General features: G+C 39.0%; 101 protein-coding genes and 6 pseudogenes (1 of these 107 only partly in view). 58 read left to right on the top strand and 49 right to left on the bottom strand.

Annotated features, from left to right (window positions below; genetic code table 11):
* Positions 1-3082, top strand: partial view of an Eco57I restriction-modification methylase domain-containing protein gene (locus PLEUR7319_RS0112400; protein ID WP_019505548.1) — the 3' portion only. The gene continues 1058 nt to the left of window position 1, outside the view; the window shows 3082 of its 4140 coding nt (coding positions 1059-4140); its start codon lies off the left edge, out of view; its stop codon occupies positions 3080-3082.
* A gap of 172 nt (positions 3083-3254) precedes the next feature.
* On the opposite strand, the gene PLEUR7319_RS41630 is transcribed toward PLEUR7319_RS0112400, so the two are convergent.
* Complete coding sequence (locus PLEUR7319_RS41630; protein ID WP_019505547.1) at positions 3255-4196, bottom strand: IS110 family transposase; 942 nt, start codon at positions 4194-4196, stop codon at positions 3255-3257.
* A gap of 77 nt (positions 4197-4273) precedes the next feature.
* Between PLEUR7319_RS41630 and PLEUR7319_RS41270 the strand changes: the two genes are divergently transcribed.
* From PLEUR7319_RS41270 to drmC, 11 genes and pseudogenes are all read left to right on the top strand, one after another.
* Positions 4274-4432, top strand: a complete 159-nt coding sequence (locus PLEUR7319_RS41270) for a hypothetical protein (protein ID WP_237743564.1) — start codon at positions 4274-4276, stop codon at positions 4430-4432.
* Between the two features lie 149 nt (positions 4433-4581).
* Positions 4582-4965, top strand: coding sequence for a type II toxin-antitoxin system RelE/ParE family toxin (locus PLEUR7319_RS0112390; RefSeq protein ID WP_019505546.1), 384 nt, complete (start codon positions 4582-4584; stop codon positions 4963-4965).
* A gap of 1 nt (position 4966) precedes the next feature.
* Positions 4967-5293: a helix-turn-helix domain-containing protein gene (locus tag PLEUR7319_RS0112385; protein ID WP_019505545.1), complete on the top strand. Its 327-nt coding sequence runs from the start codon at positions 4967-4969 to the stop codon at positions 5291-5293.
* Between the two features lie 97 nt (positions 5294-5390).
* Positions 5391-5744, top strand: coding sequence for a type II toxin-antitoxin system HigA family antitoxin (locus PLEUR7319_RS0112380; protein ID WP_019505544.1), 354 nt, complete (start codon positions 5391-5393; stop codon positions 5742-5744).
* Positions 5745-5746: 2 nt separating this feature from the next.
* A pseudogene (locus tag PLEUR7319_RS40030) lies at positions 5747-5986 on the top strand (hypothetical protein); the annotation flags it as partial.
* 125 nt (positions 5987-6111) lie between these two features.
* Positions 6112-6402 carry a nucleotidyltransferase family protein gene (locus PLEUR7319_RS0112370; RefSeq protein WP_026102471.1) on the top strand — a complete coding sequence of 97 codons (291 nt, stop codon included), beginning with the start codon at positions 6112-6114 and terminating at the stop codon, positions 6400-6402.
* A pseudogene (locus PLEUR7319_RS40670) lies at positions 6399-6783 on the top strand (DUF86 domain-containing protein). The gene PLEUR7319_RS0112370 and the pseudogene PLEUR7319_RS40670 overlap by 4 nt, the downstream one beginning before the upstream one ends.
* Positions 6784-6865: 82 nt before the next feature.
* Positions 6866-9007 (top strand): UvrD-helicase domain-containing protein, encoded by a 2142-nt coding sequence (locus tag PLEUR7319_RS0112360; RefSeq protein WP_019505539.1) that lies wholly within the window; start codon positions 6866-6868, stop codon positions 9005-9007.
* 138 nt (positions 9008-9145) lie between these two features.
* On the top strand, positions 9146-13183 hold the full coding sequence (drmA, locus tag PLEUR7319_RS0112355; protein ID WP_019505538.1) for a DISARM system helicase DrmA: 4038 nt from the start codon (positions 9146-9148) through the stop codon (positions 13181-13183).
* 20 nt (positions 13184-13203) lie between these two features.
* Complete coding sequence (drmB, locus tag PLEUR7319_RS0112350; RefSeq protein WP_019505537.1) at positions 13204-15078, top strand: DUF1998 domain-containing protein; 1875 nt, start codon at positions 13204-13206, stop codon at positions 15076-15078.
* Positions 15079-15930 (top strand): DISARM system phospholipase D-like protein DrmC, encoded by an 852-nt coding sequence (gene drmC, locus PLEUR7319_RS0112345; RefSeq protein ID WP_019505536.1) that lies wholly within the window; start codon positions 15079-15081, stop codon positions 15928-15930.
* Between the two features lie 123 nt (positions 15931-16053).
* Here the strand turns inward: drmC and PLEUR7319_RS35115 are convergent.
* Positions 16054-16635: pseudogene (locus PLEUR7319_RS35115) on the bottom strand (recombinase family protein); the annotation flags it as partial.
* 361 nt (positions 16636-16996) lie between these two features.
* Between PLEUR7319_RS35115 and PLEUR7319_RS0112335 the strand changes: the two are divergent.
* The 3 genes from PLEUR7319_RS0112335 to PLEUR7319_RS0112325 all read left to right on the top strand — a co-directional run bounded on the left by PLEUR7319_RS0112335 (position 16997) and on the right by PLEUR7319_RS0112325 (position 20674).
* A complete protein-coding gene (locus PLEUR7319_RS0112335) occupies positions 16997-17344 on the top strand; it encodes a hypothetical protein (RefSeq protein WP_019505534.1) in 348 nt (115 codons plus the stop codon).
* A 6-nt stretch (positions 17345-17350) separates the two neighbouring features.
* Positions 17351-17698, top strand: coding sequence for a hypothetical protein (locus tag PLEUR7319_RS0112330; protein WP_019505533.1), 348 nt, complete (start codon positions 17351-17353; stop codon positions 17696-17698).
* 129 nt (positions 17699-17827) lie between these two features.
* On the top strand, positions 17828-20674 hold the full coding sequence (locus tag PLEUR7319_RS0112325; protein ID WP_019505532.1) for a TM0106 family RecB-like putative nuclease: 2847 nt from the start codon (positions 17828-17830) through the stop codon (positions 20672-20674).
* A 197-nt stretch (positions 20675-20871) separates the two neighbouring features.
* Here PLEUR7319_RS0112325 and arfB read toward each other — a convergent pair whose 3' ends face one another.
* Positions 20872-21288, bottom strand: a complete 417-nt coding sequence (arfB, locus tag PLEUR7319_RS0112320; RefSeq protein ID WP_019505531.1) for an alternative ribosome rescue aminoacyl-tRNA hydrolase ArfB — start codon at positions 21286-21288, stop codon at positions 20872-20874.
* Between the two features lie 117 nt (positions 21289-21405).
* On the opposite strand from arfB, the gene PLEUR7319_RS0112315 reads away from it, so the two are divergent.
* The 4 genes from PLEUR7319_RS0112315 to PLEUR7319_RS0112300 all read left to right on the top strand — a co-directional run bounded on the left by PLEUR7319_RS0112315 (position 21406) and on the right by PLEUR7319_RS0112300 (position 23264).
* The gene (locus PLEUR7319_RS0112315; protein WP_019505530.1) at positions 21406-21738 is read left to right on the top strand and encodes a type II toxin-antitoxin system PrlF family antitoxin; all 333 of its coding nucleotides are present in this window, start codon (positions 21406-21408) and stop codon (positions 21736-21738) included.
* Between the two features lie 2 nt (positions 21739-21740).
* Positions 21741-22256, top strand: a complete 516-nt coding sequence (locus PLEUR7319_RS0112310) for a type II toxin-antitoxin system YhaV family toxin (RefSeq protein WP_019505529.1) — start codon at positions 21741-21743, stop codon at positions 22254-22256.
* 118 nt (positions 22257-22374) lie between these two features.
* Positions 22375-23004 carry a ParA family partition ATPase gene (parA, locus tag PLEUR7319_RS0112305; protein ID WP_019505528.1) on the top strand — a complete coding sequence of 210 codons (630 nt, stop codon included), beginning with the start codon at positions 22375-22377 and terminating at the stop codon, positions 23002-23004.
* Positions 23005-23006: 2 nt separating this feature from the next.
* Entirely contained in the window at positions 23007-23264 is a 258-nt protein-coding gene (locus PLEUR7319_RS0112300; RefSeq protein WP_019505527.1) for a hypothetical protein, read from the top strand.
* Positions 23265-23378: 114 nt separating this feature from the next.
* Here PLEUR7319_RS0112300 and PLEUR7319_RS0112295 read toward each other — a convergent pair whose 3' ends face one another.
* Both PLEUR7319_RS0112295 and PLEUR7319_RS43490 read right to left on the bottom strand, forming a co-directional pair.
* The gene (locus PLEUR7319_RS0112295) at positions 23379-23762 is read right to left on the bottom strand and encodes a type IV secretion system DNA-binding domain-containing protein (protein WP_019505526.1); all 384 of its coding nucleotides are present in this window, start codon (positions 23760-23762) and stop codon (positions 23379-23381) included.
* A 273-nt stretch (positions 23763-24035) separates the two neighbouring features.
* A pseudogene (locus PLEUR7319_RS43490) lies at positions 24036-25083 on the bottom strand (ISAs1 family transposase).
* 411 nt (positions 25084-25494) lie between these two features.
* Here PLEUR7319_RS43490 and PLEUR7319_RS0112280 point away from each other — a divergent pair.
* Both PLEUR7319_RS0112280 and PLEUR7319_RS0112275 read left to right on the top strand, forming a co-directional pair.
* Positions 25495-26322: a nitrilase family protein gene (locus PLEUR7319_RS0112280; RefSeq protein WP_019505524.1), complete on the top strand. Its 828-nt coding sequence runs from the start codon at positions 25495-25497 to the stop codon at positions 26320-26322.
* A gap of 382 nt (positions 26323-26704) precedes the next feature.
* Positions 26705-27019 (top strand): hypothetical protein, encoded by a 315-nt coding sequence (locus PLEUR7319_RS0112275; RefSeq protein WP_019505523.1) that lies wholly within the window; start codon positions 26705-26707, stop codon positions 27017-27019.
* A gap of 128 nt (positions 27020-27147) precedes the next feature.
* Here PLEUR7319_RS0112275 and tnpA read toward each other — a convergent pair whose 3' ends face one another.
* Positions 27148-27564: an IS200/IS605 family transposase gene (gene tnpA / locus PLEUR7319_RS0112270; protein ID WP_019505522.1), complete on the bottom strand. Its 417-nt coding sequence runs from the start codon at positions 27562-27564 to the stop codon at positions 27148-27150.
* A 31-nt stretch (positions 27565-27595) separates the two neighbouring features.
* Here tnpA and PLEUR7319_RS35105 point away from each other — a divergent pair, with 31 nt between their 5' ends.
* Positions 27596-28921, top strand: coding sequence for an IS200/IS605 family accessory protein TnpB-related protein (locus tag PLEUR7319_RS35105; protein WP_036799852.1), 1326 nt, complete (start codon positions 27596-27598; stop codon positions 28919-28921).
* Between the two features lie 218 nt (positions 28922-29139).
* Here the strand turns inward: PLEUR7319_RS35105 and PLEUR7319_RS0112260 are convergent, their stop codons facing one another.
* Positions 29140-30114 (bottom strand): SGNH/GDSL hydrolase family protein, encoded by a 975-nt coding sequence (locus PLEUR7319_RS0112260; protein ID WP_019505520.1) that lies wholly within the window; start codon positions 30112-30114, stop codon positions 29140-29142.
* A 582-nt stretch (positions 30115-30696) separates the two neighbouring features.
* Here PLEUR7319_RS0112260 and PLEUR7319_RS0112255 point away from each other — a divergent pair.
* From PLEUR7319_RS0112255 to mutL, 7 genes are all read left to right on the top strand, one after another.
* Positions 30697-31344 carry a hypothetical protein gene (locus tag PLEUR7319_RS0112255; protein WP_026102469.1) on the top strand — a complete coding sequence of 216 codons (648 nt, stop codon included), beginning with the start codon at positions 30697-30699 and terminating at the stop codon, positions 31342-31344.
* Positions 31345-31653: 309 nt separating this feature from the next.
* Positions 31654-31863 carry a hypothetical protein gene (locus PLEUR7319_RS0112250; RefSeq protein ID WP_019505518.1) on the top strand — a complete coding sequence of 70 codons (210 nt, stop codon included), beginning with the start codon at positions 31654-31656 and terminating at the stop codon, positions 31861-31863.
* Positions 31864-31928: 65 nt separating this feature from the next.
* Positions 31929-34034, top strand: coding sequence for a TIGR00300 family protein (locus PLEUR7319_RS0112245; protein WP_019505517.1), 2106 nt, complete (start codon positions 31929-31931; stop codon positions 34032-34034).
* 252 nt (positions 34035-34286) lie between these two features.
* Complete coding sequence (locus PLEUR7319_RS41265; protein ID WP_019505516.1) at positions 34287-34439, top strand: hypothetical protein; 153 nt, start codon at positions 34287-34289, stop codon at positions 34437-34439.
* 82 nt (positions 34440-34521) lie between these two features.
* Positions 34522-35715: a 1-deoxy-D-xylulose-5-phosphate reductoisomerase gene (dxr, locus tag PLEUR7319_RS0112235; protein WP_019505515.1), complete on the top strand. Its 1194-nt coding sequence runs from the start codon at positions 34522-34524 to the stop codon at positions 35713-35715.
* Positions 35716-35911: 196 nt separating this feature from the next.
* Entirely contained in the window at positions 35912-36658 is a 747-nt protein-coding gene (locus PLEUR7319_RS0112230; RefSeq protein WP_237743563.1) for a J domain-containing protein, read from the top strand.
* Positions 36659-36710: 52 nt separating this feature from the next.
* On the top strand, positions 36711-38450 hold the full coding sequence (gene mutL / locus PLEUR7319_RS0112225) for a DNA mismatch repair endonuclease MutL (protein ID WP_019505513.1): 1740 nt from the start codon (positions 36711-36713) through the stop codon (positions 38448-38450).
* Positions 38451-38490: 40 nt separating this feature from the next.
* Here mutL and PLEUR7319_RS35100 read toward each other — a convergent pair whose 3' ends face one another.
* From PLEUR7319_RS35100 to PLEUR7319_RS0112195, 7 genes are all read right to left on the bottom strand, one after another.
* Positions 38491-40926: an ATP-binding cassette domain-containing protein gene (locus tag PLEUR7319_RS35100; protein WP_019505512.1), complete on the bottom strand. Its 2436-nt coding sequence runs from the start codon at positions 40924-40926 to the stop codon at positions 38491-38493.
* A gap of 91 nt (positions 40927-41017) precedes the next feature.
* Complete coding sequence (locus PLEUR7319_RS0112215) at positions 41018-42301, bottom strand: TAXI family TRAP transporter solute-binding subunit (protein WP_019505511.1); 1284 nt, start codon at positions 42299-42301, stop codon at positions 41018-41020.
* Between the two features lie 217 nt (positions 42302-42518).
* Positions 42519-43289, bottom strand: a complete 771-nt coding sequence (gene hisA, locus PLEUR7319_RS0112210) for a 1-(5-phosphoribosyl)-5-[(5-phosphoribosylamino)methylideneamino]imidazole-4-carboxamide isomerase (protein WP_019505510.1) — start codon at positions 43287-43289, stop codon at positions 42519-42521.
* A 313-nt stretch (positions 43290-43602) separates the two neighbouring features.
* The gene (locus PLEUR7319_RS0112205; RefSeq protein WP_019505509.1) at positions 43603-44487 is read right to left on the bottom strand and encodes a carbonic anhydrase; all 885 of its coding nucleotides are present in this window, start codon (positions 44485-44487) and stop codon (positions 43603-43605) included.
* A gap of 35 nt (positions 44488-44522) precedes the next feature.
* Entirely contained in the window at positions 44523-44675 is a 153-nt protein-coding gene (locus PLEUR7319_RS41260; protein WP_158441833.1) for a hypothetical protein, read from the bottom strand.
* A gap of 129 nt (positions 44676-44804) precedes the next feature.
* Positions 44805-45014 (bottom strand): hypothetical protein, encoded by a 210-nt coding sequence (locus tag PLEUR7319_RS0112200; RefSeq protein WP_019505508.1) that lies wholly within the window; start codon positions 45012-45014, stop codon positions 44805-44807.
* Between the two features lie 843 nt (positions 45015-45857).
* Positions 45858-46175 (bottom strand): SH3 domain-containing protein, encoded by a 318-nt coding sequence (locus PLEUR7319_RS0112195; protein WP_019505507.1) that lies wholly within the window; start codon positions 46173-46175, stop codon positions 45858-45860.
* 410 nt (positions 46176-46585) lie between these two features.
* Here PLEUR7319_RS0112195 and PLEUR7319_RS41625 point away from each other — a divergent pair, with 410 nt between their 5' ends.
* Positions 46586-46753, top strand: coding sequence for a hypothetical protein (locus PLEUR7319_RS41625; RefSeq protein WP_019505505.1), 168 nt, complete (start codon positions 46586-46588; stop codon positions 46751-46753).
* A 108-nt stretch (positions 46754-46861) separates the two neighbouring features.
* Here the strand turns inward: PLEUR7319_RS41625 and PLEUR7319_RS35095 are convergent, their stop codons facing one another.
* Positions 46862-47398: a methylated-DNA--[protein]-cysteine S-methyltransferase gene (locus PLEUR7319_RS35095; protein ID WP_019505504.1), complete on the bottom strand. Its 537-nt coding sequence runs from the start codon at positions 47396-47398 to the stop codon at positions 46862-46864.
* Between the two features lie 53 nt (positions 47399-47451).
* Here PLEUR7319_RS35095 and PLEUR7319_RS0112180 point away from each other — a divergent pair, with 53 nt between their 5' ends.
* The 3 genes from PLEUR7319_RS0112180 to PLEUR7319_RS0112170 are packed head-to-tail and all read left to right on the top strand — an operon-like array spanning position 47452 to position 50688.
* The gene (locus PLEUR7319_RS0112180; protein ID WP_019505503.1) at positions 47452-47955 is read left to right on the top strand and encodes an ureidoglycolate lyase; all 504 of its coding nucleotides are present in this window, start codon (positions 47452-47454) and stop codon (positions 47953-47955) included.
* 18 nt (positions 47956-47973) lie between these two features.
* Positions 47974-48924: an ABC transporter ATP-binding protein gene (locus PLEUR7319_RS0112175; protein ID WP_019505502.1), complete on the top strand. Its 951-nt coding sequence runs from the start codon at positions 47974-47976 to the stop codon at positions 48922-48924.
* A 54-nt stretch (positions 48925-48978) separates the two neighbouring features.
* Positions 48979-50688, top strand: coding sequence for a hypothetical protein (locus PLEUR7319_RS0112170; RefSeq protein ID WP_019505501.1), 1710 nt, complete (start codon positions 48979-48981; stop codon positions 50686-50688).
* Positions 50689-50755: 67 nt separating this feature from the next.
* Here PLEUR7319_RS0112170 and PLEUR7319_RS0112165 read toward each other — a convergent pair whose 3' ends face one another.
* Both PLEUR7319_RS0112165 and PLEUR7319_RS38085 read right to left on the bottom strand, forming a co-directional pair.
* The gene (locus tag PLEUR7319_RS0112165; protein ID WP_019505500.1) at positions 50756-52465 is read right to left on the bottom strand and encodes an FAD-binding oxidoreductase; all 1710 of its coding nucleotides are present in this window, start codon (positions 52463-52465) and stop codon (positions 50756-50758) included.
* A 77-nt stretch (positions 52466-52542) separates the two neighbouring features.
* Entirely contained in the window at positions 52543-55083 is a 2541-nt protein-coding gene (locus PLEUR7319_RS38085; RefSeq protein WP_019505499.1) for a 4Fe-4S binding protein, read from the bottom strand.
* 451 nt (positions 55084-55534) lie between these two features.
* Here PLEUR7319_RS38085 and metH point away from each other — a divergent pair, with 451 nt between their 5' ends.
* The 3 genes and pseudogenes from metH to PLEUR7319_RS0112145 all read left to right on the top strand — a co-directional run.
* Entirely contained in the window at positions 55535-59122 is a 3588-nt protein-coding gene (metH, locus tag PLEUR7319_RS0112155) for a methionine synthase (protein WP_019505498.1), read from the top strand.
* Between the two features lie 105 nt (positions 59123-59227).
* Positions 59228-60340, top strand: coding sequence for a hypothetical protein (locus PLEUR7319_RS0112150; RefSeq protein WP_019505497.1), 1113 nt, complete (start codon positions 59228-59230; stop codon positions 60338-60340).
* Between the two features lie 5 nt (positions 60341-60345).
* Positions 60346-60711 (top strand): annotated as a pseudogene (locus tag PLEUR7319_RS0112145) (restriction endonuclease); the annotation flags it as partial.
* A gap of 22 nt (positions 60712-60733) precedes the next feature.
* Here the strand turns inward: PLEUR7319_RS0112145 and PLEUR7319_RS0112140 are convergent.
* Entirely contained in the window at positions 60734-61171 is a 438-nt protein-coding gene (locus PLEUR7319_RS0112140; protein WP_019505495.1) for a hypothetical protein, read from the bottom strand.
* 116 nt (positions 61172-61287) lie between these two features.
* Between PLEUR7319_RS0112140 and PLEUR7319_RS0112135 the strand changes: the two genes are divergently transcribed.
* Entirely contained in the window at positions 61288-61509 is a 222-nt protein-coding gene (locus tag PLEUR7319_RS0112135) for a hypothetical protein (RefSeq protein ID WP_019505494.1), read from the top strand.
* Between the two features lie 90 nt (positions 61510-61599).
* Here PLEUR7319_RS0112135 and PLEUR7319_RS0112130 read toward each other — a convergent pair whose 3' ends face one another.
* On the bottom strand, positions 61600-62379 hold the full coding sequence (locus PLEUR7319_RS0112130; RefSeq protein ID WP_019505493.1) for a hypothetical protein: 780 nt from the start codon (positions 62377-62379) through the stop codon (positions 61600-61602).
* A 65-nt stretch (positions 62380-62444) separates the two neighbouring features.
* The gene (locus PLEUR7319_RS0112125) at positions 62445-63140 is read right to left on the bottom strand and encodes a hypothetical protein (RefSeq protein WP_019505492.1); all 696 of its coding nucleotides are present in this window, start codon (positions 63138-63140) and stop codon (positions 62445-62447) included.
* Between the two features lie 154 nt (positions 63141-63294).
* Between PLEUR7319_RS0112125 and PLEUR7319_RS0112120 the strand changes: the two genes are divergently transcribed.
* The 5 genes from PLEUR7319_RS0112120 (at position 63295) to PLEUR7319_RS38080 (ending at position 71720) form a co-directional block, all read left to right on the top strand.
* Complete coding sequence (locus PLEUR7319_RS0112120; protein ID WP_026102468.1) at positions 63295-63498, top strand: hypothetical protein; 204 nt, start codon at positions 63295-63297, stop codon at positions 63496-63498.
* Positions 63499-63587: 89 nt separating this feature from the next.
* Complete coding sequence (locus tag PLEUR7319_RS0112115) at positions 63588-64844, top strand: RNA-guided endonuclease TnpB family protein (protein WP_051044428.1); 1257 nt, start codon at positions 63588-63590, stop codon at positions 64842-64844.
* Positions 64845-64875: 31 nt separating this feature from the next.
* A complete protein-coding gene (locus tag PLEUR7319_RS0112110; RefSeq protein WP_019505490.1) occupies positions 64876-65895 on the top strand; it encodes an MFS transporter in 1020 nt (339 codons plus the stop codon).
* 651 nt (positions 65896-66546) lie between these two features.
* Positions 66547-67965: an NF038122 family metalloprotease gene (locus tag PLEUR7319_RS41620; protein WP_019505489.1), complete on the top strand. Its 1419-nt coding sequence runs from the start codon at positions 66547-66549 to the stop codon at positions 67963-67965.
* 653 nt (positions 67966-68618) lie between these two features.
* Positions 68619-71720: a filamentous hemagglutinin N-terminal domain-containing protein gene (locus tag PLEUR7319_RS38080; protein WP_019505488.1), complete on the top strand. Its 3102-nt coding sequence runs from the start codon at positions 68619-68621 to the stop codon at positions 71718-71720.
* A 117-nt stretch (positions 71721-71837) separates the two neighbouring features.
* On the opposite strand, the pseudogene PLEUR7319_RS42625 reads toward PLEUR7319_RS38080, so the two are convergent.
* Together PLEUR7319_RS42625 and PLEUR7319_RS40655 are read right to left on the bottom strand one after the other, a co-directional pair.
* Positions 71838-72002: pseudogene (locus PLEUR7319_RS42625) on the bottom strand (histidine kinase dimerization/phospho-acceptor domain-containing protein); the annotation flags it as partial.
* Positions 72003-72007: 5 nt separating this feature from the next.
* Positions 72008-72448 (bottom strand): transposase, encoded by a 441-nt coding sequence (locus PLEUR7319_RS40655; RefSeq protein ID WP_202804228.1) that lies wholly within the window; start codon positions 72446-72448, stop codon positions 72008-72010.
* A 397-nt stretch (positions 72449-72845) separates the two neighbouring features.
* On the opposite strand from PLEUR7319_RS40655, the gene PLEUR7319_RS0112080 reads away from it, so the two are divergent.
* From PLEUR7319_RS0112080 to PLEUR7319_RS0112065, 4 genes are all read left to right on the top strand, one after another.
* Positions 72846-73139 carry a hypothetical protein gene (locus PLEUR7319_RS0112080; protein ID WP_019505485.1) on the top strand — a complete coding sequence of 98 codons (294 nt, stop codon included), beginning with the start codon at positions 72846-72848 and terminating at the stop codon, positions 73137-73139.
* Between the two features lie 116 nt (positions 73140-73255).
* Entirely contained in the window at positions 73256-74572 is a 1317-nt protein-coding gene (locus PLEUR7319_RS0112075) for a DUF6745 domain-containing protein (RefSeq protein WP_019505484.1), read from the top strand.
* 33 nt (positions 74573-74605) lie between these two features.
* Entirely contained in the window at positions 74606-76519 is a 1914-nt protein-coding gene (locus tag PLEUR7319_RS0112070) for a fumarate reductase/succinate dehydrogenase flavoprotein subunit (protein ID WP_019505483.1), read from the top strand.
* Positions 76520-76733: 214 nt separating this feature from the next.
* Complete coding sequence (locus PLEUR7319_RS0112065; RefSeq protein WP_019505482.1) at positions 76734-78005, top strand: pentapeptide repeat-containing protein; 1272 nt, start codon at positions 76734-76736, stop codon at positions 78003-78005.
* Between the two features lie 318 nt (positions 78006-78323).
* On the opposite strand, the gene PLEUR7319_RS0112060 is transcribed toward PLEUR7319_RS0112065, so the two are convergent.
* The 3 genes from PLEUR7319_RS0112060 to rbfA form a co-directional block, all read right to left on the bottom strand.
* A complete protein-coding gene (locus PLEUR7319_RS0112060) occupies positions 78324-78566 on the bottom strand; it encodes a DUF4327 family protein (RefSeq protein ID WP_019505481.1) in 243 nt (80 codons plus the stop codon).
* A 183-nt stretch (positions 78567-78749) separates the two neighbouring features.
* A complete protein-coding gene (locus PLEUR7319_RS0112055) occupies positions 78750-80360 on the bottom strand; it encodes a glycoside hydrolase family 3 N-terminal domain-containing protein (RefSeq protein WP_019505480.1) in 1611 nt (536 codons plus the stop codon).
* Between the two features lie 10 nt (positions 80361-80370).
* Complete coding sequence (rbfA, locus tag PLEUR7319_RS0112050) at positions 80371-80766, bottom strand: 30S ribosome-binding factor RbfA (RefSeq protein ID WP_026102466.1); 396 nt, start codon at positions 80764-80766, stop codon at positions 80371-80373.
* 141 nt (positions 80767-80907) lie between these two features.
* Here rbfA and PLEUR7319_RS0112045 point away from each other — a divergent pair, with 141 nt between their 5' ends.
* Positions 80908-81630, top strand: coding sequence for a glutathione S-transferase family protein (locus PLEUR7319_RS0112045; RefSeq protein ID WP_019505478.1), 723 nt, complete (start codon positions 80908-80910; stop codon positions 81628-81630).
* 44 nt (positions 81631-81674) lie between these two features.
* Positions 81675-82421: a DUF554 domain-containing protein gene (locus PLEUR7319_RS0112040; RefSeq protein ID WP_019505477.1), complete on the top strand. Its 747-nt coding sequence runs from the start codon at positions 81675-81677 to the stop codon at positions 82419-82421.
* Positions 82422-82423: 2 nt separating this feature from the next.
* Here PLEUR7319_RS0112040 and PLEUR7319_RS0112035 read toward each other — a convergent pair whose 3' ends face one another.
* Together PLEUR7319_RS0112035 and PLEUR7319_RS0112030 are read right to left on the bottom strand one after the other, a co-directional pair.
* Positions 82424-84469, bottom strand: coding sequence for a thioredoxin domain-containing protein (locus tag PLEUR7319_RS0112035; protein WP_019505476.1), 2046 nt, complete (start codon positions 84467-84469; stop codon positions 82424-82426).
* A 28-nt stretch (positions 84470-84497) separates the two neighbouring features.
* Complete coding sequence (locus PLEUR7319_RS0112030; protein WP_019505475.1) at positions 84498-84716, bottom strand: hypothetical protein; 219 nt, start codon at positions 84714-84716, stop codon at positions 84498-84500.
* A 164-nt stretch (positions 84717-84880) separates the two neighbouring features.
* Here PLEUR7319_RS0112030 and PLEUR7319_RS0112025 point away from each other — a divergent pair, with 164 nt between their 5' ends.
* Entirely contained in the window at positions 84881-85180 is a 300-nt protein-coding gene (locus PLEUR7319_RS0112025; protein ID WP_019505474.1) for a hypothetical protein, read from the top strand.
* 188 nt (positions 85181-85368) lie between these two features.
* Positions 85369-87663: a 1,4-alpha-glucan branching enzyme gene (gene glgB, locus PLEUR7319_RS0112020; RefSeq protein ID WP_019505473.1), complete on the top strand. Its 2295-nt coding sequence runs from the start codon at positions 85369-85371 to the stop codon at positions 87661-87663.
* A 78-nt stretch (positions 87664-87741) separates the two neighbouring features.
* On the opposite strand, the gene hypB is transcribed toward glgB, so the two are convergent.
* Genes hypB through PLEUR7319_RS0111990 form a run of 6 tightly spaced genes read right to left on the bottom strand, consistent with a single transcriptional unit; the run spans position 87742 to position 91697 of the window.
* A complete protein-coding gene (gene hypB / locus PLEUR7319_RS0112015; RefSeq protein WP_019505472.1) occupies positions 87742-88587 on the bottom strand; it encodes a hydrogenase nickel incorporation protein HypB in 846 nt (281 codons plus the stop codon).
* Entirely contained in the window at positions 88578-88922 is a 345-nt protein-coding gene (hypA, locus tag PLEUR7319_RS0112010) for a hydrogenase maturation nickel metallochaperone HypA (protein WP_019505471.1), read from the bottom strand. Before hypA ends, hypB begins: the two co-directional genes overlap by 10 nt.
* A gap of 31 nt (positions 88923-88953) precedes the next feature.
* On the bottom strand, positions 88954-90057 hold the full coding sequence (hypE, locus tag PLEUR7319_RS0112005; RefSeq protein WP_019505470.1) for a hydrogenase expression/formation protein HypE: 1104 nt from the start codon (positions 90055-90057) through the stop codon (positions 88954-88956).
* Positions 90058-90077: 20 nt separating this feature from the next.
* Positions 90078-90482, bottom strand: coding sequence for a VOC family protein (locus PLEUR7319_RS0112000; protein ID WP_019505469.1), 405 nt, complete (start codon positions 90480-90482; stop codon positions 90078-90080).
* Positions 90482-91138, bottom strand: a complete 657-nt coding sequence (locus PLEUR7319_RS0111995; RefSeq protein ID WP_019505468.1) for a pentapeptide repeat-containing protein — start codon at positions 91136-91138, stop codon at positions 90482-90484. Before PLEUR7319_RS0111995 ends, PLEUR7319_RS0112000 begins: the two co-directional genes overlap by 1 nt.
* A 34-nt stretch (positions 91139-91172) precedes the next feature.
* Positions 91173-91697 carry a pentapeptide repeat-containing protein gene (locus PLEUR7319_RS0111990; RefSeq protein ID WP_019505467.1) on the bottom strand — a complete coding sequence of 175 codons (525 nt, stop codon included), beginning with the start codon at positions 91695-91697 and terminating at the stop codon, positions 91173-91175.
* 282 nt (positions 91698-91979) lie between these two features.
* Here PLEUR7319_RS0111990 and PLEUR7319_RS0111985 point away from each other — a divergent pair, with 282 nt between their 5' ends.
* Positions 91980-92918 carry a hypothetical protein gene (locus PLEUR7319_RS0111985; RefSeq protein ID WP_144054294.1) on the top strand — a complete coding sequence of 313 codons (939 nt, stop codon included), beginning with the start codon at positions 91980-91982 and terminating at the stop codon, positions 92916-92918.
* Positions 92919-92983: 65 nt separating this feature from the next.
* On the opposite strand, the gene PLEUR7319_RS0111980 is transcribed toward PLEUR7319_RS0111985, so the two are convergent.
* The 4 genes from PLEUR7319_RS0111980 to PLEUR7319_RS0111965 all read right to left on the bottom strand — a co-directional run bounded on the left by PLEUR7319_RS0111980 (position 92984) and on the right by PLEUR7319_RS0111965 (position 95028).
* The gene (locus PLEUR7319_RS0111980; protein WP_019505465.1) at positions 92984-93517 is read right to left on the bottom strand and encodes a DUF6817 domain-containing protein; all 534 of its coding nucleotides are present in this window, start codon (positions 93515-93517) and stop codon (positions 92984-92986) included.
* 98 nt (positions 93518-93615) lie between these two features.
* Positions 93616-94041 carry a GNAT family N-acetyltransferase gene (locus PLEUR7319_RS0111975; protein WP_019505464.1) on the bottom strand — a complete coding sequence of 142 codons (426 nt, stop codon included), beginning with the start codon at positions 94039-94041 and terminating at the stop codon, positions 93616-93618.
* A 211-nt stretch (positions 94042-94252) separates the two neighbouring features.
* On the bottom strand, positions 94253-94705 hold the full coding sequence (locus tag PLEUR7319_RS38075) for a GNAT family N-acetyltransferase (RefSeq protein ID WP_019505463.1): 453 nt from the start codon (positions 94703-94705) through the stop codon (positions 94253-94255).
* A complete protein-coding gene (locus PLEUR7319_RS0111965) occupies positions 94699-95028 on the bottom strand; it encodes a DUF433 domain-containing protein (protein WP_019505462.1) in 330 nt (109 codons plus the stop codon). Before PLEUR7319_RS0111965 ends, PLEUR7319_RS38075 begins: the two co-directional genes overlap by 7 nt.
* Positions 95029-95341: 313 nt before the next feature.
* Here PLEUR7319_RS0111965 and PLEUR7319_RS0111960 point away from each other — a divergent pair, with 313 nt between their 5' ends.
* The 4 genes from PLEUR7319_RS0111960 to PLEUR7319_RS0111945 all read left to right on the top strand — a co-directional run bounded on the left by PLEUR7319_RS0111960 (position 95342) and on the right by PLEUR7319_RS0111945 (position 99815).
* Positions 95342-96580 (top strand): ABC exporter membrane fusion protein, encoded by a 1239-nt coding sequence (locus PLEUR7319_RS0111960; RefSeq protein WP_019505461.1) that lies wholly within the window; start codon positions 95342-95344, stop codon positions 96578-96580.
* A 3-nt stretch (positions 96581-96583) separates the two neighbouring features.
* On the top strand, positions 96584-97762 hold the full coding sequence (gene devC, locus PLEUR7319_RS0111955; protein WP_019505460.1) for an ABC transporter permease DevC: 1179 nt from the start codon (positions 96584-96586) through the stop codon (positions 97760-97762).
* 61 nt (positions 97763-97823) lie between these two features.
* On the top strand, positions 97824-99005 hold the full coding sequence (devC, locus tag PLEUR7319_RS0111950) for an ABC transporter permease DevC (RefSeq protein ID WP_019505459.1): 1182 nt from the start codon (positions 97824-97826) through the stop codon (positions 99003-99005).
* A gap of 48 nt (positions 99006-99053) precedes the next feature.
* Positions 99054-99815: a class I SAM-dependent methyltransferase gene (locus tag PLEUR7319_RS0111945; protein WP_019505458.1), complete on the top strand. Its 762-nt coding sequence runs from the start codon at positions 99054-99056 to the stop codon at positions 99813-99815.
* Between the two features lie 419 nt (positions 99816-100234).
* Here PLEUR7319_RS0111945 and PLEUR7319_RS0111940 read toward each other — a convergent pair whose 3' ends face one another.
* The 5 genes from PLEUR7319_RS0111940 to PLEUR7319_RS0111920 all read right to left on the bottom strand — a co-directional run bounded on the left by PLEUR7319_RS0111940 (position 100235) and on the right by PLEUR7319_RS0111920 (position 102532).
* Positions 100235-100666 (bottom strand): GNAT family N-acetyltransferase, encoded by a 432-nt coding sequence (locus tag PLEUR7319_RS0111940; protein WP_019505457.1) that lies wholly within the window; start codon positions 100664-100666, stop codon positions 100235-100237.
* Between the two features lie 12 nt (positions 100667-100678).
* On the bottom strand, positions 100679-100822 hold the full coding sequence (locus tag PLEUR7319_RS41250) for a hypothetical protein (protein ID WP_019505456.1): 144 nt from the start codon (positions 100820-100822) through the stop codon (positions 100679-100681).
* Between the two features lie 131 nt (positions 100823-100953).
* Positions 100954-101490, bottom strand: coding sequence for a nuclear transport factor 2 family protein (locus tag PLEUR7319_RS0111930; protein WP_019505455.1), 537 nt, complete (start codon positions 101488-101490; stop codon positions 100954-100956).
* On the bottom strand, positions 101490-101915 hold the full coding sequence (locus PLEUR7319_RS0111925) for an SDR family oxidoreductase (protein WP_071592917.1): 426 nt from the start codon (positions 101913-101915) through the stop codon (positions 101490-101492). Before PLEUR7319_RS0111925 ends, PLEUR7319_RS0111930 begins: the two co-directional genes overlap by 1 nt.
* A gap of 44 nt (positions 101916-101959) precedes the next feature.
* Positions 101960-102532 (bottom strand): GUN4 domain-containing protein, encoded by a 573-nt coding sequence (locus tag PLEUR7319_RS0111920; protein ID WP_019505453.1) that lies wholly within the window; start codon positions 102530-102532, stop codon positions 101960-101962.
* Positions 102533-102873: 341 nt separating this feature from the next.
* Between PLEUR7319_RS0111920 and PLEUR7319_RS35075 the strand changes: the two genes are divergently transcribed.
* Together PLEUR7319_RS35075 and PLEUR7319_RS0111910 are read left to right on the top strand one after the other, a co-directional pair.
* Positions 102874-103296, top strand: coding sequence for a hypothetical protein (locus PLEUR7319_RS35075; protein WP_144054293.1), 423 nt, complete (start codon positions 102874-102876; stop codon positions 103294-103296).
* Complete coding sequence (locus PLEUR7319_RS0111910; protein ID WP_019505451.1) at positions 103293-103709, top strand: pentapeptide repeat-containing protein; 417 nt, start codon at positions 103293-103295, stop codon at positions 103707-103709. Before PLEUR7319_RS35075 ends, PLEUR7319_RS0111910 begins: the two co-directional genes overlap by 4 nt.
* A gap of 92 nt (positions 103710-103801) precedes the next feature.
* Here the strand turns inward: PLEUR7319_RS0111910 and PLEUR7319_RS0111905 are convergent, their stop codons facing one another.
* From PLEUR7319_RS0111905 to PLEUR7319_RS0111895, 3 genes are all read right to left on the bottom strand, one after another.
* Positions 103802-106498, bottom strand: coding sequence for a CHAT domain-containing protein (locus PLEUR7319_RS0111905; protein WP_019505450.1), 2697 nt, complete (start codon positions 106496-106498; stop codon positions 103802-103804).
* Positions 106499-106853: 355 nt separating this feature from the next.
* On the bottom strand, positions 106854-107213 hold the full coding sequence (locus PLEUR7319_RS0111900; protein WP_019505449.1) for a DUF5615 family PIN-like protein: 360 nt from the start codon (positions 107211-107213) through the stop codon (positions 106854-106856).
* 2 nt (positions 107214-107215) lie between these two features.
* Positions 107216-107440 (bottom strand): DUF433 domain-containing protein, encoded by a 225-nt coding sequence (locus PLEUR7319_RS0111895; RefSeq protein ID WP_019505448.1) that lies wholly within the window; start codon positions 107438-107440, stop codon positions 107216-107218.
* A 227-nt stretch (positions 107441-107667) separates the two neighbouring features.
* Here PLEUR7319_RS0111895 and PLEUR7319_RS0111890 point away from each other — a divergent pair, with 227 nt between their 5' ends.
* Positions 107668-108630 (top strand): protochlorophyllide reductase, encoded by a 963-nt coding sequence (locus tag PLEUR7319_RS0111890; protein WP_019505447.1) that lies wholly within the window; start codon positions 107668-107670, stop codon positions 108628-108630.
* A 95-nt stretch (positions 108631-108725) separates the two neighbouring features.
* Here the strand turns inward: PLEUR7319_RS0111890 and hpsU are convergent, their stop codons facing one another.
* From hpsU to PLEUR7319_RS0111870, 4 genes are all read right to left on the bottom strand, one after another.
* Positions 108726-109337, bottom strand: coding sequence for a hormogonium polysaccharide biosynthesis acetyltransferase HpsU (hpsU, locus tag PLEUR7319_RS0111885; RefSeq protein ID WP_019505446.1), 612 nt, complete (start codon positions 109335-109337; stop codon positions 108726-108728).
* 45 nt (positions 109338-109382) lie between these two features.
* On the bottom strand, positions 109383-110789 hold the full coding sequence (locus PLEUR7319_RS0111880; RefSeq protein WP_019505445.1) for a glycosyltransferase family 4 protein: 1407 nt from the start codon (positions 110787-110789) through the stop codon (positions 109383-109385).
* A gap of 323 nt (positions 110790-111112) precedes the next feature.
* A complete protein-coding gene (locus PLEUR7319_RS0111875; RefSeq protein WP_237743562.1) occupies positions 111113-112078 on the bottom strand; it encodes a hypothetical protein in 966 nt (321 codons plus the stop codon).
* A gap of 153 nt (positions 112079-112231) precedes the next feature.
* On the bottom strand, positions 112232-115343 hold a 3112-nt coding region (locus tag PLEUR7319_RS0111870), incomplete at its 5' end, for an SdrD B-like domain-containing protein (RefSeq protein ID WP_256380632.1).

Genomic DNA, 115343 nt, shown 5'->3' with positions numbered 1-115343 from the left:
TGGGAATTTATTTGACCCGAAACGCTTTCCCTTTTTAGAAGGAGACGATCGACCTTTGCAGGTAGATAATCGTACGGTTTTACATCTACTCGAAGCCTTACAGATTTTACAGGACAAGTTACCAGGGGGAAAAAGCGAACCCCGTCGGCTTTCTTTTAAGGGTTTGGATGTGGAACAGATCGGGCATATTTACGAAGGTTTGTTAGATCATACTGCGGTTCGATCGCATAAAGCAGTATTAGGTATAGCAGGAACTAAAAATAAAGAGCCAGAGCTAGATTTAACGGAATTGGAGGCGAAATATAGCGAGGGAATAGATAGTTTAGTCAAGTATCTCTATAAAGAAACTAAAAGGTCTAAATCTGCTTTAAAAAATAGTGTAGAAAAAGAAGAGACACTAGATCCTCTCACTCGAAATAAACTATTAATTGCTTGCCAAAATAATAAGGAATTAGTAGAGCGAGTATTACCTTTTTATTATTTGTTGCGGGAGGATACTTTTGGTTATCCTTTGGTGATTCCTCAAGGCAGTGTTTATGTTACTCAAGGATCGGATCGACGAGATACAGGAACGCACTACACCAGTAAGAATGTCACTGAAGAAATCGTTCGCTATACCCTCGAACCATTAGTTTATGAAGGAGTAGCAGAGGGCAAACCAGCAGAAGAATGGCAATTAAAACCCGCAGAAGAATTGCTGGCACTGAATATCTGTGATTTTTGTATGGGGTCGGCAGCTTTCTTAGTTCAAGCTTGTAGGTATTTAGGAGAGAAACTGGTTCAAGCGTGGGTAATGGCAGAAGCAAATAACCCTGGAAAGGTAGTAATTGCGCCAGAAGGCAAATTATCCCGATCGCGTCCCGAAGAATGTATGATTCCTGTGGATGGGGAGGAAAGGTTAATCTATGCCAAACGCACGGTAGCTGAGAGATGTTTGTATGGTGTAGATAAAAATCACCTGGCGGTAGAGATGGCAAAGTTATCGCTGTGGTTGGAGACGATGCAAAAAGATAAGCCCTTTACCTTTTTAGATCATTGTTTGAAAACTGGTGATTCTTTAGTTGGGGTAAATATAGAGCAGTTAAAAAGCTGGAATCTAGATACGACAGAAGGAACTAATCTTAATATCGGGGTAGATATTCTCTGGAATGAAGTTCAATCTGCGATCGCAAAACGACTACAAATCCAGTCTCGCCCTGTAAATTCGCCTTTGGAACAGAAAGAAAAAACCAATCTGCTAACTGAGGCTAATGCACGGATTCATGATCTCAAAGTGCGGGCAGATTTATTAATGGAAGTTTATCATTCTGGGCTGAAGAAAACTGAGAGAGAAGCTTTGCGGGAAAGAATGTTAAACGTTGTTAATAGTGGCATGAGTATTCCCGAAGGAGATTTAAAGAAATTACCGCAGAATTTAGCTACTTTTCACTGGGAATTAGAATTTCCTGAAGTTTTCTTTCCTGCGTCCGAGAGGGCGAACGGCGATTCGCAGATACCTGATACGGTTCGGGGTTTTTCGGCTTTGGTGTCAAATCCGCCGTTTATGGGTAGCCAAAAGATTACAGGAACATTGGGCGAAGCTTATAGAGAATATTTAGTTGATTATTTAGCTCATGAAACCAGAGGACAAGCGGATTTATGTTCTTACTTCTTTTTGAGAGCGAATAAATTAGTTCAATCAAATGGATATTTAGGTTTAGTCGCTACTAATACCATTGCTCAAGGAGATACTAGAGAAGTAGGATTAGACCAAATTGTTAGCCCTCCTGTTCTTGCGGGTCAATCAACAGAATCAGCGTCAACTATTTATCGTGCTGTTCCCAGTCGAACATGGGAAGGTTCGGCAAGTTTAGAAGTAGCTTATGTCTGGCTGAAAAAAGGACAATGGCAAAGTGAATATTACCTCGACGATAAAACCGTCACTGGGATTACTCCTTATTTAACTATTCCAGGTAAAGCAGTTGGCAAACCTAACAAGTTAGCAGCTAATCAAAGTAAATCTTTTATTGGTTCTTACGTTTTAGGAATGGGGTTTGTTTTGACTCCCGAAGAAGCCAAAGCACTGATTGAAAAAGACCCTCGGAATAAAGATGTATTGTTTCCCTATCTCAACGGACAAGACCTTAATTCTAATCCCGATCAGTCTCCTAGCCGTTGGGTAATCAATTTCAAAGATTGGGCTTTGGATGAGGAACATGAAGACCCTAAAAAGCCTAAAGGTAGACCCTATGCTGCTGACTATCCCGATCTTTTAAAAATTGTTGAGGAGAAAGTTAAGCCTGAGAGAGATAAAAATAAAAACAAACAACGTCGTGAAATTTGGTGGCGTTTTACTAGACCAACAATGGAACTTTATGAAGCGATCGCAGGACGCGATCGGGTTTTAGTTCGCAGTCGTGTAGCTGATATACATAGCATTGCTTTTGTTCCTGCCAATATTGTTTTGAACGAAAGGCTGACAGTTTTTGCTTTTAGCAAATATAAAGATTTAGTTTTGCTTCAATCTAATATTCATGAGATTTGGGCTAGAAAATACAGTAGCACTTTGAGGAAAGATATGATGTACGCTCCCACGGACTGCTTTGAAACTTTCCCTTTCCCCGAATCAACCAGCAACCTAGAAACCATTGGCGAAACCTACTACAATCACCGCCAAGCCATCATGCAAACTCGCCAGGAAGGACTTACCAAAACCTATAACCGTTTCCACGATCCCGCAGAAACCAGCGAAGATATTATCAAACTCCGTCAACTCCATGTAGAAATGGATTACGCTGTGGCACAAGCCTACGGTTGGGACGATTTGATCCCCCCTGCCCTCGATCCCCCCGCGCTGTCGCGCACCCCCCTTATTAAGGGGGGCATGGGGGGATTAAACCACGACTTCCAAGAAACCAAACAGGGATTGCGGTACACCATTAGCGAACTCATCCGCCGAGAAATCCTCGATCGCCTGCTGCAATTGAACTTTGACCGCTATGCAGAGGAAGTAGCCCAAGGTTTACACGATAAGAAGAAAGGGAAGTCTAAGAAGAAGAAAAAAGCAAGTAACAGCAAAATTAATCAGAAAAGTTTGTTTTGAAGTTGTCCCTAAAGCGATTGTCTTGAATGTCAAGTTAAATTTGTTTTTTTCAGGCGATCGCGCTACGACTAAATAAAGCAAGAAAATTCCCTCGTCACAGTCACAACTTGCTGCAAACAAGACAAAATCAAAGCGATCGCGGTCATTGAACTAAACGATTTGAGGTTGCCAATTACGGACTAACTTCTTGTCGCCAGGTTTGATTATTTCTCATCATGGCATTGAGCAAAATTAAAAGCTTGTGCATACAAGCAGTCAAAGCAACTTTTTTGAGTTTCCCTTTTTTGAGCAAACGCTCATAGAAAGCTTTGATAGCAGGATTAAAACGAACAGCCACTAGAGTCGCCATATACAAGACACAACGAATTGTAGCTCGTCCACCCCAAATTTTTCTCTTGCCTCGAAACTTTCCACTGTCTCTGTTTAGGGGTGCTACACCAACTAAGTAGGAAATTGATTTATGCGAGATTGTACCTAATTCTGGTAAAGATGAGATCAAAGTCACAGCTACTACTTCACCGACTCCAGGCACACTAGTCAACAATTTCATCTTTTGCTGCCAGTCTTCATTAATCGCAATTGCTGATTTGATTTGGGATTCAATTTCTTTGAGTCGCTTTTCGAGCCATTCAATGTGTTCGTCAATATCGGCTTGAATTGAATTAGTTTTACCTCGACGACGATTTTTTTCGGCGGTAATCATGTCACTAATTTGACGGCGACGAGTTACTAGATCTTCTAGTTGGCGCGAAGATTCATCACTTATTGGTCTCACTTGAGGACGTATCGCATCGGCAAAATGCGCCAACAATTGAGCATCAATAGCATCGGTTTTGGCTAGTGTTCCCGTCGCTTTGGCAAAATCTCTGGCTTGACGAGGATTGATTACTGCTACAGAAAGTTTTGCCTCAGTTAACTTGATTACGGCATCAATTTCCATACCTCCCGTTGCTTCCAAAACAATTAATTTTGGTTCGATGTTTTTTAAAGTTTGAACTAGCTTACTAATTCCTACCTCATTATTTGTTACTTGAAATAGGTTTCCTAATGGACGTACGTAGACATCAAGATATTGTTGACAGACATCTATTCCTACCCACTGTTGTTCACTCATGAGTTTTTCTCTGTGGTGATTATGTTGATTGTTTCTCTCGCTCCTTTGACTCTTCCTTGCTAAAATACGGGCTTAGTTTGCCCAGGCGATTGTTTGAGCGAAAAGCCGTTGCGGGGGGAACCCCCGTTGAGGCTATTGAAGCTGTTGAGTTCACTAGAGGAGGAAGAGTTGGTAGCGACCCAGCTTTAGGACGGTTTCGAGCAACCAAGGATACCACGGTCTACTACCTTCTCTAAACTATCAGGATTTAAAATCCTAATTTCAAGATACAAGGATACCGCGGAGCATATTAGTGATTAGTTTTTAGTTTTTAAGGATACTCCTAGACAATTACAATTATTTTGGTTGATGAATATGAAAAATAGATTTTTGCCAGGATAACGATTTGCCAGAAACACAAATATTTTTTTACCAAGAGGAAGATGGAACTGTTCCAGTAGTGGAATGGTTAAATGAGCTTAAGAAAAAGAATCCCAAAGGCTTTATCAACTGTTTAGCCAGAATTCAACAATTACAAGCATCAGGTCACGAACTTCGCCGCCCCGCATCGGACTATCTACGAGGTAGTATTAGAGAATTAAGAGCAAAACACCGAAATGTACAATATAGAATCCTTTACTTTTTTCAAGGACAAAACATAGCAATTCTTGCCCACGCCATAATTAAAAAGGGAAGTGCCGTTCCCAATACCGATATAGAAAAAGCGATAACCAGAAAAAATATATTCGAGCAAAACCCAACCGCTCATACTTATCAAGGAGAAATTTAAAATGGCAAAGACAACTGACGCGATGAAAATTATAGACAATATGATTGGAGATGATGCTCAAATGCGGGAAATGCTGGCAGAAGCATCACTCAATGCCGAAGTAGGACAACTTATATATGATGCTCGTCAAAAAGCAGGTTTAACTCAACAACAACTTGCCGAACTTGTTGGAACGACAGAAACTTTAATTGACGATTTAGAAGAAGCTGATTACGAGGGAAATTCGTTGGTAATGCTGCACAAAATTGCGATCGCTCTAAATCAAAAACTGACACTCAATCTCGTTCCTCTTGAAGATAATCCCACTAAAGAGCCAATATCTTGTTGAAACAGTTGTTAGTTATTAGTTTTTAGTTTTTAGTGCGATCGTGAATTGACTATTAAATTGTAACTTATGAATCTTTGCTCTTTTTAAGACAATAAATATGAGACTAATAAATAATGAAGCCGAACTGCTGGCAACTCAAGAACGAATTGATGCAATTTTAGATAAACAAAATATTACTCAAGATGATAAAGACTACCTTAAAGTATTAGGGACTCTCGTCTATGAATACGAGCAAAAACACGAACCAATGCCAGTAGTAGAAGGAATCGAACTTATTCAGGCTTTAATGACTGAAGAAAATTTGCAACCCTGTGACCTTATTTCTATTTTTGGTGATGAATCTACAATTACTAAAGTTTTAGAAAAGAAGCAGAAAATTACTGCCAAACAAGTTAAAAAACTTAGTGAGTTTTTTCATATTTCTCCAATCATGTTTTTGTCTTCAGAATAATTATGTCTATGACTAGAAATTTTAAAGAAACAATTAATGACAGAGTTCAAAAAGACCCTGCGTTTGCTAAAGCATTGCTAGATGAAGCTATTTCTCTTTTTCTAAACGGCGAACCAGAAACAGCCAGACTAATTTTGAAGTCGAGAGAGGCGGAGGTTGCCTCCGCATCTCTAATCGACTTGTTGAGAGACTTAATGAACATAACCACAGAGCTTAATAAACTAGCTAATGAAACTTCAAAAAAAGAAATAGGTTAGAAATATTGATTAATCAAGTTAAAGAAGAAAATTATCCATTTCGTACATTTGAATTAGGAGTAAAAGAAGAAAATCTATACCGACAGAAAATCTATTCAATTGAAAAAGATATGGAAATAAAAGAATTACTTCAAGAAAAACGAGCAGAAATCCTCAAAATTGCTGCTCAATATGGAGCTTCTAATGTACGGATTTTTGGTTCTGTAGCTAGGGGAGAAGTCACCGCAGATAGTGATATAGATTTCTTGATGGACATTCAAGCTGGACGCAGTTTGTTAAATCGTATCGCTTTAATTCAAGATTTAGAAGATTTACTCGATCGCAAAGTGGATGTTGCCAAACCAGAAATCCTACATGAATGTATTCGCGAACAGGTATTAAAAGAAGCTATCCCTTTATGAAAAACGATCTACTTTATCTCAGTAATATACAAGAATGTATTGAAGCAATTGAGTCTTATACCCTTGATGGGAAAAAAATATTTATGCAGACTCGTATGATTCAAGATGCCGTCATTCGCAATTTGCGGTGCGACCCCGCTGATTTTTAATCAGCAAGGGAACGCGCACCAAGAAGAAGTGATTGGTGAAGCAACAAAAAGATTATCGCCTGAATTTAGAGCAAAATATCCAGAAGTACCTTGGAGAAGAATTGCTGGATTGCGAGATGTTTTAATTCACGACTATCTTCGGGTAGATTTAGATGAGGTATGGGGCATCATCGTTAATGACTTACCCAATTTAAAGACTGGGATTAATAAGATTATTCAAGTTATTCGGTAGTGTCGATCGATCTTAAATAGAGAGAAATCAAACTCATTGGGGAATGATAGTAACAAAGGTACTAAATTCTTGACTCCTTGCCATGACCTTTGAAATTATTCATAAACCCACTTTTACCAATCAATTACTTCTCATTCCCAAAGAGCGAGTAGTTCAGATACTTGAAAAAATTGAAGTTCTCCGCAACGAGCCTAAACCTCATGGCAATCTCAAGAAAAAACTCCATGGCTACAAAGGTAACGTCTATCGCCTGCGTTCTGGTGATTATCGCATCATCTACACCTATGGAGATGGTTGGGTAACACTCCTGGGAGTTGATGCCCGTAAAGATGTCTATAAAGGAAGCAAATTAGTCGCGGAAACTCCCGAAATAGATATTAGTAACCTGCCCGATCTAGAAACAATTTTAAGTCCCGAAATTGCGCCTCAACCTCCAATTATTCAAGAAAAAGACCAGAAAACTTTATTACCAGTCACAATAGACGAAGAGCTACTTCAAAGTTTGCGAATCCCTCAAGAATGTTTTGTTCCCCTCATCACCTGTCGCACTTTAGACGATTTAATTACAGTAGATGTACCCGAAGAAATCAGAAATCGTCTTTTTGATTGCATTACCACACCTAACTTCGATCGCGTTCTGGCTCAACCTTCTTTGGTTACTGGCAGTACTGACGATCTACTTCGTTTCAAACAAGGCAATTTACTCGGTTTTCTGCTCAAACTCAATCCCGAACAAGAAAAATACGTAAATTGGGCGATCGATGCTCAAGGTCCTACTCTGCTTAAAGGTAGTCCAGGAACGGGAAAAAGTACCGTTGCCCTCTATCGCGTTAAGGCAATTATAGAAGCCCTCAAAGCTGCTGGCATTGAGAAACCCAAAATCTTATTTACTACTTACACTAACGCTCTAGTGGCGTTTTCCGAGCAACTGCTAACCAGTTTACTGGGAGATGATATTAAGTACGTTGAGGTAAAAACAGCAGACGCGATCGCTTTTTCTTTGGTTCGCCATGAAAGCCCTAAACTGCTTACTACGAAACAAGCTCGTAAATTACTCAAACAAGCATTATCAAAGGCGATTACCTCTTTACCTGGTAACAAACTACAAAGATATGCTCAACAACAAATTCTCGACCGTCTCAACCCAGATTATCTCCTCGAAGAAATCAACAGCATTATTGAAGCCAGAGAAATTACTACTCTTGAAGCTTATCAAGCTACGCCGAGAAATGGGCGCAAAATTCCTCTGAATAAAACTCAACGTCAAGCTATCTGGCATCTACGGTCACAATTCTATCAACTCCTCAAGCAAAATAATCTGGTAACGTGGCAGCAACTCCGTACCCACGCCTTACAACTACTACGTCAAAGCCCAAATCCACCTTTATACGATGCAGTTATTATCGACGAAGCCCAAGACCTCGATCCTAATGGTCTGCGTATCTTGATTCAACTTTGTCGCGCCCCAAACCGCCTATTTATTACCGCAGATGCTAATCAATCTATTTATGGCAGTAGTTTCCGTTGGCGCGATATTCATAGTGACCTCAAATTTGTCGGACGTACGGGCATTCTTCGCATTAATCACCGTACCACTCAAGAAATCGATTTAGCTGCCCATTCTTACCTTAATGAAAGCGTAATCGACTGCGAGATTGGCGATCGTGAATACATTAACAATGGTGCATTACCTGCGGTACGTGCCGTTAATCATGCTGAAGACGAAGCTATTTTACTAACCCGTTTCTGTCAACACCGTGATTGGATATGCTCTCTAACCGAGAGCATCCCTCACGGTCAAACTGCTACTCGCGAATACCGCCTTGGTATTGGCTCTTGTGCCATTCTCGTACCGACAGCCGAATCGGGAACAAAACTAGCCCAACAACTAAATTATCAAGGATTAGAAGCTCATTACACTGACAGCCGAGAATTAGATTTGCATAAGCAGGGAGTAAAAATTCTGACCTTAAAAGCAGCCAAAGGATTGGAATTTCCCATAGTCGCGATCGCGGGATTTCTTACTTCTTCTTTCCCCACTATTGCCAGAGGTACACCCCAGGATGTTAAAACTGAAATCTACAATCGAGAACGTCGCACCTTATTTGTTGCCATGACAAGAGCCATGCGTGCCTTACTAATAGTAGTGCCAGCCCAAAAACCTGGAATCTTACTGCAAAATTTTGACCCTCAATGGTGGAATTTGGGAGTAGTTAGTAGTTAGTAGTTAGTAGTTAGTAGTTAGTTTAATTTACAGTAGATTTCGATGAGTATCTATACTTCTTGTAGAAATAGAGGACGAAGGACTAAGAACCAAAAACTAAAAACTAAAAACTAAAAACTAAAAACTAAAACCCAACACATGAACATCATTAAACTTCCTCCTATATTACCTGGCGGATTAGATTTAACCGAGATCAATCAACAATTACAAGCTGGAAAGGCACAGTTGGACTGGAGTGAAGTAGTTTCTGCCCAGCAAAAGTATTTAGAAGTTTTATTAGCCCGACTCGATCTTTCCGATCGTGCTGAGGTCTTAGGAATCGATGGCGCGATCGATGATGATATAGCCGATCGAATTATTCGTTGCTTTGAAAAAGTAAAGCCTAAAAAAAGTAAATCTTCGACCAAAAAGCAATCCAAATCTAAATCTACTCCTCAAGTCTGGTCACAATCTAGTTTTCTAGAAACAAACTATGTAGCTACTGAAAATTTAAATGAAGGTACACAAAGTAGTTTAGTTACAGAACAATTTACGATCGACCCAAAACTGAAAATTGCCACAGAAGAAGATCGATCGAGTTCTTCATCCGTTCCAACTATTATCTCCGTCGAAACAGCTAATTCCAACCAAAATAAGAACGACAATACACAAATACTAAATAAAGCCACTACCTATCAAATTCGTGCCGAACTTGAAGCAGCCATTCTCAAAGACCTTCATGGTCCTGTAGGTGGTGCAGAAGAGGAAATCGAAGAAAGAAGCGTTACAGATCGCTATCTAGTAGGTCTTCTCGCCCCTCAATTTCGACGCAAAAAGAACGAACCACAAGCAGATGAAGTTCCTTTAGAAGAAGAATCAGAACTGCAAGAAAGTTTGGGAATTGCTGGTCAAAATAGTCCAGAAGAAGACAGTACCCAAGGAAGTGTTCCTCCTCCCAACACCATGTTCCCCTCTTCAATGGGGATGACCTTTTGCGTTAGCGGGGAAGTAGAGACAATAGCAATTACTGCCCAATGGGGTAAATATCAACGAGAAAAGAGTCAGATTAGTTTTAAGGAAGATGGCAGTCCTCGACAGGTGTGGAAACGCTATCCTCATTCAGGAACAACGACTGAAGCTTTAGCTAATGGGCGAGAAATTCACTGGGTAGTTTCACCCCAAGAAGAGCCAGATGTGTACGTAAGTGGGAAAATACGCCGTCTAGATAATAAAGATTGGATTATTTCACTTTTTCTAGTTAATGCCCAACAAGAACCAAATAAACTGCGCGATCGCGCTTGGCTATTTCAACCAGAATTAATTGTTAATTCTCTAGACTCGTCGAATCCAGATATTTTCCTGCGTAAACCCATACCTATTTCGATTAAAAATCTCGACCCATTAATTCATCAGGAAAACCAAGCCATGGCAATGCTGTATCGTCACCAGGTAGAGTTTGCCGTGGGACATGGGGTCAGCGTTCGCGCCGAAACTACAGCAGAAAATCCCAGACGCGCCTTTTGTTTAGCTACTAGCTTTGTTCCTGCCTATGAAGTTGCCAAAACTACCCCTCCTACTGAAGAGGAAATTCCCCAATTGACAGGCTTGGTTTTAGATATGCAGCAATTAGCCCAAGGGAAAGCTCAAGAATTAACGACCTATCTCAATCCTCTGGTAACTGCTTATTCTAGCTGGCTCGAACAGCAGCAACAACGCATCAACGATCCTACCGAGGAACTGACAGAATATCAGGATGTAGCTGAAAGTGCGATCGCCAATTGCCAACAGACTTTAGAACGCATTCAAGCTGGTATAGCTGTGCTGCAAGATAATCCTCAAGCTGTTGAAGCCTTCCAGTTTATGAATCATGCTATGTGGCAGCAGCGCATCCATTCACTCTATGCAGAGAAAATCAGAAGAGGCGAAAAACTTAAATTAGCAGATATAGACATACCTAAAAACCGCAGTTGGTATCCTTTCCAGTTAGCTTTTATTCTGCTCAATCTCCCTAGCGTTACCGATCTACATCATCAAGACCGTTCTGACCCCACCAAAGCGATCGCCGATTTGCTTTGGTTTCCCACAGGAGGCGGTAAGACAGAAGCTTATTTAGGACTAACTGCACATACTATTGGCTTAAGAAGATTACAGGGGAAAGTAGGAGGTAGAGATGGAAATTACGGCGTAGCAGTTCTGATGCGCTACACTTTGCGTCTGCTTACTCTCCAACAATTCCAAAGAGCTACTACTTTAATCTGTGCTTGTGAAGAGATTCGTCGTCAAGATGAATCTAAATGGGGCAATGAACCTTTTCGCATTGGTTTGTGGGTAGGTCAAAATAGCACCCCTAACTATACCTCTCAAAGTGAAGAGTGTATCAAACAACTGCGAGGACAATCTCGACAGATCAAAGGCGGTACACCCCATCAGCTTACTAACTGTCCTTGGTGCGGTAGCAAAATCGATCCAGGTAAAAATATTACTGTCGAACCAGTAGATAAAGGTAGAGGACGCACCTTTATTAGATGTGGTGATAGTTTAGGTCGCTGTATCTTTTCTAAGGGTGAAGGTTTGCCTATTTTAGTCGTTGATGAAGAAATTTATCGTCGTCTTCCTACTTTACTGATTGCCACAGTCGATAAGTTTGCTCAAATGCCCTGGAAAGGTCAAGTACAAATGCTGTTTGGGCAAGTTAGTGGTTACTGCGAAAGACATGGTTTTCGTTCCTCCGATGTAGATGATAAGGAGCGACACAATAAAACTGGTTCTCTTCCTGCTGCCAAAACCATAGCCTGTGCTAAATTGCGTCCGCCAGATTTAATCATTCAAGACGAATTACACTTAATTAGTGGTCCTTTGGGAACTTTGGTGGGACTCTATGAAACTGCCATAGATAAATTAGCCTCTTGGGAAGTTAACGGTAAACTAGTTCGCCCCAAAGTTATCGCTTCAACTGCTACCATTCGTCAAGCTCAAACCCAAGTTTACAACCTCTTTTTACGCCAGCTTCAGATTTTCCCACCCCAAGGTTTAGATATTCAAGATAATTTCTTCTCACGACAAAGATTACCCAGCGAGGCTAACCCTGGTCGTCGTTATTTAGGTATCTGCGCCCCTGGACGGCGTTTAAAAGCAACTATGATTCGTGTTTACCTTGCTGTTTTATCTGCATCTCAGGCTTTATACGAACAGTATGGTGAAAAAGCAGACCCCTGGATGACTTTAGTTGGTTACTTCAATTCTCTGCGGGAATTGGGGGGAACAAGGCGTTTAGTAGAAGATGATATTCGCAACCGTTTGGCAAAAATGGAACGGCGAGGACTTGCTAAAAGAACTCGCATACTAATGGACGAATTGACCTCTCGCAAGGATTCTACTGAAATTCCCGTCATTTTAGATAAATTGGAAATTCCTTTCGATCCCAAAACCGAAGCCGAAAATAAATCCCGTCGCAAAGCAAATGACCGAGTTGAAAAGCCAGATCCATTAGATGTGATTTTGGCGACAAATATGATTTCTGTGGGTGTTGATGTCAAACGTTTGGGAGTGATGGTTGCTTGTGGTCAACCGAAAAATACTGCCGAATACATTCAGGCTACTTCACGGGTAGGCAGAACTCATCCAGGGTTAGTAATTACAGTTTATAATTGGGCGCGACCCAGAGACTTATCCCATTACGAACGTTTTGCCCATTATCACGCTACTTTTTATCAGCACGTAGAAGCACTTTCCGTCACACCTTTTGCATCGGGGGCATTAGATCGGGGTTTAACGGCTCTATTAATCTCATTAATCAGACAAACTGGAGAAGAGTTTAATGGCAATGATCGCGCTGGAACAATTGAACGCAATCATCCTTACGTCCAAGCAGCCCTCGATGCTATTATCGGTCGCGTCGAACAAATTGAAGGAACTCAAGCAGGCGATCGCCTACGTCGGGAGTTGTCAGCTAAACTCGATCGATGGTTAAGACGAATACAGCAATTAGAACCAGGCACTACTTTGCAATATCAAACATCCTCTAGAGACGGTACGGCAATTAAGTTAATCGAAGCTGCGGGTAAGGGACAATGGGATGATTTTACCTGTCTTAATTCTCTGCGTAATGTCGAACCTACCGTGGGCTTAGTCTTAACAGACTCTCCTCCCGATGAAGATAATTCTCGTTTGCCCCAGCCATTTAGCCAAACCCCATAAACGATTTTTTGATAACTTTTATGACTCAACGTGATTTTAAAAAGTACAAAGTAGGTGAATTACGCCCCAGTCAGATTTTATTTACCTACGGTATTGGTGCGATCGCCGATCTACCAAATTTAGCAGTTATGGTCATGGGGTTGGAAGAATGGGAGAAAAATCGCACTGCCGAATTGTCAGAGCCAAGACTTTTGGTTGCCGTACGTCGCCGACTCGGTTCTCAAGTAAAAGAGCTTCGCCTCCCCCCAATGCCTTCTGAAACAGCCGAAAGTCCCTTAGATGAAGCAGCGCGAATTGGCATACCCGTAGCCCCTTTCCCAAGCTGGATGGTTTGTCCCAAATGTCGTTTGCTTGCTCCTTTACAATCAGGATTATTTGAACTCAAACATAATCCTTACCGCCCTAACGAAGCCCGTTATGTTCATACTCACTGCCCAAGAACCAAAAAACCACCCGCCGTAATTCCTGCTCGTTTTCTCGTTGCCTGTGAAAATGGACATCTCGATGATTTTCCCTGGCGATATTTCGTTCACCAAGGTAATAGTGATTGTAAGGGGTCTCTGCGTTTAGAAGAATATGGGGTATCGGGTGCTGCCACTGACATTGTAGTTAACTGTGATGGTTGTAAATCCAGTCGTCGTTTATCCGATGCTTTTGGTGAGGTAGGGAAAAATAATCTCCCAGCTTGTAGAGGTCGTCATCCTCATCTCCGCAATTTTGAGGATTGCGATCGTCAGATGAAAAGTATTCTTTTAGGTGCGTCCAATAGTTGGTTTTCTTCTACTCTTTCGGCTCTTTCCATTCCCTCTGCTTCAAACCAGCTAGAAGAATTAGTGGAACAAAACTGGGTCACTATAGGTAAAGCTAATAGCCAAGAAACATTACAGGTTTTACTATCAGCCTTACAAGCAACAGGACAGCTTCAAGATTTTACCTCTTACTCTCTAGAAGAAATTTGGGCGATCGTCGAAGCTAAACAGCAAGGAATTGAAGAAACTGAAACTAATTACCAAGATTTAAAAACACCAGAATGGCAGATCTTCTCTGAAGCTGACTCTAGTAAAAATACTAGAGATTTTCAATTGCACCCTGTTTCTGCTCCTGTTGGCTATGAAAAATATTTTAGGCAAATTGTTCTTATTGAAAGACTAAGAGAAGTTAGGGCTTTAATTGGGTTTACTCGAATTCAATCTCCAGGAGATTTTGCCGATATAGAACAACAAAATGACGAATGTATTGCTCCTCTCAGCCGTTACAAGCCCAAGTGGCTGCCAGCAACAGAAATTAAAGGAGAAGGAATTTTTCTTCAATTTAACGAAGATAGATTACAAGCATGGGAAAAACTGTCAGCAGTCAAAAAACATGAAACACAGATCAAAGTAGCTCAAAAAGACTGGCTCAATAGTCGCAATTCAGAACTTGTAGATAAAGTTCCTTTTCCTGGTATTCGTTATGTTCTATTACATTCTTTTGCTCATGCTTTAATGCGCCAGTTAGCTCTTGAATGTGGTTACAATGTAGCCAGCTTAAGAGAACGCATTTACTCTCAGCCACCAGAGGCTGAAAATGGAGCGCAAGCAGGCTTGTTAATTTACACGGCTGCTCCCGATAGTGAAGGGACTTTGGGTGGATTAGTAAAGTTGGGAGAATCGCAAACTCTTGGTTATCATATTGCCCAAGCTCTTCAACAAATGCGTTTGTGTGCTTCAGACCCTCTGTGTGCCGAACACAAACCCCATGGTGGTACATATTCTTTACATTGGGCAGCTTGTCACGCTTGTTTGTTCTCACCAGAAACTTCTTGCGAACGGGGAAATAAATTTCTCGACCGTTCGGTTCTCGTTTCTACAGTTGCCACAGTTGCGAGCGATAATTTAGCCTTTTTTGAAACTTAAATGAAAGACGAGAAATCACTGGATAGTACTCGTGAAAACGTAACACCAGAAGCAAGCTTACGCCACATTAAACTGTTGAAACAGATCGATCAAGTCGTAAATTTTTTATCACCGTCGGTTCTCGATTCTGTTATTGCTGGTCTCCATGACTCTCCTTCTGGATACAATGAAGCTCTTGTAGCAAAGTTGTTAGGAAAACTACCCAATCCAAAATTTCGGCGTGTAGTTGCTGAACTACTCTCAATTTGGCAACAGGATCAGAATAATTGGAACAGTTGCTCTCTCGCAGCAGCTTTAAGCAGTGCTGCATATTCTGTTACTCAAATTCGCCAAGCTTTAGATGTAGAGTTAGTTTGGACTGGCCCAGAAACTAATGGTCCATCTTTTCGCCGGACTGACCAAGTCTTACTACAGTTAATTCGTGATGCACAAGATGAATTGACCTTGATTAGTTTTGCTATCTATAAAATTCCAGACATCGCTCAGGTACTAATAAAAGCTCTGAACCGTGGAGTTAAAGTAAGACTGATTGCAGAAAACCCTGAAGTTGCTGATAAAATTCCTTTTGGGATAAAAGAGGCTTTAGGAAAAGAAATTATTGAACGAGCACAGGTATTTATTTGGCCGAAACACAAAAGACCTGTAGATAGTGAAGGTCGATATGGTTCTTTGCATATTAAGTCTGCTATTGCTGATTCTCATAAACTCTTTATTACAAGTGCCAATCTTACTCAGTATGCTTTTACTCTCAATATGGAAATGGGTGTTTTGGTTCGGAGTCGTTATCTAGCTAATCAAGTTGAAAGTCAAATAGAAGATTTAATCCAACATGATGTATTGGTCTTAATCTAAAATTGTTACATAGTCATATGCACCTATTTGTAACGCCAGAAAAAGTAACTTGAATGTTTTGGTATGTATAGATTCTGTCATTTTCAACCAGGTAATATAGACCAATTATCATCATGACTTCTGTTTTTCATATTTACCAATCTCTACTCCTCTAAATCTCAGATATTTATAGAGAGTAGCTTTAGATATATCCAAATTCTTGGCAATTTGATGAACTGGCATTCCTTCCTCATAATAGGATTGAGCAATACGGGCTTTTCTTTGAGCATCTTCTGATAACCCAGGTTTACGTCCTCCCACTCTCCCTCTGGCTCTAGCAGCAGCTAATCCCGCATTCGTACGTTCGCGAATTATCTCTCGTTCAAATTCTGCTAAAGAGGCAAAAATGTTAAATACCAACCTCCCCTGGGCAGTAGTGGTATCAATCGGATCGTTCAAACTCCTCAAACCAATATCTCTTTCGTTGAGTTCAGCTACCAATTCAACTAAATGCTTAAGCGATCGCCCTAGTCGATCTAATTTCCAAATTACAATTACATCTTTGGGACGTGCTTCTTTCAAAATTTCATCTAAACCAGGACGTTTCGCTTTTGCTCCACTAACAGTATCGGTAAAAAATCTTTTGCATCCATGCAAACGGAGAGCATCAAGCTGTAAATCTAAATTCTGATCTTTTGTACTAACGCGAGCATAACCAAGGAGCATTTGATTCGGGATTGTTTACTAAACTCATTTACTTAAGACAACAGTATACTTTGATTAGCTAAACAACAATAATGAACTTTGTCTAAAAATCAGAACAACCAATTTTAGGGCGATCGCCGAATTTTGGAAAAAGCGATTGTAAATTTTAGGAATAAACGCGCCAAAATTTACAATTGAACGAGTCAACAATACTCAGCTCGACTCTGGCAAATGATATTTCTGACAGTAGTTTTCACCATAGAACTTCTGTGTTTAAAGAAAACCAGAAATCTGCATTTGTAATTAATCGTAAAATCGTAAATACGGCGCTCATTGAGCAGGAAAAACATTAAGATAGTTATGCCCTCGCAATTCTTAGCCTATGGCAAAAACACCAGTTGACTTATATCGAAGAGGTAATGCTAATTCTCCTCGAATGGACAATGTTCGTCTCAATAAAGATATTGCCACATACGAAAGGGAAGGGAAAACTTGGGTCCAAGAAACAGTACCAGAAGGATTTGAACCAGGAGGCATCTCAACTTTTTCAGTTCAAGGAAAAGGGAAAAATTGGTGGAAAATAGATGCTGGCATAGACATTCCACAAGATTTAGAATTAATTAACGACAGGGGAAATCATTGGCTGTGGAAACCTAGTCGAACAATGCCATTGGAGAAATACAAAAAAGCTTTGCTAATAAGTGGTCAGTCTTTTTATAAAGTGAGTTAGGTGTTTATGAATTTATCGTTTAAAGATCTTAAATTTATGTTAGAGGCAATTAATCATCTACTAAGTCAATATAATGGTCGGCTGGCTCAAATTGAAGACCAAGAAGAATATGAAGATGAAGCTTCTGATTTAGGTAATGACTGTATGTTTTTAGAATCTCTGAAGTCAGAAATAGAGCAGAATCTAAATAGAGGAGAACAAATAAGTCTAAGTGTTTCATCTAAGACAGAATCCCCAAAAACTTTAGAATCTTTAACTGAATCAATTCTTCAATTATCTATTAATGAACGATTGTTATTAGTAGAAGCAATTACACAATCTATTAGAAAAGAAACTAATCTGATTGCCAGTTAATTATTTTTCTGATGGAATTCAATTCTGCGTGACGAGATAGATTGGCTGTCTGAAAACACTTTAGATAGAGTTTAAGCGGCAATTTTTCACTTTCTAAAGATATTTTTGTGGCCAACTATCATAAAGCTAATGAAAGCAATAGTTACCAACGATGTGCTTGAAAGTTATATTCATTGTAGATACAAGGGCTATCTCAAACTGATAGGCCAGTCAGGCATTAAATCGGATTATGAGGACTTACAGCTCAAATTAAGAAGTAACGTAAAACGCAATGCACTTAGTAAAATCCAGGCAAAAGTTACTGATGAGCAAGTAATAAGTGATGTTTCTCTTATTACTTCGATATTAGAAAAAGGTAGTCTTTTTATTCTTAACTTATCTGTTGAAGACAATCATTTTTCTTTGGTATTAGATGGAATTAAAAAAGTAGCAACAAAGCGACAGGATCACTCTTTCTATGCACCGATGTTATTTTATGAAGGAAGCCGAATTCGTAAAGAGCAAAGGCTTTTTTTAGAATTATTGGCTACATTTCTCGTCAAATATCAAACGGTAATTCCAGTAGTCGGGAGTGTTTGGCATGGCAAAGAATGTAAGCAGACTACTGTGCGTCTTAATACAGATTCACGCAAAGTTAAACAAATCCAGTTAGACCTAAAAAAGATGTGTGTCGGGGAGGAAGTTCCCAGGTTAGTCCTCAACAATCACTGCCAAATATGTGAGTTTCAAAACTACTGTTACGAACAAGCTCATCAAGAAGACAACCTCAGTTTGATTCGAGGAATATCTGAGAAGGAAATCAAATCATTGAATCGCAAAGGGATTTTGACAGTTACCCAACTTGCTCACACATTTAGACCTCGAAGAAAAAGAAAGAATGCGACCAAAGAATCGCAACGCCGTTATCATGCCCTCCAAGCATTAGCGATACGCGATGAAAAGATATACATCCTCGGAACTGTGCAAGTACCTGATAGTCCAGTATGTATCTATCTTGATGTAGAGAGCGATCCTGACATCGATTTTGTTTATCTTATTGGGTTGCTTATTGTAGAAAAAGGTTCGGAAAAACGTTATTCTTTCTGGGCTGAGAGTAAAGAGCAAGAGACACAGATATTTGAACAGTTTGTCAACGAGGTTACGCGACGAGAAGAATTTATTATATTTTGCTATGGTGGTTATGAACGAGCATTCATCAAGAAAATGACCAAAGCCTCGCTTGATAAGGCTTTAATCGAGCGAATATTGAATGCTATGGTCAATACTCTTTCCCTAATTTATGCACATATCTACTTCCCCACCTACTCGAATGGTCTCAAGGATATAGGCAAATACTTAGGGTTTTCGTGGAGTGAATCAAATGCTTCAGGGCTTCAAAGTATTGTCTGGAGAGCAAAATGGGAAACCAGTTACGATGATAGCTGGAAATATAAGCTATTGACCTACAATTTAGAGGACTGTATAGCACTAAAAATAGTTACTGAAACTATACGGCAAATTTTAACTATAACCACCCCGAAAAAAGAGTCGGTTGTAGATAATGTCAACCATAAATCAGTTGGTTTTATAGAAGATATTGAAAAGCTATCTGATTTTCACAAATGGAATAAAATAAATTTTGCCCAACCCGAATTTGAATTTATCAATAAGAGGGCATATTTTGATTATCAACAAGAGCGAGTTTATATACATAGTAGCAAAGCCATCAAAAAAGCTAAATCAACTAAAGCTCCTTCTCCCAATCGCAGCCTGCCAGCATCTGAAAAAATCACGATACTTGCTTCACAATGTCCCATTTGCAAGAGCGAAGATGTAGTCAATGGTATTAAGAAGCCAGTTAGAACTCCAGAACCGAGAGTCAAGAGAGCTTTCGACATCATATTTACACCAACTGGCATCAGGCGTAGAGTAATAGAGTGTAGAACCTCGGTACACAAGTGTCTTAAATGTAATAAAGAATTTATTCCCATTGAGCATCAAAGACTAGATAGACATTTTCATGGTCTCAAAAGCTGGGTTATGTTTCAGCATGTGGAATATAAAATAAATCTTCAAGTACTATCGAAGATGTTTGAAGAATTTTTTGGAATACGTATTGCTTCTAATGAAATTTCCATGCTGAAGCCATTAATGGCAAGATACTATGAAACTACTTATCAAAGACTATTAGCAGATATCGTTGCTGGAAAACTTCTACATGTAGATGAAACAGAAATAGAGCTGCAAAATCAGAAAGGATATGTTTGGGTCTTTACGAATCTTGAACAAGTTGTTTATTTGTATCGACCCTCAAGGGAAGGAAGTTTTTTACATGAGTTATTGGCTGATTTCAAAGGTGTTCTAGTTTCTGATTTCTATGCTGCATATGACGGTATAGAATGTCCACAACAAAAATGTCTTATTCATCTAATACGAGATATAAATCAAGAGTTGCTGAACAACCCGTTTGACGACGAACTCAAGTCGATTACCCAACCCTTTGGTGTGTTGCTTAGAGAAATTGTTACATCAATTGATGAACATGGTCTTCGGAAAAAGTATCTGATGCGACATACTTTAGCAGTTGAAGAATTTTTCAATTCCATAGACAATCAACTTATTTCATCCGATGCAGCGGAAGCCTTGCGGTTACGATTGATAAAAAATCGTGATAAATTGTTCGCGTTTATCCAGTATGACGGAATCCCTTGGAATAATAACAATGCAGAACATGCTATCAAGCAATTCGCCTATTATAGAGAGATTTATCATGGAATTATTACAGAAAGTGGACTTGAAAATTATCTTGTGTTGTTGAGTATTTGTCAGACATGTCATTACAAAGGCATAGATTTCCTGAAATTTCTTCTTTCTAAGGAACAAGATATAGACACTTTTAACCGAAGAAAACATCGGAAACATAAGCTGTCAACTATCGAACTTTATCCAGAGGGATTCGTACCACAACATCTCGCATCTAAGCGTAAAAAGACATAAATTCAAGCAGATGATGAGGTTGAAAAACGTGGTTCAGTCTTGAAGGTTGGGTTGAGATGTGCAACTTGAACAATCATAGGTTTTTGCGTTGTGTAACATTTCATTGCAGCGGACATATAGGTAAAAGCGACGGGCTGTCTCGCAGGTTGAACTACCGATAACTCCTAAATTGGTATTCGATTAGGAGATGAGCGAGATTAATCATAGTCAATCTTTTTTCTCGATGCCTTTAATTGACTTCGTTTAGCTTTGCTATCTAATCGCCTTCTTTTTGCTCCTTTAGTAGGTTTAGTCGCGAGTCGCTTTTTCTTCGGAATGGATACACTTTTGATGACGTTTTTCAGTCGTTTTAAGGCATCTTCTTTATTCTGATTCTGAGTGCGAAACTGCTGTGCTTTGATGACAATAACTCCGTCTTTTGAAATTCTCGACTCACTTAATTTCAACAACTTTTCTTTGTAATAATCAGGAAGTGACGACGCTAAAATATCAAAACGTAGATGTATAGCCGTAGCTACTTTATTTACGTTTTGACCACCTGCTCCAGTTGAACGAACAGCTCTTATATCAATTTCACGGCTAGGAATAATGACTTGCTCTGAAATTTTTAACATTAGATATTAAATAAAGATTTATCAGCAGAATATTTAGCTAGTTTTATCTTCAACAGTTGTTATAGTAATGCAAATGCATTACTATAAAAAGAGTCTAATTGTTGATGTTTAATGGTCATGACTAAACCCACAGTTATAGAAACAGAATCTACTCTTACTGACCGCTATCAGACCACAATCCCTGCTTCTGTTCGTAATGCTTTGGGCTTAAGCAAGAAAGACAAAATTTGTTATGTCATACATCAAGATGGTACTGTAACCATAGCCAAAAATAATGCTGAGGAAGAAGACCCTGTTTTAGCCAACTTTTTAGATTTCATAGCAACCGATATTCAAACCTCTCCAGAAAACATCAAAGCAATAGATTCTAGTTTAAAAGGGCAAGTAGATAGATTAGTAGCTGGGATAGAAGTGGATCTAGATCAACCTCTGAACAAAGAGGATGAGTAAACTTGGCGAAAAATCAACCATTAATAGTTAATGGGTGGAAAATATATGCCCATCCACTCTTTTTAAGTCAGTTTGAAGAACTTCTAGCTACGGTAGAAAAGCTGCGACCAAAAAATCCTGAGACTTATCATAGTAAAAATGCGACTAAAAGACTTGCCGCGATCGCCAAATTAGCATTTGAAATTATTCCTCTTGACCCAACGCGCACAGAAGATCGTCAAGGTAAGACATTAGGGAAAAATTACAAACACTGGTTTAGAGCCAAGTTTTTTCAGCAGTATCGACTCTTTTTTCGTTACCATCAAAGCTCTAAAATCATCGTTTATGCCTGGGTTAACGATCAAAAATCGAAACGAGCCTATGAAAGTAAAACTGATGCTTATAAGGTATTTGAGAAAATGCTGGATCATGGCAATCCTCCTGATGATTGGAACAGTTTATTGTTAGCAGCCAAAAAAGAGGAAAAACGTCTATTCAACGTTGTTAGAACTCAAAAGTCTGACACTGAAAGCAGTTGATCAGGTAAAGCTTACTGAGATCTTGTGTGATTTCTTGCTTCTTTCCCATTTACCAAAATCCTCTGCTATCTTAGAATCGTATTTACAGAAATACGATTAATCGTAAATAAAGAAAAGAATGATTATCTCAATTGAGAATCAAAAGGGAGGAGTTGGCAAAACAACGCTCGCCATTCACGTAGCTCAAGCTTTAGCTATGGGAGACTCTTCTGTATTGTTGGTAGATGCCGACCCCCAAGGTTCTGCTCGTGATTGGGCAGCAGCGAGAGAAAGTCCTCCTGATTTTTCAGTTGTCGGTTTAGATCGTCCTACTTTGCATCGTGATTTACCAGCGATCGCAGCTAATTACGATCATGTAGTAATTGATGGCCCGCCGCGAGTTACAGATTTAGCCAGATCGGTAATTATTGCCGCCGATTTAGTTGTTATACCTGTACAGCCCTCTCCCTATGATGTTTGGGCAGCTAATGATGTAGTCAATCTAATCAAAGAAGCTTCTGTATATAAAGAAAACCTGAAATCTGCATTTGTAATTAATCGTAAAATCGTAAATACGGCAATCGGCAGAGATGTAGTTGATGCCCTCAGTGGTTATGAGATTCCAGTATTGAAGTCATCAGTTTGTCAGAGGATTGTCTTTGCTGAATCAGCAGCTACAGGAATGACGGTTTTAGAAACTAATAGTAAAAGTTCTGCTGCATCTGAAATCAAGGCTTTAGTTGATGAGTTGATGGAGATAGGAGGATAATTATGCCACAGAAGAAAGTAAGCTTTAATGCCAAACCCAAACAAGAAAAACCGAAAAACGTTGATGAATGGGTAGTCAATCGAGATTTAAAGGCTGTTGATTCTAAATCACAGTCAGCAGAAGCATCTATTAAAATGAAGCGATTAACTTTAGATATTCCTGAATCTCTGCATCGAGCGATCAAGAAAAAAGCCGTAGAGGATGGAGAGACTATGGCTGACCAACTGCGATCGCTTTTAGAAAAACATTATGGAGATTGAGGTCCTTCTTAACTATTTGAGCCAGTCGGCGAAGCGAATCGGGCGTGCGAAGAGGTATTGGACATCCAAAACATTATCTTGCCGAGCCATCGCAGCCCGACGACTGGCAACTATTTACTCCTTCAAATCATCCCATTGCTCTTGAATACTCTGTTTCTTGTTATTCATAGATGAACCTAACAGTGGGACAAATTTTCTAGCACGAGCAGCCAACTTTTTGGGCTTTAACTTAATGGGAGCACAATATTGAGCGATCTTCAAATACCCTTGAAGATCTGGTAAATTAGCTAATTGATCGGGCATCACGGCATAACCTTCTCGTAGCTGTTCATTGAGGGTCACAGTCCTACCATTGCCACTTCTTCCAGTATGGCGCGAACGACTATGATTCTCTGCAAGATGACGATACTCCTGTCTGCCAATAATCTTGACCATTGTTTCTGCTGTCTGAGGGTCAGCACAGCCCAAAATAAGCTTAGTTTTAGTTCCCTGTCTCACGGGGTGACAGAGGAGTTAAAAGGAAGATAGGATAAGCATTTTAGCCCTTATACCCTGTTGATAAAAAGGTAGCTTATTAGGAGTAAGTATCATTAGTTGCTCAACCCACTTATGGCATATTTGAAAAGATTCAACCCACAAACCACCATACAACCCCACCCAGAAATTGCTATGTCTTCGATCTTTTCTCAAGTTTTCTTTCAATCGGCAGACATATTCTTTGATACCTTTGAAGCTAATTGTTTGACCTTTTTTAATAGCACAAGTACAGGGCTATTTCATTCTAAAAATTTCCAAAATGCGCTCAAGACCATACTTACATTTTCGTTCTGCTTGAGCCATATTAGAAAATCCAGCATCTCGATATAAATTTAGGGCTAAATTTCTCGCGATCGCCATGATTTGAGGTAATGGAGTGGTACGAATTCTCGATTTATCTTCACCTTGAGTTACATCTCTTACATAGTGAACTTTGTTCTCAACTCCCCAATAACCACGAATTCTTTGGTAAAACTGAAATGCTGTTTCTTTTAAGTCAGAAATATAATATCTGTTATTAAATTCTATTTTAGATTTCGTTTTACGTTCAGATTCAACCTTAATAATTGTTTTGACTGCTAACCAATCCGTCAGATGAAGACTGATTCGAGCGATACTTACTCTTCGTTTTTCAATCCGTCCATGTCCTGAATTGATCTGTTCAAAACTGTCTTCTGGGATAAAATGCCATTGAATAGTTGGAAAAAGCTGAGGCTGATTACCTTTGACTGCTGCTAAGTAATGATTCCCACTCTTGACAATTGTTTTTACTGTTTTTTTGGGTGTTCATGGCATCAAATGCCACTACGACACCTTTTAGTGCTAAAGCTTCGATTAACTGCGGTACCGCCTTAATTTCGTTACTCTTATTCTCGACTTCCTGCGGTCTTAAAATTAATCCTCTTTCGACCAAGTAAGCACTAACCAACGTTATCGCTTGATGTGGCTCACAGTTAGGATTGTCTTCCGATAACAAGTATGAGCCTCTCAAGACTTTGCCATCGACAGCTAAAGTTTCCCCTTCTCTGGGAGTAATCTCCAAAAAACGAGCTAATCTAGATGAATACTCTTCATAATCTAGACCCAGCAAGGCTCTTCTAATGGTACTGTAGGATGGCAACCGCTCTACGCCAAACAGTTCCTTTAACTGTCTGCTATAAGACGAGAGCCAATCTCCTATCGCCAGAAACCCTTGATTTCCCGCAGCCACCGCCAAGGTAAACAAAGCTAAACACAATTTTAGTGAATGTCTTCTTCCTTGTTTTCTTCTACAGTCTGGCATTCCCTCAAAGACATCTAGAAGTGCGATTTGATTCATTTATTCAATTCGATTCTAACTTAACATGGTTATCCTACCATTTAGAATGAAATAGCCCTGGTTTAAACCCTTAATATATCTCATCTTAATCTGGTTTCTTTTATTTAGGTGATCGCCGAGCACTTTGGGTTCTCCCGAACTTTCAGCGATTGCCTCAACTTCTCCTATAATGACCCCTTAATTTAACCTGAAAATAGTCACTTAAAACTTTATCTTAAAATATACAATTAATTCTGTCTTACTACTTATTGATTACTCCCCTCGATTAATACTTACTTTTAAGATAGTTACGTTCGAGAAGACACCATGACAACTTGGTGTACGTAAAAAGTTATGAGCAAGCAACAGAATATAATTAAGATTGCCTGCGTTCAAATGGAGCCTATTGTAGGTGAAAAAGAAAAAAATCTCTGGCGAAGCATTGAGGCGATTAAAGAGGCTGTGACTCAGGGAGCAAAGCTAATTGTTTTATCAGAATTGTGTAATTCTGGGTATGTATTTAAAGACCGCGATGAAGCTTGGGAATTATCTGAAGCCATTCCAGAAGGAGCAACTTGTCAAGCTTGGAGCGATGTGGCAGCGGAACATCAAATCTACTTAGTAGCGGGGATTAATGAACGCGAGGATGACCGCCTTTACAATAGTGCAGTTGTCATTGGTCCCAAGGGATATATTGGCACCTATCGCAAAGTTCATTTGTGGAATGAAGAAAATTCATTTTTTGAACCAGGAAACTTGGATTTTCCAGTTTTTACCACTGAAATTGGTCAAATTGGCACTTTAATTTGTTACGATGGCTGGTTTTCCGAAAGTTATCGTTTATCTGCCTTGCAAGGAGCAGACATTATCTGCATTCCCACTAATTGGGTTCCTATTCCTGGACAAGTCGAAAATCGAGAAGCGATGGCCAATATTTTAGTGATGGCTGCCGCCCACACTAACTCGCTATTCATTGCTGCTGCTGATCGAGTGGGAGTAGAGCGTCAACAGCCATTTATCGGACAAAGCTTGATTGTCAGTCATACTGGCTGGTCTATTGGAGGACCAGCGAGCCCAGACAAAGAGGAAATTATCTATGCCGAAGCCAACCTAGCAGATGCTAAACAAAACCGTAAATGGAATAAATATAACCACATAATCGGCGATCGCCGTACTGACATCTATGATGAAATGCTAGGGGCAAAAGTTACACTTAACTCTTAACTTATGGGTCTACAGGGAACAGCCAAACAAGAGTTAATCCTACTAAATTGAAAGCATTTTCTCAATAACTACTTTAGTCAGGATATCAATAAATTTAATCAACAGTTAGAGCAGACTAGGAGCTATAGCTGTAATTTACTGCTGGCACTTGTAAACTTCGCTGCGTAAGTTGAGTAAATCAGTCTTACTCGAAAAACAATAGTTTTCAAAAAGATTGAAGGCGATCGCAATTAATCAAGTCATTGCGTTATTAGGCAACGCCTCAATTCTTAGCAAATTTCCACCACTAATTTAACAAATCCCCTATGAATCGAATAATTCTCATGGCATCTCAGAAGACGGAGATACTTCCGATCCAGACGATAATTCCCATGGCGGAATCTTGACCTTTGAATGGGATAGCTTGGTTGATATTACAGGTGTCGGTCTATTAGATATTGATGAGCCAGGAAGTTCAATTACCTTTTTCGACCAAAATTCTCAGGTGATTGAAACATTAGAAATACCAGAACTCGAAAATAATAGTTTCCAAGAACTAGGATTTGATGTCGAAGACATAGTTCGGATGGATATCTCGTTTGCAGCTAGCGGAGGAGTAACTGCGGTGGATTTTATGCCCTCGGATAATTATCAGGCGATCGCCTCTGGCGCGCTAGCTTCTCCAATCGCCGCAGCGACTGATACTCTGGTAGTTTAATCACAAAGTCAACTTTTTTGTGTTGATTTGAACGGACAATCAGCCCGCACTCCACCATCTTCGCGATAGCAAGCCCTAAAGGATACCGCGGAGCATATGGTGGTTAGGGCGACGGTACAAAGCGAAGCCTAATCGTTATATCCTTGGTTTTCAATATATTTTTTGAGAACTTCTATTGGTGCGCCTCCTGAAGACGTATAGCCATACCCTCGTTTCCAAAAAACAGGTTTCCAATAATAAGGTCTGAGTTCTGTAGTAAATTCTTTTCTGATTTCTCTGCTGCTAATAGTCTTCAAAATATTACACAACTTGCCCAAAGAGATTCTTGGAGCAAGGTCTACTAGCAAGTGTATATGGTCGCGTGTTCCTAAATCTGCTTTACACTCCAGTAGTTCCGAGTCTTGAGTTTGACAAAGCCTACTAAACATCTCGTTTAGTCTAGATTCTATAGCTTTTGTAATAACTGGATGACGATATTTGGTCACAAACACTATATGAACTGCATTGTATCCAAAACTATGATTGTGGGGTTTTAGCTCAACCATGAAGTATAAACACTATGCTAAAATAACTTTTATGGTAAAACTAAATGTGCGAACAGACAAGTGGCAAATTGTAGCAACTCGACAGCAAAAAGAGTTGTTACAAAATACTGTGTTTGAATTTCGTCGTTTAGTGCGTTGTTTGGTAGGAGTGGTCAACACTCACTGGTCAACCATTGGTTTGCTAGATGGCTTATCTCAGATACCAGCAGTGGAAAAACTAATACACCAAACAGCCAAAAATCCATCTCCTAGATATAAATACTTTAATCGCCGTTTCTTCAAATTTCCAAGCTATTATCGTCGTGGAGCAATTCAATTTGCTATAGGACAAGTATCGAGTTTCAATACAAGATACAGAGAATGGCAATCGGGGATTAGAAAACGCCAAGATTCTAACCCTCCAAGGTTAAATGCTGATTGTGGTACATATCCACCTCTATATAAAGGGCAGTGTGTCAAGTTTGCCAAAGATAATAATAGTGCAGCGATTAAGGTTTTTGACGGGTTAGATTGGATGTGGATTACTGTTGGTATTGAGGGACATAGAAAACGTCATCTAAATCCCAACAATGTTCGCAAATCACCATACTTAATTGTGAATGGCAGGAGTTGTCATCTATCCGTACCATTTCAAATTAAAACCCCTAAATTCAAAGACACTGAATCAGTTTTGTCTGCGGACTTGGGGATTAATACCACTGCTACTGTTTCAGTTATTAACTTCGACGGCACTGTAAGCCATCGTGAATTCATTCACCCAGGTAGAGACATAGACCGTCGCGACAAACGACTAAAACGTATAAGCAAAAAAGCCTCTCTCACAGGTCAGCTTCAACGAGGGTTTGCTCGTGGACTGTACCGTAAAGCAGGAAATATCAACCGAGAAATCGGACAAAAAGTATCGGCAAGGTTGGTTAAGATAGCCAAACAATACGGTATCAAATATATAGTATTTGAGCATCTGAAAGGTTGGCGACCACGAGGAGGCAAGAAGCGTTCTACTTTAAAACAACGTTTCCACAACTGGCTGCATCGTCGAATAGTTAATCTAACTGAAATGAAGTGGTCAGAATTAGGTGGAAGAGTAGTGTTGGTTAATCCTCGTGGTACTAGTAGCTATGCTTATGATGGCAGTGGAAAGTTAAAAAGAAATAATCAAAATGATGCTCTAGCACGATTCGCCAATTCAAAACTTTATAATGCCGATCTTTCGGCCTCTTATAATATTGGTGCTAAAGGCATTCTTAAGCTCTGTGGTGGAAACAGCCCAGAGGTAGGGCAAGGTAAAAATTCCTGCCCGTCACCTAGAAGTCGGGGAACGCTTTCAATGTTATGGGTAGTTCCATCAATATTGTAGAGCAGGATACTCACACTTCGCCTCAAGGCAAGTGTGAGAGGCTTCATCAAGTATTTTCAGTAAATCAAAAATTTATCGAACAATATTTCCTCATTATCTCATGTCGTTCATCATCTTTTCTTCGCGAAGGAGACTCTCGCTTTCAGCAAGGAAACAGAAACCTAAGTCGTGAGTCTTAGGAATCCCCCGCATCCCGCGATGGGAGGATGTCAATAACCTCACAGTACCGGATCTGCACTTTCTCCACTTAAGACATAGTCATCAGTACCGAGAAAGAAAAGATCATTACCATAGTCGTCATCTGTAAGCTCAGTAATACCATCAGGTAAGATGTCTATAGCTTCTTGGGCAATAATATTCACAGCGGTAGTTGTGGGGTGCAGGGGATCCCAGAACAAGAATTCATTGGGATCGCCAACTAAAGTACCGCTATTAAGATCGAGAACTGCATCAGTAGTATTCGTCAAACCGAATTCATCAGGATTAGCAATAATTTCCTGGGTGATAGTATTAAAGTCAGGTTCAATAATCGTAACTTCCAACTCTGTGGCGATCACATCGAGTTCAATGTCGAGTAATTGATTAAAACCATCAGTAACATCGTTAAGAATAGCTACGCCTTCTGGTTGTCCTGATAATAGAGGAATATCTCCTAAATTGGGTAAATTAGGTACGACAAAAGTTTTCGCTCCTGCCTCTGCTAGTTCGCTAATGTGATCGGTAATATTATCGACAACGTCTTCTGGGCTGGGTACTTCTTGACCTCGACCTAGAGCATCGAGAAAATCATTGGCACCACCATAAACATAAAATAAGTCCGTTTCTGTAGGTGTTTGATTGGATAAATAAAGATCGACTTGTTGTCCTAGGTTAGGAATATCGATACCTTCTTCTACAGTGCCAAATAAATCAAAATTAGAAGTACCTTCTCCTGTTTGTGCTCCGCCAAAAGCGTAGTTACTACCACCTTCTAGGAAAGATTGATTCTCTCCCAGTTCTAAAGAATCAGCGATCGCATCTACTACTAAATTACCATTAGAAAAACGCCCTTCAAAATAGGGAGGAGAAGGAGGAAATAAGCCTTCGCTAACATTAAATAAGTTGCCCGTATCGGATAAACTATCCCCGAATACTACCAGGTTACTAAACGGTACTGGTTTTAAATCTAGACTAGTTTGATAGTTATTTGACATTTGATACTCCTTGTTGATGATTAATAATATACGTCTGATGCCAATTAAATATACGATAGTGCCTAATTTTCTTCTCCAAAATAAACTCGTGAATTATTCAAAATCAAATTGCGATCTCTTCCAAGATCAACAAACAGTTAATTTAATTACTTGAGAATCCCCAGGTAAGTCTGTTGTACTCTTGGTAAACCTGTCAATTGTGAGAGTCTATAGCAGTCCTAAATCATTCATGAAAACAACTAATAACGGATGACGGATGACGGATGACGAACGACATCAAGACTAATAATTTTCACAACTCAGATAGGATTGCTATATATATTTATATGCAGATAATGCTCATAAATTCATGAAAAAACATTTTTTGTTTTCCTTTGAGGGTGAAATAAGCTTTTTTATATTTCACTTTGCATATTAATAGGGAAAAATCGGGAATATGTAGGGATTTTTCGGTTACAAAGCGGAATAAAAAAGTTTTCAGCTTCTTCGCTTCTATAATTGACCCAACTTTACTTTAAACTTGTCTCATATTGGAGATAACAATATAAGTAATTGTTACTAATATTGTTAGTAATTCATAATATGAAAATATATTCTCTATTTAGAATTCCTATTCTGATAACTGCATCATACATGACAACTACTCCTGTAATAGCAGGTTTGTTTGATCGTCCTGATTTTTTTGAGCAGGGTCGCGATCAATTTGATGAAGAAATTCGTAGATTTGAGCAAGAACAGACTGTTCCCAATTCCAACCTCACAATTGATGATACTTCTTTACCTTGGTCACGAGTTGTCATTCGAGAAGCAGGATTCACTGCTATGATGCCGAGTGGATCTATTACCCATGAAGTGGAGACAGTTGAAGCTTCTAAAGGAGTTATTAACTTTGATATTATTGCTACTCATCCTTCCTCTTCTCGGTATGTGATTGCTTACTCGGAAGAAGTGACTCCCGAAAGAGTAAAAAACGCTCAAGAAGTATTAGAGCGATCGCGGGATTATATCATTGATAATAAGGTGGGTTTGAACAAAATTGCTGATGATGATATTACTTTCAAAGATTATCCAGGTAAGCAATTTCAATTGCAAAACAAAGATGAAACTATCGTTTTTCGTCTAATTTTAGTGAAACAACGTCTTTATGTTTTGGCAGTAAATCAGCAAAACGATGCGATCTCTCCCCAATCAATCGATACTTTTTTTAGTTCCTTTGAACTAATCAAATAAACTTATCTTATACTAAATTGAATAGCTTTGACTACACATTGATCGTAAGGGCGCATTGCCATGCGCCCCTACACAAACGATCTGTTGTCTTTTAAATTTAAAACGGTATTAATACAACTTTGTACGGCTATAGTTTCCTGTGGGGGAGTCCGAGCAATATCAAGAATTGATGACATTACGTCCTCTGGCGATATGGTTCAGTCAAGCATTTTATAGTAATATCATCTAGTACTAAATTAATGTTTTATATCTAGTGTAGAATCTCGATTTTCAGTTAGTAATTAATTACTAACTTTCATCAGTGCTAGCATGACAGCAGAAGCAAAACTTGAATTTGATTGTGATCGTGTAGGTCAAGATAATTTTGATATCCGTAAGGTAATACCTGGTTATGAAACTTTGCGTGATATGGCGACCAGTTTATCATCGGTAAATATCAAATCATTAGCCAGGTTGTTAGTTATAGGTTCAGGAACTGAAATAAAACTAGGAAATTTCTGTCAGCAAGAACCAGGATGATTACTAACCAATATTGATACTCTTTTCAACTACCTAGATATTAATTAACTTACACAGAACCTATTATGGCTGAACCAATTCGCATCTTAATGTGTGCTCCCGATTATTATGATGTAGATTACGTAATCAATCCTTGGATGGAGGGCAATATTCACAAATCCTCCCGCGATCGTGCTGTCGAACAGTGGTCAAAACTGAATTTTGTCCTGAATAATTTGGCTCAAGTAGATTTAGTACAAGGACAACCAGGAGTCCCAGATATGGTATTTACTGCCAATGCAGGTCTAGTATTGGCGGATAATGTAGTTCTTAGTCGCTTTTTTCATCCAGAACGTCAAGGAGAAGAACCCTACTTTAAAAAATGGTTTGAAGATAATGGCTTTAATGTCTTTGAATTACCTAAGGATTTACCGTTTGAAGGGGCTGGGGATGCTCTATTAGATCGGGAAGGACGCTGGTTATGGGCTGGTTATGGCTTCCGTTCTGAATTAGACTCTCATCCCTATATTGCCAAGTGGTTAGATATTGAGGTGCTATCGTTGCGTTTAATTGACGATCGCTTTTACCATCTAGATACTTGTTTTTGTCCCTTGAAGGGAGGCTATTTGCTTTACTATCCTGGAGCATTTGATTCTTACTCCAACCATATCATTGAAAAACGAGTCCCAGAATCAAAACGTATAGCGATCGCGGAAGCAGATGCGATTAATTTTGCCTGTAATGCCGTAAATGTAGAAGATACAGTCGTAATGAATAAGGCTAGCGATAGTCTTAAGCAGCATCTAGAGGATGTCGGGTTTACGGTGATCGAAACACCTCTAACAGAATTTCTCAAAGCTGGTGGTGCAGCTAAATGTTTAACCCTGAGAATTAATGAACCAGTATTGCCAGAGGTTCATGGTAGTACTCCTGTTGAAAGTCGTGTGATTCACATGGAGGGACACCTATTAGATGCAGGTATTATGAACCGTTCCTTAGATTTAGTGGTAGATAATGGCGGTAGTTTTAAAGTACTGAATTTCCATCTCGGTATAGAGAGGCAAAGTACCTCTAATGCTGATGTTCGCATTTCTGCTCCTGACCATGAAGTGATGGAAAAAATCATGAGTCAGCTCATTGAGATCGGCGCAGTAGTTCCTACTGATGATGTTGAAAATGCAGTCACAGAAATTTGTGATTTGGCAGGAGTTGCACCTGATGATTTCTATGTCACTAATATCTATCCCACCGAAGTTAGGGTTAACAACCAGTGGATTAGAGTGCAAAAACAGCGCATGGATGGGGCAATTATCGTTAGTGAGAACGCTGGTAAGATAACCGCCCAATGTAAAATTCTACGAGATTTAGATCAAGGCGATCGCGTGGTAGTCGGGGTAGAAGGTATCCGTACAGTGCGAAAACAAGCCAATCGAGAAACCAAAGCTAAAGAAGAATTTAGCTTTATGGGTGCTGGAGTATCTAGCGAACGCAGAGTAGAGTTGGTAGTAGAACAAATTGCCTGGGAGCTACGCCAAATTCGCGATCGCGGTGGCAAAGTAGTTGTTACGGCTGGACCAGTGGTAATTCATACAGGAGGAGCCCAGCACCTTTCTAACCTTGTGCGTGGTGGCTATATCCAGGGATTGCTAGGGGGAAATGCGATCGCGGTTCATGATATTGAACAATCCTTAATGGGTACTTCCTTAGGGGTAGATATGCAAAAAGGTACTCCTGTCAGGGGAGGACATCGTCATCACCTAAAAGTAATTAATACAGTTCGTCGTTACGGCAGTATTGCCAAGGCAGTAGAACAGGGAGTAATTACCCAGGGAATTATGTATGAATGCGTTAAACACAATGTGCCTTTTGCTCTTGCTGGTTCAATTCGGGATGATGGTCCTCTACCCGATACTCAAATGGATTTGATTAAAGCCCAGTCAGAATATGCTCAACTACTAGAAGGTACAGATATGATTCTGATGTTATCCACCATGCTACATTCGATTGGAGTGGGTAATATGACTCCAGCAGGAGTAAAAATGGTCTGTGTCGATATCAACCCTGCTGTGGTGACTAAGTTGAGCGATCGCGGTTCAGTAGAATCAGTTGGTGTTGTGACTGATGTGGGTTTGTTTCTCAGTTTGTTAGTTAATCAATTAGAAAAATTAACTAGTCCCTACCAAACTATCTAGAATAGGGGAGAATATTCTCCCTTACAAACCAAATATAGTAGTGTCAAAGAAGTGTTAAAGAATCATAAAAAAGTGTTACAAAAGTCTTAGTTTTTGGAGTTGTATTCTCTGTTGGCTTTTGCAATAGTTAAATGTAGAAATTCAAAATTGCTAGCAAAACATATTTTTGAATTTCATGCCTCATGAGGTAGAGCAACAGTTGTATTTTTCAACAATAAATTTGCTCGATCACTACTTAGAGAAGTTTGGGTCATGATTGATTGTATAGCCATCTTTATTTTCACCCTAGTATTTGCAACCATAGAAGCGGAAGATGATGCAGTCCGCAGTCAAATTTTAAACAACATAGAAGCTGGATTGGACTCAGAATCAAGAACTCATCATTCTTTGTTGGCTGAAGACTAGTGATGTTAAATGAGAGAAACACTTAACTAGATACCACCTTAGAACTTATAGTTAAGGAATATCAATCACTATAAAAAATATCATGAAAGCAATTACTATTTTGGGGTCTACAGGCTCTATTGGAACCCAGACTCTTGATATTGTGAGTCATAACCCCGATAAATTTCGGGTAGTAGGATTAGCTGCCGGGAGCAATGTTTCCCTCTTAGCAGAACAAATCCGTGAATTCCAACCAGAAATTGTCGCTTTAGGTAATCAAGATAAATTAACCCAATTACAAGATGCGATCGCATCTTGTCCCCATCAACCTCAAATACTAGTTGGGTCAGAAGGGATTTGTGAAGTAGCGCGTTACGGAGACGCAGCAAGTGTCGTTACAGGTATTGTTGGTTGCGCCGGGCTATTACCTACGATCGCTGCGATTGAAGCAGGAAAAGATATTGCTCTAGCTAATAAAGAAACTCTGATTGCTGGAGCGCCGGTGGTGTTACCTTTAGTAGCCAAACATCAGGTAAAGCTATTACCCGCGGATTCAGAGCATTCGGCAATTTTTCAATGTCTTCAAGGTGTTCCTCAAGGTGGTCTCAGGCGGATTATTCTCACGGCTTCTGGAGGTTCATTTCGTGACCTACCTGTAGAACAATTAAGCTCGGTAACAGTTCAAGATGCTCTCAAACATCCCAATTGGTCCATGGGTCAAAAGATTACGATTGATTCTGCTACCCTTATGAATAAAGGCTTAGAGGTAATTGAAGCTCACTATTTATTTGGTGTAGATTATGACCAGATCGACATTGTGATTCATCCTCAAAGTATCATTCACTCTTTAATCGAAGTCCAAGACACGTCTATGCTAGCCCAGTTAGGTTGGCCTGATATGCGTTTACCATTGCTTTATGCTCTATCTTGGCCTGAGAGAATTTATACTGATTGGGAACAGTTAGACTTAGTCAAAGCTGGGGATTTAACTTTCCGTGAACCAGATCATCAAAAATATCCTTGTATGCAACTAGCCTATGCAGCGGGAAGAGCAGGAGGATTAATGCCTGCGGTATTAAATGCAGCCAACGAACAGGCAGTAGCGTTATTTTTAAGGGAAAAAATTGGCTTTTTAGATATTCCTCGTTTAATCGAGCAAGTTTGCGATCGCTTCAAAGCTCAAAATAATATTCATCCCAGCTTAGAAGATATTATATCTGCCGATCAATGGGCAAGACAGGCAATTCTTGACGCCGAAACAACATCAAGCGGAAATCGCTTTATTGCTTTAAAATAACAGAAAGTTCAAGATGATTTAGCGAGGAGAAAACTGTCTCTTCTGCTCAAGCAAAGTCAGTTGAACATTGGGGTAAAACTATAGTAATCCTAAAATATATGGGAATACTAATTAATATCTAATGGCATATCTAGTCATAAGTTTCTAATCATTATTCATGATTAATTAATCTTATCTTCAGACTGACTATATCAACATGAACATAATGGAGAATGTTGCTCAAATAAAGTCTCAGTTAGAGCAGATTGATGCACAGGAAAAAGCTAATCAGCAAGAACAAGAAATTGTTAATCGACGCATCATCGAGCTTGAATCTGAACTTCAGCAACAACATAAACGCCGTAGTGAATTAGATGATGAAGCTTTGCAGCTTTACACCCAAGCTGAGGAACTAAGACCCAAATTAGATAAATTAACCAGAATTGCTAACTTATCTCAAGAGTTCCTGGAATTGCACGCCGAATGTCAAGATAATCAAGATTTGTTGAATACTCTATACTCCTCTGTTTCCAATATATCAATTGAAAACAAGGGTCAAAATTTCTCTCATCCTTTGATACTTGACTTGAATCAACCTGAACCTGAACCTGAACTCGAATCCCCAGAAGATAACCATAACAGTTATGCCAATTATTCCATCACTATAGATGAGATCAAAGAAGCTTTACCAAATGCTGAAAAAGTCTATCAACAGCTAGTTGCTGGCTATTTAGAAGAATATAAAACCTATCAAAATTATATTGTTGATGGCTTAGACTTAATTTGGTACGCGGTAGCTTTTATTGCTTTTGGTCGCTCCTCTTATCGCAAAATGAGCTTTAAATATCATCCTGATTTAGATGGATCAGAACGGGCTATGCAACTAGTAAATACCGCTTGGTCTATTTCCCAGAACTTTTTAGGAGATTTGACGACACCCAGCGACACCATGAACACTTTGTAAAAGCCAATAGTATTGCCAAAGGAGTGAATTACCTGGAAAAATTAAGAAGTGTATGCCTTCAGAGATAAAGACTCTACCAGACGAGGTAATCGACCTCATTGCTGCGGGAGAAGTTATTGATTCTCTAGCGGCGGTGGTACGAGAGTTGGTCGAAAATTCCCTTGATGCAGGAGCAACTAGAATTACTATTTTTTTAAACCCTGAATTATGGCAAGTTCAGGTGATAGATAATGGTAGTGGGATGTCTTTGTCAGACTTAAAAGTGTGTATTCATCCCCATAGCACTAGTAAAATTCGTACTTGCAAAGACCTCTGGCATATCACCAGTCTCGGTTTTCGTGGGGAAGCATTACACAGCATCGCTCAAGTGGCAGATTTAACTATTTGTAGCCGTCCTCAAGCTGAATCGAACGCTGTTGGTTGGAAAGTTATCTATCAAGAGGGCAAATTATACCAGGCATCAGTCATGGCGATCGCCCAAGGCACTATGGTCACGGTTTCCAACTTATTTAGCAAAATTCCCGTTCGTCGTCGTGGTTTACCCTCCTTCCCTCAGCAGCTAAAAGCGATCCAAAAAATCATTTATCAAATTGCTCTGTGTCATCCACAAGTTACTTGGCAAATTAAGCAAAACAATCGTCTGTGGTTTAATCTTAGTCCTGGTGTAACACCGAAAGATATTTTGCCCCAATTACTGAAAAAAATCAGCAGCAGTGATTTACATTACCTCAAACTTGAAACCTCAACTCCCTTAGATGAAGAGAGTAAACAGAGCCACTTATCTTCAACAACCATCAATGATCAACCCTCAACTATAGAATTAGTGATGGGTTTACCCGATCGCTGTCATCGTCATCGAGCAGATTGGGTAAAAGTATCGGTCAATAATCGCTATGTGCGATCACCAGAATTAGAGCAGACGATCTTAAATAGCATGACGAAAACCCTACCCCGCGATCGCTTTCCTGTGTGTTTGTTACATCTCCATACCTGTCCTAGCCAAATCGATTGGAATCGTCATCCAGCCAAAACTGAAATTCATCTTCATTCTCTTCCCTATTGGCAAGCTGAAGTAACCAAAGCAATTTCTCAAGCTTTGAAGCTCAATACGGCTAATCTACCTACTGCTGTCGGAGATCGCCGAATTAGTAAAATTTTACGGGTTGCCGAAGCGTCTAGCAAATATCGAATTGACCGTGATTTAGCTGATACTTTAGAAAATAAAACTCCCTCAAAGCTTGCAATCAACTCACTGAAACTGAAGGCAGTAGCCCAAGTCAACAAAACCTATATTGTTGCCGAACATTCTTCTGGCTTGTGGTTGATTGAACAGCATATTGCCCACGAAAGAGTACTCTATGAACAGCTACAAGATTGCTGGGAGTTAGTCCCCCTAAATACTCCAATTGTTTTTGAGCATTTAAGACCAAGACAACTAGAGCAATTACAAAAATTAGCCATAGACATTCAACCATTTGGTGAAAACATTTGGGCAGTGCGTAATGCTCCCAAAATACTTGCTGAAAGAGATGATTGTGCCGATGCTCTTATCGAATTAAGTTGGGGAGGCGATTTGCGCTCGGCTCAGGTTGCTACCGCCTGTCGTAGTGCGATTCGCAATGGAACGAGTTTAAGTTCAGAAGAAATGCAAAATTTATTAGACCTCTGGCAAGTTACCCGTAATCCCCGCACCTGTCCCCACGGTAGACCAATTTATCTTTCCCTGGAAGAATCTACCCTATCTCGATTTTTCCGTCGCCATTGGGTAATTGGCAAGAGCCACGGGATTTAAGCTTTGATCACGGCTTTAGCGTAGCACAGCCCTGGGAGTGTCAATTAGTATACTTATTTGCTTGGATAATTTTCCCTGTTTCTAGCACATAATGACGATGGGCAACGGAGAAAGCTAATTGAGCCATTTGATCTACCAACAAAATTGAAATGCCTTCATCGCATAATGATGCCAGAGTTTCGTAAAGAGAAACTATTAATTGTGGTGCTAATCCCAGAGAAGGTTCATCTAACAGCAAAATTTGCGGTCGAGCCATCAATCCTCTGGCGATCGCCAACATTTGTTGTTCTCCTCCTGAGAGTAATCCAGCCCTTTGATTTTGCAGGGGTTTTAAAGCAGGAAAACGGTCTAGCATCGATTCCATATCTTGCTCTATGTGAGAATCACGACGAGAAAATGCCCCTAAACGCAGATTGTCAATCACAGTTAACTGCCTAAATACCTGCCTACCTTCGGGAATTAAGACAACTCCTTTGGTAGCAAGTTGCTGGGGCGATAGTTTCGACAAATTTTGACCACGAAATAAGACTTGTCCCGATCGCAGAGTAAGTAACCGAGCAATAGTTTTCAGTAGGGTAGTTTTGCCCGCACCATTGGCACCAACAACTGCTACCAATTCTCCTTGCCCGACTTCCAGAGACACTTGCTGTAAAACTTGTAGCTCTCCATAACCTGATGTCAAGTTTTCCACCGCTAAAATTGGTGGTTTTGCCTCAGAAGCAGTACGACTGAAATTACTCTTAGTAATCCCCAAATAAGCCTCTAAAACTTGGGGATCGTTCTGAACCTTAGCTGGTATATCGTTGCAAATTACTTTGCCTCGATCGAGAACTACAACGCGATCGCTAATCTGCATCACCAAATTCATATCATGTTCAATGATAATCACTTTAATTCCGCCATCTGCTAAGCGGCGGAATAACTTTACCAGCCAATCTCGCTGTTGTTGTTCCAGTCCTGCTGCTGGCTCATCTAAAAGTAGTACTTGAGGGCTGGTAGCCAAGGCACGAGCAATTTCCACTAAACGGCGATCGCCAAAGGATAAACTAGCAGCTTGAGCATGAATATCCCCTCGATAACCGACAAAAGCTAACAGACCCAATAGTTTGATTTCTATAGCTGATTTTTGCTGATCTTTCCATCCCAGTAAAGCAGTTAAGATGTTCCCTAAGTTATCCCCAGCATATGCCACAAGTAAATTATCTAAGACCGAAAGCGAATTAAAGAGACGAGTAGTCTGAAAAGTACGACTCAAGCCACTGTGAACTATATCTAGAGTCTTTTTGGCTGTTAAATTGAGCTTACCAAGACTGATGCTTCCCGAGTCGGGACGATAAAAACCAGTTAAAAGATTGAGTAAGGTGGTTTTACCAGCACCATTAGGACCAATTACTGAGGTTACAGTTCCTGATCGTGCCACCAAATCGACCTGATCAACAGCTTTGATAGCACCAAAACTAATCCCTATCTGCTTCACTTCCAATGGTAAATCAGTTTGATTTTTGACAACTAATGCTGGTAAATCTTGGAGAGACATTTTTGGAGGATAAAGAGGATTCGAGCGACGAAAACGCTTCACAAAAAAGCTGACCACCCCTTCTGGCGTAAGCCAAAGAGTAAGTAAGAGTAAAATGCCAAACACTAACAGTTGATATTCCGCAAAATCATTAAGCAGCTCAGGGAAAATCACCAAAGCGATCGCACCAATAACTGACCCCGCTACTGTGCCCAAACCTCCCAGAATAACTACTAAGAGAAATAAAATTGAACGATGAAAATTAAAACTATCGGGACTGATAAACCCGACGATGGCAGCAAAAAAAACGCCCCCCAACCCTGTAAAAGCTGCCGATACAGCAAAAGCCATTAAGCGAATTCTCAATATATCTAAACCAATGGCAGTTGCAGCAATTTCATCATCTCGGACTGCTTGCCAAGCTCTTCCCCAAGGATGATTTTTAAGAACAGCAAATGACATTAAAGCCAAAATGGCAACTATCCAGGCTAGCAAAACCACGTCTCGTAATGCAGGTTGCAAATTAAGCAGTGTTGGCTTAGGAATATTAAAGATTCCACCAAAACCGCCTGTCAAATCTACCCACTCAATTAATACCCGCTCAACGATAATACCAAAAGCAACCGTCACCATTGCTAAATATGGCCCTTGAACCCGCAAGGCAGGAGCAGCCAAAACGATGCCTGTAATTACCGTTACAATCACAGCGATAACTGTGGCTAACCAGAAGTTCCATTGTAGTTTGGTCATCAGTAAAGATCCTGTATAAGCACCAATGGCAAAAAACCCTGCATGACCGATGGAAACCTGTCCCGATAATCCAGTAAGAATATTTAAACCGACACCTACTAAAGTAGTTATAGCGATCGTGCCGATAATATATAAATAATAAGTATTTGGGGCTAAGAGAATTGCTACTAAGGCAACAATAAATAAAACTAACCAATAGAGATAGCGCATAAGCAATAGATATAGCCGTACGAAAGTTGTATTAGGACAAGTTTATTTGATTGCTCGTAAGTAATGAGTGTCCTAATGTAAGTTCATATGGTCAATTTCTCAGAATAGTTTCTTGATGACTAGCTGCTTTCATAGCTATTTTCCAAGTAAAAGTAAAAGATTGAAACGATTCTGGGGAAACTCGATCTTCATCTAAATCGACAATCACTTTGGCTAAAATTTCAAATAAGTGACGACGCACCAAAATCAGTTGCTCTAAATCTTCCATTGAATTAATTTGAGCGATGAGTTGCAAAATTTCGAGATTGTAGAGATCGGCACGGTTTTTTTGTCTTCCTTGCCACCACATTTTTAACTGCCAAATGCCTGAAATGCACAGTACGATGAGGGAAAGTAACAATCCTAGGAATTCGGCATATTCGACCAGAAAGCTAGGTCGATCTTGATTGTAGTAAGTCTTGGCTCCTTCATGAAACGATAGACTTAAATGGCTTGATTCAGATGGCTGACTAATCATTGCTGCTTGAATATTCTGCTTGACCAATTCATTGCGTGCCTCAAACAAAATACGAGTAATCTCATAAACAATACTATGGGGGATATCTTCACGAGTAACTAAGACTGCTTCTACTGCAACCACTGGTAAATCTTTGGCAGGAATGGGAACTGCACCATTGTAAGTTCCTTGAGGAATTTGGCTGGGAAACAGTGCTGGTCGAAAAAGTTGTAGTGCTGCACCTTGCTTAATAGCCACCAGATCGGTTTGACCATGGTGCAGAAGTTGGCTAACCCCAGGATTGCCCAAGGCAATAACGCGAAATAAAGCATCTACTTTTCTTTCTAAAAGAGCTGCATGAGCTTTGGCAGGAGGATATGCCACCGCTTCCAAATCTAGTTCGGTTAAACCATAATGAGAGCTTAAAGACCAAAAAAGTTGATAAGAACCACTCCTTGGCGGCATTAAAGCAATCTTTTTCCCTTTCAGCTCACTGAAGCTATCGATATTAGATTCTTTGGCAACAATTAAATGTGATATTTCTGGAAATAAAGAGGCGATCGCCTTGGTCGAGGGGGACAATATATTATCACTCTGGATCAGTGCTAATTGCACCCGCTCATCTGAGAGTAACTCTAAGTTTTCTAGAGAGCCTTCTGTTTCTAAGACTTCAATCTGGATTTTCGGTTGATGTCTGGCGACTACTTGAGCTAAAGCCTTGGCAAAAGCATAATATTCTCCTTGAGGGCTTCCAGCGGCGATCGCGAGGGAATAAACGCGGTTCTGAGAGCGAAACCATTGCCAGCCAAAGGTACTAGCTGTGATAAAACTGAGAAGAATAAGGGGAAAAATAAGTTTATTTTGGATTGACAATTGCATTATTGTCAGAGAGCGTGGGTTAGCTGAGAATAATTTAGCAATTAATCCAAATTTTGAGTATAAGCTGCGGTTTGTATTCTCTTTCGACAATTTATCGTGACTGACAATATCAATAATTGTTATCCTTAAAATCCACGAATGACCATAATTCGTCACATTGAATCGTTAACTTACCCTACTTATTTTAGATCATTATTTCTATAGGACTATCATGAATTTACGCAAAAGAGCTACCAGTATCTAGGGGAACATCTTGCCAACGACCATCCCCAACAGCTCGCACCGCTTCTTTAAGACTCACATCACCAGTGTAAATAGCTCGACCGACGATCGCCCCAGTAACTCCTACCGATTCTAAACTCAAAAGACTTAAGAGATCGGCTAGAGAACTAACTCCACCAGAGGCAATAACAGGAATTGTTACGGATTCAGCTAATTCTCTTAAAGCCTCCATGTTAGGACCAGAAAGTGTACCGTCACGGTGAATATCAGTGTAAATAATTGCTGCTACTCCTTGCTGTGCCATGCGTTTAGCTAACTCGCTAGCAGTTACTTCTGAAGTTTCTAACCATCCTCTAGTGGCTACTTTGCCATTACGGGCATCGATACCTACGACAATTTGCTCAGGGAATTCACTACACAATTCGGTGACTAACTCTGGTTGTTCTACAGCTACCGTACCTAAAATAGCTCGCTGTACTCCTGTATCTAATAACCTGGATACCCCAGCACGATCGCGTAATCCACCTCCAACTTGCACCGGAATAGAGATCGCTTGAGCGATCGCTTCAATTACAGGCAAGTTAACCGATTTTCCCGCTTTGGCTCCATCTAAATCCACGACATGAAGTCTAGTAGCTCCTTCCTCAGCCCATTGACGGGCTACTTCTACAGGATTCTCATTAAAGATTGATGCTTGATTATAATCTCCTTGATATAGACGCACGCATTTACCATCGAGTAAGTCGATCGCCGGAATAACTTCCATAATTATTTATGTTATTGATTTAGTTTTGATTGGAGCTAATAGCTAATAAGTATATAAGCAGGTGGGTGAAATTAAATATAAAACGGTTTTGGCCGGGGTTAGGGGTTAGGGGATGGGTGATAGGGAAAAAATTAACTACCTGGGTTTTATAAATTATTATGCCTACCTACTTAGACAGAATTAATTACACAAATTATTTTTCTGTTCCCTGTTCCCTATCTCTGACTATGAATTTAATTTTGTCCTTCTACTTAGCTAGGGCAAAGCCATTTATCAGCTCTAAGTTTTGACGTATGAAATTTATCTAGCTATTTTAGGCGCGGGAATGCATTTTTTCTGCCCAAAGCTGCACTGATTCTGAAAATAAAGAATGATAATTCTGTAACTCAATGTTATTCATTCCCATACGTCGCGCTTTATCAAATAAGGTCAACAGCGATCGGGTTGCTGCTTCAGCTGCATTGGAGGTTTCAGGAGAAACTTTTAATAAAGCCTCCAACTCTTTTTTAATGGGAATCAAAGATTCATTATCACCGCCGCTGACGAAAGGACGAACTGAATCCTCTTCTTCAAGTAACTGACCTTCTGGGGGTACATAAGTATGAGTACGTGCATCGTAAGCGAGGACATTACCTGTTTCGATATTATAGATCCAGGCATAAATTTTCAGTCTTCCCTGATGTAATCTAGCTCTAACTACAGGATAGGTTTTAAGATTTTCAATTTGAATTAATACGTTTTCCGCCACTAAAACTTCAATCAGATCGTCTTCTTCGTAGTCGGGATAGTTTTCTAGCACTAGACGGCGAGTCGATTCTGCATGTTTCAGCCAATCATAAACTAAAGGCATATCTTTCTGTAGCTTATTGAGCTTCAGCAGTCCTTTCATGGCTCCACAATTGGAATGTCCACAAATAACTACTTGCTCAATACCTAAAGCATTGATGGCATATTCAATTGTTCCTCCTTCTCCACCATTAGCTGCGCCATAGGGAGGAATGATATTACCAGCATTACGAATTACAAATAGTTCTCCAACATCAGTATCGGTGATTAAGTTGGGGGCAACTCTAGAATCAGAACAGGTAACAAACAAAACTCTCGGTTTTTGACCGTGGGAAAGCTGTTCTAAAAGCTCTTGATGGGTACTGACATATGTTTGCCTAAACTTATCTAGACCACGAATTAACTTTTTCACTTTGACCTATATTGAATTCAAAACCATAGTTTCTATTATCGGACAAAATTAGAAAGATTAAGTTTATCTAAAAAAAATGTTGAATTGGCGATCGCTGTAATTACCAGTTTTTTCCATTGTTGGTAATAGCGATCGCTCTTATAGCTAAAATTAAGGACTATTAGCTCTGGACTTCTTGGAGCGATCACGAAAATATTTACAGACCTAAAACAATTTGTATGCAGTGTCTGTTTTAGGTTTGTTTTAGGAGCAATTAATTTATGAATTTATGAAAATTCTCAACCATCTCCAAAATACGGCAAACAAATCCATTTAACCTAATACTGATGTTGATTATGGTCGAAATCACATGCAATCTCTACGGCAGCACGTCCTTTATAATTAGCTTCTTCAGCAGTTAAAAAGATACTGTCGAAGTTAAATGCAATTCCCGAAAAATCAATAATACTAAAACGGTATAACTGATCTAAAGAACGATAAATTAGCAAAGTATAGCCATTAATTCCTACTACATTTTGAATTTCCATTGCCAACTCCTGTATGAGAATAATTACTTAAGGCTATTAATTTCAATCCCAGTTACTAGTAGATACCGACAATATGCTTTAGTTATGCAGCATTTGGCTCTACTAGCTGATAAGAAAAACCAAGAATGGTCAATGCGATTAGAGTTATTTTATACAGTGTTCTACAACAAAGTAATATTTTTTTAACACTTTTCGCTGTAATTTATTCTGAATAGTGCTGCATAAACTGTTTTTATTTTTTTATCTTTAACCTACATTAGCCTTTTTATTTAGGTTAAAATCAACCGTGATCTTACTTAATTCAGCCAATTTCTTTAAGCGTTTTACGTGATTTTTCTGATAATCTCAATCAGAAAAAAAAATTTTAGGACAAAAGAACTAACTTTTAATCATTTAGTAGCGATTTTACTCCACACAAGAGTAAGGTAGATCGTTTAAGAAATGATATCAGCCCAAAAATCACTCTTTAGTTGATATTTTGATAATTTAATTGCTATTTATTAATCAATTAAAGTTTGCAGTTAACTATTCAAATTCACTTCAAATTGAGTAAGTGTTTCTTTCTTTTCTCAAGTGAATGTAATTTGAATAAATCAATCTGATGAATGAATCATATCAGATAAAAACTTGATTATTTATAAGTATAATAAAGACAAATAATAAGTTTTATATTTCAATATTTTGAAATATAAACTATTGTTAAATTTTAGTTAATTCGTGCTTTGTCTGAGACTTGCTAAAAATTGATCTGGTTGTTGAATGCTCAATAGTAGTAAAATGAATGCAAAAAACCCTACCTGTTAGTGAGGTAGAGCTAATGAAATCGTTTAATATCTTTTAAATTTATTGTTGATAGCATTCTAAAAACTCTTGGGCTACCCAACCGTAACCCATTTGTCCATCAACTCTCAAATATTGAATTTTTGCCCAAGATCCATCAGCACTTATTCCATTAACATTAACAATATTGTTATAAGGAAGAGTTGTGATAATTTGACTTCCTCCATTGATATACACATACAAACCATTAGGTCGAACCACCCTATAGGAGCTACAAAGTCTTTGAGCTTGAGCTGGTTTTATTTGTGTAGTTTCCACCGCCATCAAACTTACAGTCAAACCAAGACTCAACATTGCCAGCTTACTAATAAGTTTTTTCATTATTCTCAAATATATTGTCTATTTATTAAAATTATCTTTGAGTTAATTATGAAAAAGTTTCCCAAGAATAACTGTGATTTTCTTGAGAAAAGTCAAGTGATTTTAATCAGCCAAAATATTATCAAGTTAGGGTATGACAAATAATAAATTGACTTTTAAAAGAAGTAATAAGAATACAATTATTGGCGAGAATTACAACGGTTACATGATATTGCTTCTACTTAGGAATTGCTATATGCCCGTGATCATAATAGTTCGGAGACTTATGGGTAAAGCATGGAATCAACAGAGTAGGAGCGATTGATTAAAATATTTTATTTTTTCAAGAGAATTTGTGCATAAATTTCTTGAAGATGACATAGTTATTTCATAATTGAACAAAACGCTAATACTTAAATTAAAAGCAAGTCATGAAAAATTTACCCTTGGAAAAACAGTTAGCACATCGTTGTTTTTGCGATGCCATTGAAAATATTGATGATCTGAACGAATTAAAACAGCAAGTAGGCAAGCTGCATCTACTTTACTTACAACAGCAAGTAATGTTTGCTCAGATTGCTAAAGGCTGCCTTTCTTAAGTTCATCAAGTGATACTTTCTTAATGTTAACTACACTTATTTTAAATAACGCTCCTGCGGGTGGGTAATCAGTAATTGATTGCCCATTTTTGATTAATATATTTTTGATTAATATTTAATTCTTTCGAGCTCAATCAATTTTTGTTTGCGTTCAATTCCCCAACGGTAGCTACCGAGACTTCCATCACTACGAATAACCCGATGACACGGAATGATTAGAGCGATTGGATTAGCACCACAAGCATTACCAACTGCTCTCGAGGCTGTTGGTTTACCAAGATCCCTAGCAATTTCTCCATAAGTTCGAGTTTCACCATAGGGAATTCTTTGTAAGGATTGCCAAACTTGTTGTTGAAATAGCGTACCCTGTAGAGCTAAAGGAAATTCTAGATTAAATTTTTTTCCGGCAATATAACTGAGAATTTGCTCTTGACAATCTTGATAGCTTGTTTCGTCCTGAGTAATAGTTGCTTGGTTAAATTCTTCAGTCAAGCTAAGGGTTAAGTTCTCTGGAGAATCCCCTAAATTAATGGAGCAAATACCTCGATCGCTATTGGCAATCAGCATATATCCTAAACTAGAAGAAACAATTCTATAGCTAATCTTGATTCTCTGACTGTTTAGTTGATAAACCCTAGAAGTCATACCCAACTTTTGTTACTGAAATATTAATTGATCGAGTTGTTGGTTACTATAATATGCTCAAAAATCCTAAAAATCTTACGCTAAAACAAATATCTGCTGTCAGAATTACACTAGAAAACTTTCAAGCTTATGGTCAATTGATTTTACCTTCTCCTGATGGGAAAGCTTTTGATGAAACCGACGCAGTACTAAAACTAGATCATGGAATTCCTCGTTTTTATATTATGCGGTTAGAACAGAGAGGCAAAATATTTAGCAAAATTACTCGTCACAATTATTGTACTCAATGTTTAGGCTCACTCAATGGTAAAGATTGGTTGATGGCGGTATGTCCACCTTCAGCAAGTAACGAACCAGATATTAGCCAGATGGGTGCATTTCGTATTCCAGGAGATTGTTTTATTAAACTAGAGGTAGGAACTTGGCACGCAGGACCTTATTTTGAGCATCAAGTAGTAGATTTTTATAATCTGGAACTTAGTGATACTAATATTGTCGATCACTTTACCTATAATTTTGCTACTAATCAAAATCTTAAGTTTGAAATTATTAATTAACGCTATGAATAATTGCTTATGAGTCAGGAATTAGCGATCGCCACCTACGGATTAACCAAAAGATTTGAGCGTCATCTTGCTGTAAATGAAATTGACTTGAGAATCAAAAGTGGTGAAGTTTACGGTTTAATTGGTCCCAATGGTGCGGGAAAGACGACGTTGATTAGGATGCTCGCAGCAGCAGAAGAACCAACCACAGGGGAGATTTATCTTAATGGCGATCGCTTGCTAAGAGATGACTCTAATCCCATCTTAAAAAAACGTCTAGGTTATCTTCCCGATGATTTTCCGCTTTATGATGATTTAATCGTCTGGGATTATTTAGATTACTTTGCTCGTTTGTATCGCTTAAAACAACCCTTTCGGCGTCGCCGTCTTCAGGAAGTTTTAGAACTAGTTCAACTCGAAAATAAACGTAAAAGTATTATTTCTACTCTATCGAGAGGAATGAAACAACGCCTGAGCTTGGCGAGAACCATTATTCACGAACCCATATTATTATTGCTAGATGAACCTGTATCAGGTTTAGATCCGATTGCACGTCAACAGTTTCGCCAAATAATTAAAGTTTTACAAGAAGCGGGAATGACAATTTTAATTTCTTCCCATGTTCTCAGTGACTTGGCTGAACTCTGCACTTCAGTGGGGATAATGGAATTAGGGTTTTTGGTTGAAAGTGCTTCTTTAGAAGAACTATATCGGCGTTTATCTCGTCAACAAATTATCCTCAGCTCTTTGGGTAAGATGGAGATATTGCAACAAAAACTCAACCAGAACTCGTTCGTAGAGGAATGGGAGGTCATCCCTCAAACTAATCGTCTAAAAGTCAATTTTACCGGGGGAGAATCAGACTGTGCCGAACTATTGCGATCGCTCGTTCTTGCAGAGATTCCTCTTACAGAATTCCACTGTAGCCAAGAAGATCTCGAAACTATATTCCTTAAATTAGGACATCAACAAACTTCTTAAATTATTGATTCGGCGACTATAACAAAATACTACAGAGTTATTTCGATTAGAACTATGAAACAAAATATGCAACTGTTTCGCAACTCAAGTTCGTTATGGGAGAAATTTTTAGACTGGAATCCTCAACTATTTCGAGAGATTAAAGGCAAACTGAAAACCAGAAATGTAGTGATTGCGGCTGCTATTTCTGTTTTTACCCAATTCATTATTAGTATGTCTCTTTTGGGTGAATTACCAGATCCCGACCCCAAAGGGATATTACAACAATCGGGTCGTTATGGTATGGGTAATGGCTATAGCAATAGTCTGGCATATACCAAAGATATGTTAGGTAACTGGGTAATTAATTGGCAATTACTCTGGCTCGATTTATTTCTTGCTTTAAGTATTACCAGTATTCTGACTCTACTAATAGTCGGTACATATATGCTAATAGCCGACGTAGTTAAAGAAGAAAGCCGAGGCACACTTAACTTTATTCGCCTAACTCCTCAATCTGCGGGGAGTATTCTACTGGGCAAAATTTTAGGGGTACCCATATTGCTTTATGGGGCTATATTACTATTCTTTCCTTTACATCTTCTAGCTGGTTTGAGCGCAAATATTCCCTTGACTATGATTATGGGATTGGATGCGGTAATCATTGCTAGCTGTGCTTTTTTCTATAGCTTAGCTTTACTCTGGAGCTTAATGAATTTTGGCTTATCAGGCTTTAAACCCTGGTTGGCTAGTGGAGCATTAGGTTTTGTGTTATTTGGCTTAACTACTGCTTTATTCCATAACAGAAGTTTAATCGGTAATGCGCCTTGGGATTGGATATTTTTATTTCATCCCGGCATAGTTTTATCTTATTTAATTGATGCTACGTATCTGCCTCAAAATAAGATTGATTTTTTACCCGCAGAAGATTTAGGCGAACTATTATTTTACGGACAGGCTTTATGGAGTAAAGCAAGTATCGGTACTAGTTTTATCATATTTAATTTTAGCCTCTGGACATATTGGTGTTGGTCTGTTTTAAAACGCCGTTTTCACAATCCTGAACATACTTTACTGAGCAAAACCCAAAGTTATTGGATTACTGGCTGGTTAACCGCTTTTGCACTGGGCTTTACTCTCCAAAGCACTAATGATTATCGCCTCACAGACAATTTTACTTTTCTGCAATTTTGTTTATGTGTATTGGGGCTACTACTAATTGCTGCTTTAAGTCCTCATCGTCAAGCTTTACATGATTGGGCGCGGTATCGCCATCAAATGAGTCAAGAGGGCAAAGTACTTTGGAAAGAATTAGTCTTTGGGGAAAATAGCCCTTCAACAATTGCAGTTGCCATTAATCTCGCGATCGCGATCGCTTATATTGTCCCTTCCATATTTTTGATGCTGAATCACGATCGACGCTCCATCTTCTGGGGATTTATTCTGAGTGCTGGCAGCATTGTGATTTATGCAGTAGTAGCTCAATTAATTTTAACCATCAAGACCCGCAAACGGGCAATTTGGTCAGCCATTTCTGTTGGCTCCTTAATCATTATTCCCCCTGTTTGTCTGGGCTTTGCTGAAATTTCGCCTCATACATGGGTTCAACCCTGGCTATTTAGCTTTTTACCCTCAGTTGCCACGGAATACGCCCCTCTGTCGGCAATTATGCTGGCGATCTTCGGACAATGGTTAGCTATCTCTATTATTGGCTGGCAAATGACCAGAAAACTGAGACAAGCAGGGGCATCAGAAACCAAAATGTTACTGGCTAGATCGAACTAATTATGATTAACCGGTAGTTGTCAGTTCTTAAAAAGCGATCGCCTGAATGATTAAGCGATCGCTTTTTTTAGGCTTCAATAGTTACTTTCCCTAATGGCTTGGCAACACAAGTCAAAACATAACCATCATCACAATCGACATCATCATCATAGGTAACTTCACCTGCAATTTTCCTTACTTTACAAGCTCCGCAAGCTCCCACACGGCAACCACAAGGTAAATCTATGCCTTCAGCTTCAACAACGTCTAGAATAGGTTCATCCCCATCACAAGAAATTTCCTGACCAGATTCAGCTAGAACAACTACAGGATTTGAATCAGTAGTTTTAGGTGTCGAAGGGGTTGTTAAAGGGGTTGTCGAGGTCGATGGAAAACTAGTCGTGCTTGAAGAAATAGTTGTCGAGGTCGATGGAAAGCTAGTCGTGTTTGCTGGAGAAGGGGTCGAAATAGTTACAGGTGCCGAGACACTACCACCGCTAACTCTGGACAACATAGTTACGGAACTAGGCGCAACTGGAGCAGGCATAGGTATCAGGCGACCTGAAGATGTTTGCAAGCGAGTAACAGCTGTTTGACCTAGTATAGGTACTTTAGGTGTAGATTTTTTCTTTTTCTTCGGTCCACCAAAACTTTCTTCATAGTAGTTCTCCATGGGGAAATGAATTTTTTGCAGCAATTCTTTGGTAGCTTTCATAAAAGGATTTGAACCACATACATACACAGTACGCTCTTTATAGTCGGGGGCGATCGCCGGTAAGATAGTGTCATTAATTCTACCCGTGTAACCACACCAGGATTGACCAGATTGGGGGCGAGTTATGGTAATAGCCAACTCAAAGTTAGGATAGCGAGCTGACATCATTTCCAGCTCCTGTCGGAAAATAATATCTTCTGGGCTACGGGCACTATGGACAAAAACAATGTTTATATTTGATACAGTGTCGCAGATCCAGCGGGACATTGACATCATCGGTGTAATCCCGCTACCTGCGGAAATCAAGAGTAATTTATTAGAAGGATTAGCAAAATTGGTAAATTTGCCCATTGGTCCATTGACCTCAATCTGACTACCGACTCTCATGTGATCGTGCAACCAATTACTTACCAATCCTGGAGGCGCGCTAGGCTCATCTCTGGGTGCAGGAACTCTTTTGACAGTAATTTCAAGACTATGAGGACGAGAAGGGGTAGAAGAGATTGAGTAAGAACGTTTAACTTTTTTACCATTAATATCCAAACTTAGGGTAACAAATTGTCCTGGTTGATAGTTAAACTTAACTGGAGGGTCAGAGATGAAGCTAAAAGTCTTCACATCAGCAGTTTCATTGATAATCTGTACACATTTAAGCTGCTTTTTCCCCTGAGTCCAAGTTTCTAGGCTGGTAGTATCAATAGTAGCCAGGGGCATATACTGGTCAGGAGTCAATGACTGAAGAACAGTCGGAGTCTCTTGTCCATTATTAATTGCTTTGACCCACAAGAGATGACGCCCCACAGTAATAGTATCTAAAGATTTTAATAAATATTCTTGGTTACGTTTGATATCTAGGTTATTAATTTTAGAACCATTTCTACTACCCAAGTCTGAGTAGTAATAACTACCATTGCGGAAAGCAATTTTACCGTGGGTACGACTAGCCATGGAATCATCTAGAACAATGCAGCTACGCCCATCTCGACCTAAAAGACTTTCTTGATTTAGTTGGTTTTCAGGAGTCAGTAAAATTGATTTTGTTTCCTGGGGCTTTCTAGTATCAATAAGTATGATTTCTGGCATGGTTTTCCTCTATACAAATAATGTTAATGTGAAAATAAATTTTTTAACCATTAAGGTTATTTCAGATCTGAGCTCTCTTAATCATTGATCTGTATCTGTTTCAAAAGAGACAGTAACTGTTCTGGTGGCATCGTCTTAAAATGAGGGTGTTGAGAGATGCTCAATAATTGCTCTGGTGTCATTGCCTTAAAATGAGGCTGCCTGGAGATACTCAGTAATTGCTCAATTACCCCACCTTTGGATGATGGAGCCAAAAGACTAGCAGCGGTGTCTTTAACTAAATCATCTGAAAACGGTTTTTGGAGTATTTGTTGAGCTTTAGCTAACCCCTGAGTTTGATTGAGTTGAGTTAAAGCATATAGGCTTACTGATTCGGTAATAGGATTGGGCTCTTGTAACAACTCTAATAGAACATCCTCTACTGCTTGTGCCAAGAAAGGTTCTCGATCTTTTAAAGTTTCAGCTTCTTCGTCTTGAATCACATTTATTTGGCTATTATTTAAGTTACTGGGAATTAATTCTCGGAGAATTTGTGGATTTAAACGCTGTTGCCATTGGGGTTCAGTAGCAAAAACCTGGGCGATCGCGTGTGGAGCTAAAATACCTGTCCTACGAGCCAGTGGAACTACATCTGGTTCATCCTTTAGTAATTCTAATACTGCCAAGAGGGGGGTAACAATCAATTGTTTTTTTGCCAGCAATAATTTGCCTAACAGATGAAAGATTGGTGCATTGCTATGAGGTTGAAAGTCACTAATTATCTGATAACGAGAGTTTTCTACTTGTACTAGTGCTAGGAGCTTCTCAGCTTTGGGGCGTAGAGAATTAAATAGTCCGTCCAATACCCGTAGGTGTTCTTGTTTGGTGATATTATATTGGTTCTTCAGATTACTAATTTGCTTTGTTTTGGCTTCCACCGCTTCATGGACAGGCATTCCACTATCTACTAATTCCTGAAGTAATCCCGTAAGTGCCTCCTGATAGCTTTCGATTTTTAGTCTTTCTTCTTGGGCATATTCTTGAGGAGACTTGAGTAAATTAGGATCATCAATACCCAACTCAGTCAAAATAGCAAAGTGCTCTTCTTCTGTGACTGCCAGAGGCTTACGTATCGATTCCAAAGCATGAAGGCTATTAGAGGCTTCTATGTTACCTGCTTGGAGAGATTCTTCGAGAACACCATGATAAACTTGCAAACGATCTTGTCGGGTCACTTTAGGTAGGACTTGGGCTAATAACTCCAGTTCATTTGCTTTCAAGTTATCTATTGAACGACCACCGAGAACACTGGTAAAATCGATTTTGAGTTTTTGCAATTGACGACGAAGTTTATCACTAATACTTTCTTGGTTGTATTGATTAGCGGTACGCCCCCAAGTACGGTATAGCCAAAAAGTACTGACTAAAACTACCGAAACGTTAAAGGATATCTGCACATATACGGGAAGGCGCAGAATCTCAGGACGGCCACCATAGACATAAAAGGCATTAAACGAGAGGAAAGTAACTACTGTAAAAACCCGATGCAAAATTATTTTGCGGTCGATATCAGGGTTTTGTTTTTTGAGATAGGCACCATAGATTTTTTCAACTTTGCTACTTGCAACATAAAAAATGCCGACCATAATAGCTAGGGTCAGGGGTGAAGCAATTAACTTGGGAATAGGAATTGCTTGTCCACCAAAATAGAAACCTGAATGGAGAACCTTTGCTACTTGACCAGCTTCATGAGTCCAAGCACCTGAAAAATAATAATTAAAATTACCTGAGTATAAAAAATAATAAAGGAAATAGCCACAAACTAATCCCAAATAACCATATTGAACAAGTCTACGACCTGGTTTAGTTAGTTGTTCCCAGTAAGCTTTTTCGGCATCAATATCCATGCAGGGAGATTTACAGCCAATACAAGCTATTTTCTCACTGTTAGTCTCTGGATCGAAGGTGCGACACATTGATTGAGTAATGGTTTTTGCTGGTTCTTTTTGTGCTTCACTACCTAAAAGTGCCCTTGGTCCAGTAAATACCATCTGTACCATACCAAAGGGACAGACATAATGACACCAGCTACGACCACCATAGATAAAATTAATTGCGATCGCCGAAGCTATAGTAAAGAGTAAAAAGAAACCAAATACAGGACGAGCAGAATTAATAAAGAGAATCCTCATATTTAGCCCTAAAAAGAATAGGGCAAACTGCAAATAAAGATGATTTTCTACTAACCACTTATTTTGCGCTATTTTCTTGCGGGGTTTCATTCCCAAACCCCGAGGAATTTGAGACAGGAAATATAGAGGACAAATTCTCCGCCAAGTTTCATGTCCCAAAACAAAAACAATGGCGATCGCACTGGGAACAATAAATCCCCAGAACAGTCTCGCTCCGACTGCGTAGGGAGTTGAAATCAAACATTTCCCTTGAACCCGAATACAGGTTTCTGGGTCTTGAGCTAGATTAATCAGATTATCTTTTAAAGGACTAAAAAAACTACTGTTAGGATCGGTTAATAATGGAGAGATTGGATCGATAAATAATGACAGAATTAATAGTAGCCAACTAACTACTAAAATATAGCGAAAAACATGCATTTTCCGCTCTGCAACTTGATTAAACATGAAAACTATTCCTCTAAAAAATAATCTTAATATGAGCGATAAATATTAAGATATTTGATGAACAATATATTAAGGAATAAAAGGTGACAAACTTGAAACAGAACATTTATTTATTAAATCTGATAGCTACCTAATAAAGAATGTAGGTGGCAAAAAAAACAATTTAATTGCGTGCCAGGTCATATCGCAATACTTTTCTGTTAAGAAAAGCAGAGGAAGCAAAAACAATACTTACCCGAACAATATTAGTTCATACCGTAAATTGCCAGATTTGAGGATTAATGGCAATCAGAGATCGTATTCAGAGTCTTGAGCTTATCACTCATATTTGACACCTCTATTTGTGTCTGTCAGCTAGCCTAACAGCTTATTATTCCCCTTTTTCCCAAAGACAAACATATAATGAGATTTAAGTAAATTTTTATAACCTGTTGATCAGCAGTCGCTAGCAATGAACAGTATTTTTTTAAACCGTATTAAAAGCCCCGATAGCCCTGTATTAGTCTTAGATGGCGGGATGGGAACCAACCTGCAAACCCAAAATCTCACCGCAGCAGATTTTGGCGGAGAGGAATATGAAGGGTGTAATGAATATTTAGTCCATACCAAACCAGAAGCGGTAGAAAAAGTACACCGAGGTTTTCTAGAAGCAGGTGCGGATGTAATTGAAACCGATACTTTTGGTGGTACTGCTATGGTATTGGCTGAATATGATTTAGCCGATCAAGCTTATTATTTAAATAAAACCGCCGCGGAATTAGCTAAAAAACTGACGGCAGAATACTCTACACTTGAAAAGCCTCGTTTTGTAGCTGGTTCTATGGGTCCTGGTACTAAGTTGCCCACTCTGGGACATATTGATTATGATACTCTGCTCGTTAACTACAAAGAACAAGCAACAGGACTATATGACGGTGGCGTAGATTTATTTTTAGTTGAAACTTGTATGGATGTGTTGCAGATTAAAGCAGCACTAAATGGCATTGAAGAAGTATTTAAAGAAAAAGGCGATCGCCGTCCCTTAATGGTATCCGTCACTATGGAACAAATGGGTACTATGCTCTCTGGCTCGACTATGGAAGCAGCTTTGGCAGTACTAGAACCCTTCCCCATCGATATCTTAGGTCTCAACTGCGCTACAGGACCAGACCTAATGAAAGAACACGTCAAACATTTATCAGAACACTCACCGTTTATCGTTTCCTGTGTTCCCAATGCTGGATTACCAGAGAATATTGGTGGACAGGCACACTATAAACTTACGCCCATGGAATTACGCATGGCGTTAATGCACTTCGTAGAAGATTTAGGAGTGCAAATTATTGGTGGTTGTTGTGGTACACGTTACGAACATATCCAGCAACTAGCAGAAATGGCAGGAGACTTAACCCCAAAAGAACGTCATCCCCATTACGAACCTTCGGCTGCCTCAATTTATAGTACGCAACCATATATTCAAGATAATTCTTTCTTAATTGTCGGTGAAAGATTGAACGCCAGTGGTTCTAAAAAATGTCGTACCTTACTTAATGAAGAAAACTGGGATAGTCTAGTCGCTTTAGCCAAGTCTCAGGTGAAAGAAGGTGCTCACGTCCTCGATGTAAACGTCGATTACGTTGGCAGAGACGGAGAAAGAGATATGCACGAACTGGCTTCCCGTCTGGTTAATAATGTCACTCTTCCCTTAATGCTTGACTCCACCGAATGGACGAAAATGGAAGCAGGGTTAAAAGTAGCTGGTGGAAAATGTATTCTCAATTCCACTAACTACGAAGACGGAGAAGAAAGGTTTTATCAAGTATTAGACTTAGCTAAAAAATACGGCGCGGGAGTTGTTGTTGGTACTATCGACGAAGATGGGATGGGACGTACTGCGGATAAAAAATTTGATATTGCCAAACGTGCTTACGATGCAGCTGTTGAATACGGTATTCCTCCCTACGAAATATTCTTTGATCCTCTAGCCTTACCCGTATCGACAGGTATTGAAGAAGATCGAGAAAACGGAAAAGCTACTGTCGAAGCTATTAAAAGAATTAGAGAAGAATTACCAGGGTGTCACATTCTGCTGGGGGTTTCTAATGTTTCTTTTGGTTTAAACCTTGCTTCTAGACAAGTACTTAATTCGGTTTTCCTGCATGAATGTATGCAAGTGGGATTAGACTCGGCTATTGTTAACGCCAGTAAAATTTTACCCCTATCTAAAATAGATGAATCTCATCAAAAGATTTGTCGCGATTTAATCTACGATAAACGAGAGTTCGATGGCGAGATTTGCACCTATGATCCTCTAGGAGAATTAACAACTCTATTTGCAGGAAAAAAAGCCAAGAAATCAGAAGCAGTCGATAAAAATCTACCCATCGATGAACGTCTCAAACAACATATTATTGATGGGGAACGTATTGGCTTAGATGAAGCTTTAGACGAAGCTCTACAAGAATATCCACCTCTAGATATTATTAACACTTTCCTCTTAGATGGAATGAAAGTTGTCGGTGAATTATTCGGTTCTGGACAGATGCAGTTACCGTTTGTTCTTCAGTCGGCGCAAACCATGAAAGCTGCGGTAGCACATTTAGAACCCCATATGGATAAAGAAGAGGCTGACGATAGTGGGAAAGGGAAATTTGTGATTGCCACGGTAAAAGGTGACGTTCATGATATTGGTAAAAATCTAGTAGATATTATCCTTTCTAATAACGGTTACAAGGTAATTAACTTAGGAATTAAGCAACCCATAGACAATATTATCCAAGCATACGAAGAACATCAGCCAGACTGTATCGCCATGAGTGGTTTGCTAGTCAAATCCACTGCTTTCATGAAAGATAATCTAGAGGTGTTCAACGAAAAGGGCATTACTGTTCCTGTTATCTTAGGTGGTGCGGCATTAACTCCTAAATTTGTTAATCAGGATTGTCAAAATACCTATAACGGTAAAGTCATCTATGGTAAAGATGCTTTTGCAGATTTACATTTCATGGATAAATTAATGCCCGCCAAAGCAGAAGATAATTGGGATGATCTTCAAGGGTTTTTAGACGAGGTTGACAATAATGGTAGAGGCGAACAGCCGTTTGCCCCTACTGAGAATGGGGGAGAAATTCCATTTGAGGGAGAAAACCAGGATAAAATATTTGTTGATGAGGTTAGCAAGCCAGCTGAACCTTTAGTAATCGATACCAAACGTTCTGAAGCAGTGGCTTTAGATATAGAACGTCCCACTCCTCCTTTTTGGGGCACTAAAATATTAAATGCCGAAGATATCCCGATTGAAGAAGTTTTTCCTTATTTAGATTTACAGGCTTTGTTCGTTGGACAATGGCAGTTCCGTAAACCCAAAGATCAATCACGAGAAGAGTATGATGAGTTTTTAGCCAGAAAAGTTCATCCTATTTTAGAAGAGTGGAAACAAAGAGTTGTTGCGGATAATTTATTACAGCCCACAGTAATTTACGGTTATTTCCCCTGTAATGCTGAAGGAAATACATTATACATATACCCCGTAGGGGCGTTTCACGAAACGCCCCTACCAGAACCCGTAACATCATTTGAATTTCCCCGTCAGCGATCGGGTAAACGCTTGTGTATTGCCGACTTCTTTGCCACAAAAGAATCAGGAAAAATTGATGTCTTTCCTATGCAGGCAGTAACAGTAGGAGAAATTGCCACTGAGTATGCACAGAAGCTATTCAAAGCTGATAATTATACTGACTACCTCTACTATCATGGCATAGCAGTACAGATGGCAGAAGCTTTAGCCGAATGGACACACGCTAAAATCCGTCTGGAGCTGGGATTTGAAGGAGAAGAATCTGATAATATCCGCGATATTCTCCAGCAACGCTATCGAGGTTCTCGTTATAGTTTTGGTTATCCTGCTTGTCCCAATATTCAGGATCAATATAAGCAACTGGATTTACTCGATACTGAAAGAATCGATATGTATATGGATGAAAGTGAGCAACTGTATCCAGAACAATCTACTACGGCGATCGTCTGTTATCATCCTGTGGCTAGGTATTTTAGTACTTAAGATAATTGAAAAGATTTTAAATTTTAAGGGTGGGTGTTTAACTCACCTTTCTTTGTTGTGTTTTGTGATTATAATTTAACACTATTGACCTAATAGTTTAATGTAGTGCAACTTAATACTATCTATTTGAAATTAAAGTCAGAACTTTTTAAATTTATTGATCAAAATCCATTTAAGAGCATATGGTTTATATTTACAATTATAGGTATTTCGGTTTTTATAATTTACTATATTAATATTGAGTATTTACCAGATTTAAACATCAAAGATTCAATACAGCTAATATTTTTGGCATCCATAACATCTATTTTTATAGTTGTGGTTTGTTTGTTATTATTTATAGCTCCTGGTATTTTATGGAGTTTAACATTATTCAAAAAACGGAGTTTTAAAAGACTTTTGTACGATACAGATAAAAAGAAAGGGAAGCTGATTGGTTTAATTATATGGTTATTCACCCCAACTACATTTTTTTACACACTGATGCTTATAGCCAATTCAGAATATTGGTATATCCCCTTAATTTTACTGATTATTAATTATTTTTGTTTGATATATATATATATGTTTTCTTATGTGCAACATAATAAATATAAACGAAAATTAAAAATTAGAAAATTAAGATTTCTCTATTTTGGATATTTTTTTCTGATTTCAATACTAAATAATTTGATTTTGCTTGGTTCATTTTCTTTTATATATAAATTATCAGAAAGATATTACTTGAATGATCCTGTTTCCAATAAAATACAAGCAATTGTTTATTTGATCATGATATTTATTCTTGTTGTACTTATTAATATTGTCTCTATTTTAAAACCCAAGAATATTAATAGGTTTTATTGGTACTTGTCCCTTTCCACAATTATATTTCTCATAAGTATTTTATATTATGGAGAATTATCGTTTATACCAAGTAGAGTGATGGAGATATATAAATTTGGTAATATCAAAGCACATTCTATTATTCTAGATAAAATAGGATGCAGTATTGCTAAGAATAATATTGATATGAGAGGTGGATACATAGAGTATAAAGATAAAACTTATAAGATAAATACAGATAAAGAGACTTGTGTTATTCCTGATGTTAATATTCTTTCAAGGCTTGGAGAAGAGTCTTATCTTGAGTTGAAAATCAATTTAAATAAATCAGAAAAAAAGAGAATAAAATTTACTATTCCATCTGATAGTATTATTTCGTTTAGTTCTGATTAAGAAGAAAAGAAACAAGTCAAGCTTTAAGATGTTCTAGAGATGAAGGAATTGATGGCATTATTAAAGAAGATAGATTGGGTTTAGATATTATCTATCTGCAAGCTAAAAGATGTCAGAATGTTGTAGACAGACTAGAAATACAAAAATTCGCTGGCGCGCTTCAAGGACAAAGAGCTAAAAAAGGAATATTTATAACTACTTCCGATTTTACTAAAGACGCTATTGAATATGTCTCTCGTATTGAAAGTAAAATTATTTTAGTTGATGGTAATAGATTAACAGAATTGATGATAGAGCATAATGTTGGTGTTGCGCCAATTGCTAGATACGAAGTCAAGAAAATAGATTCTGATTATTTCATAGAAGATTAATATTATTGCGATCGCACTAAAATCAAAAAACAAATAAATTTAGCGGATCTTCGATAGTAATTTCGTTACCCCAATCTATTTCCATCGTCGGCTTTTTTCTCCAGTCCATATGTTTGCTTATCACTACGCCCATTTCAACTCTGTTACGATGGCAAACTAAACTATTAACTGGGACAGTTCTGTAAACACTTCTGGAGATTGCCAGCTTTTCCCAAAAGTATAATAAAGCTACTTCAATCGTTTCAAGCCAATTATAGAAAGATTTGATTAAATCGTTAAATGAAACAAAGGTGGCAAACCGAAAACCCATCCACTCGTAATAAATCCAGCTAACTTTACTCCTTCCAGTTGCGGGTATTACCTTGAGAATGTTGATATTACCGTTATGAAATACATTATCTAATACTGCTTCTAATTGTTCTGGTTCGAGCAGTTGATTAATTTGAGGTAGAGGTGCCATAATATAAATAAGTTTAAGTAGGGTCTGAATTGTTTAATTCAGACTTTATTTCCTTTTCCTCATTATACTCCATGTCGGGAACTAAAAATCATATATTTTTTAGTTATTTTTAAAAGATGCCAGTTCATCCGAATTCTTTAGCTAATTTAAGTCGTAAAGGAAGCAAAAGCGATCGCGATGAGTTAAAAAAGAAAAGAAATATAGCCGTAACTAACACCGCATGGGACTCGCTTAAAGAGTTAGTTATGGAATTGGGCATAAAATCTGTTTCTGAATTGAATGAAAAGCTAGGTAGAAAAGAGCTTTTAATTGTGAAGCCCGACGAAAAAGACACCTAATTCTCAGTTTTTCCTTAACCTTAAACAAGCAAAATGTCTGCACAGGCAAGAGTTAATTATTGGTATTTTGTGAAGGCGATTAGGCTCCGCCTAGCCTACGGATCGCCTTATAGTTTCGATTTTTCTCATTTCTTGATGCACACTCAAACCGATCGCAACTGCATCATGTAACAATTGCTGGTATTCTTGATTGGAATCTGTTTCAGAAATAGATAGGTTAAGCAAATTATGTTCCAAATTAGCTAGCAGTTGATAGCGATCGCCAGGAACGGATAATTTATTTTTGCCCTTAATTTTTTGATGACGATAAATAAAACTTTCTAATTCAAGACTTTTAAGTAAGCTCTTTTTAGTCAGATTTAAAATAGTTTTTAGCTCGGAGATATCTTGGAAGTTTTCTACCAAAGCTGGACTGTGAGTAGGACTATTAGATAGTGAATTATCATTAGTGATTGAGTTTAAACTAGCTAAGATCTCAAGATTACTAATTAGATCATTATATTGAGCTACTTTTGCCAATATTTTTGCCAATACTTTTAATTTCTTTGCCTTCTGCCACAGATAGTAATTAAGTACAATCAAGGCTAAAGTTGAGCAAATACAAGTACTAATTAAAATCAAAAATAGGCTACTAGCATTGGTATTTAATAAACCTAATTTCCGAAAAATGAGTAGATTGATAGGGAAGACTAAAACTACTCCGATAAACAAAAAAGAACTTTCGGTGAAAAACAGAGATTGTAAATATTCTCTCTGACGTAGTAAAAATAAATGATTTAAAGTGATCGCCCAGTTGGCAAAAATATTTAATTCAAAAATTTCATCTAATTCAACTTGACTAATTTTAAGTTTTTCCCAACCTAATGACATTACTATAATTGATATTTGAATAAGACAATTATTTTACTAGTTCAAAATTAATGATTAATAATTAATTAATGAAGCCCTAAAACTTTACCAACTATTTTTACTACTTGAACATAAAAATTACTTTCAATTTCTCTAAATAGGGCAAAAGGCTCACTTGGAGAACCAACGAATGGTCTTAGGGTCCATCCTAATTGACTACCGACAAAACCATAGAGAAATAACCAAGCTTTAATAAGTTTATGGCGATTAGGTGATATGTTGTTGTCTTCTTTCTCTTTGGCAATTAATGCCAGCATTGATTTATAAAAAAATCTAACTCCTACAACACCCGTAAAACCTAAAACAACAATATTTAATAAGAGGAAAAACCAATAATCATTAATTGATAAGCGAAAAAATAGGGTAACAGGGGCAAAGCCGAATAGCATGACGCTAATCATTGCCATTGAGGCTAATAGTAAAGAGACATACTGACCAAAAGTTCGTTTTGAACCTAAGACAATATCCATAAAATAAAGAGTTGGCAAACAAATTAGTAAGGTGAGCAGGTATAAAGCGGGTAACTTAAATGCTGAGGAGATTATTTGCAGCCCACCATGGGTTGAGCCAATAATTGCTCCGTACAAAGCCAGAAATAGAGAACTAGAAATTAATAGAGATACGATTTTGTGGTCAAGATATTTTTGCTGTTCGATTTCGCCTAAAAAAGTAGTGCGATCGCGCAATAATTGCATTAATACCTTAAAAGAATTGAGTTGCATTACTAGATAACTCCAGCCATAGAAATGGGGTGAAGATCTAGCCTAGATTATATGTATTGGTAATTGCTGGGTGCGAGTTCACTTTTTACTAAGTCTTATTGTTAAGTAAATAATTAAGCTACAAAAATACTAAGAAATAATACAAACAAAATTCTTGAATCAATCCATCGCCGCCAACTTAAACAAGCTGTATATCTTGCGAGGACTAGCTTTTGCTTGGTTTCCTATTCCTACTATTGTCTTGTTTTATGAGAGTCATGGTCTAAATTTAGAGCAAACAGTTCTGCTGAAAACGATTTTATCCCTATCGATTTTAATTTTAGCATTGTCGGTGGGAAGCCCCAGGTCTGTACCGTGATAGCGTGTCAGCGTGGGATGGGAGCCGAGGCTAGGTTTTTGATTATTACAAGTTTTATCGCCGGTCATGTTCTATGCTAAAATGTCCTGATGTTGACTCTGAATTACACCTATCGAATTGAACCAACTGTTGAGCAACAGGCGATGATGCTTGATTGGCTGGAGACGTGTCGACATTTGTATAACCGATGTTTGCGCGACCTCAAAGATTGGATTGCTTCGAGAAAATGTAGTTTGTACTCTTGCTCAATTAATCGAGAATATATTATGTCTGCTGACATTTCTTTTCCGAGCTATTTGGAGCAGAAACGACAACTGACTCAATGGAAAAAGACTAATCCTCGGTACAAACAAGTTCATTCTCAAGTAACTCAGGATGTTGTTAAGCGAATGCATAACACCTGGGAAGCTTTTAAGAATAGAGGTTTTGGTTTCCCTCGCTATAAGAAGTACGGAAGATATCAATCTTTTCTGTTTCCTCAATTTAAGTTAAATCCCATCGAAAATGGGATAGTAAAACTGCCGAAGATTGGTGAAATCAAAATCAATCAGCATCGACCCATACCCGATGGATTTAAGGTCAAAGGAGTCAGGATTGTAGCCAGAGCAAGAGGAACTATTTGGTATGCAGTAGTAACTATTCAATGCGATGTCAAAGTACCCGACCCGTTGCCTTTTGGGCGTGGGATTGGGATTGACATTGGACTGGAATCTTTTTTGGTAACTAGCGATAACTTCCGAGTTGAACCGGCACTTTTTTTTCGAGAACTCCAAAGTAGGCTTAAAGTGCTGCAACGGAAGGTATCTCGTAAGAAAAAACGGTCTAAAAACTGGGAAAAAGCACAGCTTAAAGTAGCTAGAGTTCACCATCAAATATCTAATACTCGTAAAAACTTTCACTTTCAAACTAGCCATCTTCTGTGTGACATGGCAGACATGATTTTTGTGGAGGACATCAACTTTAAAATGACTGCTAGAGGATTTTTAGGCAAGCAAATGCTTGATGGTGGCTTCGGTCAATTTCGAGATTTGTTGTCCTGGGTATGCTGGAAACGTGGCAAATACTTTCAGCAAGTAGACCATAAATACACCAGTCAAATTTGTCCTGAGTGTAATGCTCACACAGGGAAAAAACAACTGACTCAACGAGTTCACAATTGTCCTGAATGTGGCTACTCTACTACAAGAGATCATGCTAGCGGGAGAGTGATTTTACAACGAGGATTGAAATCAGTACCGACGGACTGTCGGGAATGGAAACTGTCTGGTAGTGGCGTACTGTCGGGGATCTCGTATCTAGATAAGTGCCGATCCAGAAATGCCAACTTGCGAGAGTTGGAAGCCTAGGTCTGTACTGCCAAGCAGTCAGCGTAGGAGGATGTCACAAGTACCATCGGGATACTTAGCAGATCTTCGGGGACGAAAAGCTTGTTTAGTTCTCAGAAGCGGAGTTTGGATCTTTAGTTGGCTAATCTATTGTGTCGGCAATTCTTTTGGTGAATTTGCGATCGCCGAAGTTTTGGCAGGAGTAGCAGGAAGTTTGATTTCTGGAGCAAATACTGCCCTAGGTTTTGATACTTTATTACAGTTAGGGCGAGAAAAATTTTATCCAATTTGGGAAGGAAGATTAGTCGCGATCGCTGGCATCAGTGAAGCAGTTTGTGGGATTATCGGTGCGGCGATCGCTGCCATAAATTTGGTATATCCTTTTTATTTACAAATAATTTGTTTGATTATTTATTTTTGCTTAGCATTAACTCTAGTTGAGCCATCGTGTCATCTGCCCATTAGTAAAAATAAGCAATTGGGGCAGTTAAAAAATATTATTATTGATGTTTTGAAAAATCCTCGTCTCAGGTGGCTATTTTTATTAAGCGGTACTTTTTCCAGTGCTAGTTTTTTGATTGTTTGGTTATCCCAAGATTACCTAAAACAATTAAATATCCCGATTCAAGCCTTCGGTTGGGCTTGGGCAATATTTCATCTGGGTATGAGTCTGGCTTCAATCAATGCTCATCGAATAGAAAGTTTTTTGGGTATTAAAAAAGCCACTTTTTTCTTGGTTGTGCTGTTAGCAGTTTCTTATATCTGCTTGGGGAGTATTGCTCGAGTTTGGGGAATAATTTTTATCATGAGTATTTATTTGGTTCGGGGGTTATCTTCTCCTTTAATTCTCAACATCATCAATCAACAAATAGCCTCATCAGTCAGAGCTACCATTCTTTCTCTTAATAGTCTTGTATTTCGGATTAGTTTTGCTTTAGTTGCTCCTCTAATAGGCGCGATCGCTTCTCGCTACGATCTATTTACGGGATTAATTATGGCGGGTTTTCTATTTTTGATTTCTGGCTGGTTTTGTTGGTGGCAATTGGTAAAAGCAAGAGCATTTTTAAGTTAAACAAAAAGCGATTATGCTCCGGTTGTTTGCTAAGCCAATCACCAGAGATGATTGTTTATTGCCCACTAGCAGAGCAGATCGCATATTCACCAAGCAAAAAAATAAAGAAAATAACAGTAGGTAATTAAATGTTTTATATCAAGCTAAAAGGTACAAAGTCGGAACGAACAGTTTCCAACTTTGGTAAGCAACTCATTTTCTTTCACTGTATCAGCACTTTTGGGTAAGGCATAGACTAATAGGCGGGATCACTGAATCAAATTGTTAAACTATTTTCAAGCTTAATTTATACTATATAATTCCTCACCAAATAATTATTTTAGCTATTTTATTTCTCCAAAATAATCAATTATTCCCAGGTATTGACTGATCTAGTCAGCGAAATTTTAGAGAAATTAAAGTAAAGATAAAGATATGGACTTAGATCAACCAGTAAGATAACTGATCGTCTCATCAATTAAATGCGTACTTGTACTAAAAATACACAATAAACATATGAAAAGTACATAAAAATCAGCCTCACTATTTATGAAAAAAAACATCTAGCCTTTGCCTATATAAGCTTATTTGTGATTAGGATTTAACAACCTAGCCAAAAAAGAACTAATTAATAAACTTTATTTCTAAATAGAATATAGGATTCAAATATAAATGAGTGGAATAGAAACAGGAGTAGACTTTAATTTTAGTTTTGCTCCAGGAATAACAGACGAACAAATACTAGGATTTGAAATAGCTGGTGAAATTTGGTCGCAGCATTTAGCAGATTCTTATCAAGGTAAAGATCTAGAAATCAATATTTATGTTGAAGCGACAGATGAACTTTTACCCGATAACGTTGTCGGTGGAGCATTTCCCACCATCGAAACAGGTATCAAATATGGTGATATTTACGATGCGATTCAAAATGATGTAACTACCGGTATCGATAGCATTGTGGCGGATAATCTGCTAGACCAAAATAAGATTGATGCTTTGGTTGGTAGTGAAGTAATCGATAAGAATTTCAAGACTCACGTCACCAGAGCTAATTTGAAAGCTTTAGGTATGGTAGCTGGAGATAGCGCAGAATTAGATGGCTATATCGTCTTAAATAATTTCGAGGGCTCGCTGTGGAATTATAACTATCTTGGTGGTCCTCAAGAAGGTACATTAGATTTTCTCAGCATGGCTCAACATGAAATCGGTCATGTCTTAGGCTTTATTAGTGGTGCTGAACATACTGAAGAGACGGTTGATAACAGAATTACCAATATGAGTACCATGGATTTATTCCGTTACTCTACTGATAGTGTCGAACTAGGAATCAACGATCTTACCTATGGTCAAGTAGCTTTCTTTTCGATTGATGGTCAAGTTAGTACTGTGGAATTAGCCACAGGAGCAGATTTTCAAGTTGGTCACTTGGCAGAAGCAGAATCAGAAGAAGATCACGATCATAACCATGCTTTGATGAGTCCAAGTATTAGTTTAAATGAACGTTGGTCGATAACTGGTGATGATTTATTGGTCTTAGATGCGATCGGCTGGGATGTGGTTAACCCAGGAGTAATTGACATGGCTGCTATCTACAATGCTGCCCAAGCAGAAGCAGAATCAGCATGGGTTGGCGATCGCAGAATCGAAGTAGAAGATTATATATTTAGCAGTGATGCCTATAACTGGGGAAGAGCTTCCTCTACTACGGGTTTTTGGTGGGGCAGAGCTTCTTCGACTACAGGCTTCTGGTGGGGAAGAGCTTCCTCGACTACAGGTTTCTGGCAAGAAGGTTATTTTATGGAGCTGGAATCGCACACTGATTCTACTACAGGAGAAACTCACTATCACACTCACGAGTCTGGTGTAGATAAGTTATGGGATGCTGTGGAAACAATAACTGATTGGCTCAAAGACTCTTGGAGTAGTAACTCTTGGGGTACTAACTCTTGGAGCAGTAACTCTTGGGGTACTAACTCTTGGAGTAGTAACTCTTGGGGTACTAACTCTTGGGGTACTAACTCTTGGAGTGGTAACTCTTGGAGTGGTAACTCTTGGAGTGGTAACTCTTGGAGTAGTAACTCTTGGAAATGAAGACGATAATGATGGCGACGACAGCGAAGATTATGACTAAGTTGATTATCCAAATTTAAAAGATTTAGACAATCAGTCGAAGTTTTAACTTCCACTATTCTACGTTTATGATCATTAACTATTAATTACCGAGCATTCTAAATTATACTAATTATTTTAAAGGATGGGTAGAGCATTTCTTAGGCTAGATGTAAGTCTAATTGCTCTATCCATTTGCTATTTATAGCAATACGAACTTTTATTAGGACACTCATTACTCGTTACTCGTTACTCATTACTTACGAGCAATCAAATAAACTTGTCCTAACGTAACTTTGTACGGCTATAACTGCTATTGGTAGATATTATTTTCGGAAAATAAATAATTTTTGATGCTTGTATATGTTAGTTAAAAATATTTTTGGGGAAGTCTATATATAGCTCTTGTTTTAATTTGGAGGAACTTAATAATGATAGCTGAAATAACTATGCCTTTCGTCAATTCATCGCAAGTGTTAATAGCTATTATTTTCTGAGCTAAACATTAATTAAAAATACCAAAATTATAATAAATGTAATTTAAAATACATTTGATTTGCTAAATATCACAAATTAAATAATTAGTTTCTTGCAATAAAAATAAACTGGGTCTAATTAACTACCATTCCATCACTATGACACAGCAAAAATTAATACCCAGAAACTATTTTGGGCTGGCATTTATCTCTAGAAAAAGTTTATCTTTTACTATCATGCCTTTTGTCAGTTTACTGCTGTTCGATTTAGGTACAACAGCAGCATCAGCACAGATAGTTCCCGATAACACCTTGCCTAATAATTCTGTGACACAGCCCAATGGAAATCTAATCGAAATTACTGGCGGAACAACCGCAGGAAGTAATCTGTTTCATAGTTTTGAGCAGTTTTCTCTGTCTACGGGAAATACAGCCTGGTTTAATAATGCTTTAACCATAGAAAATATTATTGGTCGTGTCACTGGTGGTTCTATTTCTAATATTGATGGTTTAATTCAGGCTAATGGAACTGCCAATTTATTTTTGATTAATCCTAACGGTATTGTGTTTGGGGAAAATGCAGCCTTAGATATTGGAGGCTCTTTTCTCGGTAGCACTGCGGATAGTTTGAAGTTTGCTGATGGGAGTGAATTTAGTGCCGTAGATCCCCAAGCTCCACCTCTGTTAACAGTCAATATTCCCGTGGGATTGCAGTATGGAGCAGGCAACGGAGATATAGAAGTTCAAGGCAGCGGCAATCGACTTCAATTCACCCCTAATTTTACGGTAAATCGAACTGAGCGTCCTAATGGGCTTCAGGTAGATCCTGAACAAACGTTAGCTTTGGTAGGAGGAAATATATTAATCGACGGGGGAAATCTAACAGCAGAAGGGGGAAGAATTGAATTAGGTAGTATTGCTAGAGATGGCTTTGTCAAACTGAACTCAACAGACTCAGGTTGGAATTTAGATTATGGAGAGATAAGTAATTTTCAAGATATTTTTCTTGCTAATGCCTCCTCCCTAGAAGTAAGTGGTAATGGAGGGGGCGATCTACAGTTACAAGGAAGAGAAGTAATTATTACTGATGGTTCGGCTATTTTGGCAGATACCTTCGGTAATTCTGATGGCGGTAAACTGGAAGTCAACGCTTCAGAACTGTTGGTAGTTGCGGGTACATCATTTGATTTGCCATTTATCAGTCGTTTATCTACTGATGTTGCCCCAGTAGCTACAGGTAACGGAGGTGATATTGAGCTAGATTCCGCTAATCTAATTGTTGCCGATGGAGCGCAGGTAATTAGTAGTACCTATGGGATGGGCAATACTGGAAATATCAAGGTAAATGCTGATTACATAGAATTGTTTAGTGGCTCCCCGGTTCTAGGACCAAGTGGTTTATTTACCTTAGTTTTTGGCGCTGGTAAAGGTGGCGATATCAATCTTGGGGCGGATAACATTTCTATTATTAATGGAGCTCAAGCTGCTACTATCACTTTTGATCGGGGTGAGGGGGGTAATATAGTTGCCGAGGCAGATCGGCTCGAATTAGTTGGTACTTCTAGAGGACAGTCTCCCAGTAGTTTATTTACTATTGTGGAATTTGGAGCAACAGGTAATGGTGGGACATTAGATATTGAAACAGAGTCTTTATCAATTTCTCAGGGGGCACAGCTTGCTGCCTCGACTTTTGGTGATGGTGACGCTGGAACTCTTGATGTTGATGCTAATCAAATAAACTTAATTGGTACTTCAAGAGACGGAATTGGTAGCGGATTATTTTCTAATGTGGAATTTGGAGCAACAGGTGATGGTGGTCAGATCAATGTCGAAGCAGCAAGATTATACATTGCTGATGGAGCGCAAATTGGGGGAACTACTTTTTATTTGGGAACAGGTGGCTCTATAAACATCAAGGCAAATGAAATAGAATTAACTGGCATTTCTACCAATGCTCCCAGTGGTGTATTTACAGCGATCGCCGAAGTAGCAGAAGGAAATGGTGGTAATTTGAATCTTGAAACCGGCAGTTTACTAATCAGTGATGGGGCGCAAATTGCAGTTAGTACTGCTGGCATTGGTGATGGAGGCAATTTAGAACTTATAGCCCAGGAGATTGAGTTAGTTGGCAGTTCGGAGTTGAGTGCCAGTGGTATTTTTGGCAATGCTATTTCCGGTATGGGAGATGGCGGAGATCTGCAGATTAATACCAGTAATTTAACTATTTTAGATGGGGCAACTATCAGTGCTAGTAACTTCTCCAGTCGTACAGGCAGTCCACCGGGGCAAGGGCAAGCAGGTAGTATTGAAATTCATGCTAATTCTGTGATGCTCGATAACAGTTCTGCTGTTGTTACTCCCAGCAGCATTACAGCTTCAACTAATGATGGTGGTGGCGGAAATATCGATTTAAACATTTTGGGAGATTTGACTGTAAACAATAATAGTCAAATTAGTGCTGACACTCAGGGTGCTGGACAAGGTGGCAACATCAATATTCAAGCGAATAATTTAAACCTTAATGACCAGGGGCAAGTTTCCGTTAACAGCGATCGCACTGGACAGGCGGGCAATATTGACATTACGGTTAATAATCTCAACTCCAACCAAGGCAAAATTACTGCTACATCTCTTCAATCTGGTGGAGGTGATATTGAGTTAACTACAGACTTTATCAATTTGAATCAAAATAGCGAAATATCCAGCAGCGTTTTTGGAGGTGCTGGCGGTGGAGGCAACATCAATATTGATACTAATTACATTATCGCCAGAAATAACAGCGACATCCGAGCCAATGCCGTCGAAGGAGATGGAGGCAACATTAACATCGATACCGAAGTAATCTTACTTTCTTTGGATAGTGAAATTACAGCTAGTTCCCAGTTTGGATTGGATGGAGTAGTAGATATAAATACTCCCGATAATGATCAACAAATTGGCTTAGCAAAATTACCAGAAAATTTTACCGACCCAAGTTCACTCATTGCTTCGATATGCCCAAAAGAAGAAATCAATACTCTTAGTATTACGGGTAAGGGAGGATTAGCTGAAAATCCCAGTCAAAATCTGCGGGGAGAATCAGTTTGGGAAGATTTAAGAAATTTTGCTGATAGTTCAATCGTTGCCCAGGTGCCCAAGGATTCTGAAATTGTCGAAGCTAAAGCTTGGAGTGTTAACGCTCAAGGAAATATAGAACTGTTAAGCTATATTCCGCAGCCCAATAAACCAGACTATTGGCAGTTATTCAATCAGTGTCGATAATCTTGACATCCAATACTTCTCGGTTAACAATTGCTACTCGATCGGTGAATTTTAGGTAGTAGTAGGTATGGCACTACCAGAAAACATTAGGACATTTTCTATTCCCTGTTACCTGTTTTTAAGTGCCACCTCAGCATTGGTTTTGATTGCCATTAAGGGACTTCGTAACTCATGAGAAGCATCAGCAGTAAACTGTTTTAATCTGGTAAAGCTAGATTCAATCGGTTGCATCGCCCGACGAGTCAGCCAGATACTGCCCAAACTGCTAGATAAAAGTGCGATCGCTTCTACGAATCGCAAAATTTGTCGTTATGCCAATTCTGGGGATTGTTTTGAATATATTTAACAATGCGATCGTATTCAAGATCATTACGAATAATGTAATCGTGGAATCTTGATTGCCAGGTGAATTGATATCCTAAACGCCGAACGTGTTTGGTAACGGCAGATTTGTATCCCCCCACAATCGATGAAATGGTATTTTTGCCCTGATTTTGAAATCGTTTTTGTCCAATTGTTTTATTGTTGGTAGTAGAGACAAGGCATGCCTTGTCTCTACGTTTATCATTATCATTTTCGTTGCGATCGCAATTTTGATCATTCAATATCAAAATCCCATGTATGTGATTGGGCATCACTACAAATTCACCCAATTCTATACGATCAGCATGATGTTTTATTTCATACCATAAAATATCCGCCACAATTCCAATGTGAGAGAATTGCATTTTTCTATTTACGACCTTGCCAAAATAATGAATTCTGTTTTTGGTACAAATAGTAATAAAATACGCCCCATTCCAGCCATAATTCCAATTTTGCAACCTTGTCGATGGTATTCTATATTTTCCTTTGAATTTTTCCATTCAGTAAGCAAAAATTATTCTGTTAGTTTTAGAATGCCCACTTTAAATAATTCAACAAGACGATCGCTTCTTTTACATTTGTTTGAGCAAGTACAATACCATACCGATCTAAAGTTGAGATACCAATAAGAGTAAATAACGCAATCTCCAAAATCATCAACATCATGGTCATCTTTGAACTTTTAAGTATTTTTGTTCTATTTTCTTGGGCTACTGAATTACAATCAAAGTGTAGATGTAAATAAGGAAACAGACAATTATGTTACCCATTAGACAAGGCGACGTAATTTTAAAAGCGATTAATCATGTTGAAGGCAGGAAACTTGCACATCTTACTTTAGCCGAGGGAGAGGTTACAGGACATTCTCATCGCATTGCCGATGGTCAGGCAGAATTATATGAAAAAGACGGAACTCTTTATCTCAGAGTCTTGTCGGATACAGCCAAATTAATTCATGAAGAGCATAACGCAGTTGAGATACCCCAGGGAAATTGGATGGTACGCATACAAAGAGAATATGAACCCGAAGGTTGGCGATACGTTGCCGATTAACTAATGAGATTGAGGATAAGAAATACAATATCTTGCTTGATTTTTGGCAGCATATTTTTCTTATCCAATAGCTTATTTAAGATGTACTTGTTTGTATATGAATTATTGGTTTAGTTATGTCTCAAATTACTCATCTAACCGCAGAACAAAATGCTTTAATTCCCATTTATCAAAAAAAATGGCAGGAAATAATTGCATCGACTGAACCAATAGACAGAAACAAGGCGATCGCTGCCATCAATAGAGTTTACTCAGTGATGGGTAAAAATAAGCCTGTAGTTCAATTTTTTGCTAGCCCCAATCACATCAAAAATGAACTTTTGACCCAACCTCCGGAAATTTTAGCTAAACAATTAGGATCGCCAATCTTAAAGCAGCCTTTATCTTTTGAGCTATTAAGGAATTTACAACAACAAGTTGGGCAGGATTTATGGACTCAGCTAAACGCAGAGTTGCAGCCTAGATGGGAACCTTTAACCTTTTTTTGGCAACAGCTAGGAAGATCGGAACAAATTTTGGAAACAGATGTTCAAAGAGGGACAGAACTTTGGCAGCAACTATCGGAACAACAATGGGAAAATCGCTGGTCAGAATCAGAGAAGTGGCTTAGAAGCCAGGTGCAACAATTTCCGGGAGGAGACATCTTATTGGGTATTGGGGATAGTGTCTGGGAAAATTTTGGTCAATCAGCTTGGCAGCAAGTAGGTGAACCGATAGTTAATGAAATTAACCAACAACCTTGGATGCAAGATTTGGAAGCAACTTTCAAACAATTTTCTTTGCCTTGGTTACAGATGACTAATGGTTTAGGACTAGCCTCTAGTTTATTTAATGGGATTGAATTGAACTTTATTGCTTTAATTGACTATTGTATTGAAGTTTTGAATTGTCAATATGACTCAGATAAATGGTCGGCAAAGAGGTCTTTGATTCAAGATTGTGGTTGGGTATTGTTCTTTGAACGAACCTGTTTAGTTTGCGATCGCCCAAATAAAATATCCTTTGACGACCAATATCGTCTTCACGCAGAAGGAGAACCGGCGATCGCCTATAATGATGGTGATTGTGTGTATGCTTATAATGGTGTTGTTTTGCCAGAAAAATATGGCAGACTTCATCCTCACCAATGGCAAGCAAGTTGGTTATTAACTGAACCTAATGCCGAATTGAGAAGAGTTTTAATTCAAGGAATTGGATATGGACGAATTTGTCAGGAATTACAAGCAACAGAAATTGATTTTTGGCGTGAATATACTCTATTGAGAATTGATAATAATATTGATGTTGAGCCGATTCATCTATTAAAAATGATCTGTCCTAGTACCAAACATATTCATGCGACTCGCGTACCTCCCCACATTCGTTCCGCTAAAGAAGCTATTACCTGGATGAATTGGGATATCGATCCTGAAGAGTTTGCCGTAGAAACTTAGTATATTAAAATCGATTACTAACTCATAATTGATATGAAACTTGACCCCAAAATTCCTCCTGGTAGACTTCAAAATAAATGGGACTACTACAAAGATCACTGCAAGTTAGTTAGTCCAGCAAATAAGAAAAAGCACACTATTTTAGTTGTGGGAACTGGTTTAGCGGGAGCATCGGCAGCAGCAACCCTGGCGGAATTGGGTTATAACATCAAAAGTTTTTGTATTCAGGATTCTCCACGTCGTGCCCATAGCATTGCCGCCCAAGGAGGCATTAATGGCGCGAAGAACTATCCGAATGATGGAGATACTGTCTGGAGATTGTTTTACGACACCATTAAGGGGGGCGACTACCGCTCTAGAGAAGCTAATGTGCATCGTTTAGCTCAGATTAGCAATAGTATTATCGATCAATGTGTTGCTCAGGGGGTACCTTTTGCCAGGGAATACGGTGGTTTATTAGCAAATCGTTCTTTTGGTGGAGCGCAAGTATCTCGTACCTTTTACGCCAAAGGACAAACAGGACAACAGCTTTTGTTGGGGGCATATAGTGCCATGTCCCGCCAGATTTCCGCCGGAAAAATTCAGATGTTTTCCCGTCGTGAGATGTTGGACTTGGTATTAGTTGAAGGGAAAGCCAGAGGTATTATTGTTCGTAATTTAATTACGGGAGAAATCGAACGCTATGCTGGAGATGCAGTATTGCTTTGCACTGGGGGATACAGTAATGTTTTTTATCTCTCTACTAATGCTCGCAACTCTAATGTCACTGCTGCTTGGCGATGTTATAAACGAGGAGCTTTATTTGCCAATCCTTGTTACACGCAGATTCATCCGACCTGTATTCCTGTATCAGGGGAGTATCAATCCAAGTTGACCTTGATGAGTGAGGGATTGCGTAACGATGGGCGGGTCTGGGTACCGAAAAAGCCAGGGGACAAACGTCATCCCAATCAAGTTCCTGAAGCAGAAAGGGATTATTATTTAGAAACTAGATATCCTAGCTTTGGTAATCTTGTTCCCCGTGATGTGGCTTCTCGCAATGCCAAACAAGTCACCGATGAAGGTAAAGGAGTTGGAGCAACTGGATTAGCAGTTTACTTGGACTTTAGAGATGCGATCGCCAAATTAGGTAAACAGACGATCAGCGATCGCTATGGAAATTTATTTCAGATGTACGAACGAATCACAGGCGAAAATCCCTATAAAGTTCCCATGCGCATTTATCCTGCCGTACACTACATCATGGGAGGCTTATGGGTCGATTACAATCTCATGAGTACTATTCCTGGTCTACACGTATTAGGAGAAGCTAATTTTTCCGATCATGGAGCCAACCGTCTTGGTGCTAGTGCTTTGATGCAGGGTTTAGCTGATGGTTATTTTGTAATTCCTTACACTTTGGGCAATTATATCGCTACCCACGATTTACCGACCGTTGGAATTAAGCACCCAGCCTTTGAGGAAGCGGAAGCAACAGTAAACACCAAAGTAAATAAGCTATTAAGTATTAAAGGCAAGAAAACAGTTACTGAGTTTCATCGCCAATTGGGCAAAATCCTCTGGGATAACGTCGGCATGTCCCGGAATAAAGCAGGTTTAGAAAAAGCGATCGCCGAAATTACCGAACTTAAACAAGAATACTGGCAAAATGTAACTATTCCTGGGGACAAACATACCTTTAATAAAAACCTGGAATTTGCGGGTAGAGTAGCTGACTATTTAGAATTAGGCGAGCTAATGGCTCGGGATGCCCTAGCCAGGAAAGAATCTTGTGGCGCACATTTCCGAGAAGAATATCAAACTTCCGAGGGGGAAGCTCAACGCAATGACGAAGATTTTACCTATGTCGCAGCTTGGCAATATCAGGGAGATGAACAAACTCCAACTTTACATCAAGAACAGTTAGAGTTTGAGAATGTTGAGCTAACTAATCGTAGTTATAAGTAATCAACCACCAGTTTCTCATGATAAATTGTATTGTAAATTTAAAATAATTTTTTAGACTGAGAACTCGACATTTAATATGATTGTTATGGCAAATATCAAGCTGTCATACTACAGAACATTTGGCATATTTTTGGGTTTTATTATTAGAAGATTAACTCATTGGCTCGGTGGTATTACAACTTTATAATAGTAGTAGAGTTGGAGAATCTCTAAGATGGCAAACCCAGAACACATAGCATTAATCAAGCAAGGTGCAGCAGTATGGAATAGCTGGTACAAAAAACATAAAAAAGTAATTCCAGATTTAGCTAAAGCGAATCTTCATAATCTTAGTTTAAGTGGTATTAATTTAAAAAGAGCCGATCTTAACCACGCAAATTTTAGCAATTCCGACTTAACTAAAGCACAGTTAACTAATGCTAATTTGAGAGGAGCTAACTTTCTGGGAGCAGATTTACAAAATGCTAATTTGAAGGGAGCGGACTTAGATCATGTCATCTTTTTTCAAGCGAAAATAAATCTTAAAACTATAATTTCGATTAAAAGTCGTCGAGTTTGGGAAATTGTTAATAACCAAACTCCAGATAAAAATTTTGCTGGGTATGATTTGAGTAATTCCAATCTCTTTCATGCTGATTTGAGTAATGCCGACTTAAGAAATGCCAAATTAGAAAATGTCAATTTCACTAATGCTAATCTTAGTAATGCTTATTTATATAGAGCAGATTTAACGTCGGCAAATTTTCAGAATGCCAACTTAAAAAATGCTTATTTTAGTCATGCAAATCTAACTAACGCCTACTTGGGTGGAGCATTGTGTTGTGGAACGTATTTCAAAGATGCCGAACTACAATTTGCCAATCTGAAAACAACTAAACTAAGCAACAAAACGATGATCGATCCCAAATGGTATTCTGTTTGGGAAATAGTTAATCGGGGCGCAGTCAAGAAAAACTTAAGCGGTGCAGATCTGAGCAATGCTAATCTTCAGGGAGTCAACTTTGAAGAAGCAAATCTAACTAATGCCAATTTGAGCCATGCTATTTTACGTCGTAGTAATCTTGAACGAGCTAATTTAACTAATACCGCCCTAGTTGGTGCCAATATTTGCGGTGTTGATTTGGAGCAAGCCAATCTCAAAGGTACGAAATTAAAATCAGTAATTGGCGATCGCGATACTCAGTTGCCACTAGCATTTAAATCGGCTAAAACTAATCTGATTGTTCAAGAAAGACCAGAAAGCAAAATTCCATCTGTTAATACTTCTAGAGTTGATGCAGTAGTTAATGTATCGCCAGACCAAAATAAATCGAAAAATAAGTCTAAGTCCAATAATAGTATTAAAGGCATATTATTATTTTTAGGAGTTATCGGCTTAATTATTGCTGGCTCTTACCTGTTTCTGAGTGAAAAAACCGATTTAACATTCCCACAAACCTTACAACCCTGGAAACAAAAACCAGAGCAATTAATCCCTGCAAATTAGAATTAAAATTAAAATATTATCTACTAATTCTTAACCAAAACGAAGGGGTGGACAACCGCTGAATCAAAATACAAAAACTCAGCCTATACCACCCCTAGATTATTTCTAATTACTAATTAATTGGGAAAAATTCTGAAACTTGAAACTTTTGCTGATTAGAGATTCTCAACGATTATAGCAATACGGACTTACGTTAGGACACTTATTACTCGTTACTCGTTACTTTTACTCGTTACTCGTTACTTATTACTTACGAGCAATCAAATAAACTTGTCCTAATACAACTTTGTACGGCTATACAATCATCTAGTTCTTTACTTAGTCACTTTCCCAGTTATCACAACAGACTAAATCCCCAATTGGATCGCGGAGTAAATAGTCGCATCTTTCTAACTCACATTCAACCTTGACCCATTCACGAGCGGGGATGTATTTACAGAGTGTATAAATAGTTTGCTGACGACTGACAATACCTGTTTCAATTAATTGCCGAGCTTCATCTTTTAAGGTGTCAATTGAATATCTAGTAGAAAGGGAGGGGAATGCAGTAGCAGTGGCCATAGTTTATCACCGAAATAAATAACTTCTAATTAAAACGTTTTCTACTATCACTATAAACCAGATAACTGCTGATTGATAGGGGTATTCATCTTTTTGCTGTATCTAAAATAACAAAACCTTTGTAGTATAAAAAAAACAAATCGATCTCTTAAGATTTAATATATAATTGAGAAAATTTAGCTATTAAAACCCGAAATTTGACCAGGATTCCGATGTTAGCACATCAAGATTGAGATTAAATAAAGTTCTTAGAGCGATCGCCTGTGATTGTGGCATTTGTCCGTAGCTATGCACCCAAGGTAAATCTTCTGGTATCCAATCACAGAAGTAATGCAATACATAAGGACTACCATAAATAATTAAAGCCTCTACTTGACCTTTTTGAAGCAGTTGTTGATAAATTTGTCTGGCATTAACAGTTAAACCGGCATTACCGCGAAAAGGATTGCCGCGAATAAATATTTGCAACAGGGTAGGGCTGAGGTTGGAGAGAATACAGTCTAGGGTACTACTATCTACTATTTGTCTTCGATAATTCAACTTTTGAGGAATGGCAATAGCAGGAGTATGAAGATCGAGATAAGTAGCATTTAAGACATCATCTACCACAATTAAATTGCGTGCATTTGTTTTAGCCTCAGGAATTAGAGGTATCTTACCTCCGATCTGCAATGAATCTTTGAGGATTGAATCGACAGTCTGTTGTGCTTGCTGACTAGATAACTCGGAAGTCAATGGCAGTGGCTTTCTTGACTGGATTACTTTCTGTTTAGCTTGCCAAATACGCGTCAATGATTGCTGGATTCTAGTTGGAGTAATGCGTCCTGATTCTACTGCTTGATAAATAGAGGCGATCGCCACTTCCGGATTATCAGGCATCAATAATATATCTGTGCCTGCTTCAATTGCATTAACAGCAACTTCTTCAGGGGGCGCATATTTAGTAATTCCTCCCATGATTAAGGCATCAGTGACTACTAGACCGTTGAATCGGAACTGTTTTCTTAGTTTTTCCGTCACGATTGTCTGAGACAAAGTAGCAGGATATTGTCGATCCCAGGCAGGAATCATTAGATGGGCAGTCATCACACTGTCAACCCCACTCGCGATCGCCTGTTGGAAAGGTGGCAATTCAACAGTTGCTAGTCTGGCTTCTGAGTGAGTCAGGGTAGGTAAATCTAAATGAGAGTCAGTGGTAGTATCTCCGTGTCCTGGGAAGTGTTTGGCGGTGGTTAAAATAGATTGAGACTTCGTACCAGTAATAAATGCAGAACTTAAGGCACTAACTACTTCAGGGCGATCGCCAAAAGCACGAATATTGATTACGGGGTTGTCAGGATTATTATTGACATCTACCACTGGGGAAAGTAACCAATTTAAGCCTACTGCTAAAGCTTCTTGTGCCGTTATGCGACCCATTTCCGTAGCGTATTGCTCTGCTAAACTAGGATTTTGCTCATAAATTGCACCCAAAGCCATCGGAGGAGGAAACCAGGTTGCCCCAGGAAAACGTTGTCCTACTCCCTCTTCGATATCTGCAGCGATTAGTAAAGGAATATTTGCCCAAGACTGCAACTGTTGCGATCGCGCTTGTAATTCAACGCTGCTACCCCCCAAAAGAATTACCCCACCTAAGTTCAACTCTGCTAGCCATTGTTTTAATTGAGTATGGTTAGCTTCCCAGGCAGGGTAACGAATTTGATGATCGAAATGATAACCAGAGGCACGAACAACAATCATTTGAGCAATTTGCTCTTTTAACGATAAACTTTGCCAATCTGGTAATTTAAGCACGGTATAGCAATTATGATTCTTCGCCTAATTCTACTTTCTCTGACTTAGCTTGTCTTTCTTGACTAATCTTGTTGAGTAGATCCAACATATTGTCTCCCCTTTCTAAAGAAAGATCTTGCAGAAACTTGACAGTTGGAGTGCGTCTTAATTGCATCCGACTCCCCAATTCTTTGCGAACATAATTTACCGAAGACTCTAAACCTGCCATTGTTTCAATTTTGGCTTCTTCTGTGCCATAAATACTGACAAAGATTTTGGCATGTTGCAGATCTCCTGAAACATCAACATCAGTGACACTGACCATTCCCGCCCCAACGCGATCGTCTTTGATTTCACTGAGTAACATCTGGCTTACCTCCCGCTTGATTAAAGCAGCTACACGAGCCACACGACGACTATTAGCCATAATCTTTTTCCTATACTGAAAATAGCGAGCTAGTTTTTGCACCAACTAACCCATTGTAAATTGTAGCTACTTATTCACACAAACACGAATATCGACTTATCAAATTAACGAGTAGAAAACATTTAAGAAAACTTTAGTTTTATGCCAGAAACAATAACTCTTTATCAATTTCCTCGTCCTGGAATGGTGGCAAACTTGGGTTTTTTCTGCATGAAGGTTGAAGTGTTTATGAGGATGACTTCTATTCCTTATCACATTGAAGAAATATTCAATCCAGCTCAAGCTCCCAAGGGTAAACTACCATATGTTATTCATCAAGGACAAAAGATTCCCGACTCAAGCCACATTATTGAATATCTCACTTCACATTTTTCCATAACTCTCAATGATCATTTAAATCAAGAACAATTAGCCATTGGTCATGCAGTTAAGATCATGCTTGAAGAACGCTTGAGATGGTGTATTGTCTACAGTCGTTGGTTAGATAAACGCTATTCACCTTCTTTTCAACATATTTTTCTTGATTTACTCCCTTTTCCTCTTAGAATCATATTTCCTCTATTAGCAACAAAAAGCAAAAAACGCATTACTACTACACTTAATTCCAATGGAATTGGTAAATTTACCCCTGAGGAAATTTATGCATTTGGGAACAAAGATATCGATGCGGTAGCAACTATTGTGGGGAATCAACCTTATCTGTTGGGCGAACAACCATCCTCTTATGACGCGATCGCCTATTCTTTTTTAGCCAACCTAATTGATGTACCTATTGAATGTCCCCTCAATACCTTTGCTCGCGATCGCGAAACCTTACGTAACTATTGCCAAAGAATGAAAAGTAATTACTTTAGCGATTTATAGTCAGCAATGGACAATTACTTTTTACTATCAGGCAATTGATCGATATGAGCTTAGACTTTTGGGCAAAAACCAGTGGGACTTGGATTAATTTTTTTACTGTGGCGATCGGTACAAGTTTAGGTTTAATCCTAAAAGATCGCCTCTCATCCAAGATTCAAACTATTATCACTCAAGGTATCGGTTTACTCACGATATGGATTGGCTTAAGTATGGCAAACAGTATGAGTAAAGTACAAGCTGGAGGAATAGACGGAGCAATACTAGGACTTTTAGCAATAGTTTTAGGAGGCATACTGGGTGAATGGTTACAAATTGAAGAAAAGTTAACTGCAATTGGAGATTGGCTCAAAAAGAAATTTCGCGGTCAAGGGTTGTTTACTGAGGGTTTTGTTGCTAGTAGTTTATTGTTTTGTGTCGGTCCCATGACTTTGATTGGTAGTTTGAATAATGGTTTAAATGGGGACAATACCTTGTTAACCCTCAAAGCCACAATGGATGGATTGGTTTCCATTGCCCTGGCTAATATTTATGGGATTGGGGTTGGTTTTTCGACTTTAGTCATCTTAATTTATCAAGGTGGTCTATCTTTAATTGCCGGCTTGATTGCCAATACTATCCCCGATCCCGAGCATAGTCCTTATATTTTGATTATTACGGGAGTTGGGGGATTAATGATCTTGGCGATTGGCTGTAATTTATTGTCAATTGTTAAAATTCGGGTCGCTTCTTTTCTACCGGCGATCGCTTTTGCTCCCCTGATGTATTATTTAGGAAATTTTGTGGGACGCTAACGTCAAACAGATTTTATCTGTTTAAATACCTGCTCAATAGTAGTTGCAGGTTCAAGACAAGATGTACCTTGGCAAACTATAGCTGTCGCTCCTTGAGGTAAATCCGTTTCAACCCGAAAGACAGTAGTAGGTAAATAGTTAGAACTTAATTGCTCTACATATTCAATGCTAGTTTTAACACTTGTGCCATGCAGAAACCAATCTAAAGCAGTAAACAAACTAGGACAGGCGGTGGGAGATTTTCCCATGACCGAACTAAATGCTTGTAATCCTTGTTGAGCGCGATCGCGATATTCTAAATTGTCAGTTAACAAGGAAAGACGAACTAAATTGGCGATCGCAACTCCATTAGCAGACGGGGTGGCATTATCCATATAGCTTCGTTCCCTTACCAGTAATTCTTTGCCTGCATCGGTGGAATTATTGAAGTAACCACCTGTTTCGATGCTCCAAAGCAATTCATCAAATTCTTCTTGAATCTTGAGCGCTTGTTCTAACCATTGAGCATCATTTGGACAAGCAGTCTGAATATCTAACAAAGCTTTGATAAATAAAGCATAGTCTTCTGATTGCGCTGGTACTGTAGCCATCCCATCATAGTTAAGACGTTGAAATCGACCCTCTAGCCATTGGTTTTGTAGGATAAACTGCACTGCATTAGTCGCTAAATCTAGGTATGATTGCTCTTTAAAAACTCCATAGGCTCTGGCTAATCCTGAAATCATTAAACTATTCCAAGCGGCGATCGCTTTGGTATCGGTAACGGGGGGAATACGCCCTAACCATTCTTTAGTTTTAGCTTCCTGGTTATTTTTGGCAGGGGAAAAAATATCTATTTCCGTCGCTGGTTGTCCGTAGCGGATGGTAAATAATTTGGCTAATGCTTGAATAACGTTATCTGATAGTACTCCATCTCCAGAGCGTTGTAGGACATTTTTTCCCTCGAAGTTACCTTGAGTCGTAACTGTAAATTCTCGTTGTAATTCAGTCAATTCTGTTGCGCTCAACAAGGATTCCAAATCACCATAACTCCAGACATAAAAATCCCCTTCTTCCGGTTCAGCCTCTTCTGGAGCAGTAAAATTGTCTGCATCTTGGGCAGCATAAAAGTACCCCTTGGGACGGGTCATTTCCCGTTGTAACCACTCTACTGTCCCAGCGATCGCTCTGCTGACGGCAGGTTGTTGTAAGCCACTACTCCACAAATCAGCTAAATACTCTAATATTTGACCATTATCGTAAAGCATCTTCTCAAAATGAGGCACTGTCCAGGTATTATCTACGGTGTAACGGTGAAATCCACCTCCTACATGGTCATAGATACCACCCAAGACCAAATCTAGTCCTCGCTGTTGAGATAATGCCTGGGGATTATAAGTATATTCTTCCTGAAACCTGCTACCCCGTAAGGCAATAGTTGCATAGGGAATCATGGGGAAACTGGGACGACCCAAATCATTGGGCTGTAGTACTGCGGTATTAACTGAAATCCCCTGATGCAGCAATTGCTGGTTTAAACTATTTTCTTGGTTAAGCGGCAACAAAGTGGACTTTTGAAGGTTGCTTAAAATTTCTGTTTTAAAAGCAGTCAGTTTTTCTGGCTCGTGGTCATAAAAACGACGGATTGCTGTAAGAATCTCCAAAAAACCGGGACGACCATATTTCGGTTCAACTGGGAAATAAGTACCGCCATAAAAGGGAACTAAATCTTCAGGATTGAGAAAAATATTCAATGGCCAACCCCCTTGACCAGTCATCATCTGCAAAGCTTGCATATAAATGCTATCGATGTCTGGTCGTTCTTCTCGGTCTACTTTGATCGGTAGGAAATGAGTGTTTAAATAATCGGCGATCGCTCGATCCGAAAAAGCTTCTCCTTCCATCACCGTACACCAGTGACAGCTAGAGTAGCCAATAGAGAGAAAAATCGGCTTATTTTCTTGTTTAGCTTCCTCTAAAGCGGCTTCACACCAATACCACCAATTAATCGGATTGTGGACGTGCTTTTGTAAATAAAGACTGGGACTCGACTCAAGATGATTTGTCATTTAACAATCAGTAATCAGTAATCAGTAATCAGTAGTCAGTAATCAAAAACTCTTTAGCTTTGTTATAAGCTAATTTTTCTTCTGGGGTTGCATTAGCCAGACATTCGGCATGAATTTGCTCTAAACTGGCGATATAATCTTGATTTTGATTGAGGATGCTATTAGCTTTAGAAGAGGTAATCGTTGCTAATTGAGCTCTTAAGGGAATTTTGCGGAAAACTGCTAAACGTTTTTCAAAAGAAGACATGGGCAATGCTCAGACTACGTCAAGCACGTAATCACTAACTGTGTTTTGTTGAAGTTATTGTCCACTGAATCGGTTTGTCTGCATATCTCTTGATTGATTAAAATTGATTATCATTCAGAGTACGCTTAAATTGTTACCGAAACCAAATCTTAGTCTTTTCGATTATGAGCATCAGATGGCAAACTATTGCTTTAGCTCTAAGCTTAGTCAGTTGGCTTCAACCTAATATAAGTTTAGCTTTGCCTCCGGCAGAAGATATTCCCGAAGAAGTTTTGCGCACCGAGATCATTCTCGAAGGGCGATCGCCTATAGATGGAAAAGCATTGTCAACTGTTGAATATGAGGAATTACAGGTGCAGTTATCCCAAAGCTCCAATAGTCCTCAAATTGATTCCGATATCCAACAACTCATATTCTTGTTACAGATTAGAAAATTATTTAAAACTATAATTCCTTTCTATTAATACTTATAATCGAAAAATCAAGAAACTTTTTTAAATATTGCGTAAAAATAGTTAAAGTATTTATACAAATACTTTAATAAGTTCTTAGAACAGATAATTTCTGCTGTTTTGATGGGCGTAATCTGAAGCACATCAAAACCTCTTTTAACAATCTCACTGCTATTAAATTTTTGGATATCGGTACTTTAATGTCATCAACCATTGCTCCCGAACAAGTCAATCAAATCGTTCATAATCTTCATCAAGATCCATTTGAAGTATTAGGTCGTCATCCTTATGAACAAAACGGTACGATTCAAAGTTGGATAATTCGTGCTTATCTGCCCGATGCCAATGCAGCTTGGGTAGTTTGTCCCGAAGAAAGAACTGAGTATCCAATGCAGCCAATGCACAACCCTCATTTCTTTGTTTGTGTAGTCCAGAATCCCCAACTAAGTAACTATCAACTGCGAATTAAAGAAGGAGATAAAGAAAGGGTAATTTATGATCCCTATGCTTTTCGTTCGCCAAAACTTACCGATTTAGATATTCACCTATTTGCTGAAGGCAATCATCATCGCATCTACGAAAAATTGGGCGCACATTCCACTAAAATCGATGGCGTTGAGGGAGTCTATTTTGCTCTCTGGGCTCCTAATGCTCGTAATGCTTCTGTATTAGGTGATTTTAATAGCTGGGATGGTAGAAAGCACCAGATGCGCAAAGGTGGCAGTGGTATTTGGGAATTATTCATCCCCGAAATTGCTGTCGGTGCAGCGTATAAATACGAAGTAAAAAATTGGGAAGGGCATATCTATGAAAAGTCCGATCCCTACGGCTTTCAACAAGAAGTGAGACCCAAAACAGCCTCCATTGTGGCTGAATTAGATAGTTATAAATGGAATGATGACGCCTGGATGGAAGAGCGACGCAATAGCGATCCTCTAGCTAAACCGATATCTGTATATGAACTCCATCTTGGTTCATGGTTACACGCTTCGGCAGATGAACCGACTCAGTTATTATCGGGAGAATCAGAGCCAATTCCTGTCTCAGAATGGAAACAGGAAGCTCGTTTTTTGAGCTATTACGAACTAGTAGATAAATTAATACCCTATGTTAAAGAGTTAGGCTATACTCACATTGAATTACTGCCAATTGCCGAACATCCTTTTGATGGTTCCTGGGGATATCAAGTAACGGGTTATTATGCTCCAACTTCTCGCTTTGGCAATCCCGAAGACTTAATGTACTTTATTGACCAATGCCATCAAAACAATATTGGGGTAATTGTAGATTGGGTTCCTGGTCATTTTCCTAAAGATGGTCACGGATTGGCTTTCTTTGATGGCACTCATCTTTATGAACACGCCGATCCTCGCCAGGGAGAACATAAGGAATGGGGAACGTTAGTCTTTAACTACAATCGCAACGAAGTACGCAACTTCTTAGTCGCCAATGCCTTATTTTGGTTTGACAAATATCATATTGATGGAATTCGGGTCGATGCGGTGGCTTCCATGCTGTACCTCAATTACTGTCGTAAGGATGGAGAATGGATTGCTAACGAATATGGCGGGGCAGAAAATATTGAAGCTGCTAACTTTTTACGTCAGGTAAATAGTCTTTTATTTAGCTACTTTCCAGGAGTACTTTCCATTGCCGAAGAATCTACTTCTTGGCCGATGGTATCTTGGCCTACCTATACTGGTGGCTTAGGCTTCAACATGAAGTGGAATATGGGGTGGATGCACGATATGTTGGATTATTTCAACATGGACCCTTGGTTCCGCCAATTCCATCAAAATAATCTTACCTTTAGTATGTGGTACCACCACAGCGAAAACTATATGCTGGCACTGTCTCACGATGAGATTGTCCACGGTAAGAGTAATATTATTGGGAAAATGCCTGGGGATGAGTGGCAGAAATTTGCTAACGTTCGCTGTCTATTTACCTATATGTTTACTCACCCAGGCAAAAAGACCATGTTTATGAGTATGGAATTTGCTCAGTGGAGTGAGTGGAATGTTTGGGCAGATTTAGAATGGCATTTGTTGCAGTACGATCGCCATCAAACTCTCAAACAATTCTTCTGCGATCTCAACGGAATTTATAAGAGTGAACCGGCTCTTTATAGTCGAGACTTTGAAGAAGAAGGTTTTGAGTGGATTGACTGTAGTGATAATCGTCATAGTGTTATTGCTTTCATTAGACGTAGCAAAGATCCTAACGAATTTGTTATCGCCGTCTGTAACTTTACTCCCCAACCCCACAGCCATTACCGTATTGGGGTCCCCGAACAGGGTTTCTACACTGAAATGTTTAATAGTGATGCGCGTAAGTACGGTGGTAGCAATATGGGTAACTTGGGTGGTAAATGGACGGATGAATGGTCTTTCCATAATATGCCCTATTCTTTGGATCTATGTTTACCGCCCTTGGGTGTATTAATCCTTAAAATAGACCGCCAGAAAACTCAAGCAGCTTTGCAAGGTAAATAATTAGGAATTAACTCAAATAACTTGAAAGGTGGGCATTGCCCACCCTTCTAAAGATGTCATTTCATTACATCTTTAGCATTACCGAGCTTTTAACCACTCGTACCAACTATTAAGTCCCTTTCCTGTCACAGTAGAAACTTGGAAAATTTTCAGCTTGGGGTTAACCTGTCGAGCATATTGCAAGCAGCGATCAACATTAAACTGCACATAGGGTAGTAAGTCGATCTTGGTTAGAATCATAACCTTACTAGCTCGGAACATATGAGGATATTTAATCGGCTTATCATCACCTTCTGTGACCGAGAGGATAGCTACCTTGGCATATTCTCCTAAATCAAATAAAGCAGGACAAACGAGATTGCCGACATTCTCGATCGCCACTATAGAATTCGGTTGTGGGTCTAGATCCTGGCAGCCTTTTTGTACCATGTTTGCTTCTAGGTGACAGCCTGTTCCTGTATTAATTTGTACTACTTGGCAACCAGTTTCGCGAATTTTTTGAGCATCATTGACTGTTTCTTGATCGCCTTCTATGACACTGAAAGAAATTTCCGCTTTTAAGTCTTCAATTGTGCGGGTTAAGAGGGTAGTTTTCCCTGAACCAGGGGAACTAACTAAGTTAAGTGCCAAAATATTGCGGGCTTGAAACCAGTGACGATTTTGAGCAGCAATAAGGTTATTTTTCTTGAGGATATCTTGCTCTAAACTAATTTTTCTGCCGTGCATCTGAGCGTGGATCTGAGAAACGTTGATGGGAGATAAAGTGTGAGACAGTCCCCGATGAGAGTGAGTAATTGTCGTTCCGTCAGATAACTTGTGGGTATGGGGTGTATCGTTCTCCGTCTCCACTAAGTTAATCTTCCCAGTTTGAGAATTAGTAAGAGTAACATGAGCATCACCAGAACAACCGCAAGTTACACACATAGATCATCCACCTCCATTTCTTTAATTTTTAATTCTTCGCCTTGGATAATTTCCAACTCTACACTGCCACAGCGATCGCAAATACCGTAGGGTTGAGTTAGAGATGTTTTTGTTTCACAGTGCCGACAGCAACCTAAACCTGGAAGTTCAATAATTTCCAGGGTTGCTCCTTCTAATACTGTATCTCGACAACAAACATCAAAACAAAAGCGAATTGCATCGGGCATGACTGCTGAGAGTTGTCCTATTTCCAAGGTAACTTGTTTGACGGGTAATCCTTGAGCATATTCTACAGCGATCGCCACTATATTTTCCGTAATTCCTAATTCATGCATGACAATATTCAACTGGTGATGGTTGTCTCAGTTAACAAATTCTGGGTAATTGATCGCCGACGAGCATATCTACAATTCTTTCCGTCCCAAATATAGTTTCCATAAAAACTACTCCAGGGGTCGAATCAATTACTTCACCAATAATGCAGGCATTCTCTCCAGCAGGATGGGCTTGCATGGCAGTTAGAACTGCTTCTGCTTTTGACTGGGGTACTATGACCACCAACTTTCCTTCATTTGCCAAGTACAAAGGATCTAGTCCTAGCAATTCGCAAACTCCTTTAACCTCCTCCCGCACAGGCAAAGAAGATTCTTGAAGTTTTATTCCTACCTCAGAACTAAGAGCAAATTCATTGAGTACTGTTGCTACTCCTCCTCTGGTAGCATCTCGCATCGCTCTAATTTCGGGACAAATAGCAAGTATAGTTTCGATTAAGCTATTGAGTGGCTGGCAATCACTAGCTATCGTGGTATCTAATGCTAGTTCACCACGGGCGATGGTAATTGCTGCACCATGATCCCCAAGATAACCATTAAACAAGACAGTATCTCCGGGCTGGAGATTATGGGCTGAAATCTTAATACCCTCTCTAATAATTCCTACTCCAGTGGTATTGATAAACAGTTTATCGGCAGAACCTCGGTTAACCACCTTCGTGTCCCCCGTGACAATTTGTACCCCAGCAGCATCTGCCGCAGCTTTCATACTTTGAGCTATTTGACGCAGGGTTTTGACAGACAGTCCTTCTTCAATAATCATGGCGCAAGATAGATAAAGAGGTTTAGCTCCACTAACTGCTAAGTCGTTAACTGTACCATTGACTGCTAAGTTGCCGATATTACCACCAGGAAAGAAAATGGGATCGATAACGTAAGAGTCGGTAGTGAAAGCTAGGCGATCGCCCAGAGCCATTAAGCTATCTAAACTGATTCTGGCTTGGTCTTCTAATTGTGCCAGCATGGGGTTATCAAAACTCCCCACAAAAATATCGTCAATCAAATCACGCATTGCTTTACCACCGCTACCATGAGCTAAGGTAATGTGGCTATCTCTCACTTTGCTATGACGGCGACGGACTTGTTCGACTTTCGCAAATAGAGGATGTTGAGGAGAATTAGCAGAAGAGAGATTCATCTTAAATTTGCTGTTAGTAATTAATTTTTAACTTCGATCAGATCTTGATCAGCTGGTTCGCAAAAAGTTAGGCAAACTCCAGCAGGATCGAGAACTACAAATTCTTTCATTCCCCAAGGTTTAGTCTCTAACTTGCCCTGGGGATGAATCATCTTTCCTCCTTTAGCTTGAAATTCAGCGTAAAGTTGCTCGATCTGATTGACGTTGATACGCAAGCTAGTTCCTTCGGCTAAATGTTTATCTTCATTTTTGAGTAGAAATATTTGGGCGGAGTCCCGTTTGACAATTGCCATGTAGATAGGATTGCCTTCTTGATGAATGCGTTTAAAACCCAGTTGTTGCTCGTAGAAAATGACTGTTTTTTCTAGATCGTCTCCACCTGGAATAAGTGGATTAATACTGTTTAAGAAAGTTGGTTGGTTCATTACACTAGCTTAAACTCCTGCAAGCTTTGGCGACTGAGATTTGCCTGATGTAAATTGGCTCGTTTTAAATTTGCCCCTGTTAAACTAGCACTACTTAAATTAGCTTCAACCAAAATCGCTTCATCGAGGTTAGCTTGAGAGAGGTTAGCCCCAACTAGATTCGCTCCTGTTAAGTTGGCTCCACTCAAATCTGCTCCCACTAAACTAACACTACTTAAGTTAGCATTCCGCAGATTGGCTTCCGTGAGGATAGCATTCAAGAAGGCACCGCTAAAATTAGCTCCTTTTAAAGATGCTTGACTTAGGTTGGCTCCACTTAGATTGGCACCGCTCAGATTACCGCCATTGAGTGTGATTTCCTGTAGGTCGGCATTAGCTAGTTTCGCACCGCCTAAATTGGCACCAATTAAGTCTGCATTACTGAAATTGGCAGCAATTAAATTGGCAGCACTTAGGTTAGCTCCGATTAGGTTTGCTTTGCTTAAGTCTGCACCAGATAAATCTGCACCACTCAAATTGGCGCCAATAAGATTAGCATTGTGTAAGTTGATTTTTTGAAGATTGGCGCGATATAGACAGACTCCATTAAGATTTACGCCAGCAAAATTCCTGACTCCTGCGGTGTATTGTTCTAGTAGCTTGGTTACATCTATCATTACTCTTCTCCTGTAATAGTTTTAACCTCATTGCCTAAACTGTAATCACCTTATCTGGCATAATTGCTCCCTCTAAATCTGCGCCTCTTAGATTGGCGTGAGTCATGCTGGCACCAGTCAAATCCGCCTTTCTTAAATCTGTACCATAAAGATTTGCTCCTCGTAAGTCGGCACCCTGCAAGTTAGCTTCAATCAGATTTGCTCCAGCGAGGATTGCTCCTTGAAGATTGGCATTGGTTAAATTAGCCCTTTGTAACCAAGTACCAGTTAGTATGGCTTCAGTGAGTTGGCTATGGGATAAATTTATGCCTTGAAGATTCGCACCACTGAAATTGACGACAATCGAGATTGCGCCACTCAAATCTGCTTCTCTAAGATCGGCCAAGACTAGAAACGCACCGCTCAGATTGGCGTTTCTAAGTATGGCATGGGATAAATTAGCGCGAATTAAATTGATGCCACTCAGTTTTGCTCCTGCTAAGTTGGCTCCGCTCAGCTCGGCATTACTGAAATCGCGATCGCCAGCGGCATACCTTGCTAATAAAATATCTACATTCATTTTTTTCTGTTAGTGGTTAGTTGTTAGGGGCTATTAAGCTCTCACAACTTCCTCAAGTTATTGATTTAAAACTGTGAATGTAGATCGATGGTCGGTTATTTGGTAAGTCTGAGGAGTAACTATCTACCTTCAATATATTATCTGTTAACTAATTATGGAACTTTTGCGATACAAAAAGTCAACATGAGTTTACAGCTTATAGCTTATAGCTTGTAGCTAATGGCTTTGCCCTTTTAATAGAAGTAAAAACTAATAAAGACTTAGTACTTTAAAAGTATATAAATGATGAACCAACAACGCCTCAAAGCTTATCTCGATTTAATTCAAGGTCTATTAAGTTGTCCTAGAGGAGAAGAATGGATACTGCTACGACAGAATGACAAATTGGTTAATTCTGAACTAGTAGAGGTAATGGAACAAGTTGCCAGTCATTTAGCAGCAGAAGGAGAAATCAAAGCGGCTAAATATCTTCATAACTGGGCAGGGAAATTACATCATATTTTGACAGAGAGTATGCCTATTCCCAAAAACAATAACGATAAAACCAAAGCCTATGTAGAACTTATCCAAGCCTTGCTAAGTTGTCCCGAAGGTTCGGAAGCGGAAATTTTGGCAGCCCATCAGGAGTTAATTGGTCCAGAACTAGTCAAGGTTATGAAACAAGTCGCTAGTCAGATGGCGGTAGAGGGAGACGAAAAAACAGCTAGTTTTTTAAATAATTTAGCAACAGACTTGAACAGCACTTGGTTGAAAAACCATGAATTTAAACCAACTCTTAAAAAAGAGATTACTCCCGATCCCTGGTTAGATGAAAATTCTTCTCCACAAAATCTACCACTAACAGAAACTACATCAGCAGATTTTGAAGTATCAGCAGCTCAAGAACCCACATTATCATCTCCCCAACTTCAGGTTGAGAGCGATCAACAGCTTACACAACTGCTAAAAGCGATCGCTGATTCTTTAGTTCGCTTAGAAACAATTTTGACTTCTCAGCATCAACCACCCAATCCCTTATGGTATATGGATGTTCTCGAAAAAGCTGAAGCTGCAAACTGGATCTTGACTACTGAGGAAGTAGAACAATTAATCGGTATTAAACCCCAATGTCATCATGATGAGACTTCGTATCATCGAGGTAGTTGGATATTTATTAAAGCGGGAAAAATTGGTTCACAGATAGGTTGGCAAGTTAAAAAACAAACTGGCTCTGTTAGTTAACGTGAGTGCGATCCAATCAACGCCTGCAACACGCGCGAGCTTGCGAGTCGAAGTGCTTGCGTTTGTTATGCATATTCTGGCATTGCACTTTGATATTCAGATTTTGCATTTTTACTCAAATATGGCTGAATGCCCTCAAAAAGTTGATAAAGCCCCTTCCCATATTTGGCTTTAAAAGCTTCGCTTGTAATAACGAGTTCAAGCTCGTTTGCAACGGTTAATTCAGCTAAGGCTCTGACCTGAGTTTCTTCTAGCGGAAAGATTTCACTTGTAAACCGGTTTCTATATTTTCCAGAGCCTTTTATAAGCTCCCCATATGTATACTCTCGGTCGCATGCACAATATAAGTAAACTAATTCTTCTACCTCTTCACCTAATAATTCCGAAATTTCCGACCTACGATCAAGGGACACCATAGTTTCATCAAATCCAGCAGTCCCATATGCAGCATGAAATAAACCTGCATCGCATAGAATTTCAGAGCATCCCCACTTTTTTAGCAATGAATATGTACCCTCTAAATGGCTAGTAAGACTGCCATTTAAGTGTTCAAAATCTCCAGCACCGAGATCGCTTAAATATTTGAATTTTGAAAACATCTAAAAATCTCCTTGCATAACGGTTTGGGCTTCAGCGGACGACGATAATGTTTGTCTTATATCAATAGTGTATATTTCCGTTCCGTTGCAAGCGCTTGTTAGCCATTTTCGGAGAATGAGCGTATTTGTTCTTCTGAGCGAGGCCATATATAGGCTGAGCACTGTTTATGCCAACCTAGTTTTTCATAAAAGCTGCCTTTCCCTGGTGCGGCTGTCAACATCGTAGTGAGAAAAGGCTTGAGGTCGTTTTCAAGTTCACCAAGGATTTTAGAGCCAATCCCATTCCCTTGATATTTGGGCAACACGGCCAAATCAACTATCCATCCATAGTAATATCCATCGTCAACTGTTCTACCTACACCAACCAATTCATCACTGATATAAGCAAAGCGTTTAAAGGAGCTTCTTTCGAATGAGAGTTTAACTTGTTCCGAAAGCCTTTCTCCCCATCCGACAGCTTTGAATATATCGGACACTTCCTTCCATTTTATATTTTCAATTGAAGTTGTATACCTGACATTCATTTCACTACTTTTTGATAGCTAACGTAATCCATCATGGACGCGAGAGATATGTTTGAAGCATCTCTCGTGAGCGTGCTTCGAGCGTTCCTTGCATGGGATAGTTAGAAAACTGACCCGAACTGGCAGAAATTGAATGCTAGAGGCGATCGCCCCAAGCCAGACAAAAAATAGCAGTAACGCCAATAGAGTGTCATAAGTGCTCACCGGGAATTTATTTTTCAAATTGTTTTTCCATGGGTATTGAGCTATCTGCTAAAGGCTCTGAGCCCATATAACCACGGTGACGATAAAATACTTCTGCATTAGGGCTAGCATTTAGAAGTACAGAAGAGAATCCACTATCTTGGATAAATTTCTCAGCATGTGACAGAAGAGAAGAACCAATTCCCGCTTTCCATGCTGTTGGGCGAACATATAAAGCTTCAATTGTCTCAGCGTTGACCTCCACCCAACCTACAAGATTTGATTGAGATTCCGCGACCCAAACAATGTGATTAGCGATTGCAGTTTCTGTTCGATCAGGCCCAGCAGAATTAGCCCATCGCTCAACTTTGCTCACTTCTGAGAACACTCCTATCAGAGCCAAAATTGCCTCTCTTCGAATTTCAAGTAGCGTATCAGCATCATGAAAATACGCAGGGCGAATGATATGTGTGCCTACCATATAAGTTGAGATAGCAAGCGTGAACGAATGAGACTCAAATCGGTTTGAGTCGCAGATAAACGTTGCTGTAAGGTCTCACCCAGCTGTGCTCTTCGACTCAGATAAGCATCGACAGCATTCATATGCCGAAGGTAATAGCCAATCGTGTTGTAAACATCGGATAAAGATAGCGTATCGTAGCGATTCACAATGGATTCAGGGGAGGCTCCATCTTGGAATGCCCTGATTACAATTTCCAGCAAGACTCTTGAATTGCCAACTCGAACTGCTCCAGTTTCATCCTCGTGAAGAGGAGGTGCCTCACGCTCTAAAACAAGACTCATCAGTTAAATCCTATTTATCTTTTACATAGTGATCGTAACTTAAATCCAGAGTCTTATCATCATTTCAAGAAGCTTAAAGTGGACCTAAGCGGCGGCCAGTTATTTTTGCATCAACACCTAGTTTACGGCGAATGGTTATTCCCTCATACAAGTGGTTAGTGGTTATTAGTTAGTTGTTAGTGGCTATTAAGCTTTCACAACTTCCTCAAATTATTTTTCTAGAACTAAGAATATAGATCGATAGTCGTGGGCAGAGATTAGATCCGTCTGAAAGGTAACTATCTACTTTCAAAATATTCTCTGTGAGCAAACTATGGAACTTTTACAATATAAAAAGTCAACAAATCCACCTTCTACAGAGAAACAGCAACAGCCAACGAAGAAAAAGCTTACTTCCTGGTTAATTGCTATTTTGGCGATCGCTTCTTTAGGAGGAGGAATAGTTTATTGGTATATTTCTCAAACGCCAACACAAACTATTGAGCCAGAACCAATTACCAAGATTGCTCCTATAGCGGTGACTGCTTTGGGTAGATTAGAACCAGAGGGAGAAGTGATTAAACTTTCGGTAGCTAATGCTCAAGATAGTCGTGTCAATGAATTGTTGGTTGATGAAGGCGATCACGTTATGGCTAAACAGTTAATTGCGACCCTGCAAGGTTTGGATCAAAAACAAGCAGAACTTGCTGAAGCAAAACTGAATGTAGAAGTTTATCGCGCAAAACTAGAGCAAATTAAGGCGGGTGAAGCAAAAAGCGCGGAAATTGCCGCCCAAAAAGCTAATATTGCCCGTTTAAAAGCTCAATTACGTAATGAAAGTCTAGAAAGAGCAGCGGAAATAGCTGACGCTCAAGCAGAGTTGAAAAACGCCGAGATTAACCATAGTCGTTACCAAACACTTTATCAAGATGGAGCAGTTAGTAGATCGGCTTTAGATGATCACCAAGAATTATTTGACAGGTCGCAAGCCAGATTGAATCAGGCAAGAGCAAGGCTAGATAACACTAGCTCAACTTTACAGGAACAGATCGCCCAAGAAAAGGCAATGCTGAATAAACTAAGAGAAGTTCGCCCTGTAGATTTAGCGGAAGCTCAAGCCGAAGTCGATTACGCGATCGCTCAAGTACAACGGATCGAATCCGAACTAGAAGACTACTATGTGCGCGTACCGATAGACGGTCAAATTCTCAAGATCAACACCCTAGTTGGGGAACAGGTTGATACCAGTCAAGGTATTGTCGAACTGGGCAGAACAAACCAAATGTATGCGATCGCGGAAGTTTATGAAACCGATGTTGGCAAAGTAAGAGTAGGACAGAGGGCAACTGTAATCAGCGAACACGGTGGCTTTGAAGGAAAATTACAAGGAATAATAGACCATATCGGCTTACAAATCAAAAAACAAGACGTACTGGAATCCGATCCTGCTGCGGATAAAGATGCTCGTGTGGTTGAAGTTAAAGTGCGTCTAGACCCTGAAGATAGCGATAAAGTTGCAGGATTAACTAATTTACAAATCAGAGTAAAGATTGATTTGGATAGTGGTCAATAACCAATGACTATTAAAACTCTACTAAAAAAATTCAATAAAGAACCTCCTTTAGGTTGGGTACAACTACGCCATCAAAAAGTTCGCCTGTTGGTAGCTCTCATAGCTATTGCTTCTGCCGATATTATGATTTTCACCATGCAGGGGTTTAGGATGAGTATGTTTGGTGGCGCGACCAATCTTCACAAGCAACTTCGTGGAGACTTATTTCTAGTCAGTAACCGCACCGAATATCTTGGTGATGGTCAAACCTTTGATCGCCGTCATTTATATCAAGCCGAAGCGATAGATGGAGTGACATCTGCTGACCCATTATACTTTTCTTTTGGCAACTGGATTAATCCTTGGAACCAGAAAATAAGCAGTATCGGCGTAATTGCTTTCGACCCCGTTCGTCCAGTAATCGATTTGCCAGAAATAGACGAACAGCTAGAACAAATCAAACTGCCCAATACAATCTTATTTGATAGTCTATCTCTTCCCAAATTGGGTTCTGTACCCGAATCAGTTAATCAGGGAAAAACCGTTACTACTGAAATATCGGAACATAGAGTTAGTGTTGGCGGCATTTTTACTATGGGCAGCACGATTTTTATCGACGGACACATTGTCACCAGCGATTGGAATTACCTGCGTTTATTTGGTGCGGATAGCATCGATAATCTGAGCGTTGGCATCCTTACTCTTCAACCTAGTGTAGATTTAGCAACGGTAAAGAGTAAAGTCCAGGCATATTTACCCCAGGATGTGGAAGTAATGACCCATCAAGAATTTATCAAATCTGAGGAAGACTATTGGGCTGAAGTACCTGGTGGCATACTTTTCAACTTTGGCGTTGCGATGGGATTTTTTACTGGGGTGGTGATTGTATATGAAGTATTACATGCCGATGTTAACGATCATCTGGCAGAATATGCCACTCTCAAAGCGATGGGCTACTCAGATAAAAACCTGCTAATGGTTGTTTTTCAGGAAGGAATTATCCTCGGCGTATTAGGCTTTATTCCTGGATTTATCGGTTCGGCTGGTATATATGCTCTACTGGGATATTTAACTAGAATCCCTTTGCCCATGCGATTTGGTGTTGTTTCACAAGTATTTGTTATTACTGTTTTAATGTGCTTGATTTCAGCAGCGATCGCTATGCAGAAACTCCAATCTGCCGATCCAGCCGATGTATTTTAATTGGTTTTTAATCACTAAGTTTTTTAGTCCGTACTAACCATTAACTACTATCCGCTAACCAATGACTATTAAAACTCTACTAAAAAGATTCACCAAAGAACCCCCTTTGGGTTGGGCGCAACTCAGCCATCAAAAAGTTCGCATGATTGTTGCCTTGTCAGGAATTGCCTTTGCCGATATTTTAATTTTTATGCAGCTTGGGTTTCATACCAGTCTATTTGGCGGTATTACTCGCATTCACGAACATTTAAATGGAGATTTATTATTAGTGAGTGCTAGGGCTAAAACCCTCATTGATGGTCAAAATTTTTCCCATCGTCATCTGTATCAAGCTGCTGCTGTAGATGGAATTGCTGCGGCTAATCCTTTTTATTATTCTAATGCTGGCTGGATTAATCCTTGGGAAAAAAAAGTAACCAGCGTAGCGATTTTGGCTTTCGATCCCGCACATCCTGTCTTAGACTTACCCGAAGTCAACCAACAGCTAGAAAAAATTAAACTGCCGGATAAAGTTCTGGTTGATCGCCTAGCCCGACCAGATTTGGGACCAATTGCAGCAACTTTTGAGCAAGGAAAACCAATTAAGACGGAGATATCAGAACGCAGAATTAGCGTTGGGGGAATGTTTACTTTGGGTAGTACCCTCTGGGTTGAAGGATATTTGATCACCAGTGATTGGAATTATCTGCGTTTGTATGGTAAAGATAGTATCGACAATGTAACAGTTGGCGTACTCAAAGTTGATACTGGTGCAGAGGTAGAGACAGTCAAGCAAAAAGTCAGAGCCACCTTGCCTAGTGACGTTGCTGTAATGACTCATCAAGAGTTTATTACAGCAGAAAAAGACTTTTGGGCTGAAAATCACCCCGCAGGCACAATCTTTAACTTTGGCGTAGCAATGGGTTTTGTGGTTGGGGTAGTAATTGTCTATCAGGTTTTATTTGCCGACGTAAACGATCATTTAGCCGAATACGCCACTCTCAAAGCGATGGGTTATCCTGATAAAAGTCTACTGGCGGTAGTTTTTCAAGAAGCAATTATTTTAGCCGTACTGGGTTTTATTCCTGGTTTTGGAGTTTCGATTGGGATGTATGGCTTACTGGAAACCTTAACCAAGATGCCCTTGGCAATGCAATCTGATGTCGCTTTGAGAGTATTTTTCTTAACAGTTACTATGTGTCTTGCTTCTGGTGCGATCGCGATTCGCAAACTCCAATCTGCCGATCCTGCTGAAGTGTTTTAGAGTTTGGCTAATATTTAAGCATTCGACTGTAAATAGGGATAAAACAAGATGAAACAGTGGTATGAAGAATTATTTGAAAACTATGGCATGAAATATGATCGCGAGAGTTTTGTCCAAGGAACAATCGGAGAATGTGATTTTATCGAACAAGAAATCAACTATGACAAAACTACGCGAATTTTAGATATTGGATGTGGAACTGGAAGACATTCTATTGAGTTAGCAAAAAGAGGATATACCGTTATAGGAATCGATCTATCAGAATCTCAATTAAACAGAGCCAAAGAAAAGGCATCCGCACAGAATTTATCAATTAATTTTGAACTACAAGACGCGAGAAAACTAACTTTGTCGAATGAATTCGATTTAGTAATTATGCTTTGTGAGGGAGGTTTTTCCTTAATGGAAACCGATGAGATGAATTTTCAAATTCTTCGCAATGCAAGCAACGCTTTAAAATCAAAAGGAAAATTAATATTTACCACCTTAAATGGCTTATTTCCCTTATTCCATTCGGTGAAAGAATTTTTCGCTTCAGCAACGAAAGAAGGAAATGCCACTTATAGTAATAATTCATTTGATTTAATGACATTTCGCGATCGTCATACTATCCGGATTGAGGACGATCTTGGTAACACAAAAGAACTGGAATGCAACGAAAGATATTATGTTCCATCGGAAATAACTTGGCTTTTAACAACACTCAATTTCAAAGTTATTGATATATTTGCAGCAAAACTTGGTGCGTTTAGTCGTCAGGATCGATTAACAACTGAAGATTATGAGATGTTGGTAATAGCGGAAAAATAATAATTACAAGTTAGATGGCTATTCTCGATTATTACTGATTGTTCTACAACGCCTAATTATACTACTATGCTTTACCCATAAGTATTGAAAGATTGGTGAAAACAGGTATTGTAGCTAGAGAAATACGAGGGGAAATTAGCTAATGCGATCGCTCTCTGGAGAAAGATATCCCGATCTTATAGACCATCTAATATCGGCAGAGTTGGAAGCTAATTTAAACAGGAAGGTTACGAAATTTTAGACGTTTGCGATCGCACCTTGAGAGTAAGTGCTACTAATTTCGCCGAGATCGATCTCGAACAGATTTGCCATTGGTTAAAAAATAATCTCCCCTAGGAACAAGGACGAACCATACACCAGTTAGTAAACCGATGCTCTCCACTACCCACTGTTGACTCATCCGCTACTTTAAAACCAAGTCACTGATAAAATCTGACGTTAGCTGCTCTTTGAGTCATTAAAATGGCAGGGAAGCCAGAATGATCGACTACCGATTCAAGCTGATTCTTTAGAATCTTAGTACCAATTCCAGTTCCTCTAAGTTCTTTGGCTACCACCATATTATTGAGATACCAAGCTTGGCGATCGCCCAATACTTCTTCTTTAGTTTTGTCGAACGCGTTCGTCACTTTTGATAAGCGTCGATAAGTCTCCCTGCCAAGTTTGAAGGGGGCTACTAACCATCCAGATCTAATTTTATCGATCAGATTAATATGGTTGCATTTTGGAGGATGCCAAAAAGCCATTGCTTTAATCTGTCTAACTCCTCGCGGGCGATCGGCTTCAACCAGGGCAAAACTCTTACCAATGTTTCGCGGTGGTGTCAGATTGAGTTTGAGGTTAGCTTTCAACCCCCATTTGAGCTATTTTAACCTAGTGCTTTGATCGGCAAGAATATAGACATGAGCGGGATTATCATAAAAAGCCTCGACTAAAAGATCGGCTGCGCGATCAAAGTCTTTTGGCGTTAGCTGTACCGTATTTAGTTCTATGTCGGTATTTTTCATCTTCAATCTGTAATAAACTTCACGGTTTGGAGAAATATCGTACTTTTTTTGACAAGAAAGAGTATTTTGAAAGAGAAAAGCTTGAATTTACTCCTTTCATTGTGAACATAGATAGGCATTTTGAAGAAAAATCACTGTACCAAGCGATCTGGCAAAGGCTTGAGGTTATAAACCCTCCAAAAAAAAGCATCGGCTGCGTGTTGATCGCCTGGAAAGTTCACTGCACTCTTTATGCGGTCGCTTTCAATCTCGTACAACAAAGCCCAGGTTTGATCTATATTTTCTCCATCGGTTAAATTACTCCAACCGCGATGAACATCCACCACATAGTTATCGTTACCACCCAGAAATAATACTTCGGCTTGGAATTTGGCTTGATTAAGCTGTTCAAAAAAAGCAAATACTTCATCAGCACCTTGTTTGGTTCCCGCTAGTGGATGATGACCAGGAATTGTCCAGGTAATATTAGGAGCAAAGATTTCATTCCGGATTGATTCAATATCTGAAGCACCGTAAGCTTCATAATAGCGTTGGACAACTGCTACATTAGGATGTTCTGGTGTAGAAGCTTCAGTTTTAGAGGATTTTCCTAAAAGAGCTAAACTAGCCAAACTTCCAATTCCTCCCAAGGCAAGATGACGACGGGATAAAACTTTTGATTTCATCATTATTTAGTCAGATATCCTCCTGTAGCATCTATGTCTGTACCAACAACAGCAATCGGTTCGGCAGATGCTAGCCACATTACTCCTCTGGCAATTTCTTCTGGAGCAACAATTCTTTTAATCGGAAAATCTTGAGCTACAGTTTCAAAGTCTGTATTCCAAGCTTTTAAAGCCCTTCTCAGCATCGGCGTATCTACAGCACCAGGAGAGATTGAATTGACCCGAATATTTTTGTCTGCATATTCTAAAGCAGCAACCTTAGTCAAAGATAGAGTAGCGTGTTTGCTGGCGTTGTAAGGAGAGATAGTAGCAAAACCAACATGAGCCGAAACAGAAGCGTTATTAATAATTGCCCCTCCTCCAGAATTTACCATGACTGGTAGTTCGTACTTCATGGAAAGAAAGACACCTCTGGCATTGGTATTCAACTTTTACCGCAATTTTTGATGGTATTCTCATGTCTCAAATATAGTCAAAGATTACAATTCATCAATCGCGCTAAAAAATAATTAGTCATTTTAGAACCATAGGGAGAATTCCACCAAAGACCAGGTAGACTTCCTTTGGCTGCGTCTTCAGAGTAGTTTAAATCGCTACATTTAAGCCATTGTCCACTTTGGCGCCATCCTAAGCGATCGCCCCATTTTTCAATCAGTTGAGTATTTTGTTCAATAGTGGTTTGCTCATTGCCACCCACATCTTGATACATTTTTACCTGAAGGCTAAAGCCAAAACGATTGTCACTATAAGTAAGCCACAGACGGTCAATTACCTGCAATTCGCTGCAATCAATGTGTTCAATTTCACTAGGACGCAGATTCTCTATTTCTGCCTGACCGGCGATCGCCAAGATTAGTCGTACAGTTTCTTTGTCCGCTTCTAACCATTTACCTTCTTTTAAAAGATTTTGCAGGGTTTCATATCGATAGATATTACTAACCCTCAACAGTTTTTCTTCAAGACTACTAATTCTTTTTTTTAGTTGCTCTATTTCACTACGGTCAGATTCACTACGGTCAGAAGATTGAGTCTTTGTTGGAGACATAGAGAAAACCTAGCCTACTTTGAATATCGAATAGTAATCAGGCTAATAAAATTTTCTAGAAACTGTCTTGTCTAATCTTGCTCAATTTAGTCTAATCTTGCTTTAGTCTCACCTATTTGAGAAAGGCTATAATTACTCACGAGCAATCAAATAAACTTATCCTAATGTTACTTGGTACGGCTATCTAATGGATCGTAAGAGAAAAAAGTTAAGTCGAGAAACTACGATGACAATGTCTTATTAGTAGCCATAAAAAGACTTGTAAAAGTTAAAAAAACGGGAAAGAAATACTTGCTCTATGAACGTAGTATATATTGTATGCTTTCAAAGCTTATGCAATTATGAAAGCATCAAAAATAATTAAATTTTTTTTAAAAAAGCTCTTTTTCATAGATTTGAATACTATTGAAATTGGTCATATCGATCTTGTTTATGATCGAACTTACCTTGAAACTTTATCAGAAGAATTACGTCAGAACTATTGTAAAAAGATCGATGAGTTGATGCCTCTTGGTTCTAAGTATTTACTAACTATCAAAGAGTCAAACTCCTGCTCTAGTGAATTGAGACGATTTAATATCACTCCTGAAGATGTAAAAAACTATTATGGCGATCTTTATGAAATTCATCACATTGAATTACTAAAACACCAGATGAAAGAATACTGTTTTTTCTTGACCAAAGCTGCCACCAAAAAATTAGACTTTTCCAGATCTATTGTAAGTAGATTAACGTATTTAAGTGTCTCAGGAACAACCATATGAAAAGTACAGAATTATTGCAACAATATGCTGCTGGTAGACGTGACTTCATCAATATAAATTGTCGCGATCGCGATCTGAGCTGGGAAGATTTGCGAGGAATCGATCTGAGTCATGCAGATCTTAGTATTTCGGTTCTAGAAGGTGTTGACCTAACAGCTGCGATCCTGATAGAAACTGATCTATCTCGTACTGATTTAAGCGCAGCCAATTTTTACCAAGCTAATTTGTGTTTTGCAGACTTAAGAGGTGCAGATTTACGAGGTGCTGAACTAACTAATGCTAACTTGCTGGGTGCAGATTTAAGGGGTGCCAGTCTAGCTGGAGCAGATTTAAGTGGTGCCGTTATTCCCAATGGAAATATAATGCCTGAACGAACGATTATTCGAGGCAGGAAGACAATAACTTCTTATTAAATTTATAAAAAAGCGATCGTATTACATTCAAACAAATTTAAAAATCAACAAAATGTTTACAGCAAATTATTAAATGAATCATTAGTGTGATGTTAGAGCCAATTACCAACCAAAATGTAAGAAGCCCAAAAATAAGGACGTTGCCAATCCTGGCTTTGTTCTTTCCAAAGTTCTAATTGAGCGCGGCGCAGGGCTTCAGCCTTACTAATTTGATTATTTGCTAACTGGCGATAAAATTCGCCCATCAGTCTAGCGGTGGAAAGGTCATCCACTGCCCAAAGGGTTGCCAAAGTACTTCTCGCTCCCGCCCGTACCGCAATTCCCGCTAATCCTAGAGCAGCTCTTTCGTCTCCGACAGCGGTTTCGCAGGCACTCAACACTAGTAACTCAATACTGTTACGTTGAGGATTATTGAGCTGAAGTAGATCGTCAAGATCGCTAATTTTAAGTAATTGGTTCCAGGTCAAGATAAACGTTTCTTCTAACTGAGAGCTAAACTGACCGTGAGTTGCCAAATGAATTACGGAAAAGTCTTCTCGATCAATGCGATCGCGTAAATTATCGCTGGTAAAAGAGCGATCTAATAGTTGTTCTCCTTTAGCCACCTGAGATTGTATTTGTTTTAACTCTAAACTAACGTTATTAAGACGAGAAAACTCTTTTCCTCCTACTTGCCGTTCTTCTTCCAAGCCACCAATTAGAGCGTTCAAGGGATTGCCAGCCAAAGGCTTAGGGTCTAATAGCTGTAACCCAGGAGCAACGGCGATCGCATATTTTTCGAGCAAATACTGTTGATTTTGGGAATCGTAAAGCACCCCCATCGGAATATTACGTAAAGCACCATCAAGAACAAAGACCAAAGTTTTCACTTGACTTGTTTCCAACTCAGTAGCCACCGGCTCAATTAACCAACTATATAGCTCCTGAGATAGTTTTTTAACATCGCTGGTACGGTCGGGTTCATTAAGATACTGCTGTAGTTGAGCTAATACTTCTTTGACTTCAGCTTGAGGGCGATCGCTGTGATAGTGTTGTAGTCTTTTTTGTCCTGGTAATTTGAAAATAACTTCAAACCGTTCAGGCAGAATAATCGGGTAAAAAACTGCTGTGGTAGGATCTGATTCGACGATGCGATCGAGTTGTTCTGGCTCTGCATTTAAACAAGCCGAACGAAAGAAATTTTCTAGTTGAGCTAGTTGTAGAGATTCGATCGCCTGACGAGCTTGGCGCAGATTTTGCTGACTAAGTTCTTGTTGACTATCGTGCTGAAGCAGTAATCCTACTAACTGCCGATAAACTGGTTCGACTTGTTCCCGAAAAGAAAACTGAATGTCGGTATTGATTGCTGCCAAGTCACGTCTTAATAGTTGTAGGTCATTTACAGCTTCCGTATAAGCACTAATTGCCTGTTGTCTTTTTTGTTCATTTGCCAATAATCGACCTAACTGCCACTCCCACTTGTAGCTAAGATCGGGAGCATTCATCTTTTGGGCGATCGCCAGAGCCGAGTTAGTTAGTTTTTGAGCAAGTTGTAACTTGTCAGTTTGTTCGTAAAATTGTCCTAGGGTACCGATAGCAAAAGATTCTGAGCGGGGATCTTCTAAACTTTGCGCTTGGGCGATCGCTTTATTCAAGGTTGTGGTAATGAGTGATTCATAATTACTAGTAGAGGGGATTTTCATTAAACTGCGAGCAAAATTGATATTTGCATAAATGGTTTGTCTACTAGCGGGTAATTTCTCCAGAGCTTGACTAATGGGAAATATAAAATTTTGAGCTGTAAAATTGGGATTAGGCTTTTGTTGAACTAATAGCTCACTGTCAATTAACAATCTAAATTGATTTAACTGAGCTTGAATTCGATTGAGGGGAAAACTAGCAGTTACAATTACTTGTTGATAGTGTTTTTCAGCCTGCTGCTGGTAATTATTTGCTTGCTCAAGATCGTTTAAACTCCTCGCTTGACTGGCTAATGCTTGTTTAGTGTTACCTAAGTTGAGTAAAACGGGGCTGATTTCAGAATCAAGGTTTAGTTTTTGAGCTAATGCCAAACTTTTGCTGAGAATTTCTGATGAACGCTCTAAATTTCCTTGCTGACGGAATAGACTACCCAAACTGTTTAAACTATTGACTTGAATTAGAGACGGTGGCTGATCTTCAAGCTGTTGGACTAATCCATCTAAGATTTTAGTAGTACGACGAAAAAAGCCTAAGGTTTGCCATGCTTGAGCCTGATTAATTTTACTGATAAATATTCCTTGAGTATCTCCAGAGCGAGTATAGAACAACTCGGCTTTTTCTGCTGTCTCTATAGCAGCTTTCGCTTGTCCCCTAGCTAATTGCCAACGTCCCTGACGATTTAATACTTGAGCGCGGACGCGATCTAGAAAAGATTGGTTTTGGGCTTTAGTTTCTATACTTTTAGGTAATGTATCGAGGATAGATAAGCTTTTGGTAATTGCTTTCTCAGCTTGTTGCCACTCTCCTAACTGCTCGTAAGCTAGGGATAGCAGACTAAAAGTTCGTGCTTGTTGTATCCGTTCTCCCGATCTTTGGTAGATTTGCAATGCTTGTTGTAAGGCTTCGGTAGCTGCAACAAACTGCCCACGATCATAATATTCTTTACTTTCTTCAATTAGAACTAGAGCCGATTCTGAAGTTTGTGCTTGTATCTTAGAATGACTGTGAATACCAAGACTAATAGTCAAAGCCCATAGCCCAATAATAAGCGATCGCTGAACAGTTCTAAAAAGCGATTGGCGAAGCCAATGTGCAGAGATCAATCGCACTTTCCATTTTTGCCTTATTTTTTTCAAGGAAGCAAACAACATGAGGCTTTGTATCTATTCTTAGAAACAATTTAGTTCGCCAGAATAGCTGTAAATTTATTTCAAAATCTTTTCATGTTCTCAGTCTGAGTTTCTCACAAATTTGATAATTTAAGGTCAATTGTTTTCGATTTGACCTTAAATGCTGATGTTAATCGGCGATCTCAATTATTCCCAGCTAAGATTATAAAATCTTACTATCTTATATTTCGAGATGAAATTACTTAAGTTTTCATCCAAATGCAACTTGATCCTATATTTGTATTAATAGCGATTGGCTCTGCCAGTGCGCTCCGCGCAATCGCTTAAGAGTAATTTAAAAAGATAGTTTTCTAAATTTATGTCCGTTAGACTCCACAACCACAAAAGCTTTTGATAAATCTTGTTCAGAATAAGTTTCTAATACCCGTATCAGTTCTTGGTGGACTTCATTTAAAGTATTAGGCAACATCCGAAGATAAATTACTCCAGCACCCATTAGTCTGACAAAAACTAAATTTCCATAATCTCTATCTCGCGTAATTATAATTAGGTTTTGTTCTTGAGCTATTTTGAGTATTTCTTCGTCACTAGCTTGTGAAAGACTAATTTCCGTAACATGAATCAAATCATATCCAGAACTAATCAAAAATTTAGCCGTGATAGCATATACATCTTGATCGAATAAAAATTTCACGGTTATGCAAATACGAGATTGATATCTTCAGCCGCTATCAAGGCAATGGCATATTCTAAACAGGCTTTAATATCTGAGATTTCTAGCTCGGGATAATACTCTTGAATAATATTATTGAAAGATAACCCCTCATTAAGAAGTTCTAAAACACTTTGCACCGTTACGCGCGTACCTGCTATACAAGGTTTACCAAAATGAATTTGAGGATTAACGGCAATTCTGTCCATGAAGAAATAATGTGATGTCTTTGGTTAGTTTAATTCAATTCTAAGTCATAGTTATTCTAGTGTTGGGTTGGCGATTACCCGTCGGATACGCTTCGCGCTAGCATTAATAACTGTAAGTTTTAAAAATTTTAACGAAAATATGACACTTTATAAATTACTGATAACTATAGGTTATATAGTGTGAGATTTTAGGAACAGGTATAAATACTAATAAGAATCTTAAAAAAATGGTACAAGAATCAACCGTTATCGTTACAGGCGCATCTTCTGGAGTCGGTTTATATGCAGCCAAAGCTTTAGCTAATCGAGGATGGCATGTAGTAATGGCTTGTCGCAACCTGCCCAAAACTGAAAAAGCGGCAGAGCGAGTTAGTATACCAAAAGATCAATATAGTATTATTCATCTCGATTTAGCCTCTTTAGATAGCGTACGTCAGTTTGTCCAAGATTTCCGCGCCACAGGGAAATCTCTCGATGCGCTGGTATGTAACGCTGCCGTCTATTTGCCGCTAGAAAAAGAGCCACAACGGAGCCAAGATGGCTATGAGTTGAGTGTTGCTACTAACCACCTAGGTCACTTTCTTTTATGCAATCTCATGTTGGAAGATTTAAGGAAGTCTCAAGCACCAGAAAAAAGACTGGTTATTTTAGGGACAGTTACCGCTAACCCGAAAGAATTAGGAGGTAAAATCCCTATTCCCGCACCACCAGACTTAGGCGACTTAAAAGGTCTGGAAGAAGGTTTTAAAGCCCCGATTACGATGATTGACGGTAAGACGTTTAAATCAGGAAAAGCTTATAAGGACAGTAAACTCTGCAATATGCTTACCATGCGCGAGCTACACGATCGCTATCATCAGCCTACGGGAATTATTTTTAATGCTCTTTACCCTGGATGTGTTGCCGAGACACAGTTATTCCGCAATCATTTTTCTTTATTTAGGACTATTTTTCCTTGGTTTCAGAAAAATATTACTGGAGGCTATGTAACAGAAGAATTAGCAGGAGAAAGAGTAGCGAAAGTTGTCGCTGACTCAGGATTTAATGAGTCTGGAGTCTACTATAGTTGGGGTAATCGGCAACAAGAAGACCGTGCAGCTTTTAAGCAGGAAATTTCTGATGAGGCTATGGATGCTAACAAAGGTAAACGCCTGTGGGAATTGACTGAAAAGCTAGTAGGACTTACTTAATTTAAGATATTGCCTACTTAAAGCAATCGCTTAATGGATATTTAATTTTATTTATCTTAAGAGCGATCGCTTAGCTTTTTTCGATAATATCCGAATTAAGATTTAATCACCCTAGGATAACGCACGGTACATGGACTACCCCAAGCAACTTGTCGAGCAGGAATACTCTTCATCACGCTACTCCTGGCACCAATAACACTGTTTGAACCAACACTAATTCCTGGCGCAACAAAGCAATCTGTAGCAATCCAAGTGCCATTACCAATTGAGATTGGTGCAGTGATGAGACTAAATGATTTATCTTCAATATTATGGCTACCTGTACAAAGATAAGATTTCTGAGAAATCACACAATGAGAACCGATTTTTATTTGGTCAAGACTATAGAAAACTACATCATCTCCGATCCAGGTATAGTTGCCAATATCCACTTTCCAAGGATAAGTAATGCGAGCAGTTGGTCGGATAACGACATCTTTGCCAATTTTTGCGCCAAATAAACGTAAGATAAAACAGCGAAAATTATTATGATTATGTAAGCTGAGCGGAAATAATAATGCTTGAATTAGCCACCATACCATTACAAACCACTTAGGTTTGCCCAGATTAAAGTTAGATAGATTGTAAGAGCTTAAATCCACTAAAGAATCTTCATCTACATCTATTTCATAATGTTTTTGCTTAAGTAAAATATCTTTTTCTGTCATACTTGTAGACAAAAATTGAAGAACTAAAAATATTTTTATGGGGCTTTAAATATTGGTATATCTTTGTTTTATATAGCGGGTAGGTAAAAATTTATCTTGACTAACTTTTTTTCGTTCTAATTTATTATCGATAACATTAAAGCTAGAATCAATATCTAGAATTTCACAATATTTTTGAGCAATAATTTGAGGAGTAAAGTTTTTTTGCATATAGTTACGACCAGAAATACCCATCCGCGCGGTTAACTCTGGATTGGAAGCTAAAGTTAAAATAAATTTTGCTAAATCCTCGCTGCAATTGTTATTAAAATACGCCCCACATTCAGCATCTGTAATTAATTTACGTAGATAAGAATGAGATTCACAAATAGCGGCGATCGCTTTACCTGCTGCCATAATTCCGTATACTTTACTAGGGACAATTATGCCCTCTAAACCAGGTGCTATACTCACTAAAGCTAAGTCACAAGCAGTCAAAGAATAAGGTAATTTATCTCTATCTTGATACGGCAGAAAAATACTATTCTTTAGGTTAAATTCTAAGACTCTTTGGCGACAAATATCGTGTTTAGCTCCAGCACCAATAAATACAAATTGAACAGGCTGGTTTTTGAGTATTTTCATGGCTCCTAAAACTGTATCTAAATCATGACATAAACCGAAATTACCAGAATATAAAACTGTGAATTTATGGTTTATTCCATACTGACGAGCAAACCAATTTTTTTGTTTTTTTAATGGTTTTATCCATTCTGCATCTGCCCAATTATGAATCACCGAAATTTTTGATGGAACAAACAAATTTTTAGCAATAATTCTTTGTTTCATTGTTTCGCTTAATACCACTACTTTTTTGCTTTTATTCCAAACAATAGTATTAATTTTGTTCCATAATTTAGTCACTAAATTATTTTGAGAAATAACACCCAATTCTACAGCAACCTCAGGATACAAATCATAAACCAAACATATATAATTAATTCCCAAAAAACACTTTGCCAAAAAACCAATGATTGCGAGGAAAGGAGGTGCAGTAGTTAATATAACAAGATCATTTTTATGAGCATTTTTAAATAAATAACAAGCTGATCTAAGAGCAAATACAATCCCATTTAATGTTTTCCCTCGAATTCTCTGAGACCAAAATCGTGATGCTCTAGAACGTTGTATAGCTACATTATTTCTGATTTCTTTAGCTGGTGCTTTTTTTTGTTTATAAGCATATCCTGGTTGTCCTGTAAAGATATTAACTTGGATGTTTTTTTGTCCTAACTGATTTGCTAGTTCTTGAATTAATTGACCAGTAGCAGCATAATCTGGTGGAAAGAATTGAGTAATTATTAATAAATTAAAATTTTTAGCTATTAAATCTTTTGTAGGTCTTTTTTTTTGAAAAGCTTTTACGAAAGTCTTTCTTGTAGTTTTTGACCACAACTTCGATTTGATAGACACTATAATTACACCTAAAAATCAAATAAATATATTGATAAAAATACTGGTTTTATTATTGCTAAAATATTCTATTTTGTTGTGAGTGTAAATACTGATTATATTACTTTGTAAAATATGTAAATTTGTTTTATTAATAGACTTAAAATTTATAGAAGTCGATAAAATATTTGATTATTGTAGATAGATACTAGCAGTTGACAAAAAAGCTGTGACAGTAGTGATATTTTTATCATGCTTTCTAAGTACAGCATATATAGAGATTTGACTTGTTAAAAATCATTCGTCAAACTACTAGCAACTAAGTGATTTCCTGAAGAAGGGAATTAACTTATATTTTTGTTAGTCTCAGACTTAAATCTACGACGTAGACGGGTCAAGCCAAAAATACCAGCCACAATGCCTAAACCAGTAGTCGCTGAAAAATCAAAAGGAATGAATACAGGATCTCCAGCATCAGGACTTTGAATAGCAAAATTATCTATCAATAAGCCAGAGCTAATACCAGTACCATCCACATCAACTACCCCGAGACCAACAACATAAGTTCCAGGTTCTAAAACATCTGAATTATAACGAAAATAGCCTCCAGCGTTCTGAAAATCGGTTTGATCGGCATCAATTGGAGTAATTGCTCCTGTACTATCTCCCAATATTTCTATGGTGCGAGTATTTGGAGCTGAGCCTTCAGGATAAAGAGTTAGAAAAGAGAAATCCTGATTACCGAAAATCGGATGAGTGCCGTCATTACTTAAATAATTCCAATCAAAACTAAGTGTAAAGGACTCATCGGCAGTAATTGTTTGAGTAATTGCTGAACCTTCTTTGGGAGTACGAGTACCAGAAATCGTTCCGCCAGTACGGTCAATATTTAAAACATTTGCATCCAAACCCAAGAAGGTTTGCAAATTATTGGGAGCATTATTGCCATTCGCATCAGTTTGGTCTAAACCTGAAAAATTAAAAGTTCTATTGTTACTAACGTCAGGATCGTCGAAGCGCGGATTAGCAGGATTTTGGGCATCAAAACACTCACCAGCAGCAAAAGCAGTATTAGGACAAGAGGTAGTAATCAAAGCTTGATTGTTACCTCCAATAGGATCTATACCTTGAAAAATTCCTTGAATACTGGCATCTCCTGTAGTATTCCAACCAGTATAGTTATTTTCAAAATCAGTATTTTGGAAATCGACCGTAAAAGCATTGGCAGGATTACTAGCTACCAGGTTGGCTAAACCCAAAATACTAACCAGACTAACTGTGGAGGCTAAGTTTTGACGAAACATAGACATATTCATAGATAAGTAAAATATACGACTGAAACATATAGACTTGGAGTTAAACAAAAATCATACTTCTCAAAATAAAAGTGAGTTTTCCAGGAGTTAAATTCAATCTATAATTTAAAATGCCCAAATTCTCCTGGAAATAACTAACTAGAAAAATTAGAAGGCTAAATCATTTTCAGGATCGAAATCATTATTTGGATTAGCATCGAGGTTAGATACTCCTTCCAAGAAAACAACATCTTTAGGTAGCAAACTATTCGCCCCATCAAAATCAATTTGAATCATAGTACCTACTGCACCAAAGTCAGCTACGACAACATGACCATCGGCAATAGGATTGTTACCTGTGTACCCTAGTTCATTATTCAAAATTGAAGTTAAGTCGATTTGGTCTTCTCCTGAAGTAAAGTCGGTAATAATGTCAACCCCATCACTGGTTTCGTTAAAGAAGAAGTTGTCATTACCATCACCACCAGTTAAAGTGTCTTGACCTTTATAACCAGCAATAGTTTCATCTCCAGGTGTACCAAGTATCACCTCAGGACTTGGTGTCCCTTCAATTAGATTAGTAGGATCATCAACTTCAGGGGTCAACAGACCAGCATCAATATCAGTTATGGCATCTCCAGGATTTAAGGTGACAATAGGAGTAAGACCAGTATTTTGCTCGGCATCAGAATCGAATTGATCGTTGTTACCAGTATCCTGGCTAGTTAATCCAGCACTATATTCAGGTGGTAAATTATTGGGATCAAATACAACTTGATATTCAATACCTGGAGTAAGGTCGATAAACTGATATTCACCATTACTATCAGTAACTAGGGTTTCAACAGTATTATCATCGGTTGTTGCGATATTACCATCAGTACCACCACCGATTAAGGTGACAGTGATGTTTTCTATTCCTGACTCAAATCCTCCTTCGATTCCGTTGCGATCAGTGTCATCCCATACTCTTCCACCAATAGTTGCCACATTGGGAATTAGAGGGATGTTGTTATTGATAATAAACGGATCTCCCGTGGCTAGTTCAAATTCAAGATAGTAGGGATTATCGGCAAAATCAAACGAAAATAGTTTTCCTGTTGCCTCATTTTTCGAAGATCCCATTTCAAAGGGGTCTGGTGTCAGTCCAGTTGCATCGATAGCAGGAGTAAGAGGAGGACGATCTGGACTGAAGACATAACCATCAGGAAGGGTAATATCCATCGTGTAAATTCCGGGAGTTCCATCAATAAACCATTGATAAAATCCTGTGGCACTTCCATCTGAAGTGAGATCGATTAACCCTGGTCCTATCACCTCAATCGAAGCACCGGAAATAATTTCTCCAGTATTCTGATCGTAAAAATAGCCCGCAGGGTCGACATCTAGATAATCAGGTATACCATCATTATCGCGATCGCCTGTCAGTCCTTCGGTAACATCAGGTATAGTGTCACCATCAGAATCAGGAGATATTCCTGCATCTAATTCGATAGTTTCGCCTGGCAACAGTGTAATATTTTCAGTTACCCCTGAAACCTTATTGATGACATCGGAATCAAGACTGTCATCATTGCCTTTATCACCGGGACTGAAAACTGTATTTTCGGGACGAGTAAACTCAACAAAATAGGCATCAGAATTAACTAGAAATTCATAATTCCCACCATCAGATGTAGTTGTGGTAGCGATCGGTGTGGTTGGATCGTCTTGTAAGTAGAGCTTGACTTCTACACCATCTACTCCAAATTCATCCTCGTCTTGAATTCCGTCTAAGTCAATATCATTCCAGACCCGTCCTTTAATGTTTCCAGGGATTGCAACTTCCACAAAGTCATTACCTGTATCAGTTTCGTTAGGACTGACGGTTACCCCAATGCTGTTGACGACGTTGTCATCGGGTTGGTCATCGTCACTACCACCTTCATTTTCCGCCAGATTGTTGTAGTCCGCTGGCTGAGTTTGAACCACACTGTAGTCATCAGGAGTCAGATTCTCAAACAGATAATTACCATCCTCATTGGTAGTGGTCGTAATGGGATTACCCTCGCTATCAGTGACTGGTTCTCCATTACTATCGAGAAGACTGAGAGTGACACCAGCAATAGGAGTATCTCCTTGTCCATTGCCAGTAGTATCTTCAGAGACATTACCGTTGATAGCACCCAGTTGAGTTTCCACAAAGTCATTGCCAGTATCAGTTTCGTTAGGACTGACGGTTACCCCAGTGCTATTGACGACGTTGTCATCGGGTTGGTCATCATCACTACCACCTTCATCTTCCGCCAGATTGTTGTAGTCCGCTGGCTGAGTTTGAACCACACTGTAGTCACCAGGAGTTAGATTCTCAAACAGATAATTACCATCCTCATTGGTAGTGGTCGTAATGGGATTCCCCTCACTATCAGTCACTGGGTCGCCATTACTATCGAGCAGACTGATGGTGACACCAGCAATAGGAGTATCTCCTTGTCCATCACCAGTAGTATCTTCAGAGACATTACCGTTGATAGCACCCAGTTGAGTTTCTACAAAATCGTTGTCAGTATCAGTTTCGTTAGGACTGACGGTCACCCCAATGCTATTGACGACGTTGTCATCGGGTTGGTCATCATCACTACCACCTTCATCTTCAGTCAGATTGTTGTAGTTCTCTGGCTGAGTTTGAACCACACTGTAGTCTCCAGGAGTCAGATTCTCAAACAGATAATTACCATCCTCATTGGTAGTGGTCGTAATGGGATTCCCCTCACCATCAGTCACTGGTTCTCCATTACTATCGAGCAGACTGATGGTAACACCAGCAATAGGAGTATCTCCTTGTCCATTGCCAGTAGTATCTTCAGAGACATTACCGTTGATAGCACCCAATTGAGTTTCTACAAAGTTATTGCCAGTGCTATCAGCACCATCGATAGTCGCCGCAATCTGATTATCGTCAACTCCATCAATATCGGTCACACTGTCATAATCACCTGGTTGAGTTTGGACCACCACATAGTTCCCGTTGCCCAAATCGCTGAACTCATAGAAGCCATTGTCGTCAGTGGTAGTGCTGGAGAGCGCCTCTCCAGTGGGATTACCATCAACATCCGCATTGAATAGTTTGACTGTTACTCCACTAATGGGTGTATCTTCGGTCTCGATGGCATTATCATCTGGCAGATTGGTGTCTTCATACACGGTTCCCGATAGTTGGTAGAGGGGAGTTTCTTCCAGGAAGTCATTACCTGTAGAATCGGCGCCATCAATCGTGGCGGTAATTTGATTATCGTCAACT

Source organism: Pleurocapsa sp. PCC 7319 (assembly GCF_000332195.1).
In the GTDB taxonomy this organism is placed as follows: Bacteria; Cyanobacteriota; Cyanobacteriia; order Cyanobacteriales; family Xenococcaceae; genus Waterburya.
This window is presented reverse-complemented; position numbering and strand designations above follow the sequence as displayed.

What these genes read in the sequence shown, in the direction of transcription:
- PLEUR7319_RS41630 (WP_019505547.1), bottom strand. Translation starts at nt 4,196, where the DNA reads ATGAGTGAACAACAGTGGGTAGGAATAGATGTCTGTCAACAATATCTT.
- PLEUR7319_RS0112385 (WP_019505545.1), top strand. Translation starts at nt 4,967, where the DNA reads ATGGCAAAGACAACTGACGCGATGAAAATTATAGACAATATGATTGGA.
- PLEUR7319_RS0112380 (WP_019505544.1), top strand. Translation starts at nt 5,391, where the DNA reads ATGAGACTAATAAATAATGAAGCCGAACTGCTGGCAACTCAAGAACGA.
- PLEUR7319_RS0112370 (WP_026102471.1), top strand. Translation starts at nt 6,112, where the DNA reads ATGGAAATAAAAGAATTACTTCAAGAAAAACGAGCAGAAATCCTCAAA.
- PLEUR7319_RS0112360 (WP_019505539.1), top strand. Translation starts at nt 6,866, where the DNA reads ATGACCTTTGAAATTATTCATAAACCCACTTTTACCAATCAATTACTT.
- drmA (WP_019505538.1), top strand. Translation starts at nt 9,146, where the DNA reads ATGAACATCATTAAACTTCCTCCTATATTACCTGGCGGATTAGATTTA.
- drmB (WP_019505537.1), top strand. Translation starts at nt 13,204, where the DNA reads ATGACTCAACGTGATTTTAAAAAGTACAAAGTAGGTGAATTACGCCCC.
- drmC (WP_019505536.1), top strand. Translation starts at nt 15,079, where the DNA reads ATGAAAGACGAGAAATCACTGGATAGTACTCGTGAAAACGTAACACCA.
- PLEUR7319_RS0112335 (WP_019505534.1), top strand. Translation starts at nt 16,997, where the DNA reads ATGGCAAAAACACCAGTTGACTTATATCGAAGAGGTAATGCTAATTCT.
- PLEUR7319_RS0112330 (WP_019505533.1), top strand. Translation starts at nt 17,351, where the DNA reads ATGAATTTATCGTTTAAAGATCTTAAATTTATGTTAGAGGCAATTAAT.
- PLEUR7319_RS0112325 (WP_019505532.1), top strand. Translation starts at nt 17,828, where the DNA reads ATGAAAGCAATAGTTACCAACGATGTGCTTGAAAGTTATATTCATTGT.
- arfB (WP_019505531.1), bottom strand. Translation starts at nt 21,288, where the DNA reads ATGTTAAAAATTTCAGAGCAAGTCATTATTCCTAGCCGTGAAATTGAT.
- PLEUR7319_RS0112315 (WP_019505530.1), top strand. Translation starts at nt 21,406, where the DNA reads ATGACTAAACCCACAGTTATAGAAACAGAATCTACTCTTACTGACCGC.
- parA (WP_019505528.1), top strand. Translation starts at nt 22,375, where the DNA reads ATGATTATCTCAATTGAGAATCAAAAGGGAGGAGTTGGCAAAACAACG.
- PLEUR7319_RS0112300 (WP_019505527.1), top strand. Translation starts at nt 23,007, where the DNA reads ATGCCACAGAAGAAAGTAAGCTTTAATGCCAAACCCAAACAAGAAAAA.
- PLEUR7319_RS0112280 (WP_019505524.1), top strand. Translation starts at nt 25,495, where the DNA reads ATGGAGCCTATTGTAGGTGAAAAAGAAAAAAATCTCTGGCGAAGCATT.
- tnpA (WP_019505522.1), bottom strand. Translation starts at nt 27,564, where the DNA reads ATGGTTGAGCTAAAACCCCACAATCATAGTTTTGGATACAATGCAGTT.
- PLEUR7319_RS35105 (WP_036799852.1), top strand. Translation starts at nt 27,596, where the DNA reads ATGGTAAAACTAAATGTGCGAACAGACAAGTGGCAAATTGTAGCAACT.
- PLEUR7319_RS0112260 (WP_019505520.1), bottom strand. Translation starts at nt 30,114, where the DNA reads ATGTCAAATAACTATCAAACTAGTCTAGATTTAAAACCAGTACCGTTT.
- PLEUR7319_RS0112255 (WP_026102469.1), top strand. Translation starts at nt 30,697, where the DNA reads ATGAAAATATATTCTCTATTTAGAATTCCTATTCTGATAACTGCATCA.
- PLEUR7319_RS0112250 (WP_019505518.1), top strand. Translation starts at nt 31,654, where the DNA reads ATGACAGCAGAAGCAAAACTTGAATTTGATTGTGATCGTGTAGGTCAA.
- PLEUR7319_RS0112245 (WP_019505517.1), top strand. Translation starts at nt 31,929, where the DNA reads ATGGCTGAACCAATTCGCATCTTAATGTGTGCTCCCGATTATTATGAT.
- PLEUR7319_RS41265 (WP_019505516.1), top strand. Translation starts at nt 34,287, where the DNA reads ATGATTGATTGTATAGCCATCTTTATTTTCACCCTAGTATTTGCAACC.
- dxr (WP_019505515.1), top strand. Translation starts at nt 34,522, where the DNA reads ATGAAAGCAATTACTATTTTGGGGTCTACAGGCTCTATTGGAACCCAG.
- PLEUR7319_RS0112230 (WP_237743563.1), top strand. Translation starts at nt 35,912, where the DNA reads ATGAACATAATGGAGAATGTTGCTCAAATAAAGTCTCAGTTAGAGCAG.
- mutL (WP_019505513.1), top strand. Translation starts at nt 36,711, where the DNA reads ATGCCTTCAGAGATAAAGACTCTACCAGACGAGGTAATCGACCTCATT.
- PLEUR7319_RS35100 (WP_019505512.1), bottom strand. Translation starts at nt 40,926, where the DNA reads ATGCGCTATCTCTATTGGTTAGTTTTATTTATTGTTGCCTTAGTAGCA.
- PLEUR7319_RS0112215 (WP_019505511.1), bottom strand. Translation starts at nt 42,301, where the DNA reads ATGCAATTGTCAATCCAAAATAAACTTATTTTTCCCCTTATTCTTCTC.
- hisA (WP_019505510.1), bottom strand. Translation starts at nt 43,289, where the DNA reads ATGGAAGTTATTCCGGCGATCGACTTACTCGATGGTAAATGCGTGCGT.
- PLEUR7319_RS0112200 (WP_019505508.1), bottom strand. Translation starts at nt 45,014, where the DNA reads ATGGAAATTCAAAATGTAGTAGGAATTAATGGCTATACTTTGCTAATT.
- PLEUR7319_RS0112195 (WP_019505507.1), bottom strand. Translation starts at nt 46,175, where the DNA reads ATGAAAAAACTTATTAGTAAGCTGGCAATGTTGAGTCTTGGTTTGACT.
- PLEUR7319_RS41625 (WP_019505505.1), top strand. Translation starts at nt 46,586, where the DNA reads ATGAAAAATTTACCCTTGGAAAAACAGTTAGCACATCGTTGTTTTTGC.
- PLEUR7319_RS35095 (WP_019505504.1), bottom strand. Translation starts at nt 47,398, where the DNA reads ATGACTTCTAGGGTTTATCAACTAAACAGTCAGAGAATCAAGATTAGC.
- PLEUR7319_RS0112180 (WP_019505503.1), top strand. Translation starts at nt 47,452, where the DNA reads ATGCTCAAAAATCCTAAAAATCTTACGCTAAAACAAATATCTGCTGTC.
- PLEUR7319_RS0112175 (WP_019505502.1), top strand. Translation starts at nt 47,974, where the DNA reads ATGAGTCAGGAATTAGCGATCGCCACCTACGGATTAACCAAAAGATTT.
- PLEUR7319_RS0112170 (WP_019505501.1), top strand. Translation starts at nt 48,979, where the DNA reads ATGAAACAAAATATGCAACTGTTTCGCAACTCAAGTTCGTTATGGGAG.
- PLEUR7319_RS0112165 (WP_019505500.1), bottom strand. Translation starts at nt 52,465, where the DNA reads ATGCCAGAAATCATACTTATTGATACTAGAAAGCCCCAGGAAACAAAA.
- PLEUR7319_RS38085 (WP_019505499.1), bottom strand. Translation starts at nt 55,083, where the DNA reads ATGTTTAATCAAGTTGCAGAGCGGAAAATGCATGTTTTTCGCTATATT.
- metH (WP_019505498.1), top strand. Translation starts at nt 55,535, where the DNA reads ATGAACAGTATTTTTTTAAACCGTATTAAAAGCCCCGATAGCCCTGTA.
- PLEUR7319_RS0112140 (WP_019505495.1), bottom strand. Translation starts at nt 61,171, where the DNA reads ATGGCACCTCTACCTCAAATTAATCAACTGCTCGAACCAGAACAATTA.
- PLEUR7319_RS0112135 (WP_019505494.1), top strand. Translation starts at nt 61,288, where the DNA reads ATGCCAGTTCATCCGAATTCTTTAGCTAATTTAAGTCGTAAAGGAAGC.
- PLEUR7319_RS0112130 (WP_019505493.1), bottom strand. Translation starts at nt 62,379, where the DNA reads ATGTCATTAGGTTGGGAAAAACTTAAAATTAGTCAAGTTGAATTAGAT.
- PLEUR7319_RS0112125 (WP_019505492.1), bottom strand. Translation starts at nt 63,140, where the DNA reads ATGCAACTCAATTCTTTTAAGGTATTAATGCAATTATTGCGCGATCGC.
- PLEUR7319_RS0112115 (WP_051044428.1), top strand. Translation starts at nt 63,588, where the DNA reads ATGTTGACTCTGAATTACACCTATCGAATTGAACCAACTGTTGAGCAA.
- PLEUR7319_RS0112110 (WP_019505490.1), top strand. Translation starts at nt 64,876, where the DNA reads ATGTCACAAGTACCATCGGGATACTTAGCAGATCTTCGGGGACGAAAA.
- PLEUR7319_RS41620 (WP_019505489.1), top strand. Translation starts at nt 66,547, where the DNA reads ATGAGTGGAATAGAAACAGGAGTAGACTTTAATTTTAGTTTTGCTCCA.
- PLEUR7319_RS38080 (WP_019505488.1), top strand. Translation starts at nt 68,619, where the DNA reads ATGACACAGCAAAAATTAATACCCAGAAACTATTTTGGGCTGGCATTT.
- PLEUR7319_RS40655 (WP_202804228.1), bottom strand. Translation starts at nt 72,448, where the DNA reads ATGCAATTCTCTCACATTGGAATTGTGGCGGATATTTTATGGTATGAA.
- PLEUR7319_RS0112080 (WP_019505485.1), top strand. Translation starts at nt 72,846, where the DNA reads ATGTTACCCATTAGACAAGGCGACGTAATTTTAAAAGCGATTAATCAT.
- PLEUR7319_RS0112075 (WP_019505484.1), top strand. Translation starts at nt 73,256, where the DNA reads ATGTCTCAAATTACTCATCTAACCGCAGAACAAAATGCTTTAATTCCC.
- PLEUR7319_RS0112070 (WP_019505483.1), top strand. Translation starts at nt 74,606, where the DNA reads ATGAAACTTGACCCCAAAATTCCTCCTGGTAGACTTCAAAATAAATGG.
- PLEUR7319_RS0112065 (WP_019505482.1), top strand. Translation starts at nt 76,734, where the DNA reads ATGGCAAACCCAGAACACATAGCATTAATCAAGCAAGGTGCAGCAGTA.
- PLEUR7319_RS0112060 (WP_019505481.1), bottom strand. Translation starts at nt 78,566, where the DNA reads ATGGCCACTGCTACTGCATTCCCCTCCCTTTCTACTAGATATTCAATT.
- rbfA (WP_026102466.1), bottom strand. Translation starts at nt 80,766, where the DNA reads ATGGCTAATAGTCGTCGTGTGGCTCGTGTAGCTGCTTTAATCAAGCGG.
- PLEUR7319_RS0112045 (WP_019505478.1), top strand. Translation starts at nt 80,908, where the DNA reads ATGCCAGAAACAATAACTCTTTATCAATTTCCTCGTCCTGGAATGGTG.
- PLEUR7319_RS0112040 (WP_019505477.1), top strand. Translation starts at nt 81,675, where the DNA reads ATGAGCTTAGACTTTTGGGCAAAAACCAGTGGGACTTGGATTAATTTT.
- PLEUR7319_RS0112035 (WP_019505476.1), bottom strand. Translation starts at nt 84,469, where the DNA reads ATGACAAATCATCTTGAGTCGAGTCCCAGTCTTTATTTACAAAAGCAC.
- PLEUR7319_RS0112030 (WP_019505475.1), bottom strand. Translation starts at nt 84,716, where the DNA reads ATGTCTTCTTTTGAAAAACGTTTAGCAGTTTTCCGCAAAATTCCCTTA.
- PLEUR7319_RS0112025 (WP_019505474.1), top strand. Translation starts at nt 84,881, where the DNA reads ATGAGCATCAGATGGCAAACTATTGCTTTAGCTCTAAGCTTAGTCAGT.
- glgB (WP_019505473.1), top strand. Translation starts at nt 85,369, where the DNA reads ATGTCATCAACCATTGCTCCCGAACAAGTCAATCAAATCGTTCATAAT.
- hypB (WP_019505472.1), bottom strand. Translation starts at nt 88,587, where the DNA reads ATGTGTGTAACTTGCGGTTGTTCTGGTGATGCTCATGTTACTCTTACT.
- hypA (WP_019505471.1), bottom strand. Translation starts at nt 88,922, where the DNA reads ATGCATGAATTAGGAATTACGGAAAATATAGTGGCGATCGCTGTAGAA.
- hypE (WP_019505470.1), bottom strand. Translation starts at nt 90,057, where the DNA reads ATGAATCTCTCTTCTGCTAATTCTCCTCAACATCCTCTATTTGCGAAA.
- PLEUR7319_RS0112000 (WP_019505469.1), bottom strand. Translation starts at nt 90,482, where the DNA reads ATGAACCAACCAACTTTCTTAAACAGTATTAATCCACTTATTCCAGGT.
- PLEUR7319_RS0111995 (WP_019505468.1), bottom strand. Translation starts at nt 91,138, where the DNA reads ATGATAGATGTAACCAAGCTACTAGAACAATACACCGCAGGAGTCAGG.
- PLEUR7319_RS0111990 (WP_019505467.1), bottom strand. Translation starts at nt 91,697, where the DNA reads ATGAATGTAGATATTTTATTAGCAAGGTATGCCGCTGGCGATCGCGAT.
- PLEUR7319_RS0111985 (WP_144054294.1), top strand. Translation starts at nt 91,980, where the DNA reads ATGATGAACCAACAACGCCTCAAAGCTTATCTCGATTTAATTCAAGGT.
- PLEUR7319_RS0111980 (WP_019505465.1), bottom strand. Translation starts at nt 93,517, where the DNA reads ATGTTTTCAAAATTCAAATATTTAAGCGATCTCGGTGCTGGAGATTTT.
- PLEUR7319_RS0111975 (WP_019505464.1), bottom strand. Translation starts at nt 94,041, where the DNA reads ATGAATGTCAGGTATACAACTTCAATTGAAAATATAAAATGGAAGGAA.
- PLEUR7319_RS38075 (WP_019505463.1), bottom strand. Translation starts at nt 94,705, where the DNA reads ATGGTAGGCACACATATCATTCGCCCTGCGTATTTTCATGATGCTGAT.
- PLEUR7319_RS0111965 (WP_019505462.1), bottom strand. Translation starts at nt 95,028, where the DNA reads ATGAGTCTTGTTTTAGAGCGTGAGGCACCTCCTCTTCACGAGGATGAA.
- PLEUR7319_RS0111960 (WP_019505461.1), top strand. Translation starts at nt 95,342, where the DNA reads ATGGAACTTTTACAATATAAAAAGTCAACAAATCCACCTTCTACAGAG.
- devC (WP_019505460.1), top strand. Translation starts at nt 96,584, where the DNA reads ATGACTATTAAAACTCTACTAAAAAAATTCAATAAAGAACCTCCTTTA.
- devC (WP_019505459.1), top strand. Translation starts at nt 97,824, where the DNA reads ATGACTATTAAAACTCTACTAAAAAGATTCACCAAAGAACCCCCTTTG.
- PLEUR7319_RS0111945 (WP_019505458.1), top strand. Translation starts at nt 99,054, where the DNA reads ATGAAACAGTGGTATGAAGAATTATTTGAAAACTATGGCATGAAATAT.
- PLEUR7319_RS41250 (WP_019505456.1), bottom strand. Translation starts at nt 100,822, where the DNA reads ATGAAAAATACCGACATAGAACTAAATACGGTACAGCTAACGCCAAAA.
- PLEUR7319_RS0111930 (WP_019505455.1), bottom strand. Translation starts at nt 101,490, where the DNA reads ATGATGAAATCAAAAGTTTTATCCCGTCGTCATCTTGCCTTGGGAGGA.
- PLEUR7319_RS0111920 (WP_019505453.1), bottom strand. Translation starts at nt 102,532, where the DNA reads ATGTCTCCAACAAAGACTCAATCTTCTGACCGTAGTGAATCTGACCGT.
- PLEUR7319_RS35075 (WP_144054293.1), top strand. Translation starts at nt 102,874, where the DNA reads ATGAAAGCATCAAAAATAATTAAATTTTTTTTAAAAAAGCTCTTTTTC.
- PLEUR7319_RS0111910 (WP_019505451.1), top strand. Translation starts at nt 103,293, where the DNA reads ATGAAAAGTACAGAATTATTGCAACAATATGCTGCTGGTAGACGTGAC.
- PLEUR7319_RS0111895 (WP_019505448.1), bottom strand. Translation starts at nt 107,440, where the DNA reads ATGGACAGAATTGCCGTTAATCCTCAAATTCATTTTGGTAAACCTTGT.
- PLEUR7319_RS0111890 (WP_019505447.1), top strand. Translation starts at nt 107,668, where the DNA reads ATGGTACAAGAATCAACCGTTATCGTTACAGGCGCATCTTCTGGAGTC.
- hpsU (WP_019505446.1), bottom strand. Translation starts at nt 109,337, where the DNA reads ATGACAGAAAAAGATATTTTACTTAAGCAAAAACATTATGAAATAGAT.
- PLEUR7319_RS0111875 (WP_237743562.1), bottom strand. Translation starts at nt 112,078, where the DNA reads ATGTCTATGTTTCGTCAAAACTTAGCCTCCACAGTTAGTCTGGTTAGT.